This window comes from Bacillus sp. WC2507, from assembly GCF_052656125.1.
In genome coordinates, this window is sequence record NZ_JBQXPN010000003.1 from 1 (window position 1) to 115,343 (window position 115,343).

Below are 115,343 nucleotides of genomic sequence, written 5' to 3' on the forward strand. Positions count from 1 at the left end.
TCTTGAAAAGAGAATGATTCCAAAAGAACAAATCATCATTTTTGATGAGGCCCAACGAGCATGGGATACAAAAAAAGTCGATCAATCGCTTACTAAACGAAATCAAAAAGCCCAAAACTTAAGTGAACCGGATATTATAATGAATATTACAACAAACAATAAACCGTGGAGTGTAACAATTGGCTTAATTGGTGACGGACAGGAGATCTATTCTGGGGAAGAAGGCGGTCTCTCTCTGTGGAATACTGCGATCGCGGGAAAAACGTGACTGTTCACTCTAAACATTCTAATTCTTTATTTACAAATGCAGCACATTATAGAACACATTCTCAGCTACATTTAAACTCATCTTTCCGTGCTCATACAGCTTTAAAATACTATGAAATTATTAATACTTTATTGGATGCTAATTTTAAACAAACAAAACAGCTTATTCATCATCTACCGAAAGAACATTATCAACTTTTTATTACGCGTGATTTAGACAAAGCCAAACTCACTTTACATCAGCTTTATCAGGATGATACAAAAACAGTTGGTGTTGTCTGTGCTGGTGGCGCTGATCGTCAAAAAGAAGTCCCTGTTCTACCAAGAGATGAACGATATGAACACCCTAGTAAGATCGCCCAATACTTTAACTATCCCGAATCCCAATACTATTGTAAAGCGCTCAACTATAGTTCAACTGAATTCCAAACACAGGGACTTGAACTAGATATGACGCTCGTTCATTGGGATGATGATCTATATCTACAGAATGGAACTTGGAAGGGGCGGCACTATCAATGGGGTGTCGAAGATCCGTTCCAAATTAAACTCAATGCATATAGAGTTATTTTAACCAGAGGTCGAGATGGAACAATTATTTACATACCACCAAAAACCATTCTAGATGAAACTTGGAACTTATTAAAAAATGATTTGCATATTCCTGAATTGATGTTTTAAGGCTAATGATAAGAGACTCTATTCTACGCTCCTTTAGAATATCGTCTCTTATTTTTTATTTTACAGCAACCAGAGAATTGTTCTTACATGCCTTAGAACTTTTGCAAGAAGTTGTCTCTTCAAACAACTAATATTCTAGGAAATTGCAACTAAAGAAGTTGCTGTTTCTTTTATTCCTCTAAAAACTGAATCGCTTTGCGGTATTTTTCTAATCGTTTTAGGTCTTTATCCGTTATCCTAGCAAGTCGGGAGCGGTCAGAATTATGTTTTAAGTCTGCAAGTTTGACAGTACGGGCAAGAGAATTTTCTTTCACTTTGCTCAGATACTCAAAATAAGGCGTGTATTTCTCTTTTGTCAGTACTTGCACTGCTTCAACTATATTATGAGGTATACCAGCACTTAACAGATCATTAGCAGTTATCTCCGTATCTTCCAGAACATCATGCAAATAAGCAGTAGCTTTCTCTTCAGTCGTATTTACAAAGATAGCAACTGTCTCAAGGTGTTTGATATAGTCCATACCAGCTGTATCTACTTGTCCAGCATGGGCTTCTTAGCTATCTCATGAGCTATCTTTATAAAAGATGCCATCCTCTCTGTATATTTCTACAAAAAGTATAGCGTTTTTGATTATAGGGGGCACCATACATGCCCATCAACTTAAGGATGGATACAAAACAAAATTTTGTTCATTTGAACTGAAATCTCTCCAAATGGGGGGATTTATTAAAAATAAGCACGCAAAATAAACCCTAACGGGTTTCATTTTTTCACTATGCAGCTTTCTTTTGCTTGCTGCATCCACTATACTCATAGATAACACCCATAATATCAAAAACAGTCTTTTTTTCGTATCTACGTCCGTTTTGTTGTAGAAGGTGAAACAGGCGGGTTAGAAGCTTTGTTATCTCTTGGGTATTTTGTATGGATTGATAGAGGAGAAATAGATGGTCTTGAATCATTCCAATTGCTTTATATTCACTTAATTCTTTTTGCTTCTTCTGTAATAAAAGTTGACGCATTTTAAACATGGTAGAAGAACATAAGAAAATAGCGATCAGTTTTCCGTATAAATGGCACTCTATTCTTTCTTGTTTGACAGTGCGACAATGATCTATATCAAATAATGATTTCCACGTTTTAAAAACAATTTCTATCTGCCAGCGTAATGTATACAATTCATGTACTTGTTCCATCGGAACCCACTCCCAAGGTGCATTTGTCACATATACATTTAATCCCGCTACTAATTTACTTTTCTCTAAATAGATTCTGTGTTTTGACTTTTCTTTTTCTGCAATTTTCTCTAGGCGTTTTTGTAATTGTGCCGCTGTTAAACGATGAAAAACGAGACGTGAAAATAACTGCTGTTTATCTCCAATATAAGCTTGCTGATATTCTATCGTTTCCCCTGGTTGGAGTTAATTCAAAATCTGTATGACATTGATTTGTATGTATTCTGATTGTTTTTTAATGGAACCATTTTTAAAATATTCCGGATCTGGATTTTTTACATATACGTTTGTATTTAACTTTAACCGCGAAATATAATACGTACCTCGTTGATCCATTTGATCTAAATCCTCTAATGAAAAATATCCTAAATCACGAATACATAAATCGCCTGGCCGTAACGTATCTAAACATTCTGTTCCGAATGTTTTATCATTATTTTTTCCAGGTCCCACTTGAAAATTAAGAAATTGTCCACTATGCAAATCATATTCTAATTGAATTTTGATCCCAGCTGTTTGCGCACAGCCACCTGAACCAGGATATATATGTTCCAAAGTATGGGGTACTTGAAACATAGTGGCATCCATGATGCGAATACGTTTAAAATGCGCAAAAAGTTGGCTAGAAATGTGAGTTTGTTCACAGATTTTTTGTTGTAACAACAAAGAAAAGATATGTTTTAAAAATAACACTGATTTTTCGTTAAATCGTTTATTTAAGCCCTCCGGGCTAAGTACAGTATCTGTAACTGCGTGAAGTCTACTACATAATCGTACTAAAGGATCACTGGCCACCCTTTGACTAATCCAAATACAAATGGTAGCTAAATCTGATCCCGAAAATTTGCGTTTTCTCTTTACAAACTTCATCTCTCTTGCTAGTTCTTCCAAAAATTCGGGTGTGATATAGCGCTGTAATTCTTCCGCAAATGGTTGTAACTTCTCTTGAATCGAGAGATTCATAAAAAAACGTCACCCTTTCTCATTTATATTATGTAAGAAAGAATAACGTTTTTTTGTACTTGGGGGTAGTAAAAATCCTTCAGTTGATGGGCATGGGTGCCCCCGCATAGGTAATGCTAAATGAAGAAGCGTCATTAATACTTGACCTTGACCTTGTCCGTATCCTGTATCTACCATTGGATTCCATGATATTCAAATTTTTTTATCCACATGCGGACCATTTCGTGATTCGCTCCTAGTGATTTCGCGATGTCTTCTATACTTTCATTTCCATTTTAATAATGTATAACTGCATTCATTTTGTCTTCTGCAATAAATTTAGTCATAAAAAAACTGCACCTCCGATTGTTAGACACAGTCTAACAATCGGAGGCGCAGTTCACATTTATCAACCTGTTTATGTTTTTTTCAAACTTTGCAACAGAACCACCCTATTGATCATATATAAAATAAGAAAATTCGCATTATTTTCTCGCGGAAATAGGTGGAACCGTAATAACTATGTCATGATTTTTTAACTGTACGCGAAAAATATATACCGGTTGAGAAAAACCTTTTGTATCAGTGACGTGCTCCAAATTATACTCTGTAATGACTAATGTCTCACCTTCAAATTCTTCACCCGCTTCGAAAGTTCCCATAGGATAAATGTCTCCTTGTTTCAGCTTTTGAAATGCTTCTTTTGGAGAAATAATTTCGACGTCTCGCACTATTTCACCTTTAGAATCGTAAACAGGCATTTTTTTACCTTCATTACTTAACTCTAGTGATGTTTTTATAGTGACATGAGACATATCTGTTTTTCTGTAAGGATCAAATGGCATATTACCAAATTCCTTCATTTGATACGAAATAATTATTCCAAGTGCGACGAAGCTTACTGCAGTAGGTAAGATTAAATATTTGACTATTTGTGTGTGTGATTCCTTTTTTTTAATAAAAATAAGAATTATATTTAATATACAATACCCAAGCATCATTCCTATAGTATTATGAAGTAAATCGTCTAGTTCCGCACTTCCACGAAGTGTTATAAATTGAAGAGTTTCAATAAATAAAGATGTTGTAATTGAACTGATTAACATCCATTTTGCTTTTAAAAAAACTTCACTAAATAAAGGTAATAAAATCCCTAACGGCAACAGCATACCTATATTAACAATGATATGAAAAAAAGAATTAAATGAAAATTGATTCCATGCTTGTTGATACTGGCTTAGTACATCGAAATCAATTGTTCTTACAAAGATATTCCCAGCTGAACGACCAAATGTGGTAGCCATTATTAAAAGAGAATAATATCCTATTATTGATATAAATAATATAACTTGTCGTTTTGTAAATTTCTTTTCTAGTTCATTAATAAAATTCATTTTACACCTACTTTAAAAATTCCGCCTAATCCATTGATAAACCTTGCATATCCTGGTATTGCTTTTCTAACAACTTGGGATTCTTATATTTACTAAAGAAATAAGATTCCGCCATGTATTACACTTTTTTTTGAAACTTTGTTGTTCTTTTCTCCTTTCATCCTTACAAAGAGCAAAACCTCTCCTGACCATAATTTGTAGATTTATTTTTCTCCTACCTCTGTCTATTAACAATACTTGATTATAGCTCTGTAACCTTTTTTATTCATCTCGTGTTATTCTACGAATAGTTTAAGGTATAAGCACTTTTTATTTGATATTTAGTTCTGGTTCACTGAAAACATATATTCTTTGTATGTTTTTCGTGTGGATAGAATAAGCCCCATCATTAGCATGTTCGAAAATAAAGAGCTTCCGCCATATGATAAAAATGGAAGTGCAATACCTTTGACAGGCATTAATCCCACAATCATACCGATATTTTGAAAAAATTGTAACATTAGAACGCCTACAATTCCTGCGCATAGTAAGGTGCCGAATAAATTATTTGCGGAATTACCAATTATAAGTATTCGGGAAAGCAGTAAGAAGAATATGCATATTATAAAAGTGGCAACTATAAAACCGCCTTCTTCGGCAATTGTGGCAAAAATGAAATCAGTATGTTTTTCTGGAATATAAACATTTCCAGAACCGAAGCCTTTTCCTTCTATCCCTCCACTACCAACAGCTAAAATTGATTGTTGAGTTTGATATCCCTGATCTGTATGCTGAAATGGATCTAACCAGCCTAAAATTCGCGATTGTTGGTGAGGCTTTAATAAAGTAACTAACTTATTGAAGAAAATATCTGGATATTTTACGTATATAAATATTAAAGCAGACAATACAGTCATCGGAATTCCTGCACATAGTACGATTAACTTTTTTTGAATTCCTGACATAAATATAATACATGCAATGGCTGCTATATATAGGAACACCATTCCCGTATCGGGTTGACTATAAACAAATAACGCTGGTGGAATAGATATCAAAAATATTTTACCAATCAAAAGTAAATCAGTTTGAAATGTCCGTGCCATATACTGTGCATTATGTTTTACGACTAAACTTGCGACCAGAAGAAGTAAGGCAAGCTTAAAAAATTCAGCTGGTTGAGTAGCACCGATAATTGGAAATCTAAACCATCTTTTTGCACCTGATATTTCAGGTGTAAAACTTGATACTGGTAATATCTTTAAGATGATAATTGAGATGAACCCCACAATATAAATCGGCCAAGCTAATTTTTGTAATTGATCTAAATCGAGATTGGCAACAATTAATAATAAAACAAATCCGATGGCGTAATTTACCATTTGTTTCATAGCAAAATTTTGGTTACCATATTGCCCGGTTTGCTGACTACTGTATATTGCAACAATACTGGTGACACATAATATGAATAAAATGAATATTAGTTTCTTATCTAATTTTTTTAAAAAAACTATTTTTTCCACCATTTCAACCCCCTAGCCATTGTGGTATATACTTTTTATAGGAGCTATCCTGTTTTTTATGTGTACATTAACATTTATTAATATAATTTTACAATAATAAGGATACATTGAACATTCTCAAAATTATCCATACTGATTAGACTACTTTAAAAAGGTGTATGATTAGTTTGGTAAGGAAAGTTTATTTAAATAGAGACATTATCAACCTAATATTATTTTGTAGAATGTGAAATGGTACCTACGGTAAAACCTAAATTCTCGTAACTTGGTGGAGTGCTTTTTAAATCCTGCCTACTTTGCATGAGTCACTCCAAACTTATCAGAAACAGACATGTAGTCAGACTATTTTTAGAATACGGGTATCACTATGACCTGATTTAATAGATCTCTCACATGAATCTTAAAGTTCTTACATTAAAAATTTTCTGAAATATATTTTGAATTTTTTCGGAGAAGTTCTTCAATAAGTTTTGCTTTTTCATTCACCTTTGTTGCATATGTGAAATCACCATAACAATATGGATACCTAAAATTTTTTTTATTTCCACCACAAGTGTACATCTCTGGATTTTGATCAACTTTCATCTTAGAAAAATTTTTGGCCGAATCTTCCGAGTGTTGTTTAACTTCTTGACTAGCAATAAAATCAATATACCCTGGTCCCATATTATAGCTTTGAATAATTGTATCCATGCTAACATCTTTTTCCGTTCCATATTTGTACATTTGAGCAAAGTGTTTTACCCCTTGTTTAATGCTCGAGCTTGTCTCTTGAATTTCATTTGGCGTTAATCCAAGTGATTCAGAAGACTGCATAGGATCGTTACCCTCACCTCTACTCTCCTGGTACATAATTCCTAATAAAACTGCTGTTTTCTCTCCTAAATTATATTTTTCTAATTCTCTTTTCAAGGTGGGCTCATATTGCAATAAACGTTTTTCGGCAGCAATCACTTTATTTCTTTGAATATTGGTTTTATGCTTAACATAAAATATTCCAAGCATGGTTCCTAAACCTAAAATACTAATATAGAATAATATAATAAATCGTGTTTTAATCGTATCCTTCATATACTCCTCCTCGTATTAAAAATTCGTACCTTTTCGGACTCAAAATTATTTCTTTTAGGTGCAAAGTTTAATATAGAAATTTAAAGAAAAACAACCGCCTGAATTGGAGGATTTTTCAAAGGGGGTTATTCTTTGAATCGTTTCCGTACCCCTACAAATGTCACACTTTTTTTGAACTTTGCTGTTCTTTGTTTTGCCCAATTGATACATTTCTTTTCAATTAAATGATACGATAATATAGAACAAAGTATTGTCGTTGTAATACATAAGATAAGAAGGAAAAGGGTGGGTATCTTTGCATACAAAAGTTTAAAGAGTACCATAGTGATTGGAAAATGACATAAATAGATACTATATGAAATTTCCCCTAAATAAACAAATACACCCTTATTTAAAATAGCTTTTACCTTTAGGTTATTCATTGCCATAATGATTATTATACTAACACCAATTACGACACCCCAATCTTTTAATAAGAAAGTAGTATCATTACTAGAAAGCCCATAAATCATAATGGAATATAGATATAGAAAGACCCCTAATGCGATAAGAAGTTTTCTGTTTAAGTTTTTCATACTTCTATATAATTGAGTAAGTTCTTCCTGATGTTTAAAAAGTAGCATTCCTACCATAAACATAGATGTGAAATGCAGTGTATCGGCATAACCATTATAAAACCCCTCAGCTTTCCCAATATGCAACATATTAAGGAAAATACCAATTAAAGAAAAGCTCATAGCAAACAGTAGCGTTTTCTTCCAACTCTGTTTATAAAACAGAAGGAATAACAACGGAAACACAATAGATATACGCATTTCTTGAGCTAATGACCAGATAACCGGATTATAATTATCCGTAAAAAAGTTATTCAGAAGTACAAAGTGATTCATAATATCTAAGTTTGTTATTGGCCCTTGCCACTTATCATAGAACCAATCTCGTAGTCCCGTAACTTCATATGGTGAAAACAAAATAAATAAAGCAAAGGTGATGAATATCCAGAAATAATAAGGGATATAGATTCGTACAAATCGCTTAATTAAATATCCCCAATAATTTGTTTTTGAATGATAGAGTGCCATAGATAGCACAAAACCACTGAGTACATAAAAAACGATTACAGCTTCCCCACCAGCCCATAAAAACCTAAGCGGGGAAAATTTAATAGAATTAGGCAACGATGGTAGCATTAAACAAAAATGTCCAAATACAACTGTAATAGCCGCTAGTCCTCGTATTGAGTCTAATTCGTTTATTCTCTTACTCATAAAGTGTTCTCCTTGTATATTGTAGTTTTTGCTGTTAATAAAGGTCATTTCAACCCTTGATACTACAAAAAAAGTTGTGTATCTTTTAAAGAGAGTTTTCATATTCATGCATAAATTATACAAAGAAAATATAAAATTTATCTAAAGTTTTTTTTAAAGTTTATCTAAAGTTTTTTTAAAAATTCATCTAAAGTTTTTTAAAAATTTAGATATTTTTTTAGATGGTATTCCAATTTATTAAAATACATAAACATATTTATGTAATTTAAATGCTAAAGTCTGTGTTTGTTCACAGCGTTTTTGTTGTAACAATAAAGAAAAATATGTTGTAAAAATAAAACCGCCTTTGTATTTAAGCGTTTATTTAAGCCATCAAGGCTGAGTAAGGTATAAGTGGCTGCATGAAGTTTACTACATAATTGTACTAAGGGAGCATTTGCTACTCGTTGACTGATCCAAATACAAATCGTAGCTAAGTCTAAGGCAGAAAACTTACGTTTTCGCTTTATAAATCCGATTTCTCTTGCAAGTTCTGCTAAAAATACAGGTGTAATATATTGCTTTAATTCTTCAGAAAATAGTTGTAATTCATCTTTAATTGAAAGATTCATAAAAAAACGTCATCCTTTCTATTTAGCTTTTTAGAAAGAATAACGTTTTTTACAATTGGGGATAGTAAAGATTCTTAAGTTGATGGGCATGGGGGCACCATATCATTTTAAGCAAACTGTACGTTTGGACACCATTTGGACGCATTTCAGCCGGTTCCCTGTACGTTACGGAACCGGCTACTTAATTTACTACCTTCTTATGATTATGAAATTAACAAAGATAGAGTAGAAATCATGTATGAAATAAATGTAAGTAACACAAGCAAGAATATAAGCATGGTATTGGAAACACATCGTTCTATTCTTTTTTTCATTTGAACTTGCTTTATTTTTTTAATTTGGTAGGGTCAATTTGAAGTTGTGTTTTCCAAGACCCAGATACTTTTCCAATTCTGTTTATGTGTACATCTAACGTGAGCGGTTGTTTGAAAGAATCTTTTCCTTTAAGACCTTCGATAAATGTGATGACGCCTTCAGGTCTATCCTTAAAACGAATACCAATTTCCTTTAATGCTACACCTGATGCCTTTAGTTCGAATGGCCCATCATTTGCTCCGTCAATAAATGCTAATTGTCCGAAGTACCCATTTTTCTTATACTCTGGGTTTTTTTCTTGATGACCATTTACTTTGCCGTCATCTTCAAGTTCTAACCCTGTTGTATCAAATTCAAACGGTACTACATTTCCATCTTCTTTTTCAATTTTGTAATGAACGGATATACGTGCATCCGCTATATATAATTCTTTCAGATGTACTGTAACACCTTGATCTGTAATCTTTTCATCAATAGGAATAAATTGACCTTTTGTAACGTCTCTTCCTTCATCAATAATCGTATCATTTGAAATTGCATTGGAAAAATAAGAGGCAACATCTGTAGCTGCAACTCGAACTTGTGGAATCATGGCTGTTGCAAAGAGCCCTGCTACCGCTACTGCAGTATACATGAGACGTTTTGATTTTTTATTCATATTTGTAAACAATCCCTTCTTCGGTTCAGTTTTTTCATTGATATAAGAAACATTTTCTAATTTTGTGTGACTTTCAAATACTTTCCACGCTTGGTCAACATCAATCTCAATTTCTTTTGATGAATGTACTGTTGCTTCCTCTAACTTGACATTTTCCCATTGATTTAATTTGGTGATTTCGAGTAATAAATCTTGGCATGCGTTACAAGTATCTATGTGTTTTGTGAATTCTTTTCTTGTCCCATCAGATAATTCACCGTCTATATATGCTTGAATAAATCCCATATCATAACAATTCATTTATTACGCCTCCTCTAATTGTTGATAGATTTTACGAAACTTTTGCTTGGCTCGTACTAATAATGTTCCAATAGATGATATGTCGATTTGTAGAACCTCTCCAATTTCTTTATATTGAAAACCAGAAAATTTCATTAATAAAATGGTTCGATCTTTCTCATTCATTTCACTTAGCGCCATTTGCACTTGTGTAATTTCTTCTTTTCTAATCCAATCATCATCTAGGGATGAAATGTGCTGTACTTCATGATATTGTATGGTTTTATCTACTCTCGCCTGATGCCGTTTTTCGGATCTTAAATACTTATAAGCTACAAAAGTAGAAGATTTTATTAGCCATCCAGATAAGTTCTCAATCCCCTTCCAATTGTTGCGGTATAACTGTAAAAATACTTCTTGTGCCAATTCTTCAGCAATCGTCTGGTTTTTGACAATCCAAACAATCTGTTTCACAACGTACACATAGTTTTGTTTAAATAAATCTTCAAATGTCACATCTGAAACAGGCCTTTCTTCCCTTTTTATCTTAAACATGTCGGTTAAAACCTCACTCTCATTTGATGCCTGTATTATAAAGAACCCGGAATAGCGATTTTTGTGACAAAAATTTTTATTTTTTTATATGTACAAAAAAACATTCATCTTTCAATCAGATGAATGTAAAAATTAAAATCATTTTGGTTTCTTGGATTATTTGTGTAGTTTAAACCAAAAAACAAATTATAATAATCTAAGACCATTAAGAGACAAAAATTATATCAAAAAGTAATAAAGAAGTATCCAGTTCCTTAACGTACAGGGAACTGGTTCATTTGTGTCTAAACGTACAATTTCTTTTTTTGATATGGTGACCCCTTAAAGGGATTCAAATTCATTTTAATTTGAATTAGGCCCATTTCCCTTAAGAGTATTTACTATATTAATAAGAAAAATTAGTCCGAAGATAAGGAATAATAAAGGGTGTATCCATGTTCTAAAACTAACAAGAATTATAATGCAAAGAATACAACCTATAATATCAATGCTAAAAAATAACTTGCCCTTTATTGTTTTCAGTTATAACTATTACCTTCCAGAAGCCACTTTTAATTTATAATTCTCAATATAATAATAGCATATTTAGTTTTTAACTTTTTTCACATTTAATTAATTTAGTTGATTCTGGTGCAAGTAATACTGTTATTGTGTGCACCCGGGTAGCAAGATAGCAATAACCCCTGAAATTAAAAGTAAATCTGAATAGATTGAAGAATCCACTACAAAAAAGCTTACGAAGCAAAAATAAACAACATATAGATTTAAATTATATTTCTCAACAACCAAAATTAATTAACGTGGTAAAATAATAATTGGATTGGCACCCAATACCATATTACGATGGTTCCAGTCGCAGGAAGACACCTTTGGGTGTCTTTTCTTTTGCTTGAAACACATTCTGCCAAAATACCTGTATTTTTGTTGAATTACGACTCATATAATCCAACAAACTTCGTATATATAATTTGTTACCCTAAATGGGTTAACAATACGAACAGTTATAGGAGGATTTTGTGAATGGTAAAAACAGCATGTGTAAGTATGATTACTGGCATTCTTTTAATATGTTCAACAGGATGTGCCACTCAAACTGATTCCATTACAACTAAAACTCAATCAGTAGATGCTGGCACATATACAACAAAAGAGCTCACAGACACATTTCCTGTAGGAACACCCATAACTACTTACATTCGAAAAGAAGAAAAACTGAACGTAAAACATATCACCAGTATTACACTTACAGATGGTGGTGTCGGTAGAGTTTTGGAAGCAACAGACGGTTTTGTTGTCGTATGTGGGAATGAAAAAGGAATTTTTGATGTGTTAATATTTAAAACCATGGAAGATGTAAAGAAATATGAACAGAGATTAAAGCGATAATTCATATCCTTCTTATGCCTTTTACGCAGAAATTGTCCTCTATCTCTTTCTATGGCTTTTCCTATGTATAATTGCATCATGAGTAATCACACGTTATAATAGTCACCTAATTACATATGAAGAGGTGCAGAAAATGAATAAAACAGAATTAACAAAATTAGTAGCAGAAAAAGCTGAACTTACACAAAAAGATGCTGCTGCAGCAACACAAGCGTTATTAGATACAATAACAAATGCGTTAGCAAATGAAGAGAAAGTACAGATTCTTGGTTTTGGTACATTTGAAGTACGTGAAAGATCTGCACGTACAGGACGTAACCCACAAACAGGTGAAGAAATGCAAATCGCGGCTTCAAAAGCACCTGCTTTTAAGGCTGGAAAAGAATTAAAAGAAGCAGTGAAATAATTATACATATTGAAAGGTTCTGATATTCATATCAGAACCTTTCAATATCCTTTTAGTTCATAAAACAAAAAAGTATCATCCAATATATATTAGATGATACCTCCTTATATATAAACGGAGTATTTATTTATATACAGCTAGTTTTTTTAATAATTGTTCTTTTATAACCGGCCATTCGCTTGCAATAATACTATATACAACTGCATCCCTTACATGACCATTTGGCAGTTGTCTCTCGTTTCGCAATACACCTTCTTTTACAGCACCAAGCCTTTCAATTGCGCGCTGAGCTTTTTCATTTCTTTTCATTTCGTAAATCCGTTTTTATTTGCACACGTAAGATATGTAATTCTTCAAAAGCATATTGCAATAACATATACTTACACTCAGTATTTATACTTGTACGATGTACACTGGGGTGATACCACGTTTGCCCAAGTTCAACCGTTTTGTTATCATTTGAAATACTGTACAAACGTGTACTGCCTACAATTTCATGCGTTTTCTGATCTACAACAACAAATGGTAGATCCGTGTCCCCTTCAAAACCTTTTATTGCTACTTGAACATACTGCTCCATATCTTGATAGCTATCCATTTTAGCTATTAAATACGTCCATATTTCTTTATTCCCTTCCACAATGTTAAATAAGCTTTCGATATCATTTAGATGCATTAATCGTAACATGGCTCTATCATTTACTATTTCCATAAACTATTCCTCTTTTCAATAGATGCTCCAATAGTTGGCATTTCATAATCGTTTTTTCAAATAATTATGAAATTGGATATAAATTGAATGATTTGCTACAAACTTAAAATCATTAAACATTTTCTCGCCCTTCTTACTATAATTTTCATGTAATTGTATCTATATAAAAAGTTCACCAATTAAGGCGAACTTTTTATGTACTATTGCTGCGAGTTTCGTTCACATCATTCTGTCCGTTATTTGAAAAACAAAGAAGTTTTTCATGATATATAATATGTATCTCTAAGAATAATGTGCTTATACCCAATTTCTTTTTAGGTGTTAAATTTGTTCATTATTGTGTAATTTCTATATAACAAAGAAAAAGCACCCATTACGGATGCTATTCTTTAATTAATACCTTTCTTGGTGTACTTCCTTTATAGGGGTATCTTTGATTATTTCGTTTTTCCCTCGTAGCATCCAATGGACTTATGAGCCCCAGTTCCTTTAAAGTACCAAGTGATTCCTGTTTCTGGATCAGTAAAAGAGTTAGCGAAAATCCCATTTTCATTTATCATTGACATTCTATAGGGAGCATTACTAGTAAGCCTAGGACAACTAGTATGATATTCATACATGTCATAAGATGAAAACTGTGGTGAATCAAGTTTTTTATTAGTATGATCAACTGTAGATGTTGCAGCTGAGGCTCCCATACCCCCTGTTAATACAAAACCAGTTGCTAATGCTCCCACTACTAATTTCTTGAACATAAAAATTCCCCCTTTAATAGTTTTATAACTTACACATTAACCGTAATAAAAATTACATTATTGTAAATATTTATAATATATAGAAAATTTTATTTAATTATTGTGAATATTAGGAACTCATTTTCTCAATGCAAGAAAATAAATTCTAATATATATTTAGAATTTCTATTTCTCTCATAGCTACTGCACCCTTACATTTTTAAAATATGACTACGCGCCTAACGTCAGTGGCTATGAGAGAAGCAAAAATTCTCCCAGGAATTTTCAAATTTTATATCGGGATATTTCCGTACCCCTTTAAATTGACACCCTATTAGTAGGCACAGGTATCAACTTAAATGTACAAGGACATGAAAATGGATACTTTTTAGACAAGAAAGTAGAACCTTCATGATTGTCTTTTGTTACTTATGTAGAATTAAATTTTAGTTGAACTTCACATTTAATTAGGTTTTTCTGAGAACTAAAAAAGAGAGCATGGCTCTCTTTTTATACTATTTACTATTTAGTTTTGTTTCAAATTCAGTTAAATGAGTTGAAGCGTTATTAAACTTTTGTTCAGAAATTTTAATGGATTTTCTTGCTTCTTTCATTCTGTCTTCCATTGGAGCTAAACCTCGTATTCCTTCCAATATAGCATTTGCTGCATTTCCTCTATAATTTGCCGCAGCACCAAACTCTTCTCTAAATTTATTTATTTTCTCTTTTAAAGTTGGGTCATTTATTTTATCAGAGGAATTAAAGTTAATATTCTTATTTGACAATTCCCTGTATTTAGTAGATACAAGCTCCATCTGTTCTTGTAAAGTATTTTGGTTTATAGTTGCTGGAGTTTCCCACTCTTTGTTGAAAACTGATTTTACTTCTTGATTCCATATATCATTATACTCTTTTATCATGGAATCAATTTTAGGCTTAATTTCATTTTTGTATGTAACATCATCCGTATTTGAAGAAGTTTGAGGCTGTTCTTGTTTAGTTGTAGTTCCTCCATAATGTTGATCTATATTGAATCGAATTTTATATTTTTGTGTCTTCGCAATTGTTATTTCAGGACTTTGTTTATTTATTTCAAAAGTGAAATCAACCCATTGTATAGATTCTAAATCTTTTGTTCCGTAATCATTAAATACAATTTTATTATCCTGTGTATCATCTATTTTTTTAGTAGGATTTATAAAATTTTGTTTAATAAATGTAGATGGTTCAAATAGTTCGCCCTGATCAGTAGTAGCACGCATCCTATTAAAGCTAAAAGAGAAAGTAGAATTTGTTGTATTTTCAATTGTAAATGCAATACGGAGGGAACCCACGTCTTTTCCATTTGAAGTCCTTTCTTTATTAGTTAAAGATAGTTGGTTCATATTAACTTTAAGCCCATCAAAGTTATCTTCGAATTTCGCATTATCATAAATTATGAAATGCTCATTATTTGTACCATTAGGACTATATTTATATGGACCTGCATTAATAGTTGTATTTATTTCTTTTACTGGTACATCTTCTTTTGTATCTTTTTTCTGTTTATCATTTGTTTTTTTTGTGTTCTCTTGCTTTAATTTCTCCGCTCTGCTAGCAGTATCATTAGATTCACACGCTGTCATCCCCATAAATAAAGTACTACATGTTAAAGCTACTAATAATTTCTTATTCAAAATTCAATTCCTCCAAATATTCAAATGTAATATTTATTATAACAAATTTAGTTACCTGTATTGCTATTTTTAAAAAGTATCCACTTTGGTGTCTTAGTTTAAAAAAGTACCCATTTTCTTGTCTTGATATGAGGACAAGAAAATGGGTACTAAATGAACTGTATCCGTTAATAATTCAGCATTTTATACTATAAAATTAGTTGCTCCTTTCATGTCTTTTTACATTAAAGGAGAACAGAAGCTTTCCTCCGCTTAGACCCCTTAAATTAATGAAGTTTTGAAGACTATTTCAATTACGAATGAAATCAAGAAATACATACAGAATAAGGCTCGTTACCTCTTATTTGCATGCTAATTAAAACATCCTGCGAATAAGGAAGAACAACGTTATACGTTCACTCAATCTCTCATCAGCAGGAACTGGTTTCGCCCTCTCATATATAGGGGGCATTCTGATGACAAATTTCGACGTTTTTTCAAAGAGAATTTATTATGAGAACGCGTTTTTTTAAAAGGGTCGCTGTTACAAATATGGAGAAATATAGAAAATCATCGAAAATGATTGCACTTTGGGTTAACATAGTATTAAGGTAACTTTCTTAAGTAAGTATTTAAGGGGTGAATAATTTGAGTTTCACTAATAAGAGACCGTTAATTTTTATAGTCCTACTGTATATTGTATTGATAGCTTTTAACTATGCTAATCATAATCATTTCAATTGGTTTGAAAACCTTATAAAAACACTATTTATAGTAGCGTTTTTTGAAATTATGATGTGGTTATTTTCTTCAAAAAAAACAACCTCTAGAAGATAAGAGGTTGTTTTTTATCAATCACCAGGTTTTTCCAGTCCATCCTTCTTCTTCATATATACATGTACCTAGATACCAAGCAAGTTGACCAGCTAAACTAACTAAATTACCTTTGACGCCTAATCTAATCATTTTTCTAGCTGCTAATTCATATTCTTTGTTAGTAATATTAGCAATAATAGAACCTAAAAAACCTACTGATAGAAATTCTACATAATTTGCAATAAGTTTTCTTTCTATACAGTTATCTACAGCTTCTGTTTCTTGTTTGAATGGATCTTCATAGCCAGGTGGTGTATTTACACGTTGGATTTCTTGTCTCAATTGTTCTAATTCTTCAGTTTTACCATATTTGTTTTCTATCATATCGATATCAATATCTACTACTCTTCCATGTTTATCTCTAACTGAAGCTTCTTCAACAACAAATTTCAATTGTGCAGCTACTTCTTGTACTAATTTTTCTTCTTCACTATTGATCTCTTGAGCTTTGGAGATTCCAGCGAAAGAAGTTGTAAACAAAGCTAGCACGAGAGCCATTGATACAATATTCCTTAACATAGTCTTCATTTTTAATCCCATCCCTTTTTCCTTATTTATGCTTTTTTACCGGTATTTTCTAGCACAACTCTATCTTAATACATAAAGCTATAAAAATATATACCCTACAGAAAGCGGAAAAATAATGAAATTCAACGATTATTACCTTTAAAACAGCGGTTTCAAGATATTTACAATTTTATTATTTGAATATTCTGTGTTTTATTTATCAATTAAATTGTGGATACAGATATAATACTAGATATTAGATTTACTGTTTTTAAGAGCACGATTTGGGAGGGCCCCATCACTATCAACCTAAGAGAAGCAAGTACACAATAGCAGAAAAATAATGAAAAAAATAATAAAAAAGCTTATCATTAAGTACTATAGGATAAGCTTTTTTGTCTATATGTATTAAATTTTATTTGATCTCTTCCAAGCTATTACTGTAATAAGATATTGAATACCAAATAGGAAAACGAAAAGTATAATGAATTTTGCTATTGCTGCTAACCATCCACCCAAATCTTCAGGGAAGTAATATTTGTATGTAGTAGCACCTATTGCGACAAAAGAAAAAATAAAGGTATTACTCATTTTTTCTTTTAATTTTTCTTTTAATTGCTCTTTATTATTAATATCTGTTTCATAAACACCAGTTAGAATAGATTTAATAAAGAAGAAAATCATATAACAAATTATAATAGCTAATGAAGCCATCCATTCTAGGAATGGGTGGTGTAGATATGCTCCCCTTATTACAACATCTATAAAAGCTAAAAGTAGGACAATAATTCCAGATTGCGCCCAAATTTTCATTTCGATTTGTTGAATTCTTTCATCTGAGTGTGTACTGAGTGAAAACCATTTTTTTAGTTTTTCCATTTTAGAGTTCCTCCCAAAATAATTTATCTAAATTCTTATCTATTGTTTTAGCTATATGCATACAAAGCTTTAAAGAAGGGTTACACTTATTGCTTTCAATAAGGCTACTGGTTCGTCGCGTAACGTTTACAACATCGGCCAACTCCTGTTGAGTTAGACCTTTTTAACTCTTCCCATTTTCTCTTTACTTACAAACATTAAATAAACCTCATTTGTAAAGTTAACTTCATACCACAATATCTTATATTCTATATATTAAATTATCAACAAAATATATGAAATATATATTTTACATTAAGACATATATATATTACTAAACTCTTTATTTTTTTATCTAAAACTATCCTACAAATATAAGAATAGAAATTTTTTCTGTAGACGCCTTTTTCTTTTAGCTATTTTCGTATCCCCAATGTAACCCCAAGGGATTTATGTATCCGAGTTTTTGTGTACTTTATATTAATTATGCATAATTACATAATTTTTCTTTATATAACGATATTGAAATTTACATTTTTAACCTGTAAAATACAGGATGTTAAATAAATACCTAAGGAGTTGTTAATATGAAAAAATTTATGGGCATGTTAGCTATGTGTTTTGCACTTACACTAGCATTTTTACCAACTATTTCAAAGGCGGATTCTTCTCCACTACGAAGTGTTAGCATTAGTGCTGTAGGCGATAATAACAAAATGTATAGTGCAAGTTCTTACTTATCTATTCCTGTTCTTAAAGGCGATTATCTTTATGTGAAAGTTAGTGAAGTAGGTACACCGGATTCATATTCAGAAGCTTTAACTATTAATGGTGTTAGATATGCAGGAGGTTCTTTAGACGAAGTCAGTTCTTATACTGGTCCATTCGGATCTGAAAAAACATTTAGATTACGTATCAAAGATTCGTACATCTTCTCAAACACACCAAATTCAACAAACACTATAGCTTTTGAAGCTAGAGTTCCTTTCTCAATGCAAGTATTATCTAAAAGTATATCGGTTCATGTAGAATAATTTATAACATTATTATTAAATAAAAAATACATCCCTATAAGGATGTATTTTTTATTTAATTGAAGAAAAGACGATGCATACAAAATCAAAATCTAATTAACATATCATTTGATTATCGGTAGCAAGATCAAAGATGCCCCCTACTCTCGGAAAGAAACCTCCTTTTTCTTTAAATTATTTGCTTGTCTCGAATATAACAGCGAGGAATTTATATATTCGAGTTATGGTTTACTTTCATTTAAAATGCAAATACCAATACATTGCAACTTCATCGCTTTCTTCATGTATCCCTTTATATACTAAAAAATCCAACCCACCTAGTACAAACCCACATTTTTCATAGAACCTACATGCTGCTACATTATTATTTTGTGTTTCAAGCATTATACCTGGCATATTGCTTTCTTTTGCCCACTGTGTTGCTTGCTCAATTAACCTCCTACCAACTCCAAGTGAACGATATTTTTTATCCACCTTTATATCTTCTATGTAAGCATAGTGATTCCAATTCTTTTTCAATACCATTACTCCTATAATTTGGTCATGTAAAATTGCTATGTAAATTACTTGTTCAGGCTTATTTATATATTCAGTGTATGCTAGTTCATCATCATATTGATCTTGTAAATAACTTTTCTCATAACTTGGAACGTCTTCTACTGTATATTCTATTTGCTTATTTACTTTTGAAAGAGAAAAAATTAACCGGGAGTTTACTATAAAACTATCATCAATCTCCGGTAAATTGTCTAAATCATCTACTTCTAATTCTCTAATTAAAAGGTTCATCGTATTCTCCTTTACGTGGGACCTCCAATTCATATTATTCCCCCTAGTTCTTTCCATGTCCCTTATTCAATTCTAATTTACTAACTGATTAGCGTTATTGCAAATCAAAATAATAAAACCGCATCTCCAATTATTAGATAACTATCTAATACATTGGAGATGCGGTTCACTTAGGTCATTAATGTTTCAACTATTCTCTTTATTTGAAAATTACAGCTTTTGCGATATGGGAAAGCCCATGTAGGACTTTAGTCCGCCTTTAGGCATGGGATGAAAGTATCGTTTTTGCATAGCAAAACATGATATACTTCATTTATAGTCATGCAAAAGACTCTAAAACAACTGTTCTCTGAAAGCAGAATACATGTGAGGTTGGAGTAGCCAATTCTTCTACTCCGTAAAATGTGTTAAGTCGTCAAGAACAAGACGTTAAAACTTTTGAGAACCAACAACCTGTACGGTATGGTCACAGTAACGTAGCCCACGAACCTATATGGTCTGTTGTGGGAGTGGTGATGACACACCGCAATCTTGCACGTCAGCGATACCAGAAATGGACTTTGCCTTTGGTAGCAAGAATCCCACTGACGTTAGTCAGCTTGCCCCTTTAGGGGTGGGAATGTCAAATCTACCATACTAATTTAATCTTATATTCCTGAAGCCAACTATTAACTTGAAGTAAATAATCTATTATACCTCGTGCATCATTACCTGAAATTACTTCGTCTTTTCCTTCTGCAATAGCACGGACTCTTTCTACATTAATTAATGGCAAAATAGGTGATTGAGGATCGTTCAACACATGTAACATCCAATCACTAATACCTTGTAGATAAGAGGCATCCTTTGTGCTTGGATATGCACTTTTTTTGCGATAACGTACATCCTCTGGAAGTACATTTTCAAAAGCTCGACGTAAAATACCTTTTTCAATATTGTCTATACTCTTTATTTCGAATGGGACATTCCATAAGTATTCTACAAGCCGGTAATCGCAAAATGGAACTCGTACTTCAAAGCCATTCATCATACTTGTGCGATCTTTTCGTTCTAGCATAAATGGCAAGAAACGTGTAATAAACATGTAAGACATTTGACGTTGCTTCCTTTGCAGATCACTTTCACCTTCTAAAAAGGGAACCTCAGCAACCGCATCTTCAAATTTTTGTTTTTGGTATTTTTCAGGGCTAATCTTCGCTTTAAGATCCTCAGATAAAATTTCGGTACTATACCATAAATTAACACTCCAAGGGAATATCTCTGCATCTAAAAACTTTTCTTGATGGAACCATGGATATCCTGAGAATACTTCATCTGCAGATTCGCCTGAAAGTGCAACTGTTGCGTCTTTTTTCATTTCCTTAAATAGCAAATAAAGAGACGTTTCTAGTTCTCCAACTCCTGGTAGATCACGCGCTCGCATTGGAGTTAATAAATACTCTATTAAACTATCTGATCCTAACTCTATAGAGTGATGCTTTGTTCCTACATATTCAGCCACACGTTTCACCCAAGGTTCATCACGATCAAAACGAAGGAAGTCTTGCTCAAAGTCTTTTTCATCATTGATGAAATTCAGGGAATAAGTATGAAGACGTTCCCCTTTATTCCCAAATTCGTTTCCTGCTAAACCTGTTAGGCCACTTGAATCTAAACCTCCGGAAAGCATAGATACTACTGGTCTATCAGCAATTAACTGACGTTTAACCGTATCTTGTAAAATAGAGCGGATTGTCTCCACTGTCGTATCAATATCATCTATATGGTTTTTACTTTCAAGTTTCCAATACTGTGTCGTATTCGAGCCATTAGCGGTAAATGTCATATAATGGCCAGCACGCACTTCGTGTATATCCTTGAAAATCGCATGACCAGGAGTACGAGTTGGTCCAAGACAAAATATCTCAGAAAGTCCTTCTTTATCTACTTCTGCATCTACAAGTGGGTGCGAAAGTAATACTTTTAACTCTGAACCAAAGAGAATTGCACTCCCTCTTTGAGCGAAAAATAATGGCTTCACACCTAGATGATCACGACCAAGCATCAATTTCCCAAATCTTTCATCCCAAATACCAAAAGCAAAAATCCCATTTAAGTGTTGAACACAATCTTCTTGCCATTCTAAATAGGCATGTAGTAATACCTCTGTATCAGACTTTGTCTGAAATTCATGACCTTTCTCCTCAAGTTCTTTACGTAATTCTTGATAGTTATAAATTTCTCCATTGAACGTAAGACCAATCGTATCATTTCCATCTTTATACAGCATAGGTTGAAGGCCACCTTCAGGATCAATGACGATGAGACGTCGATGACCTAATGCCGCTCGCTTTGAAAACCAATGCCCCTCTGCATCAGGTCCTCGATGAATGATAGCATCTGTCATTTTTTTTAACGTTTCTTGTTCATTAGACAAGTCTTTAGACCAGTCTATCCACCCTGCAATTCCACACATAGTGTCTACCTTCTCTCAAATAGTATAGAAATCGACTAAAATCAGATATCAGTCGGTTTTTCATAAAAAAATCCGACTAAAAACATCTTTTAGTCATGTTTATATAATAAAATGAATCGAATGAAAAATCAAATAATTCAATCGATAAAGAAATCACTTTCCCATTTCACTTGAGTTCTCATCGTCCGATTAAAAAATTATTAACTTAAACTTTCACCTTTATCCTAAGCTATAAAGTTGCATTCTATTATAGTTATATACTGGAAATATGAATGATGTGTGTTATTCTATAAGGAGCAACTAGAGGACTTTCTATTAGGCGTTAATAAATGACAAATAGACTGATAGAGAATGTAATGAAAGAAAACTTCGCTAAATATTTCAAGGATAGGGTGTAGACAATGATAAAATTAGAAAAAGAAAATAAAAAAAAGAAAATCATTCAATCTGCCACAATACTGTTCTCTACGCGTGGTGTCCGTAACACAACGGTTGATGAAATTGCAAAGAAAGCTAAAGTTGGTAAAGGAACTATTTATTATTACTATACAGATAAAACTCAAATATTATGTGACTGCTATATGCGTCATATTCAACTTAAACGCTCACAATTATTTGATTTATATAAAGAGGAAAAGGATGTTTTACTTCGAATACAAAAAATCCTTCATTATATCAGCCTAGAATATCATCAAGACCCCTTTGTTTCTACACTCTTTCAAGAATATAAAGAGTACCATTCACCTGAAATTATAGCTTGTTTTAAAAAATCTGAAGAAGAAGCAATTAAAATGATAAGTAATTTGCTTGAAAAAGGTTATCAGCAAGGGACTTTTCATAAGGTACCATTACCGCTAACAGCTTTTATGTTAGTGCGAATGATTTTTAACTATGAACAGGATTATATGAAAGATGATAAAAGTGATAAAGAATTTCTGCAGTTGCTACAACATATGCTTCTTAAAAACTAGTTTTAACCACATACAAAAAATAATTTTGGTACAAATATATGAAAAAGAAAACCGCCTAAAAGGGTGGTCTTTTTTTGGCTTTAAATCACTTACTTCTTAATTTCTAATTTAAGAGCAAAAGCGAAATTAGAAATTTCTCTGAACCTCCAACGATGATAAATACGTTCAGCCATTCCAATTTCGCTATAGACCATATAATCACATACAGATTCTCCTTCTAAATAACGCTTATTAATAATCTCCCTCTGCATCTTACCAGTACAGCAATGACCCAATCGACTTAAAAACTGATCAATACGGAATGACATTAACTCCAGCCACTCTTCATGCCCGCTTTATTGCAAATTTGCAATTGCTACATCCTCCAATGGCTTTCCAACAGCATGTATAGGGCCACGTTCTCTCCTTTCATAAGGAGGAGTGACTTTCATTACCTTACGAATCATTCCTAATTGTTTATATAAGAACACCCTTTAACTCCCCTTGCGTGCTATTCTATCGATTTTTGGTAAGAAAGATAATTGTTTAATCATGTAAAACCACTGCTTTTTATTTTAAAATCACTTTTGTCTTAACGCTTCGCGTCTACGTTCATAATAAGGACTATGCATCCCCATTCCCCCAACTTCACGAGTACTTAATTTCTCTTTTTGTTTTTTCTACTTTCTTTTCTTGGATTGCTTTTTCACTCACGTAACTGATCTCTTAGTACCTTCATTTTCCCATCTCTCTTTTCATAATAAAAAGAACACCTATTCCTAAAACAGCTTTCATTGCTGCTTTAATGAATTGATGTCCTCTAGTTTTCTAGTCGGACTATATAATATTTAAAATCCCTCTTCTAAAAGTTATTAATTTCTTTTGATTAACTTTATAATTTATGCATAACAACTATGATTTTCTTTTGTCAACATAATATTCAGTTTTATCTATTGTTTGATTTAGCTAATTCTCATTTTGGCTATTTTAATTTATTTATTAAAATTCCCCATTTGATAATTTCAAACTACAAGCGTATGAATATTATTAGTATTTTTAAACAAAATAAAAATTACACAACACATTTTCATTATTTTAAAATTTATCTACATCATGTAAATTCTCAAAAAATCCTCCCGTAAATCTATGTTTTCCACCTAGGCGTAATATTTTTTCTAGACCATCCATATCTTCCGAAGGAAATACAGGAATAGGAACGGTATTTATATTCTCCATGTACTCAGGTAATAACGATCTTAACGCGATATCCATTCTTATTTCGCCCGCACGCATTAAAGTATTAATCTCACTATCATGAAAGCTGTCTAAATCAGTGCGAAGACCAGCTAACAGACTTTCAACATCCTTAGAACGATTTGGTAATTTATAATCAGGTAAAGAAGTTTTATCATTATAAAAAGGATTATTATTTTTTTCGAATAAAGATTGAATAGGTTTACTAAGAATAAGTTGCAATCCTGGGTATATTTGGGGATCTAAGGTTTTTAATAGTCTTCTCCTTAAAACTACAATTTGACTATTAGATGTATCTAAAATCCGTTTCGTTAATTCAAAATGTGAAGGTACTTCATCTTCTTTCCAAAATTTTTCAGATGCAGAAGCGTCTAATACAAGGTAAATTTCATCAATACTTGCGTCTGGATCTGGAATAAATTTCATAGGCTCTTTTCTATGCTTTGTATTTGAAAGGGAACTACTGTTTTTGTTCTCACCATCTGATATTAATATCGGCTCAGTCCCAATATTATCAAAAACCCCTCCATCAGAAAACCAAAGTGTGTCAAATTTCAACAAAGGATTCCCCTGCATTCTATTTTCTGGATCACTAAAATTTCTTCCCTCTAATGATAGTGACATAGGTGCAAATAAAACTGGAAAAGCAGCTGAGGTCGCAACAGCATAAGAAACTGTAATATCATCAAAATCATTTGATTTTCCAATAAGTGTTCCATATATTTCTTGATTGGAAAAATAAAACATCCTCATCGTATCTAAACAAGTTGTATTACAGTACCATTTTATAGGGGAATTTTCTAATTCCTTCATCCTTACCCCTTCACATAAATATTTATCTAACATTGTCGGAAAGGCTTTGCTGCATTTTTCACGAATAGACTTGAAAGACAATGCTTGTTTTGTAAACGAATTTGTGAGTAACTTTGTACGAAGGTCTATTTGTCCTAATTTTACCAATGGATTCACTACGCGTTCTTCAAAATCATTTACATTACGGAATGATCCACCTTTATGCAATGCAAGCATAATAGCGGCGGCAGTAATGCTGCCACCTGAAACAGAACTAATGCTATTTACACAATGATCTAGCTTGCATTCAACTAAACGTTTATATCCCCCTAATGCATAAAAAGTCGCTCTAAACCCACCTCCAGAAAACGCTAATTTCAACTCCTTCTTCATCTATGATTCCTCCTTAACTCTTCCACCCATAAAGTTCGAGTAAAGTTATGCAAAACGTTTAAATATAAAATACTTATTAGTAATAAAGTAATTCATGGAATGTATCACTTACATGTGATACATTCCATTCAACAAATTGGAAATTAGTTTTGTTTTTTTCTGATATTCAAATCTCTATCTGTACTCTTTCCCATGGTACTTAATAAATCCTACAGGGCGATGAGTAAAGTGTATTACCGCATACCCTGGATTACCTTCGCTTGGAGTCGCGGTAGTTTTATCTAAATACTCACCTTGTAATTCAATTTCTTCTCCCTCTTCTAAATCTGGAATACGATTTGGTATTCCTAAATTATCCCCATAACGAATCGCACAAAATACTATCGTATCGATGGTTAATGATTCTGGTAACCCATGAGCATCAATAAGTTCTACTTGATCAACTATAATATGTTGATGAGTACCCCCTTGAGGGTTTGTATCATCTTCTTCCACTTGTTTTATGATTCCTTTAACATGAACAATAGGACCGTGATGTGATAATGGATGACGATGATGCTCCATAGGATGGTCAGCTAAAGTGTGACCATAATGAGGATGTCTTTTTAAATTTTCAATCATAATTCTACTTCTAAATTTTATTATAGATATTGCTCTTTCTTGAACAATCTTTTGTATGTTATATCAAGATTATTCATCTTTTATTTATATTAGTATAAATAGAAATTCAAAGAATACCTTTTAAAACAGCGTTTTCATTCAACTTTATGATCGGATTTCATATTTTTGTACAATCACTTTTCCTTTTTGATAAATAGAATATATTGATACCTCAAAAAAGGAGAGTAAGATAAAGATGGCTGATTACTTTTACAATAATGATAAAAAATATTATAAAAAACAATCAAATTCTGCACAGCAAAATACTTCCTGCTCCATTGCAACACATACGATCTCTGGTACTGGGATTAATTTAAATGGAAATATACTACTAGATATTTTTGTTCCCCCTAACTCAACAATCACTGCATTTGAAGATTTCACTAACAACCATAATAAAGCATTACTTCAATTTTTTGTTATTGGTGGTCTCCCTCCTGTTACAGTAACCATTGTGACAAGGACTTCTTCTAGACCAATTACTGTTACTTTGGAGGCCCTTGATACTAGAATATTTCAAGTAGAAGATTTAAAAAGTCTTATTTTCACAAATGCAACTAACGAGAATGGTGGAGTTAGTATATTCGTTGAAAAAACATTCTGTATTTGTTGTAATAGTGAAAGTAACTCTTGCGATAAATATTACAGTTAATTAAGTATGTAGTAATTATCTTATGACATTTTCTAAAGGGCACTTATACAAGTGCTCTTTTTCTCTTGTTATGAAATAAAGACTTCACATACATTAAAATCTTTAGTTGATGGACATGTGGCGAACCCCTAATAATATTCTTGCTTTTAAATCATTTTAAGTATATTATATTCATATGGTAATATAAGAATTATAGTATACTGAAAGGAATCAAATCTATTTATAAGATTTAAATCCTTTTCAAAGATAAAAAAATTTCATCAAAACGTAATATAACTTATACTTGTCTTTATAAGATGTATCTAATAAAAACGCATTTTTTATCAATACAATTGTGTTTTTAATATAAATAAGCACTTTTAAATAGAAGTTTATTTACTTTCAATGATAAGAGTTAGTGTTCTAAAATATAGAGAAATAAGGCACCATATATGGTACCTGACAAACTTGAGAGGTTTTGTATGTAGTTTGCTCATTACAGATAACAAAAGAGCCTTACCTATCTAGGCAAGACTCTACTAGTTTAGTTATATAATATTTACATAACAACTAAGAAACTAAAAACATATAGCACCAAGTAGCAGAACCCTAATACTCCTCCTACAGCTAATACCTGTTTAGCCCAACTTTTAATTTTCAGATTACTATAAATCACTTGTACTCTTTCCATATTTCCTCCTATTATGGCGAACCCTTAAAGACTCTCATCTCCGTATATTACCATTAAAGAATGACTAGTAGAGATATAAATTTTGTCTAAACGTATAAATATGCAATATTGCATACAAAAATGTATTGTTATAAATGTAAGCGCTTACTATAATAAGGTTATAAAGATTCAACACATCTTAATACAAAAACAGAGGAGAGAATAATATGGAAATCGCAATGGCAGTTTTAAAATTTATAAGTGGAGCAATCCCATTAATTCAAGAACTTCTAAAAGCATTTATGTAATTTCATTATTTAGCAATTCTTTATAAATATTATCATACAAATGATCTGTATATCAAAGATAAATTGATTTACAGATCATTTGCGTGAGCAAGGTCCCTTTAATATTATTGAGGGACCTTTTAAATTTTTAAACACTTAAGGTTACATCACATCAACATCAAGTTAGCAAAACAAAATGAAAAATACGCCAACCATTCCTATGATTCTCCAAAAAGAATAGCGTATTTTTCATTTTGGAGCATTTTAAATTATATACGTCTACTTTAACATCGATAAGCAATGACTAATGTCTCCTATTCAATCGTACTGATCACCCATGCCATGTTCTAAAGGAACCCTCTTGGCTAAAACGATAAAAATAAAGAGAGACTCTTGTCCCCCTCTCCATAAGTACTTTTATTTTTAAATTTTAAATTTTAAATCATGCCTTTTAATATTAAACCCAAAACCGACATAGTGATTGCGCTAATAATAATTCGTAGAATCCAAGTTGTATTCAAGCTAATCTTTTCTAATTGCTTATTAATTGTAGCTATGTCTTTCTCATTAATTGTTGTGCGAGTTTCTAGATTACGAATATCTCTCATAATTTCTTTTTGTTCTGCTTTTAAACTGTCAATTTTTACATAAACATCTTCCAATACGTTCACACCCTTTTATAATCGTAATAAAGCAATCTTTACATGATATGAGACAACCTTATTAATGGTGAATTCATTGCAGGAAATTCCATACAAAATTCGTATTTTGAAAAAACTTGAATTAATTGAGGGATACACACGCTGCAGACTATAAAGCGTTAAAAAGATATAATTAAAAAATCAGTTCCTTATGATTCGTTTTTTATTTTTCCTTCATTACCTCTAACAGCTTAAATTTTCAAATTGCAGTTAAAGAAAAAACATTTTATTTGTTTATCCTTTTTTGTAAGTTAGATTAAGAAATACCTTCTTAAACCTTGATATAAATACATCTGTCATCTTGTAAAATAATTTTAAGATAGATTTTATGGGTTATTAATTGAATAATCTACAGGAAAATCATGGGTGTTTACCAATGTATAATCCATCCAACAATGTAATTAGAAAAGCTTTATGCGTGCCTATACTTATATTCATAAATAAATAATTATATCTAAATAATTACTTAATATGTATCCGATTATTTGATATACTGGGTAATGATGTTAAATCCAGGAGGTTTATTAATGAGTAAAAAAGAAAAAAAGCCCAGCAATAGCACCTTAGCAAAACAGGCAATAGCCCGAAAATATAATACCGCTCCAATCATTGTTAGTTGTAGCGACGGGTATGCTGCTGTAGATAAAGAGCACATTCAGATTTTTAAGTATAATAAAGATATTAATGATGTTTCTAGTATCAGTACATATCATTTTAGTGACTTCAACACAGTTATAATTGATCGTTTTGCAATCAAAGCCATTATGAACTTTAAAGGACTTCATAAACATTTTGAATTTATACCAACTGAAGAAATAAAAGAGATTGAAAATTTATTGAGAACCAACACACACCTTCACGTAGAAAAACTTGAACGTAAATGGCATAACAAAATATTAGGCTTCCGTTCTCAAAATAAATTTAAGATGATTTTTGCTAGTCTAGTATATTTATTTATTGTTATAACCACTATTAACGGCTGTGTGGATAAAAAAATAGAGCAACAAAAAGCAGCTGAACAGGATAAAATAGAGCAACAAAAAATAGCAAGTGTGGATAAAAAGAAAAAAGCTAAAGAGGACGAAATAAAAGCGCTAAAAACTGATGATGGTCAACCAATCAATGTTCCTTTATATACTAAATACAATGTGAAATATAAATCAAGCGAACCGACAGATATCGAAACTTTAAAAGACGAAGCTGTTATGAAACGTTTTGAAAAAATGGCCGAAAAGTATAATATGTCTGTGCCTGAGTATATTTCTAAAGAACATGAAATTGTTGCCGCTAACGTAGCAAAGGCTAAAGAAGAAGCTGAAAAACAAAAAGAGGAGAAAAACTCAAACAATAATCAAACATCATCAGAATCAACGGACGGTAGTTATTCCAAAAAAGCTATCCAGAGCACCCTTAATCGTTTAAATAAAGACATTGATTCATGGAAGGCTATGAACGGTGGCAAGTTAAATAAAAATGATATAGCAGTTATTAATAATGATTTAAAATTCGTCCTAGAACATGTTCATGATTTAGAATCTGATGTAGGAACTAATAGTCAAATAGAACAATTCAAAAGAGCGATTAATTCTCATATTAATGCTTTTGAGATCGGCTCTGCAAATGATGTATCTAAACTAATTATCCAAGCTAACGCTTTATAAATAAAGAAAACTCGCATCTTCAATTGGAATCGTTTTTTTCTCATCAGCTTTTCACCGAAATAAAACGTTTTATATATGATATTAAGACTGTTTTTATGATCGTATAAGTATGATTTAATTGATTAAAGCTATTTTCAAAGATGACATATCAGCGATAGTTTATGTCTAATTCGTATAAGTGCTAGCAAGTTCGTTTGCAAACTTGTTAGCACTTATACATTATTTTTAACTTTAATAAAATAACATGTTCCAGCTCATGCAAATTTCCCTTTGGTTTGGCATAAATGATTGGAGTAAAACCATATCCATCTGACTCTTGTTCCACCACTTCCTCTACTTCAAGACCAAGTATTATCTTCGTACTTAGACTACATGTAACAAATTTATCACCTTTTTTTAATTTTTCAGCCTTATCTTTTGGATTTTTTCCATTATAAGAACTTTCTTCTTCTCATCGTACCCTGTAATAAACCCTAGAATAGATTGACCAGTTTGTAATGTTACTGCCAAACGATTCGTTCTTTCATCTTTAGACATCTGAGTGCACCCCTTTTCGATTCCAATCATGCCTTTTTCTCCAAGACTTAACAGTATATTAATACTAATCTCGTATTTCTCAGCCAGTTCCTTGTACTTCATACCTTGCGTAATCTTCTTGAGCTAACTCGTGTTTTTACTTCACTTCATATCACCCACCCCTTCTACATAATAGAAAGAAACTCGCTCATTTCTCCCTTCAAATAACTTTTTTACAAAGAAAAAAGACCTTGTAAATTACAAAGTCTTTTTTCTTCTATATAAACTTACAACTTTTATATTAGTATTAGTTAAATTCCCCCACCAGGCTCTGTATTAGCTGGTGCTCCTGTATTTCCATGTGCGTAACTAGGAGACCATGTATCTCCTTTATTATGAGCCGGTGCCCCTCCTGTATTCCCATGTGATTCTAATTTCGGTGCAGGAAAATGTCCATGAGTATAAGTTGGCGCTCCTCCATGATCCCCATCAGCTTCTAACTTCGGTGCAGGAGTATCTCCTATGTTAAAAGAAGGTGTTGGATAGTCTCCATATCCATAAACTGGTGCTCCCGTATGCCCATGAGTATAGGACGGTGCTCCTCCATGATTTCCATGTGCATATGCAGGCGCTCCTCCTCCATCCCCTTCTGAAGCCGCTTGAACAATACCTCCACCATTTCCATGAGTAAAACCAAAAATTCCAAATCCTAAAACAGATAAACCTACGACTGCTGTACCAATTTTCCTTTTCATAATCGCTCTCCTCTATATGTATTTCATGTTAATTGAAATGAACATATTATGGATATCAGTCATGATGAAAATTCGACTCATTTCATTATCATATATTTATATTTCTATGTATTTTTTTGTAAAACCTTCTTGAAATCTGAAGAAAATGGTTATTTTTTGTAAAAATTTAAATATAGTAACAAATTATTCACTTTACAATTTAGGCTTTGTTGCCTAACCATATTCACCCCTTGCGGTAATCCCTAATTTAGTATTGAAATTCTCTAAATCTCGATGTATTATATTTTTGTATTTTCTCAGTTCCCAAGCCGAGAATACATCATCACTTACGAAAGGACCCGAACTCCATCGGGTTCTTTTTCATTCCTCTTCTTGTAAATCTATTTATTTAAATGTAAAATTGTAAATAAGTTCTAACATTTTGAATCGAGGTGAAAATCATGAGAAGTTTTGGCTCATTAATGATCTCTACTGTCTGTTCAGTACTTCTAATTATTTGGAATGTCTATTCCTTCTATAACGGATTCACAACCGGGCGCACATACTACTGGATTAATGGCATCGCAGCTGTTATCTTCCTTTTATTCTTTATCCTCAACATGCGCGATTTTAAAAAGAAAAACTACAGAACCTCATAACAGTAGGAGTTGATATATATGTGGGAAAGATTCAAAAACTATAAGTATTCTTCAAAAGAATTAGAGTTCATGCTTTGGTTATTTGGTACTACTTGCTTTGTACACTCGGTCGCTTTCTTTGGCGGACTATTTTCTTCTGAATTTTTTTGGTTTAAAGGTCTTTGTGCTATTGCAGCACTACTAGCTTTTATGGATGTTAAGCGAAAAATTAATAAGTATAAGGTAGCATTGTGAAAAGGAGCCACTGCAGGTTCTTTTTTTCTGTTCAAAATAAAAAAGCAGCTGTTAGGCTACTTAAAGTTTGTCTTATCACCAGATAAAATGATATATATTCTCCCGCTATACTTTCATCAACTCCAGCAACCCTAGCAAATCTCACCACATCAGCACCCTGAAGGAAATACATTGTTAGCATAACTGGCACCCGTGACCACATAAACCGATAAAGCTCATTTACTCTTTGCTTTGTCGTAACAATTAAATCATTTGCAGGTCCATTAATCCACGCAGAGGTTCTAACTGAAGTAAACGGAAGATCTTTCCCATTCACCACTATTCTCGCCATAATATGTGTTATATCCACATCGATACCCTCATTCCAAGAATTAAATCTGTTTCCCATATTTACATAAGTATTCGATGCTATAAGAAATGTTTAAAATGATTTTTATTAAATAAAAAAACAGCTGATCCGCTACTTTCACTTGTTCCCCCCTTCAAAATCTTTATACTGCTTTGGATATTCATTTTTGAACACATTTTCATGCCATGCCTCATCTGCGTCTGGCCTTGACTGCTTATTATTGTATTCATTCACATCACCATTTCCATTGAACCACTCAGGATTCCTATGAACGTAACGGTAAATAAACTTGATTTAGGGTATCTAGAAAATTAATGTTTTAATTAAGGTTGTTTTAAGGAAAATTATCTATTCAAATGCCCATTTTGTTCAGATTCACGTTTAATGTGTAATTGCTATATAACAAAGAAAAAAAGCCCCCATGCATTTCCATTCCATCAATGTCTACAAAAAGTAATTCATTCATACGATACGATTTCCCTCCGTTCAATCTATTTACCTATGAATGAATTATTTTTCGAGTTCTAATATGCAATAATGCATATTTTGTACTTTCAATTTTTAAACATGCCATAATTTATTTATAAAAATACAAAGTATTAGTAAGGATGATTTTTATGAACAAATTCCGAAAGAAGATTATTAAATCGTTACAAACATTTTGGGGAGGCTTAGCATTCGGTATATTAATTTTTGCTATCTTTTTAATTATGGATCTAACAGATACCCCTTTAAATACATTAAGCTTGAGAGACTGGATAGGTTCTGCAGTAGGCGCAGCCATTATATCTATAGGGATATTTACTTTAAGTAAATTGGATTTAAAATAAATTTCCCGTCAATACTGTATATAGGCTGTATGCCATAACTCATTTGAAGTAGTTTTCTTTGTATCTCCTTGTATTGAGCAGTTAGCTTTTGCTTGCTGCTCTTTTATTTACGAAAAAAGATGAGATTCTTTATAATAATTCTTCTTTATTTCTCAATATAAAGAGCCTTGGATTTTTGTTAACAATCTTTTACTATATGAACAAGGAGTACTTAAAAGACTTACTCTTTGCTATTGAGGGAAGAGCCTGAGAGCCATATCAGGCTCTTCCTTGTTTATATACGCTGTAACCAAATAACAATTTTATTAAAATTTAATTCACGCCTTATTTTCAATTTCCATATACTTATACGGACTATAACAAATATGCAATATAGTTCTTGGTCAAAGAGCGCCATACGCTCTAACGGTACCCTTCTTTATTCAAATAATGATTTTGTTAAAAACTTACATAGATATACTTTTCGTTATATAATTAAATTATCAATATATTAGGAGTGTTAGTTATGACAGAAACAATTATGATTTTGTTATATATATGTTTCATAATGATTGCAGTTTTAAGCTTGATAAAAGAATTTCGAAAACCACAAAAAAACCAGTTCTTGATTTTAGTTGATTCTCTAATTTTGCTAGGAGCTTTATTCCTAGTAAGTAGTATTTTCATCTAAATTACATCACGAGAACTCCATTAAGGAGCAAAGCAGCCTAGCGCAAGCTGACTACTTTTTTTATTAAATTAACTATTTTTTTGAATTTCTCAATTCACAAAGTACTAACTTTATAAAATGAGTTCATACATATTTATTGAATACATTTTAAATTCTTAAAGCATCAAATAATTTAGGAGTTGATAAATATGTCAAGTCAACCGCTAGTTATAACCCTTCCTCCTATTTCAAAAACCAAAATTACATTCTATTCTTCTTCCGGCCAAGTAATTAACCACACTTTTTTAACAAATGAAACTTTAGAACCTATCATAACGTTTGCATTTTGTCCTATAGACTTTGAAAGACTTGAAACTAAAAGGATGCCCGTCCTTATAAAATAATTTTTCATTCTTATTTACGAATAATCTTTTTTACTTTACACATACTATCTGCAAGTCAGCTTCCCAGAGCCACTCTCTTTCAAATCGGAGCTATTTACTCCGTATCGTTTGTTGCATGGCAGGTAACTTAGTCAATTACCTGCCTTTTTTACGTATAAGCATAAATTTTTTGTACAACAAGCAGTTAGCTAATTGCATTGTTGTGCTGAATGAATTTTTAATTTAGTTTTCTTTCCTGCATAATATTTCGATAGTTGTTTAAACTATAGTTGTAACTTTTTGTTACAACATATATCTGTATCCAGTGCAACTTCTAAAATTGTACAACTGAGCAGTTAGCTACATAGGCTAGCTGCTTTGTTGTGCAAAATGATTTTTTAACTTGTCACCATTTAATTAAACGAGCATATATATTATTAACATAGTTTTCTTTCACTAATAGGGTTTCCTTTTTAAGAGCACTTGTGTATAGTGCTCTTTTTTGTGCGAAAAACTTTTCTCAACAACTATCGTGTAGAATACCAACTCCGTTTTTGGTAATATATAGGAAATCCCTATTATGCTTAGTTTTTATAAAAGGACCCACCCCCTCAAATGTGGGTTCTTTTACATTTTTTCTACAAAATAACGTTTTTGTTTAAAATAATGCTCCCATTAATTTGGACACATTTTCCACTATTTTTACCAAAAAATTCATGATATGGTTAATTAGTCGAGTACGTCATTGCTTGACACTTACCCTTAGAAGCCCCGTAGATAAACGGGGTTTCTTTTATTTAAATCACTATTTTATTGAGTTTTCCAAATCATATTCCGCATATCATGCGCTAGGATGCTCCACGATATTATACAGTACTCCATCGTTTTTAAATCCCCCAATTGCATACCACCAATGATCAACTGTAACAACTTTAACTGTTTCTTTAATCCTTACCGTTTCACCATCCTCAAAAAGATGTGTTCTATATCCCATTTTCGCAAATTTTTTTATCATAAAATTCAAACAATCGGTTTAATCTTTGAACAAGTTAGTGTATTAATGCTAAAGGTGAATTAATAAATATTAAAGAGCTAATTCTATACAAGGATTAGCTCTTTTCTTACGACCAATCGAATATCCATTATTTTTGTAAAAAACCCCTATAACATCTGTTATACTGTATATTGAAATTTAGAATACTTAAGGGGGGGATTAGGATGGCAAAAGCAATTAATGAAAAAGAAGAAAAAAAGCGCAGAGGGTGCGGATGTTTTGGGTGCCTAGGTATTATTATTTTATTAATTATTTTAATTGGCTCGTGCGCTAAAGACTCGGATAACGATAAATCCGACAAAGCCGCTACTACTATTAAACAAGAAAAAACAAAGAAATCTGAGGAATCAAAGGAAGACGAGAAAAAACAACAAAATCTTCAGAAGCAACAAGAGGAACAAAAGAAACAAGAAGAACTTAAAAAACAAGAAGCTGAACAAAAAAAACAGCAGGAACTTCAGAAACAACGTGACGAGCAGCAAAAACAACAAGAATTGAAGAAACAACAAGAGCAACAAAAGAAACAAGAATCTGCTACTCAACCCAAAACAAATCAAGTAATAGAACAAAATGGTACTTGTACTATCAAAGGCAATAAAAATAGTAGGGGCGAGAAAATTTATCATATGCCTGGTCAACAGTTCTATGATAAAACGAAAGCTGAAGAGATGTTTTGTTCAGAAGCCGACGCAAAATCTGCCGGTTATAGGGCATCAAAAAAATAAATTAAAAAACCGGCTCCTTATGAGTCGGTTTTACTATTACTTCACACTCATATAATTCTCACTAGCAGTATATAAAATGTCTTCCTATTAGAATTATATGTTTGTATTTCTTTTTCATTTCCCATTGTCATCCTTTTTCATAATTTTCGTATGGTCAAACAATCCACTTGCTGACAATCCGATAATCATTCCTTGAAGTATATTCATTTTGATATCTTGAGACAAAAATAAAACACCTAGCACAATGCCAAGCGTCAAATTTAATATCGGGATATATTTCGTTTGCAATCCATTTGTTTTTGCAATTTGTGATAATCCTACAACAACCCCAATCATTGCCGTAATTTCAATCATTACATACCGCCACCTTTCAAGAAGAAAGTCAGAGCCGCTCCAATTATTCCACCAATAATAAGACGTAAAATCCATGTTGTATTAGCACTAATCTTATCTAATTGCTTATTAATATTAATAATGTCTTTTTCATTACCTGTTGTCCGCATTTCTAAACTTCTAATCTCTAATCGTATGTCTTTAATATCTTGCCTTATTTCGTGAACATCCCCTTTCACCTCTTGTAAACCATCCATATTTCCACCTCTTTCCACTTCTTATTTGCTTTAAAATAAAAAATCCTACACTACAATATGCTTGGCTTTATGTTTCATTATTTAGTTCCTTTTTTATCTTTCTCATCTATATGTCCCTCGATAGAACCCCCAACATCAATTTCTGCAGGAACTTCTACTACTGGATCCCCTGCTTTAACAATGGAAATCGTAATTGGACTACCTCTAAATAGCTCTACGTTAACATTAAAATTGCTAGCGGTAATAATCCCAGCATTCACTAAATTGTCTACAACATCATCAATTTCCATAAACTTATTATCATTACCTGGCATCATATCCTCATTCGGAGTTGGATTTTGAATGAATTGCATAACTAACTTCTCTAAGATAGGAATGATTTGATTGATAATTTGACTCTGTAATTGATTGTCCTCTGGATGTTTATTTTGGATAGGATTTGTCATCTTGTTCTCTCCCCCTAAAAAACAAAAATAGAGCAGCTTATAGCTGCTCCGTTTTCGTTTTCTCTTCAGTTGTTATTTTTGTTAATTCTTCAGTTTTCAATTGTACTTTAGAGATTTTCTATCTATACCTTTAACAGTATCTTCTAATGTGTATAATTTATTTGTGATTTCACTATGTTTTTTATTGATTTTCCACTTAAACCATACGCCTTTAGTAAAGCCAGATATAAATTGCTATTCTAAAATCTCCAATGACTTTCTCTTTGTTAACTTAAATACGCGCTTTCTAATATCTTTAGAATGAATAGTCTTAGCATTTATGCAATCTTTAAACAAACTGATTTCTTATCTAATCCTTTCATTCTTGAATCGAGGTATGAAAACAACGTAGTTCAGGACAATATTTCCATTGTTTATTACCAGTCATAGCCACTCAAACGAGTGGACCTTAACCTTTTATCGAATATCTACAATGTCAAAGTGTTTCTCTGGTGTCCAACGATTCCCACCAATATCAATCCAGCCTTCTTTACGGAAGAATACTGTAAGCGGTTCTTTTGAGTTAATACTGCCTTTGTATGCGCCGTTAATTCCATCACAATAGCTTACTTCATATCCTTCTGGGAATTTTGAAATGGCTTTAAAAGGTCTCCAATAATAATGCTCTGCTTTTACCCAACGGCTTCTACCTAAATCTAACCAAACATCATTATCCTCTCCCCAGTACGCATCCCAGTATAATACCTCTGCTGCTGTTGTAAAGTCCCCAAGATATTTACCGTGTGGACTATCATGATAGTTAATTCCATATCCTTCCCAGTATATTGATCTTGCCATCCCAATCCCCTCTGGTTGCGGTGCACCAACAATGCCACCCTTACCTGTAAACCATTCAAGAGATTTTTCACCGTTTAAATAATTTAAATCTACATTACCAGTTACGCCTGCAAGACTACCTGTTTCTGTATACTGCCATAAATCACAACTATACGCTGGTTTATTTCCATAACGTGGAATCCAAAGGAAATCCGCATTCACAGTATTTAGTCCATAGCTTGTATACATGTGGTGTGATACATATAGACCCACTTTCCAGCCTGCTGCACGGCATGTATCAATAAATGCCTGCGAAGCTTTTGCTAAGTTAGCGGCTCCACAACTTGCTAATGTATCATCTTCTACATCTAATACTAAAAATTTTGCTTCTTTATCAGCGCGCGCCATAAAATCATTTGCTTCTACAATAGCATCCTGAACACTTACATAACATCCATAAGCATAGTGCCCAAATGGGACACCATAGTCTTTACAGCCTTGCACATACTCTTTATAACGTTTATCAATTGTCCTAGATCCATATTGTACACGTATAATAGCAAGGTCTAGCTCCTTACTAGCTGCAGCCCAATTTATTGAATTATTGTGATGAGATAAATCTGCAATTTTCTTCATTTCCATTCTCCTTCTTTCCCCTATAAAAATTTAAGAATAAAAAAACAACTCTTAACAGAGTTGTTTTTATCGAATATCTACAATGTCAAAATGTTTCTCCGGTGTCCAACGATTCCCACCAATATCAATCCAGCCTTCTTTACGGAAGAATACCGTAAGAGGTTCTTTTGAGTTAATACTGCCTTTGTATGCGCCGTCAATTCCATCACAATAGCTTACTTCATATCCTTCTGGGAATTTTGATATGGCTTTAAAAGGTCTCCAATAATAATGCTCTGCTTTTACCCAACGACTTCTACCTAAATCTAACCAAACATCATTATCTTCTCCCCAGTACGCATCCCAGTATAATACTTCTGCTGCTGTCGTAAAGTCCGCAATATAATTACCATGTGGTCCATCGTAGTAGTTAATGCCGTATCCTTCCCAGTATATTGATCTTGCCATCCCAATCCCCTCTGGTTGCGGTGTACCAACAACGCCACCTTTTCCCAAGTAGTCTAACGGATTCACAGCATTACTCTTATTCATATTCCAGCTGCCTTTATGCATTTCAAAATGTAAATGCTGACCATAGGCTTCTCCTGTTTCTCCCATAACCCCAATTGTTTGTCCTTGTGTAACATAATCACCTTGTTTAACTGTACGGGAGCCACTTCGCATATGAGCGTATACGGTTTCCCATGTAACCCCATTAATATTATGGACAATCATAATACACTCGCCGTAACTAGTTGAAAAATACGAACGACTAACTTGCCCGCCAGCTGCTGCATAAATTGGATGATAACCTGCTTGTGCAAGGTCTATCCCATGATGATCTGGTCTGTCACCCCTAAAACCACTTGTTACTCTCGTTGTATCTGTTGGATAAATAAATGTTGCCATATAAATCTTCCTTTCTATTTCTATATTGTCTATATTTATTATTTTTAAATATATTGTAGGTTTTCCAACCTCAAAATGAACAAGACAGAACATTTCCCTATTGTTATCTACTATTAAAATATCCATCTTGTAACCATAAGTTAAATGTCACTGAAATTAGCCAAAAATATCGAAAGCTATTATTCTATATAGCTAACTCTTCTTACCTAAAACACCGTTTAAAGATAAAAACAACTCTTAACAGAGTTGTTTTTATCGAATATCTACAATGTCAAAGTGTTTCTCTGGTGTCCAACGATTCCCACCAATATCAATCCAGCCTTCTTTACGGAAGAATACTGTAAGAGGTTCTTTTGAATTAATACTGCCTTTGTATGCTCCGTCAATTCCATCACAATAGCTTACTTCATATCCTTCTGGGAATTTTGATATGGCTTTAAAAGGTCTCCAATAATAATGCTCTGCTTTTACCCAACGGCTTCTACCTAAATCTAACCAAACATCATTATCTTCTCCCCAGTACGCATCCCAATATAATACTTCTGCTGCTGTCGTAAAGTCCGCAATATATTTACCATGTGGTCCATCGTAGTAATTAATGCCGTATCCTTCCCAGTATATTGATCTTGCCATCCCAATCCCCTCTGGTTGCGGAACACCGCCTGCATTAAAATCTACATATTGTTTTACAATTTCAGCGTAGAAGAAATTCCCTCCATTTTTATATCGGTAACCACCATTGTAGGCCACAGCAATCGGATTACTATATCGAACCATGGCACCTGTTGTATTTCCAAGTGATGGCGCAACAACCGTTTTAGAGTATAGATCCGCTACCGGTAATGAATGTTGTTTATTGTTAGAAGCTAACCAGCGAAGGTAAGCTCGTCCAAAATTATATGATTGAACAATGGCACTTAAATCTGTAATACCATTTTTTTTCGCATCATCAAAAGCTCCTTTTAAATGCTTTACTCCATAATAAATTGAATCTTTAGGATTTTTAATTGTATTCATTGGCCAGCCTTGTGATTCACTTGACTGCATAATATCAGGTGTTTTTTCAGAATTCCCGTCACTTTCCACCATAATGATTCCAAGTACGTAAGGAACCAACTCAGAAACACCTTGTGCAGAACATTCACTTTCTACCATCGATTGCCAACGTAACACTTGTTGTGGCAGATTCTTTGTTTTAGCTGAAGCAGCTAATATACTCATTATTAAACATCTCCTTATTTCCCTATTATTTTTGTCTAAAATACTACTACTTTACGAAATACGACTATCAGTCAAATGCCCATTAATCTATAAAATTACTTCATGTTGCTCACCTTCTTTCATAACAAAAAGAGCAACCATCAAAATAGTTGCTCTTTCGTTGAAATCTTATATTACTACTATAAATCACTTTTTCAATACTTACTGTACACCGCATGTATCCTACAAAAAGGTAACATTAAAATCCATCTAAAAACTTGACAATCTTTCTTATTTCAGCATGTTTTCGTCGGATATAACCCGTACTATAATGCAAGTCAAACGCTATTTGTTCTAAAGTCATTCCATCAACATACTTCATTTTGAGTATTTGATGATCTAATCCTACAAACTTATTAATTAAAACCTTTAAATTAAACATTTCATTCATCTTATGTCCTAATTCATATTCAATAGCTTCAATCCGATTTTCTACTTTAGCCCCTTCCGATTCTGCAGTTAATCGTACATTTTTCAAGTCCCCACTAGTCCAACGCTTTAACTCTGCTTTTGATTTGTCTAAGTTATATTCTAAATATGTAATTTCTTCTTCTAGTTTCTGATAATCTTTCAGCCAGTCAAACATATAATAATCCCCCTATTTTTCTTTATTTTAATTCAGCTTTTATTGTTATCACTAAAGATAATGCAACCTTTATTATCCATTTAAATGAATTTACGAATATTAATTATGATTTATATTTTCTTAATAAATCTTTTAATCTCTCACGCTCTTCTTCAATAGTTAACTCATTATTTTGTCTAGGCTGCTCTTCTGGAACTTCTTCTATTTCACGTAGCCACTCTGGTACCAGTTCTTTTCGTTTGGTATACCCTGACCTAAATTGTTTTTTATTCTTACAAAAATCAAACTGTGCATCTAACACAACTACATCATTAAGTGTTTTTACTTTTTGACTTTCCCAATTTTTAAGAATTCCACGTACATACCTCCACTTTGGTATATTCTCATCAATTGATCTCTTTACTGCTTCCAAAATTAGTTCACTACCTAATGCTTCGCAAAATTCAACGAGCTCTGCAATAGCTATTTCACTTAACAGTATCCCATTCCTCAGCAAAAATTTATGACTTATTTTGAAATCTTCATTTATTACTCTTTGTGAGAGTGATTTTTCCTTATTATCATGATGATCCTTATTTTGTGTATCAGTGTTTAGTTTTTTAGTACTTTGTATATCAGTATTTAGTAGCTTGCGATTTTCCGCCAGTAGATTCCCATCAACAGGATTTTCAGCAGGTAGGTTTTCCACTGGTGAAAAATCATCCACTGGGATTTCGTAAATAATTGTCTCCCATCTTACAATTTTATTTTTTTCATCTCTAATCGGAAATCTTTTAATGTATCCATACTCTTTTAATTCCTTCATTCCAGCTCTTAAGCTATTAATACCATCTTTTGCATGTTGAGATAATTCCTCTCTATAAAAAACCCAATCATCTGGAAGTGTAAGTATGTATGCTAATATCCCCTTCGCCTTCCAAGAAAGCCTTTTATCTTTTAACCCTGTATTATTTATGACGGAATAATTATGATCCTTTTTAACTCGAAAAATCCCCATAATATCTACCTCTCCATTATCGTTAAGAACGAATATTTAATTTCAAAGTTCTGCACTCATTACCATCAACTTCCTAATTATGAAAGCTATTTTTTACCCTTTTCACACCAACACGAAGTTAAAAAGAACTTAAAGTTCGATTTATTATTAAAAAAAATATCATCTACACTCATATCAAAAAACTGTGCAATCTTTTTAGCAATTCTCATTGAAGGAGTTCTTTCTTTTTGATCAATCATTCGAATATAACGCTCTGTAACTCCACAATAACTAGCAAGTTCTTTATATAACTTCTTTTCCAGATCGTACATTTTGTTACCCATTAGTCCACCTCCGCAAGAACAATTAGTTCTAAATACAGATTAAAGAACTAATTGTTCTTTGTCAATGCAAAAAAGAACTTTTTGTGCTAAGATAAATCTATAAAGAACAATTAGTTCAATTAGAGAGGTGAACAATGTGATAGGAGTTAGAATAAAATCCTTACGAAAAAAAGAAAATTTAACACAAAAACAACTGGCTGAAAAAATTGGAGTATCCCAAAGAATGATAGGTTACTACGAATCAGAAGAAAGATTCCCTCCACATGATGTTCTAACTAAATTAGCGGATTGCTTTTCAGTTTCAGCTGACTATTTGCTAGGACGAGCTGTTACGGACGAAAAAAAGAAGCAATTAACGCCGAAAGATGAGAAAGACATAGCAAAAAGAATGGAAGAAATAAAAAAGGACCTTCAAGGAGAAGATGGGTTAATGTTCTCTGGTGAACCTATGAGTCAAGAAGCTGTAGAATCACTATTAGATGCAATGGAGTACATTGTCAAACAAACGAAAGTAATCAATAAAAAATACGTGCCTAAGAAATATCGTAGTCCAGACGATAACTGATGCGAGCTTAGGAGGGAATACATTGAAATTCGTCATTAGAGATCTAGTCCAACAACTTAGTACAAAATACAACACGACAAACCCCTATGAGCTTGCAGATTACTTAAAAATACATGTACTAACATGGGATTTACATGAAGAAATAAATGGTTTTTATAAATATGAAAAAAGAAATCGTTTCATTGTTATTAATACTAATTTATCTCCATCTATGCAGAAAACTGTTTGTGCTCATGAATTAGGACATGCGGTTCTTCATACTCATGCAAATACACCTTTTCTGCGTAAGAATACATTCTTTTCCGTTGATAAATTAGAGATAGAAGCAAACACGTTTGCTGCGCTTTTGTTAATTGATAAAAAGACCATTCAGCCTGATGATACAAAAGCATGTATAGCATACAAAAATAATATTCCAGTTGAACTTTTGGAATTTTACAAGCCTTGCTAAAGGAATTAAGACATTTTAATTATTGGTTCAAACACTGACGAAAAAAAGAGAATATTCCATCGTTACAGCATAGGAAATGAAATAATATCTAATGTTTAAAAAATCTATACAGTTAAATCGAATATAAAAATGCACCTCCAATTGTTAATTATGTGTCTAACAATTGGGGTGCACTTCAATCACAGTCGGTCTTTTTCGAAAAATCTTTAACCTCTAATATTGTCCATACTTCCCTGTACGAAAATCGATACATTACTTAAAATATTATTTTGCTTGTACAGAAACGTGTAATATAGAGTAATCTGGATTTAGAGTAACTACTGACTCTCCAGGGCTTATTGAATGTAGAGGACTTATAGCTATTTCTACGCTATGATTATCTTTTTCAAAACGATTGATATAATCCTTATTATTTTTTACAAAACTATCAATTTCTTTTTTTAATTCTGGATTTGGATTTACTAATTTATCAATTTCTTTATCAAGTGTGAAATTCGGATTTATCATATGCATCCAGTTTTTCGCTAGCTCAACAGTTGATTTGTCAACGACAAACACGAAATAGAAATTATCTGCATCCTTCCCAACAAACGAAAATGAACCATGAGAATCAATCATTCTTGGCAAATTAGGAGTATATAGATCAATTTCTGATGCTACGTATCTATATCTTAAATTCGCATTATATTTCTTATTTACTTCAGTAACAAGATTTTGACCTTGTTTAGAAATAGATTGCTCTCTTACAGGTGAAATTTCAATGGAATATCTATCAAAGAAAAAATCATCTGTCACTAACGCATTGGGAATACCTATTGGTGTTACTCCTGGTTTTGTTTCTGGCTTTGTCTCTGGTTTTGTTTCTGGTTTTGTTTCTGGTTTTGTCTCTGGTTTTGTTTCTGGTTTTGTCTCTGGTTTGTTCACACTTTTAATTCCATTGTATAGAAACTGTGCATATTGCTCACGTGTTACAACTCTTTTTGGCTCGAATAAGTTACTTCCTGTACCAGCAGCAATTTTACTTTCCTGCAATGCACTGATTGCCTTCGTAGCCCAATAATTCTTGTCAACATCCTTGAAAGTTGTGACAGTTGTTGCTTTTAATTGAAATGCTTGTGTTAGAACAGCTGCCAATTGTTCACGATTAAGGACCTCATTTGGTCCAAACTTTCCATTACCATATCCGCTCATAATCCCTGCATTTGTGATTGCTAAGATTTCCTTTTCGAACATAGTACCTTTTATATCCGTAAATGGATTTTGAAATTTAGCATCTACATCTACTGGTTTCAAGTATACATAAAGCAATCTAGCAACTTGACCACGTGTAATACTATCACCGAAACCATATATGCCATTTCCATAACCAGCTACGATATTTTTCTCTTTTAGATCCATAATTGCTTTATATGACCAATGATCAGTAGGAACATCTTTAAAAGTTGTATCTGCCTGTACATTTGTTAAAGACGTTAAAGTTGTTGCTGCAAGTACTGCACCTGTTAAAATCATTTTTTTCATTTTCATGCTATTTCCCCTTCTTCTCCTAATTATTTTTGCGAACAAAAATATACTTTATTTTCCAATATAAACATAATAACATTAAATAATTATATTTATATATAATTATTTAATGTTATTAGTGATAAAAAAACTAATTCCCTCCAGAATGCTATAAACTCACTAAAAAACTCTTCTTGCCTATAGAAGAGTTTTTACTACTATGTGACTCATACATCAAGAGTATTATCAATTTTATCACCTATAAATTGAACCTCATTAATACAAATATTGAGTTGAAATAAAGTATAATCAAAAATGTTCCACAAACCCATATGAAAAATAAGAAGACTCCATTTTGAAAAAAGGTTAATCAAAATGGAGTCTTGAGTTAGAAATTTGAATTTAGTTTATATATTTTTTCTACCTAAAACATCGTATTATTATTAGCTGCCTCATTTGGAATCTCTTGAATTACATCCCAGTGTTCGACGATCTTTCCATCCTTTATGCGGAAAATATCCACTATAGCAACTCCCTTATCTTGAGAATTAGTACGAGAATGTACATGAAGAGCAACTGTATCTCCTTCAGCTACTACACGTTTTATCTCTGCAGAGGAATTTGGATTTTTTACAAAGTCCTCCTTAAAGAAATCCATGAAGGCTTTTCGTCCATCAGCAACAAAAGGATTATGTTGCTTATAATCTTCACTTACATATTTAGGGATAATATCGATATTATGTTTGTTAAAAACTTCATTATAGAAATCAACTACCATCTTTTTATTCTTTTCTTTTTCTGTCACATTATCTTTCGATACTGGTGCAACATTCTCGCTCTTTGTTGAATGACCTTTGGTATTACCAGTTGAAGCTTGAAATATCAAAGTCGACACAATTCCTAAAATAAACACAGAAATAATTATTACTATTAAATTTTTCTCTATTTTCATATATACCTACCTCTTCTAATTTTATGATTCATATTCGATAACACACTCGATAAAGGATAAACCTTACCCAGAATGTGATGTAAGAGATATTGTTAGGAAAATCCATCTTTCCTAACAATACTCCCTATACGAGGCATGTCAGAAACTAGTAACTCTAACTTAATACCTCATTAACAGTTGCACTGTCCACAATTTGAATAAACTTTTTAACCTTATCGTTCTCATCAAACTCATAAAGATGACAAAAATCTGCTATGAATGATTTCCCTGTTACTTTATATGTTCCACTATATTTTCCATACACAATAACAGTATTGTTATTAAAAGCATAAATTTCATCTTTAGCGCTATAGTTATCCCATTCAGTTCCAAGACGTTCATGTACATTTTTCACTACTTCATCAGGACCTATATAAGTGCCCGCATATGGAAAGCCAGCAGCTTCTGTCCAAGATACCTTTTCACTTAAATACGTTTTGAAAGCATCCATTTTTCCTTCACCAGTTAACACATATGTTTCATGTAATAGTTTTTGATATCTATTCATAGCATTAACCCCAAGGCATTTCTTTTGTTACAACTTTTGCACTTAATTCTAATACACCTTTATTAGCATAGCCTGGATATGCTGTTTCAAGTTTTGCTACAAAATCTTTTGAAGTTTTACTTTCCTCAGAAGCCTGAATTGCAGTTCTTAAATAATCCATAGTTGCAGTAATTGCTTGATTATCTAAGGATTTTTCAATTGATCCATGGCTCGGTACAATTACGTCCGCATTTAAAGCCTGTAGCACTTTCAAGTTCTCAATCCATGCCTCCATTGCTGCTTTTGAACTAGTATCTGCTAAGAATAGATGGATTTCGTTAAATACATCTATTCCCCCAATTAATAATTTCAGTTCTCTGTTAAATAAGCTAGTTCTGTAATGATCTAAGCCTACTAGTTCAAATGTTAGTCCCTGAAAATCAATAGATTTTTCCTTAAACACTTGTGGTAATACCACATTACTTGGTGCATTTTCTCCAAGTGCATCTTTCCAAACTTTCAATTTCCCTAATACAGAATGAACAATATGTTCAACCGTAGACTCTGTAGCATACGCTATAGCATCTGGGTAAGCAGCTTTAATACTTTCTAACCCAAAATAGTAATCAGGATCCCCATGGATAATAAAGATTTTATCTAGAGATAAGTTATTATTTTTCAAATAATCCACAATTTCTTTCGAATCAGATTGAGTAAATTTTGTGTTTATTAAAAATGCATGTCCTGCTTTCTCAACTAAGGTTGCAGTGACCATAAAACTTTTTTCGTCTGAACTAAACACCGTCAATTTTACATCTTTTTGATTTATATCAATTGTTTTAAACATAGAATGTTATTCTCCTTTTGTTAAAGTTATTAATTAGTTACCATATTTTTGTCTTATTCCGACAGAAACTCCCTTTTCAATTCACCTGAAAGTGTAATAGCACCAGCAAATATTCGGGAAATGTATGTCAGTTGGCGTAAGCTAACATGTTTGCTACTATAGCCTAAACTTTCTTAGTAAAAATTTTTAAAACGTGCTTCAATTTTATCTGGCGTCATTACCCCACCACCAATAGGAATAATTTGATTATCTTTTTGTAAAAGTAATGAAGGATAGCTATTAACCCCAAGCTGTCGAACCTTATTGAAATCATTTTGGACATCTACAATTGTTTCTTGCGCATTTAAACGCTCTAATACTTGTTCAGGGTCCAAACCATGCTCAATTGCAATCTTACGATATGTCTCAGGATCACTTAGGCTTTGTCCATCATAATAAAACGCTTTTTGCATAGCAGACGTGAATTCTAACAAACGGTCTGGTGCTAATGAGCGTAAAGCTGAAAAGCCAATTGCAGCATCTTTTGAATTCATTTTAAAAGTACCTTCTTCCACCAATTTTTGATAGGAAGGACCAAATTCTGCGCCTGTAAGTTGATTAATTCTTTTATTTCCCTCTTCTATATATGAGAAATTTTTTATTGGTAGATCATCTAAAAATAACCCCCCACATAAAACTGTTAACGGCATTTCAGTGTGGTCTTTGTAAAATCCTTTAATATTTTCTGAAAAACCATAGCACCATCCACAATATGCGTCCCATACATATATAAGGTTATCTTGTTTTTTCTCCATTTAAATCTCCTACCTTTATTTTTATTAGCTAGTTCAGCTATCACTTAAAAATTCTTAGCTAGCTTTTTAGTTTGTAAAAGTGCATCTTTTTTAGCAACCTTATTATTTTCCCCAAAAACTAATCCTTCCAAAAAAAGATCACTAAAATTATTTATAAAAGATAACACTGCACATTTTGGCTCTAAAGCAGGAAATACTACCGTTAAGAATATGAATAGTTGTTAATATAGTAGTAATTTTCTGCACTAAACGACAACGTATAGACCGCTATCCTTAATTAAATATATAAATTTTTTTCTTAAAAAAGGAAGTGGTTGTAACTAAATAAGTTACACTCTATGTAACCATATTAGTTACAACGACTTCGAAAGTCAATTCTTTTTTACAAAAAACATTAAATTTCTACTTTAACGTTTTCACAACTATGGAATTAAAGTAAATTCCCTTTACCCTAAATGTCCATTATTTCAGGTGATGATTTCCAAAAACATCTTCTTATTTCTTTAAATGGAACAAACTTGCTACTTAGATTGTCTATTAATTATACGTATAAAACAGGTGTTTATGATAAGAGTGATGCAAGAAGAGTGTTACCCTATACCCTCTTTAATTGTATTGATATTTAGAACACCTAGACGAAAACCATATATTTTTGAAAGAGGTTGAAAATTTATGTTAGTCTTAAACAAGTTTTTTAACATGTTACCTTACAAAAAGATTGTACCTGTATTATTTCTTTCATGCGCAACGCTTATAGGCTGTTCCAATAGTAATACTCAATCTGAACCACCTAAACAAGCCAAACAAGAAAATACAGTTAATCATTCTTTTGCTAAGCTTGAAAAAGAATTTGACGCTAAACTCGGTATTTATGCCTTGGACACTGATACGAATCAAACCATTACTTATCAATCAGATGAACGGTTTGCATACGCTTCTACCCACAAAGCTCTAGCCGTGGGAGTCCTTTTACAAAAGAAATCAATAGAAGATCTCAATCAAAGAATTTTGTATACTCGTGAAGATCTTGTTAATTACAATCCAATTACAGAAAAGTATGTTGATAAAGGTATGGCTCTGAAAGAGCTTGCAGATGCTTCCCTTCGATATAGTGATAATACGGCACAAAATCTTATTCTTAAACAATTAGGTGGGCCTAGTGAATTCAAAAAATCACTGAGAGAAATAGGAGATACCGTTACAAACCCTGAACGTTTTGAACCAGAATTAAACGAAGTGCATCCAGGAGACACTCATGATACTAGTACCCCAAAGGCATTAGCCACTAGTCTGCAGGCTTTCGCTCTAGGAGATGTACTTTCAACTGAGAAACGGAATTTATTAATAGATTGGATGAAAAGAAATACTACGGGAGACAACTTAATTCGTGCTGGAGTTCCAGGAGGATGGGAAGTAGCTGATAAGACTGGCTCGGGATCTTATGGAACCAGAAATGATATCGCAATTATTTGGCCACCAAATAAAAAGCCAATTGTTCTTGCGATACTTTCTAATCATGATAAAGAGGATGCTAAATACGATGATAAGCTTATTGCAGAAGCAACCAAAATAGTATTGGATGCTTTAAAAGCTCCAAATAAATAGTAATAGTAGTTAGTCATCAGAATTTTTCTATTTTCCCGTCACAATACTGTGACGGGCTTTTTGTGTATTTTATAAAGAATTATCATTTAAAGTGTAATTTAAAGAAATAATTTAAGTAGGTCTTAAATGATAAATAACATATGGAAAGGAAAGATTATACTCTTTTCATGAAATTAAACCCAGTTATCAGTCTAAATCATCTTTTAGAACTAACAATAACAAGCGTGCTTCTTTACCTTTCAGATAATCTCTATTATTCTAATTCCTTCATTTCTTTCAGCGGTTCTATCTCCTTTTCTGAAGCATTTTCTATTTTATACAGTTCATAGCTACCCTTTATCTCATCTATCACTACAAATTCAACTTCATTTCGAACATAGCTTTTAGTTTTCCCCTTTTTATAACCATTAACATTATCTAATATAGTTTCTCCACTATCTTTTTTATATAAATTATAGCTAACAGGCGGACGGCCAATTACATACTTATTATCAGAAAATCCGACTATATCATCCCTCCCTAATCCTGTCGAAACACTCCAAACAAAAATAATCTGAAATATAGAATAAACAACAATACCGCATATGAAAAAAAATAGGATTGATTTAAAAAATAACTTTAAAGATATCCTGCCCAAAAACATTCCCTCCCATTTCACCCCGGGATAGCAAGAACAAAACGTGAATTTTGTATGCTAAGAAACCGAATTTTTTAGATTTTTGAAATCAATCCCCCCGTCAGTGCCATAAGAAAAAGAGTTACAGCAGTAACCCTATTCCTTATAATACACGTCATTTGGGGAAGCTACGGATGAATAAAGTCAATCTATGAAATTTCCCACAATCTTTTAACCTCCACCAATTCCTGTCCATTGAATTCCATTCTATATATATCTGGTTTTGATGCCTGAAGTAAAAAATTCAAATCATACTTACTGTCATAATACCCCATCATCAAAGTCATTACAGCTCCATGAGTGCCTACTACTACTTTCTGTCCTTGATAGGTGTTTAATAATTCTTTTAAGACTTTTATAGCACGTTTCTGACAGTCGACATTAGACTCTCCTCCCTTTAAAGAAAAGTCGGGGTCTAAAAATGACTTTTTTATCAAAGGAAATAATTCTTTATCCGACATTCGTTCCTCTTCAGCAATAAAGATTCTCTCTTTTAAGTCTTCAAATACTAAAACTTCTTGTCCTATTTGCTTTGCTAACTGCTGAACAGTTAGAATTGAACGATTGTATGGACTTGAGATAACAACGTCGATTCCCTCACCTTGTAATATATCTGTTATTTGTTGAACATCTAATTTTCCTTTTTCAGTTAATCCTCTTGTTCCTTCTTTTCCAAACTTTGGTGAATCTCCATGTCTAACCATATATATGAAAGTTTTCATAATTACCTCCAGTTTTTTAGGTTTCTTTATTCCTTATATAGCTTATATTAATTAAAAAGAACTTTCCCAATGACTATAACTAATAATCACTATAAATCCTTATGCATGCGATATCTTTAATACATTTCTTCACAATTCCGTGAACGTAAATGTATTCAAACAAAAGAACGCGTAAAATGGAGAGCTAAAAAAGACGAGTTTTGTTCTAGCTCTTTTTTCATTTTCTAATTAATAATTCTTTTGCATATTCACGAGCCCAATGATCAGCGTCTAATACTGTTTCCAAATTTGGATTTGCAATGCTATGATGAGCTTCAAGAGTAGAATAAATTGTTTTTTCAATATCAAAAAATGAAATTTTATTTTGTAAATATAGCGCATTTGCAATTTCGTTCGCTGCATTTAAAACAGCAGGTGTTGTACCACCAATTTTTCCGGATTCATATGCATAATGTAGGCAAGGGAATTTTTTGAAATTTGGTTTTTCAAAATGTAGGCTAGCTATCTCTAATAGGTTTAATTTTTTATAGTTTGATTGTAATCTAGTTGGATAATGAAACGCATATTGAATCGGTATTCTCATGTCAGGGGCACCGAGCTGTGCCATGATAGAGCCATCTATAAATTCAACTAAAGAATGAATAATACTTTCTTTATGAATTAAAACATCAATTTTCTCATATGGGATATCAAATAACCAACGTGCTTCCATGATTTCAAAGCCTTTGTTCATTAATGTAGCTGAATCAATGGTTAGTTTTGCCCCCATTAACCAGTTGGGATGCTTTAAGGCATCTTTAGCTTGTAAGATTTCCATTTCCTCACGCTTTTTATCTCGAAATGCACCGCCTGAAGCAGTAACAATAAGCCTCTCAATTTCTTGAGTATTTTCCCCATTTAAACATTGAAAAATGGCAGAGTGCTCACTGTCTACTGGAATTAAGCGGCAGCCGTTTCGTTTCGCTAAATCTGTCACAATATGCCCTGCCGCAACTAATGTTTCTTTGTTCGCAATTGCTATATCTTTTTTCGCTTTTAATGCTTCAATTGTTGGAACGAGACCAGAAACACCAACAACTGAAGATAATACAAGATTAGAATCAGGGTAAGTTGCAACTTCAATTAATCCATCTATTCCATATGTGACTTTTGTGTCCGTAGAAATTCGCTTCCGCAGTGCATCTGCTAATTCTTTTGTGCTAACGCTTACAATTCGAGGATGAAATGTATGTATTTGTTGTTCGAGAAGGTCAATATTGTTATTTGCCGTTAAACCAATAATTTTAAAATGTTCCGGATGAGAAGTGACTACATCTAATGCAGACGTACCAATTGATCCAGTTGAACCAAGAATCGAAATATATTTTACCATGATAATTCCTCCAAAGTTGAATAATCCCTCTTTACACACCTATCCTACGACTCTATAGAAAGAATAGTGTATATTTCATTTTAAGCATCATATTATATTGAAATTTTATTCAAGCTTTCCAGCGATTGACTATTACTTCTAACATATAGGCCCTTATATAGGAAAAATGCCCCTATTATTACAATCATACCAATATAGACAGACATCATCGTAGGAATTAAGAATGCACCGACGATAATAGTCATTCTTGCAATTAGGTCCGCCCCAATATCTGATAGACCCGCAAAGGCTGAATATGATCCTCTCTTGTCAGCCGGAATCATATTAGCTTGTTCTGCATTTCTGATTGGTGAGTAGACAAGTTCACCAACAGTAGCGATAAAATTAAAAATAATCAGTACGTACCATGTGTTTGAAGATGTTGCTGCCACATAGCCTATCCCATAGAGCACAAGACCTAAAAGTAACGCTTTTTTCCCAGTTAGATGATCTGTAATTCTATTTATAATAAACGTTAAACATACTACTAAAAGCATATTTTGTATGTTAAGAATACTTAGCATCCTCACTCCTACTATTTCAAAGTCCCCAATGCTTATTGGATTGAATGTTTCTGAAAGTCGTACACCAATATAACTGTTTAAAGAAAACTCTGCTGCAAATATACAGGTAGATCCTATTACAACTCTTAAAAATGCTCTATCTTGAATAGCAATTTTATAATTTTGAATTAGATCAAGTACTATATTTTCCTGCCTTTTTTCTAAGCACTCTTTAACTTCTGTAACTAGCCAAATTTTATAAGCAACCGGTACTGTAGCAGAAACGCAAGTCAGTAGTATAAACAACTCTTGTTGATGATTAATGTATAAAAAACCACCTAATGCTGCACCAATTGCCATAGAAAGATTCATAAGCCAATAGTCAATTGTATAGACAGCCTTTCGATTTTCCGGTGTAGTTGAGTCTATGATGATAGCTTGCATGGATGGTCGCCCAAGACTGCTAGTTATTATAAAACCTACATAAGCGATTGCAAATAACCAGATCACCTTATCTTTCGGATATAAGCTTAAAGTCATGAATAAAAACATCAAAGTACTAGAAAAAGAAGTTAACAATAAGATTGTCTTTCGCTGAAATCGATCTGAAATGTAACCTCCAATTAAATTTGAAAAAAAACTTAACATAACCGTTAAGATTAAAAATAACCCGGCCCATACTTTATTTATTTCTTGAGCAAAAAACAATGCCATAAAAGGCATTACTGCTGATGTAACAGCACGATTAAAAAATGATGTAATTAAGCGTACTTTTATATTTTGCTCAAATTCTTTCCAATTCATCGTATCTCCTCCCCTTGTCTAATGTTATATTAAACTAGACTTATCAAATTAAAAATGGACAACTTCAGAAAAACATGTCCACTTATAAAAGGAGATAGGAAAATGGATAAAACTTTACTGAATCTATGGCAATCATTTTCTTCAGGAAATATAAAAATACAAGACCTAGCAAATTTTTTAAATTTAAGTACAAAGCAAACAGTACGTTACTTACATAAATGGATGGATGAAGGCTGGCTGACTTTCATTTCTGGAAAAGGTAGAGGAAATCACTCCTCTCTCCAATGGTTGAAAAATATAGAACAAATCTATGAGTCACAAGTAATGGAAATTATGAACCAACAGCCTGTTGAAAAAAGTAGTAAATATTTACTATATAATTGGTCTCCAAACAGTAAACTACGCTTAATGACTAAGTTTCATTCAAAATTTGGCTATATACATAATTCAGATGATAAATTAATTATTCCTAGAAGAAAGCCCTTTTTAACAACACATCCGCTCGAGGCTGCCGATGTACATAGTGCACATATTGTCGCAAATGTTTTCAATCGACTTGTTTATATGGATGAAAAGGGGAACATATTCCCTGAAATAGCTCATAGTTGGGATTTAGCTCAATCTACGCTTAGACTATATTTAAAAAAGTCTATAAAATTTCATGATGGATCCATCTTAACAGCGTCTGATGTGAAACTATGTCTCTCAAAATTACGCGATCATACATACTATAAAGATTTATGGGCACCCATAGAAAAAATAGAAGTTTTATCACCATTAATTATTGATATACATTACCCAAAGGGGTGTAGTTATTGTTTACAAATGTTATGTATGATAAATACAAGTATTTATAAAGAAAATAACGGTCAAATTATAGGAACCGGTGGTTTTTATATAGGAGAGAATAATCTGGAGAAAACATCATTGATAGCATTTCATGATTATTTTCAAGAAAGACCACTGCTAGATACAGTAGAATTCATTCAGGTCCCTCTAGAATTTGATACTATTTATCAATCTTCCAAACACCATAAATGTAATTCTACTTTTCAAGTAGAAAGGAATTCCGGTTTTGGCGTTATAATTATGAATGCTTGGCGCGATTCTTCCATTCAGCACATAGATGTTCGTAATTACTTACATTCTATTATCGCTAACAATATAAATCATATTCATGAATATGATTCTCAAAAAATCCCAAACGTTAAGAGCTGCTTGAAAGACATAGATCATCAAGTCAATATTCCAAAAAGAAAACGTCCCGACTTTAAAGAACCACTTATTATAAAAGCTACTCAGTATACAGAAGCGACTACAAAATGGTTAATGAATATCTTAGAAAAAGAAAATATACCTTTTCAAGTTAAATGGGTTCCATTTGAAAACTATCTTAGGGATGAAAAACTTAATGAACAAGTCGACCTATTTATTCATGGTGAAGTATTCGAGATGAATCAAGAGATTTCATTTTATTATTTTTTAACAGCTAGATATTCACCATTAGCTAAAGTGTTAAAAACAAATAAATCACTTAGAAAACAACTATCTAAATATAAACATACACATTTTGAAGAGTGGGCTTTATTAAATAAGAATCTTGAAAAAGAACTGATAGAATCCTCTATCATGATTCCCTTATACTATGATACACGTCAAATTCCCTTTTCATCAGATTTAACGAATATTAAGATGAAATATTTTGGGTATGTGGATTTTTCTCAACTTTGGATAAGACCTTTCATTCAAAATTCACAAGAAACCTAATCTACTTGTAATCATTATCACCCTATTTAATTTCCCTAATGCCAAAGGTAAGTTTTTTAGGAATACTGATACACCGCTATTAGGTCAATTAAACTGGTATCCAAACGTCAACAACTTAATTAATCAATAAATAACATCATCTCTATTTACAAATATTTCGAAGGACTCACAAAACAAAATTATTATCTTCCCACAGTTATCTATGAGAAGTTAGCTCGTTTTTTATTTTGGGTAACCACCAATTTATCAGTAGTCATATCTAGAAACGCAAAAAATCCATTTAGATGATCTAAATGGATTTTTTTACTTATATAACACTATTTAAAGTTAAACAAATACGTTTGAATAAATGTAGAACTCAAGTTTCTTAGTTAAACTTTTTAAATGCTGTCTAATTGACAGGGGGTACTGCATTAAGTTGACACTCTCCCCTAAAGGGGTCAGCTGACGAAATTCCTGTGTGGGCTTTCCCGTATCGTAAATTCTGTAACCCCTTTTTATAATTATTGACTTACTTTTACTACTTCCTTTAAATATTTTTGCATATTTTGATTTACTGCATAGACATAACATCCATTTATCCCTCGTGATAATAATACGTAATAAATACGTTTAATATAGGATGTTAACTCTTCATTATTTACATCCGTTCCCTTAATCGGAAGGCCGTTTCGATCTTTATACTCTTTTGGATTGACGATGATTTTTGCTTTATTCAAATCATAGTCTCCATTTTCTTCACCTGTGTAATAACAATCAATTTCTGCCCCTAAAATCACACCAATATAATTTAAATCAGCACCCTGAGTAGTATGAATACATCCTATTTCCTCTACACTGTTTTTAAAATTAATCCAATCTTTTACCTTTGAGTTCCATATAAATGTATTACCTGTAACAGGATCTTTGATATCATATAGAGTCTTATCCTTTTGTGTAGCCCATTTCCAAGAATATCCTGCGACTACGCGACATAATTCATATTCTTTATTTAAAGATTTCATAGAATCATTTAACTCTGTAATAGAATCCATTACTTTAAAGTCATAACCCTGCAATAAGCCTTCCTCATAAACACCAACATTATTTGCTATTTGTAGATATTTACGCAGCCATGCTAAATATTGCTCTCCAGATTTTAAACGGAATTGTTTATGTAAGGGATGCCTCTTATAATTCACTGTCAACCGTTGAAATACATCTGTATCTATATCTGCAGGTCGAATTGTTTGGTATGGATCATAAACCACAGTTAAGTGATATGCATATGTTTCTATTAACTCCAACTCAGTTGTATAACCATTATCAGTGACTAAATGTTTTAAATCACGTGCTTGTTTACCAAAATATTGTTTCAGACGATGCGCTTCGTCCACAAAAACATATTTATATTTTGTACCCCTACTTTTTGCCTGCTTAATAAATTGTGAAGGTGACAGTACTGTAATACTTTGTAGGCCTAGTTTGTTCATTAAACTCTTATATAAATTTAATGAGTGAGTTTGCGGAACTACAAGTGCTATATCTTCATAATTCAAGCCCTCTCGTGCTTTACCAGTTTCATTGTCATAAGCAAGCGCATATAAGATATTTGTTAATACAATTGTTTTACCGGTACCCGGGTCCCCTGTAATCAAATGTCCACTATTTGATGTGGTAAGCATCGTATTAAAAATGTCTTTACAGACCTCAATTTGATTAGCCGATAAGTCTTTAAATGGTGAATATTTATAAATAAATTTATTATGTATCTCACCTAACTTCTCACTAGCTATCCCTTCTTCAATTAACTGATTCCAAATTGCCTGAAACATACTCTGAACATTTTCAATCCCGTTATAAGAATGAATCTTTTGGCCCCTTACTTTATTCAGTAGGTTAAATTTATCATCTGCAGATAAATATTCAATTAACAATGTTTCAATATGCTTAATTGAACTTTCATTAAATAATTCACTTTTTATCACAATAACTTCATTGAATGTTTTACTTTCATCACTTATATGTGCAACAAAACGCTCATATATATCTGTGGACTTACCTACATATAAATTCTTCTTATCTCGTTGAATATAGACTACTGGTACTCTATCAATTTCAAAGTCTTTCATACTGCCTTGCTCAAAATCTTTTCGCTTCTTCTTAATTATTTCAAATGAAGATAATTTTGCTGCAACTGATATCAATTAAATAACCCCCAATTTTTAAATTCAAGAATATTTGAGAATGATGAATATTGTATACCATTTGAATCCAATACACACATCCAATTCAAATTCCCATCCCTCTTCTTTTACATATTTATCTCAAAAAAACTGTAAAACGTTAATCGTTTTACAGTTCATTATATTTTTTATTTTTTCCAAATGCCTTTTCTACTGGATATTTCTCTGTATTCTTAAGTAATTTAGCATGTACTGCCTCTTCTAAATTAATATTTAATTTATCACTTAACATCAGCAAATAAATCATTACATCCGCTATTTCTTCTTTCATTTCCTGCATTTTAGTTTCTGTTGCTTCTTCACTAGACTTCCATTGAAAAGTCTCAAGTAATTCTGCTGCTTCTAAATTTAATGAAATTGCCAGATCCTTTGCGTTATGAAACTGACCCCAATTTCTCTCGTCTCTAAATTTTATTACTGCCTTTTGTAAATCTTGCATCACTATTAATCTCCTCTCTTTTTCATACTATCTTTTCAAAATAACACGCACTATTTATAAAGCCTCAATTAATCCACCTTAATCCAGATATAATCGTCCTCATATTTAACATTTAATTTTAATCGGATTCCCTTCATATATTCCTCTAGTTGTTTTGAAAGGATCTCATCACCGACTTGATCGTATCTATCCACATCTAAATATAACCTAAATATACTTCCATTCGTTAACTCAAATTCCCACTTTAGAAAGTTATGTAACATACTTTCCTTACTCATGTATTCATTTGCTTCCATATATTCTAGTAGCTCATTTAAATTATAATATTCTAAGCTACTTTGCCTGAGATCATGACATTTTGGACAATATTCTCTATACCTATCTTGCAATTGCATAATCATTTCTGTACCACATTGATAACATTTACACATGTAGCAATCTCCTTCAATTCTCTTATGTTCTTCATACAATTGAAATTACGAATTATACTATTTTGTTTTAAAAATGTTCTTCTTATGCCACTTAAAGTATAATTTATTTTCTGGGCGAATTTCTATCTTTGCTTTGGGTTGTAATCCAAATATCAAATAATCTGTATCTACTATTAATGGCGAAATATGCAATCGCCCTTGACCATCAAATGTAATGAACCCTTTATCATACAAGGCATCATGATTACAGCAAAGTAACACACCATTATAAGAATTTAATCGCTCCATACTTGTGCTATCTTTCCAAGGCTTTGAATGACTTGCTCTTAATAACTCTGGCAAATTTATTCCGCATAATGCACATTTTCCGTTCCATAGATCCATCAATGCTTTCCTGAATTTTTGCTGTCCAATTCGAATTGTAGCTTTTACCTCTGATTCCGTTTCAGATATCACAGGAATTAATGTGTTATTTTCAGTCCTTCTTACCTCATCAACTGATAATTCTAATTGCTCATTTTTCTTCTCATAAATGTTTAAATCACTAATTAGTTCAATTAATTTGAGGGCTAATTCTTCATTACATGGATATAAGTATCCTTGATTTCCTTTTGCATCTGATTGAAAAGGTGAATATTTAATTGGCAACAGCTGCGATATCTCTTCAAATTTCTCACGTATATTAATTGGTTTTTCCAACTCATGATATTTTAAAGACACCAAATAGCCTTCATCATTCCATTGATCATGACTTTTCATAATCGACGGTTTATTCGATTCTTTACAATCTTCTTCAGCAATACTAACCGCTACAATGTCCCCTTTTACATAATGAAAGATTCGATCTCCATTTTTTACATCCATCATTCTTTTCCATGAATGTGGTACATTACCGCCTCTATCCTTTTTAGGCGACCAAATAATTTCTAATTCTTTTTCCTCTTGATAAGTATGTCCTTGCATAACAATAAAATGATTCATATATTCTCTCCTAAGGCGTTTATTTACTACGCTGTATTCTAATTAATATAATACTAAAAAAACTCTTCTATGATTAGCAAATAGTCTGTTTAAGTGTATATTACTCACCTATCGTACTTTTCTTAATTTATTAGAATTTCTCTCATGAAATTTACTTTTGCAATTCATAAATTAAATAAATATTACAGAAATATCTACGAAGGCAGCACATACTCTATTATTAAATCACGTGATATAAGTTCTATTTTAATCCTAAACTATTCCCACCTGTAACCACTAAAAAACATTGTAAATCCCTTTACTCTAAAATTGAGATTTTTCCAGAAGCAAAACCACCACCAAGTAAAATGGCTTCCAGTTCTTTTTCCTACTGTAGATGTTTATTTGAAAATGATTCAATAATCTCATTATGTAGAGTCTTATGTTCTATTACATATTCCCATTAATTACGTATCTTTATCGAGTTGTTCTCACTTGGCCTTCTCCTCTTCTATAAATGAATTATTAGGTTCTCTTTAAAATTAGAGAACTCACTCTCACCATGTACTTATAACTTTTGTCTCTTTTCTCTACTTAAGATCATCCTTACTGTGATTTTATATAGATCTTTTCATTAGATACTAAATGCTTTAATTCATCACTACACATTCCTTCTAAACAACCATATTTCTTTTTAGCTTAAAACCTACTTTATATACCCACTTAAACAAACCAAAAAGGACTCCTTTAAGTCGATTAATTGTGCATAGCAAAATAAACTGTATACACTAATCGGCTCAAAGAAGCCCTTTCAAAATTGAAACAAGAACAAAACTTGCTTCTACAACTCAACCACAACACATAATGCGTGGGAATAAATGGAATCTAATAAGCGAATATTATAATTATATATTACATAATAGAGTTATTTTTCTCAAGGATATTTCATTAAAATATTCCTAGAGTGCTTCTACGGTAGGAATATCAGCTGGTGCCCACTTTAAATGCTTTAAACCTTTAATACTCGTCCATTTTAGCTCTGCATGCTCAAGAGCTTTGGGCTCACCTTCCAATATTCTTGCTTTATATGTAGTAAGATGAACAACAATAGTTTCATACTCGTACTCGACCTCTTCTACCTTCTCATCTACAACAATTCTACACCCAAGCTCCTCTTTTATCTCTCGAATTAATGCAGCTTGTGGCTCTTCTCCCCTGTTTATCTTACCACCTGGAAATTCCCAATAGTTCGGTAACGTCATTTTAGGAGAACGTAATGCACATAAGACTTCATTATTTTCATTAACAATTACCGCACCAACAACTGATATTTTTCTCTTCATACTTACTCACTTCCTTATACAGATTAATTAATACTTAATATCTTATATTAATTCATTTTTAAACACCAAATTTTCCTTTTAATTGATGATTAAACTAACAACTACAAAATCGCTTAAGAACGTTACGAAAATATATGGAACAAAACAATTTCAATTCTTACATCATCTCTTCAAAAGAGGATACTTGATATTTCATAAATATCAAGTATAGCCCTCAGGAGCGACCACTTTTTATTATTGTGTCGCAAAATGATCTTTCCATTTTCATTGTACCTAAATTAGCAGGAAAAACGTATTTTCTGTTTTTCATTATAGAATTCATTTACTCTCTTTTCTACATAATATGAACTGACTGTTCTTTTAAATTTAAAACTCAAGCTTTACTTTCGGTAAAGCATAAGAAAGATTATTATTTTAGTAATATATTTAATTTATGTATGCCGCCTATTTAGTTACATCTTTTTAACAGTTCCCTTTCCTTTCACTTTCTTATTTATACATAAATCATTTTCATCAGATGTATTATATATAGATAATAAATTCCATCGAAAAATTTCTTTTTTTCTATAAAAACTTATATACATTATTTTCTATTCATGCTAATATACTAATATTGCAATTTTATTATTAACAATTTATAACAGGAGATGACAAGATGAAAGGACTTGAATTTTCAACTAGCTTATTATTCTTTTGGATAAAAGGTAGAGTAGACGTTGATAATCGGTTTGTAAAAACCAATTTATCAAACACATTATTAGGATTTATTCCTGCTGGTAAAGACCAACAAAACATTCCTCTAAAAAATATTTCTGGAGCTATGTTATCTACCAAGTATTTTTTCAAACCAATTATTTTAGGAATTCTGATCTTCTTAATTGGATTAAGTACATTGAGTGATAGTTTTATTGGTGGGTTAATTTTTCTACTAATAGGTATTGGAATTGCAGGTAGCGGCATTCAAACAATTTTAAGAATTGAAAAAGCAGGAACACCTTATCATATTAGTGTCCCATTCTTTGAAAAAGAAAAAATGCAATTATTAAATGATATTATACACAACGCTTTAGCAGATGACACAGACAAAACAGATTTAAATTTATTCTTCGATAAAAAATCACAGTAAATATTATTATATTTAAAATAAAACCTTATAAACGAATTATATTACTTAATTCGTTTATAAGGTTTTTAAGTTTATCTAATTAACAAGTTTTTCTCATATGAATAGCATGTACTTACTTATAATACAAAACGTTTTTTATACGTAACAGTACATAAAAGCTGACACTTTACCATATAGAAATTAAATATAAGCTGCTTTAAAAGCTTGTTGGACAGCTTGTACTTCAGATGAATTTTTACCATATAAATTTGTTGCTACACGAATACAACCCTCTTTTAATTCTTTAAAGTCAGAAGTCATATTTAATTCATCTGTATTAACATAATAGAAGATATCAAACATCTTATCTTCTCCAATACCTTGGACATTTACGCCATTATGATTACCACCGCTAGCTATCAGGTAAGCTACCTTATTAATAATACTAGAGTTTGTATGCACGCCACCATGATCGTGATCAGCATCAATAGGTAAATGGTTATAGTGTTTATAATCTTCAGGATATCTAGAAGATATTGATGAGGGATTTTTCATATCTCTAAAAATCCGACCTGATTGTTCTCCCATCGTCCAATTAAATTTCCCATTATTAGCATACTTTTCAACAGCCACACCTAAAATATCAGATAAAGCCTCATTTATTGCACCTGCTTCTCCTGCGTACTCAAGTCCAGATTCATTTCTTGTAACCGCATGTGTAAACTCATGCCCTGCCACATCAAATGCTCTAACAATTGGATCTCCGTATACTAGCATAGCCCCATTACTAAATGCATTAAACCACTGCTTAGGATTGCCTTTATTCGTGCCATTTGTGTTCCAGCCATGAACTACAGAAATTACTTTTTGTCCATTATTATCAAAGCTGTTACGACCATATTTTTCTTGATAAAAATCATATACTTTAGTTGCTAAATAATGTGCACTAACGGCTTTAGGATCTGTAAAATTTGTAGAATTACTTGTAACTAAATCATCCAGATACCCCCATGCATTTCTTTTATAATTGTTATAGTCTTTATAATTAGCAGTATACGTTTCAATTCCCTTACCACGAGAATAATCTGCAAGAATATACGTTCCATCACTTCGTTGTGAAATTCCAAATGTACGATTAATACCTAAATCATCTTTACCTGCGCCTGTTAATTTTGAAGGATCTTGTGATTTATTTGATGTCGCGGATTGGACAATACTACTATCTACTTGTATACCCAATTTTTGAACAATCTCTTTTAAGAGATTTCCATTAAAAGCGTCAATTAATACTGTTCCAGATACATATTCAGGTGTAGATGCACTAAAGTTAATTTGATATGCATTTCTAGCCTTCTTCGTATTCTCATCCACATACACTACTTCTCTAATCTCTGGTTCCTCAATAAATGTGAGATCGTTCCCGTATAGATTGAATATCTGATTCTTTGCATCCTCTTTCGATAGTTTCATAGATTGATTTAGGTCTTCCTGTTGTTGTAACTCCTGAGCACTATCCCCTAAAACACTCGTAAGTACACCCTCATCATTAATATGTGCTGTTAGCTGAAATCCGTATACATCACGACCCTCATATGTTTGCTGCAGACGTACTAATGTTGTACCATCATAAGATTTACGACTTTGCGTTACATTATAATTAACTTTCGATTCCGTATTAATTTGCTTTGATGATAATGCCTGTTCTGTTTTTCCTTTTAATGCATCTTTCGCTACATTTTCAGCCGGCTTTTGAGAAGGTGCTGTTAGATTACCTGCTCGGAATGTATCTTCTTTTGTTTCTACTTTTAAATCCTCTGTTGCCGCATAGGCCCCGCTAAATGGCATAATCGCGGATAACAAAACACCTGTGGTTACTCCAACTCTTACAAAACTTGTCTTATTTTTCATACTCCACCTCTTAAATTGTTATATTTATATAAAATGATTTTTAATTTAGTTTATCTAAACATAATTCGTTGTCTCTACATTTGAGCAACCGATAATGATTAACCTCTTATCTAGCATCCTGCTTCTGGATTCAAATTACCTTCCTTTAAAGATAATGCTTACATCTTTATAAATTATAATAATACCAAAAAACTAAATCTTTTCATTTGAATTTTACGATTTTTTATTACTAGTTAAAGTACCTTCACACTACTGAAGAGTTAGGGCAATTATATTCATCTGATGTAGTACAAATATAACTAAATGTTACTCTCATTTAATCTATCTTATGGTCATTTCATTTAAATCTTTTCTACTTTAGTTTCTGTCATATAGGTACTAAAAACTAAAAATTATCCACATAAACCCAATAAATTTACTTGATCCCTATTTTAACATCGCGCTTATAATCTACTTCTACTCTTATAAGATTATCAAAGTATTCATTGTACTTTTGGGACTTAATATAAAAATCATGTTGCCCTAACTCGACTATTGGTCCCTCCATTGTTACCCTATCTGTTTCAATTGAAGCTGCATTAGCTTTCGTTACTTTTTCTCCTGCTATATTAGCGCATCCAAGAATTATAAAACCAAGTGCTCCAGCTAGGATCAATTTTTTTATATACATTCTCAATCACCTCCGTTGTTATTCTATAAGAATAGATGTATTCAATATCTATTCAATGTAATCATTATAGTTACATTTTTATTTAATTATCAAGAATATATGGTATGCAATTTTACATGTGCACCCGTTATAAAACAATCTAGACATCGCGCTTTCTTAGCTTTATGTTTCTTTATAAATGAGGACAATTTGTTAATCATAAAAGAAAAGTTCCCTGCTTCATGACAGGAAACTTTTCACATACTATTAGCCTAAAAACCTAAGATTCCTACAATCTGACGAGCTTTAGCATTATCTATATAATAATGCATCTCTAATCCCCTTCTTTCTGCACGAAGTACTTTTCCCCTTAATTTTGAAAGATGCTGTGAAACAGTAGATTGTGGGAGTCTTAATATTTCCGTTAATTGCGTAACATTACACATTTTATGATGCATTAATTCATTTACAATTTGTAATCGTACCGGATGTGCCATTACTTTTAAAACATCTACGTCTTCTTCACGGATTTCAGCTAGATCTCTATCAGTTACTACTGTTTTCATTTCGCATTCTCCTTTATTATTAATTTCTATTTTTCTTATTATCCTTATAAATAATACTTATAGATGATTACAATTTGTCCTGTTGAGAAAATATATTCTCTTCTTAAAACAAAAAGGACACCTATCCTGAAAACAGTTTTTTTACATAACTTTGATCTATGATTAACACACTTTGCTAAGCAAAAATACTTCTCCTATCCTTTGTCTAAAGGAAATAAAAAATTCTGCTTTTTGCCTTCCCGTCCTGAAAAATTGATAAGCAGTATCCCCCATCTCACACTCTACAAAATAATCATTTTATTTCTCAACACGAACACCTGGAATTCAAATACCAAAAATGGTAATATGAAGTCACCTTCAGTTGTCAATTGTGTCCCTTTTTGAAAGGCCCTGTCTATAATGACAAGGCCTTTTAAATTTCCCTAACCTAAAATATCCTTTTTATTTCGTTTTTTAGTTAACCCAAATAATATGAACGAATAAAAATTGATTTTATACACAATCTAATTAATAAACTGTGGTATAACGGGTATAGAAATTTAGTTTATTTTTAAATAAAAAGAAGAGTTAATTTTTGATTAACTCTTCTTTTTTGCAATTTCCCGCTCATTACTAGCAATTAATTTACGAAAATGCTCTTCTCTATTTGCTTTTATAAACTTCATCATTTCTATTAGCCCTACTCAAATTAGCTCCTAGACGTAATTTTTTCATAATTCATCAAAATTCTACGCTACATGGTCAATATTTGTTTCTAACCAATTACTTACGTCTTCAATCACAAATAATAAATTCTTCTATCAGTGTAAATCTTCGAAAAGGGTTAATTATTCACCAATATAAATGCGCCAGCCCTTATAATTAGCTGTTTGTCCCATTTTTATTTTATGTCGGCCTTTATCAAATGCATATTCCACATTTACATTTTTGACCAATCTATCAATCTCTTTATCTAGATTTAAATCAGGGTATATCATAGTAACCCACCTTTTCGTCAATTCAATAGATGGTTTATGATTTTCGAAGCTAATAGCAAAATTATTACCGCCCTTTTCATCTATACTCAATGGTCCATACCAATCTTTATTTTCTTTTGCCATTTTAGATGAAGCTAAATGTAGTACAGCACTTGTCTCCCAATACTTTATATCTAGATCATATTTCAAATTTATCTCCTTAATGAGATCCTGCGCCTCTTTAGATATAGATTTACTATACACAGGAACAATATCAACCAACGATTTATCAAAAGTGAAATCATCTGTCACCATGGATCTCGGTATCCCCAACGGCATTACTTCAGGTTGTCCCAGCTTCTCTAACTTACGCATTGCATTATATAGAAACTGTGCATACTGCTCACGAGTTACTATTTTTTTAGGCTCAAATAAATTGTCACCTGTGCCCACAGCAATTTTATTTTCTTGTAGGGCACTAATCGCCTCAGTAGCCCAATAATTTTTTTCCACATCATTAAAAGTAGTAATAGATTGTTGCTTTAAATTAAATGTTTTTTGTAAAATAGCCGCCAATTGTTCACGAGTTAATACATCATTTGGACCAAATTCATTATCCCCATATCCATTCATAAGACCAGAACTGACAACAGCATAAATTTCTTTTTCAAACATAGTACCTTTTACATCTTTAAATTGATCTTCAAACCTATCACCTACAAGTAATGGCTGTAGATACACATATAGCAGACGAGCTGCTTGTCCCCGCGTAATATTATCGCCTAATCCAAACATTCCATTTCCATACCCAGCTATCATTTTTTTATCTTTTAGATGCATAATTGCATCATAAGACCAGTGATTTGCAGGAACATCTTTAAATGTTGTGTCTGCTTGTACATTCGTTAACGATGTTAATGTCGTCGTAGCAAGTGTAGCTCCTATTAAAAGCATTTTTGATAGTTTCATACTTTAATCCCCTTATTTCTATAATTTATTATTACAATTAATTTCATTTGCCTTATATAATTCCTTTCCTAGCATATCAATATTAACATAAAATAATTGTTATATATAAATATATACAATTTAATCATTTCCCTCATGTATTAATAACCTCTGTTCTACTTTCGGAATACCTCTAAAAATAGATTCCGTTGAGCATGTATGTAAAAAATTTGTTGATAGTAAATAAAAGAATTTGATAATAATCCATCATCTGTAATCCCCTCTATACAAAAAATAAGAAGCCTCTTTTTGAGAGACTTCTTATTTTTAATACAAACGACATACATAGGCTAAATATACACAATAAGATTAGGATGCTGAACCTTATTGCAGCTTTATTATAACATATAACCTCTTGTTTTGTTTAATAATTCCAAATTATACAACTTTATCAACAATTGATTGTTTATTTACATACAATGAATGCACAATAAAAAAACAACAAAATATTCACTTATAGAACCAAGGTATGTAAAAACCAGCTACCATCCCATTCATAGTTTTGAAAAGTTGTTCTCCCCTTCTTTAAGAATACTTTAAACTTCGGATAGATTACCTTATATCGACATCTTACGTATGCAGAATTACATATCAAATCTCATTGAAAATCATTCTCGTTGTAACTGTAATGGTTTCAAGAGGTGGTATTTTCACTTCGTTTTCAAATCTCACAATATATTAAAGGAGGAACTAGTATTATGAAAAAAGTAATTTTAGCAGGGGCATTAGGAATTGCAGTACTATCAGGTATGAATTTACCAGGAGTAGAGGCACCAAAAGCGAGTGCGGCAACTACGAACTTAGACATTCAAGAAGTTACAAAATATTACTCTATGAGTTCCTATGAAGTTTCTCAAAAAGAATCATTTAATCTTAGTAAAGGAGAAGAACTTACAGTCTTTGTACAAAATTCCGGGTTCCCAATTTCTTATACAGTCTTTGATGCGGATGATCAAGTAATTGGCACATACAATGCTAATTCACCGTACGGTCGCGTATTCAAAGCACAAAAAGACGGTAATATTTCTGTTCAATTTCAAGCAGGAGTAAATTCTTCTTACATGAAGAAGATGAACTTCACAGCCAAATTTGCAGTGTCTAAATTTAACTAACAGTAAAAATTTTCACTATCCTCTTTAAAGGCAAATTAAAAAGGTATATCCCTTCCATGGGATATACCTTTAACTTTAGTGAATTTTATATTGACCAGATAACTGCTCTTGCGCCATACGAACTAAACGTTTTGTAATTTCTCCACCTACTGAACCATTTGCTCTTGCTGTTGAATCCGGTCCAAGTGTAACACCAAACTCCTGAGCAATTTCATATTTCATTTGTTCAATTGCACTTGCTGCAGCTGCTATTAGGATTTCGTTTGAATTATTATTTTCGCGAATTTGCATTTTTTAAACACCTCCGTTGAATTTGGTAATATCATGCTCCATTTCCAACAAAATATGCAAAAAAAATTATTCGTTTAGCCATTTTACATATATACCTAAGCTTTCACTCTTTATTTGGGAATAATTAAAGGCATAGGTCATACCTATACCTACCCCTTTCCCTATCCTACTTACTTTTGAATTCCCCTATTAACTCCTGTAACTCTTGGGAGAGCCAATTTAAAGAATTCGCCAACTCTGCAATATCTTGTACATACAGTTCTTGTTCTTTCATACTTGTCTCTACATTACTACCGCTATTCACATATGTATTTGCAATGTGTGATAATTCATTTACAATCTGAATAATAGTTTGATTATCTTTTAACATGTCAATTGAATTATTCGAAGTCGCTTTAATTTGATTTGTAACAGATTGTGCAGATTCTGAAATCTTTTCAAAGAAAGCACCACTACTTTGAACAAGTGTTATTCCCGATTCTACTTCCTTTGAACCATTCTGTATGAATCTTACAGCCTCCTCTGTTTCAGTTTGGGTTTCACCAATTAATTTAGCTATATCCCTTGTAGATGCCTCAGTTCTTTCCGCTAATATACGTACCTCATCCGCAACAACTGAAAATCCTTTCCCCATCTCTCCTGCACATGAGGCTTCAGTAGAAGCATTTAAAGCTAATAAATTTATTTTATTTGAAATGGTTGTAATTACAGTAAGAATTTCACTAATTTCCTTAGATCGTGCTTCTAATGCATACATACTAGAAGATACATCTTGAATTGTATCTCGGCTTCTTTTCATTTGATTCACAATTTGCTTAATCAAATCTTTTCCTTGTACAGAATGCTGTTCCACGTCTTCCGAAGCAGTCGCAACTTGTTTTGCAGCTTCTTTAATTTCTTTGATCTTACTTTCCATTTCTTGCACAATTTCTAAACATTTCTGCACTTCATATTCATAAGAATGTATTCCTAAATTTAATCTTGTAGTAGCACTTGCAATTTCTTTAAAGGCTATGCTATTCTCTTTTGTACTTACCGACAATTCCTGTGAGGATGTTGAAACTTGTTCAGCAGTCTGCCTTACTTTATCTATAATCCTATTAAACTTTTTAATAGTGTTATTAAAATAGATATTAGTTATCCCTATATCATCAGGCCCTTCATTCAATTTTATACTTAAATCCCCTTTACCAACTTTACGTAACCCTTCTTGTAAATCCTTTAAAGGCGATAGAGATTTTCGTGAGATGAATATTTGAATTGTAATTGCGATTGTTAATGAAATGATTATAAATAGTAAACCGTGCACTATAAATTCTTTCTTTGTAAGTGGAATAATAGAAGCGTCTATATCCGCTGCAACAATTGCAATTATATTATTATTTTCATCAGTGATAGGCTCTAAAATTGTTACCCATGTACCTAGTACATCTTCATACACTTCTGTCATTTGTGCCTGTTTCGTTTTCATTACTTGGTCGTATGTCTTCTTCCAATGAGTAGGATGCTCATAATAGTCACCTGCTTTTATAGAACCTAGTTTTACCGAAACCGTATCTGCTAATTCTGTATCCAAAGCTACTAATTGTAATTCAGCTTTATCATTTAGCTTGGCCCCTGTAACATATGTTTGTCCGACACTTTTCATATTTTTTATAGCTTTATCTAATTGCCCTGTCAATTTTTCTTTCTTCACTCTTTGTGCTGTGGGATCTTTTGCTACATCTCTTACTAATTCCAAATCTAATTGATTTATTAATGTATCCCCTGTTTCAAAAGACTGCCTTTCAAATATAAACATCATACTATTTTGAAACATGTTAAAACTTAACGCCCCCATACTACCCACAAGCGTCAGAATTAATAATACCGTTAGTAATACATTTTTCTGAAGCAACGATAGCTTATGCCAATATTTCTTCATTGATTTCACCTTTCTTATTTTCAACAATACAAAAACAAAGTAGTAACTCATTAAAAGGTTCTATTTCTGTTATTAACTTAAACATTAAAATAGCATACTTGTCATTCAATCAAATGTTCCAATTTTTTTGTTTGATAGAATTTCTTTCCTTGTATACTGATAGTTTCACTATATTTAAAGTTATAATTTAACGAATCTAAGCATTTATGTATTTAAATCCCAAAGCATCATGCCATTGTAATGAGCATTACAATACAGCTAATTTACAACAATCTTATATATATCTCCACTAAAGTAATAATAGTTATGAAACCTATAATTAATAGTACTAAAGCTTATTTTCTTCTTTTTGAAGCCCATTCTAACCTATTGTACAAATAACAGTTTTCCCATTTGCAATCTCATCTTTTATATATCCAGCTGATTTTGGAAATCTATTAGTATGAAGACGTTAACCTTCTACTACTTTACCTTTTCCATTTGTACTGATACCTTCTAGATCATTTATGTTAAGAGGTAGTTTTAAACAAAGACAAGAATTCCTAAGCCCTTATCTTTGGTTATCTTTATCTTGCACAACAAAAACAAACCGAACGGTTCCGTTCAGTTTCCTATTTTATAACTTTTTTCCTTATTTTTCTATAAGATTTTAATATCTACTTGTACAAAGTTAGCCTAAACCCTTTTAGCCTAATCCAATATATTTCTTCAATTATCTTAAAGTCATATGAAATAGCAAAATTAGTAAATTCTTATTACGAAACTTATGTATTAATAAATACTAAAGGACATACTCCTAAAATATAAGCCATGGATTTAATTACATTACGATTTTCATTAGTAATAAACGTACACATGTTAAACAAAAAAGACTCAATTATTTATATCTCATTCCTTTTTTTAATATAAATCGACTACTTTTTTCTTATATTCTACATCGTCAATGACTCTAATTTTACCCATAGAAAAATCCCCTCCATAGTAATTAGGTTAATGTGTTTTCTTTTTCCTATCTACTATGAGGGGAGTATAGCATACTAAAGGTAGCTTCTTTTTTGTAAAAGATCTAAGATTCTAGTGCAGTAATTAATTTCTGACGTTCTTTATCTCTAAAAATCTTAATTTCATGTTTAAACTCATAATTTCCTGCTTCAAATCTAACCCATTCCTTACTTGTCCAATATACAACATCTACATTTGCATCTAAAATTACAGAACATATGTCTACTAATTCTTCCTCGTAAAATGGCGCTTCTTTCGCTAGTTCAAAAGCTAGTACTTTTGGATCCTTACTTTTAATTTGAAGTTCCCTTGAAGTTTGCCCTAAATACTGCCATGGAGATTGTAGAGATTGCACATGAGAATTTTGAGTTTCTTTAAGCTGTGATGAAGAATGTATTGTTGCAGCAAATGTAGGTTTACTCACTCCTATCGTTACGCCTAAAGCAATGGAACCAATAATAAGTTTTTTTATCATTTTTTCAGCCCCTTTAATTATTTTGGATATGCTTCATTTTTATACTACGTTTGTGTTTGTGTAAATGAAGATGATTTGACATGATTCATCATTTTTCTCAAAAACCGTATATTAATTAACTGCTGTAAATTTACCGAAAACAAAAAAAGTTTCCATAAGGAAACTTTTTTGTTTTCGGTATACATTATATGTATAAAAATTAGTTTTACAAATAGTTACTTATTTGTTGATAAAATTATATATGGATATTGCTCCTACTATTATCTACATACATTTCATGCAAAGATTCACATCTACATGAACAAATTCATCTTATGACCGCTTTTCTTTTTACGAAATTAAGTAAATGTTTCTATAGCTTGTATAAATTACTTTCCTTCTCAGCTCTATTCTTTTGTTCTTCCGCCTAAAATTCCAATATCCCCATTACTTCTTTCGTAAATAGTTTAAAATCAGTTAAATGTTTTTCAATAATTTGACGAACAATATCTAAATTTACACTTTGATAATCATGAACAGCAATATTACGAAATCCAACCATCGCCTTTAACTTATTTGCTAGATCAGCGCTAAGTAATCCTGCTGTAACCAATAAATCAAAGGCCTCTCGACTAGATTGGGGTAGTCCTAATTTTTTACCTGCAACAATATGCATTGCTAAATCAATACTCGCTTCACAAGCTCTTTGTATGTTCAATATTATTGAATCTTGTTTTGTAAAATCTTCTAAATTTTCAGGGGCATTTCCATACACATCTTGGATTCTTTTTATACAACGCTCTACTGTAGAAATTTTATTTAAAATAACCTCATTCTTCATATATAGAACCTCTTTTCTTTATATCCTCAAATACTATCTGTCGTTCTTCATTCAATTTTGAATACATTTTTAAGGTTTTCATTTCAAAAATGACCTTACGTCTTTCATCCGAACAAAATATTGTCTTTCCTGTATGTATAATCTGAGCTTGAAAAACTGTAGAAGCTTCGGATAAATCAACTAAATCAACATCTTTATGAACAATGTTAGCTAACTCCTGTGCTAATAAAAAACGTTCATAGTTCCCTAAAGTTGTGTCACTTAAATAAGCTATATCAATATCACTATCTTCTCGTTCTCTGTTCTCAGCCGTTGATCCAAACACAATTATCCAATAGGGATTCACCGTCTCTTGTAATTTTTCTATAATAGCTGTTATCATGCTTTGAAAAATCATTTAATTAATCCCCCTTATTGTACTTGAATTTTATTATATCATAACCAATCATAAATCCTTTAAACGACTACAAATCCTTAAACAAAATTAAGACTTTTTAGTACTTAACTCCTTACAAAATTAGAAGCTTATTTCTGACCTAAAATTATTATAATTCAGGAGTAGGTATATTGTAGCTTTGGTTCTTAAATAATTGTTAATAATCCCACACTTCGCCTGTTAAATGCCTTTTATATTTTCGTCCTACAAAAGCAAAAGACTGACAATAACTGTCAGCCTCTTACTTTTGCAACTCTAAAGAACTTTAGCCTATTTCAATATACACTCTAATAATTTGAGGATATATTGCTCTAACAAAGACTTATATATATTAATCCACTTTTAATTTTTCTTTCACCTTTGTAGGGAGTTCGTCTTTCTTAACCTCTTCCCAAGATTTCACACCTTTTTTCTCAGAGTAATATATACGTAAAAACGCTTCTTTACGAAGGTTTTTTAACGCTGTAAACTCCATTTCTTTCTCTTTACCATCCTTATCAAATCCAGATAATTTATATTCGTAAGTCGTATCCCCGTTTACATTTTTCTCTTTTAATTTTTCACCATCCTTGGTAATTTGCACATAATATGTATCTGTACCAAGACGGTTTAGGTTACAACCCGTTAATAATACTGTAAAGAAAACAAAAACACTACACATAAGCATAATTCGTTTCATATTATTCACCTCATATCTTTTCTCACAAAAATTATATCCTAATCTATTGGTTGCCAAAATTCATTTTCCTTACGCTAACATTACGTTTTTGTAAGGTAGTAAAAATAGCATAATTAAAAGGATATGAATTCATATTTCTATTGAATTCATATCCTTTGTTCTTATTGAGTAAACTATTTTGCCTCATTCTAAATAGGCGATATTTCTATTATTCTGGGAAAATGAAGTTAGAGTTTCCTTCACTATTATCGGAATCCTCTTTCGGGAACATCATAGTAGAACCTTCATTCCCTTTATTTATTTCTTGCTCCTCAGGAAATACAATGGAAGAATCATTACCTAAGTTTGGTGAAAAACCAAGTTTAGATAAAATGGCTTTTAAGTCAGGTAAAACACCAATTTTATCATTAATTGGATCATTAGATTTCGTTCCGGTACTAGAATCACTTAAAATATCCCTAAGCTGGCTTGGTGTAAATACTTTTCCCTGATTATTTTTTGCAATTCCTTGAATTGATGCAGCAGCACCAGCAATAATAGGTGATGCGCTAGATGTTCCACTAAAGCTAGAAGTATATAGATTTGTTGTAAATTCACTTGGTTTAGCATCTGTTGTATCTACTGCATTCCCCCATCCATACACATCTACTCTACTACCATAATTAGAGAAATATGAACGCTTATGAGGAACTCTTGCAGAAGCTGCCCCAACCATAATTGCCCCTGAATCTTTAAAATCAGGACTATTACGATTTAAGACTTGTTTACCATTACGGTCCCTAAATTGATCTAAATCATTTCCACCGTTTGAACCTGCTTCAATAATAATAATTCCCTTATTTGTTCCTATACGAATTGCATCAAATATATCCGGTTTTACTTCTACTGGAAGATAGTTCTTATCTCCATATCCATCATAAGTAGCTTGGGCTTCTAATAAAAGGATATCTCCAGCTTGCATATTGTTAACTGCACTTAAGATAGCATCAGCTGTATTGTACCTACCATTATCTCTAATCTGAGATACAACCTTTACCTTAGCTTTTGGTGCAATCCCAATTCCACCTATGTTATTATCTTCTGCCGAAACAATCCCTAAGACTGAGGTACCGTGATCATGGTGTTCACTCTTATTCTGTCCGGATATCAATTCAATTTTTTGATTCACTAAATCCTCATGACTAAATAACCAGCCATACTCCATGTCTACAAAAGTAGTTCCTTTTCCATCCCCACCTTTTATGCTCCAGGCATAAGGTGCATTAATTCCTAATGGTGCTGGTTCAAGGTAACCTTGTCTTGTAAGTCTAGGTTCATCATATGGATTAACAGATAAATTTGGTAAATGCTCTTCTGGTGGCGCCTCTTCTTCCTGTAAATACGCCGTTTCAACAAGAGATGATTTTTCAATTTTTGTAAGTAATGCTTGTACATCAATATTATCTTGAGTTTCTACAATATAATAGTTTAGCAAATTAGAAGAAATATGATCGGAATCTTTTATTTCTTTACCTAGATTTTTAATTTCTTTAGGATTTAAAGAATTAAAAAGTCGATTTATAGTTACATTTGGGTATTCAGCTAAAATTCTAATTAATTCAGGATCTTGTTTTTCTTCTTTAATGAATTTTTCTATTCCATCCTGATATGGTAAATTTGCTTCATTTTTAAATTTCAAAATTAATTGTTTAGTAACTTGCTTATGTACGGTAGAATTCAATTGCTTATTTGAATAATTGTAAGTAGCTGCGTAGGCAACTTCTGACTTTTCACTTGGAAGTATACCGCCTATTCCATTAAATGCTGTTAATGCAATTGAAGAAACTAGAATTCCCTTAAAAATTTTCAAAACGTGCACCTCTTTTAATTGATATATGATTATAAAACCTATAGATTATTTAACTTCTTTTTTATGCAAACTTCTTATATATCGGATTATATTTTCAACCCCATTCATTATTTAATACTTGTTTATACATCGTTAATACAACTAATTCATACCGACAATTTTATTAATTAAGTCGCATGACTGTAACCATTATAGTTACAACTTTGCGAAATAGTCAACCTTAAATGCAATTTTGCATGTAAAACCATACATACTTCTATCAACTTACTCCTAATTATTTTAAGAAAAGTTGAGATTCTATCATTTTGAGTAATTGCATATATGTAATATAAAACATATAAGGGGGTTAAAACGTGGTAATCTCAAGACAAGATTCATGGACTGATGATAACGATTTACTTCTCGCATCAACAGTACTTCAATATATTCATAACGGGGGAACACAATTAGCTGCATTCAAAGATGTCGCAAAACTTCTAGCTAGAACACCTTCTGCTTGCGGATTCCGTTGGAATTCATACGTGCGAAAAAAATACGAAAAAGAAATACAACAAGCAAAAAAAGTGCGAAAAGTGGGAAACAACATTCCCCTCTCCCCACCAGAAAAAGAAACAAACTCTTTGTCTATTACATTAGATGACATTATTCTCTTTCTACAAAATTATAAAGATGTGAATGAATTGACAAATTTACAAAATCAAATTGAAGATTTAGAAGCAGAGAATCAATCCCTTCTTCAACGTTTAACTATGTATGAAGAAGAGTATCGTATGTTACTGAACCATATCGATAAGACAAGAAGTTTAATTGTAGTGGATTAAACAGCATAACTATTTCGAGTTTAAAATAGGACCTTACCCTCCAAAATCACTACTTATAAGGAAAATTCAGACTATTATAATTGGTAATAAGTAAAATACACATACATAATGTATGTGTATTTTTAATTTGACTATTATTAAGAGAAATACTTAGTCTATGTTACATCTTTTCTAATATTTCTTGTCTTTCACACCATTTTGTTAGCTTTTCTAATGCTTTTTTAGATAAACGCTTTGTTTTATGATTACAAAATCTCGATAATGTAGACGGAGAAATACTAATTTCATCTGCTATTTCACGAATGCTTACCTTTTTTTCATTGTGTACTTTCAGTATTTGGTCACGAATCTTTTTCTCTATTTGCTCAACCGATTCTACAGTCTTCTTTATCTCTTTAACAACTGTTACTTCAGGTAATTGTTCTTGAGGTTCTTCTATGCTCTTCTTTCCAATTCCCCTATCCATTGATTCCAGCATTTCCTCAGGAGGTAAAATCGTTATTCCTAAGTTAGCGTAATAATTTTTAAACCAGTTACGTTTCCCAATTTGTTGTTCATCCAGCGGATCACTATACTCCCAATGAGAGATTACTTTCTCATTTTCCAAATCCATTAGAACATTTTCTAGCTGTTCCTTAATACGATTCGGCTTCCAATCTTTTGGAATGTCCATTACTGCTAGCAGTCCTTTGTCCCCACCTATAGAATATGGCTTTTTCAATGATGAATACATTTGCCTAATTCTCCATTGCCACGTTAAATATCGAATTAACCTTTTATGATATTTATGTCTATAACTATTATATTCAAGTGCTTTTTTAGACAATAAGGCCGTTGTATTATTTGATCCATATAAGTAATTAGTTAAAAAGCTGCCGGGCTTAATACGACAAGACTCAATACCCATATACTCATTTGTAACACTATGTCTCCACAATACAACCGAATCTAATACGAATAATCGTTTAACAACCTCACGCTTTAATTCTAGTCGTTCTCCTTCATCATCGCGGTCATTTAATACTACAACCTCATTTTCATCATTTAAATAGATAAAAATACTTGCTAAGGCCGCAATTCTTTTTGCTATTTTAATTTTATCTTCAGCTCGATAATATTCTTTATTTTTAACGACTGTCTTTGGAATGTTACACATTTCTAAAACTTGCTCATATGAAAAATCAATAAACTCATCTGGAGATTTTGCTTCGTTGATCCACTGTATAGTAATTGCATCTAAACAATCTGCCGTTAAATCATCCATATTACTCATTACATCATCAACAAGGGTATTCCATCGGGCAGCTTCTTCAATATTTGTAAGTCTTAAATCCTCGTCTTTATGTGAAGAAAGTTGAGCCATCCCATTAGAAGATTTCGTTTCAATAGGATATTGTAAAACTTTGGTATTGTCATCCTCTTCAAATTGATTCTTTGCAATTCCATCTCTTAATTTATAATAAACAGCAGAGTTATTTACCTCGTAATAATCCTCATGGTTCACTATATTTGTCTGATCTATATTTTGATCATTTTCTAATATTTTGGAATTTGAAGGTGCTACATTTTGAAATTCTTTGTCTATAAATCCTTCAATTTCTTTATATATTTCTTCCTTATAGGAATCAATTTTGGCATAAATTTGTACTAATGTAGTACCGGATTCTTGCTTTTTTTCTAGCCAAGACACTAATGCAGTAAATGATGAGGAAGCATGAGGTGAGGTTAATACTTTATTATTATTGTTTTCAACATCTTTAAAGTATGCATTCCACTTATTCCATACTAGCTCATTCGTTTTATAAATTGGCTCAGAGATTAACAAGGCATCTCGAAACATTTGTAATAAGTTATCCACTTTATATTCCTCCCTAAACCATGGATCACAACAAAGTAGTTTTCATCATAAAAATATTTACTACTATTATATTTAATTTATTGTAACAGATATTTATAAAGTTTGCGCTTTGCTTTCCTTTACCCTATAACTTGCAACATCTTTGCTCTTTCCTTTACCTTTTCTTCTTTACTTGCATTCCTTTTGCGCTTTGCTTTCCTTAACTCTTCAACTTGCAACACGTTTGCTCTTTCTCTTACCTATTTCTCCTTACTTACATTCTTTTTGCACTTTGCTTTCCTTAACTTTTTAACTTGCAACAGGTTGCTCTTTCTCTTACCTATCTCTCCTTACTTACATTCCTTTTGCGCTTTGCTTTCCTTAACTCTTCAACTTGCAACAGGTTGCTCTTTCTTTTACCTTTTTTTCTTTACTTGCATTCCTTTTGCGCTTTGCTTTCCTTAATTCTTCAACTGGCAACATCTCTGCTCTTTCTTTTACCTTTTTTTCTTTACTTGCATTCCTTTTGCGCTTTGCTTTCCTTAACTCTTCAACTTGCAACAGGTTGCTCTTTCTCTTACCTATCTCTCCTTACTTACATTCCTTTGCACTTTATTTTCCTTATTTTTCTCAACTTGCAACAGGTTGCTCTTCCTATTCCCTACTTCCCCTTACTTACATTCCTTTGCGCTTTGTTTGCCTCAACCCTTTAATTTGCAACATCGTTGCTCTTTTTCTTCCCTATTCCACTTTACTTGCATTCCTTTTGCGCTTTGCTTTCCTTAACTCTTCAACTTGCAACAGGTTGCTCTTTTTCTTCCCTATTCCACTTTACTTGCATTCCTTTTGCGCTTTGCTTTCCTTAACTCTTCAACTTGCAACAGGTTGCTCTTTCTCTTACCTATCTCTCCTTACTTACATTCCTTTTGCGCTTTATTTTCCTTATTTTTCTCAACTTGCAACACGTTTGCGGTATCCTTGCCCTATTTCTTTCAACTTGCAACAGTATAATTTATTTCTCAACCAAGTAATTTTTAAAAAATCATGTCATTTTAAAGTTTTTAAGCTATTTTTCTCATATTTTGAATAAGTTACATACATAAAATGCAACATATTTGCGGTATCCTTTCCCTAACTTCCCTACCATTTTCACTCTAATCCTTTATATACCAAGGGTTTAGGCACGTTTCCACTTACTTTTATACCTATCACCCAACTTGCAACACGTTTGCGGTATGCATGCCCTTATTTTTTACACAAGATGCAACACTGTTTGCGGTATCCTTTCCCTACTTTCAATCTCCAAATGCCAACAAGTCCTTTTATATCAAGGATAATTATTACAATTCATTTTTAATGATTGCGTTCACCAACTTGCAACATGTTTGCGGTATCCTTTCCCTAACTTCCCTACCATTTTCACTCTAATCCTTTATATACCAGGAGTTTAGGTACCTTTCCACTTACTTTTATATCTATCACCCAACTTGCAACACGTTTGCGGTATCCTTAACACAAAAAAAAATCATGAAATTCTCTTATCCCTTGATACAACTAGCTTCATAAACTGTTGCAAGTTGCTCTTTTTCTTCTTAAAGGAGCAACTTTCACCAATTTTCGATTTGCTATAATCAAAATTGGTATATTTTATAGTATTCTGGCATACATTTCGAATTTTGCAGAACGGAGGTGAAAAAGATGGGGAAATCATTTATTATTCAAAATCAACGTAGCTTAAATGGAGAAAAGACAAACGCAGTTTTAGTCACACTAAAATCTTGGCAAAAGTTTGTGGAAACATTTGAGGAGAAATACTACAGCTATAAAGATACATATTTAGAAGATATTCTGCAGCACATGACATACGAAGAGCGTATTGCTGACGTAGAAGGATTTGTCGAAAAAGCCAAGCCATCTTTTTCACGTCGCGCAATGTCTGCAATTGCAGAAAAAACCGGAAGAAAACATAAATTATACGGTATTACGAATGCAGATCTTGAAGTATTCTTGTACCTACATAAAAAATGCTATACAAATGGCGTCATTCCAAATGTAACAATACATATGATGTGGGAAGATTACAAGCAATATAAAGAAGAATTTGCTTATATCCAACACTCTCAATTCTATATCGCATTAAAGAAATTAAACTTACATAACATTATCTCCATTGAAAATGGAGTAGATGGACGTTATACAATCAAACTCACTCATTTTATGAATGAGGAAACAGAAAAAGCAAATCCATACGTATATATTAGTCCTGTTGTATTTACAAAGGCTTTCTTTAAGCTATCTGTAGCAGCTAAAAAACTATTCTTAGACATTGCTATGCAACAACATACAGAAACAACGTTAAAACGTTCTTTGGACAAGCAGGATGAAAGAGGCAACAAAACTCACTTTGGTGGGATGTATCGTTTCTTACATAAAAAATATCCGCACCAAATTCACGCGGTTATCGAAGAATTAACAACTGCATTACCATGTACGGGTAATCCCCTATTCAAAATTTGTAAAATGCAAAAAGGTGTAAAACATACAAAGCGATATACAACCTTATATCTATCTATCCATTCGGATTTCTTATGTACGAAAGAATCTGGAGAACAACAACACAGGGATCCATTTACACCAAAAGCTACATATGCTCGAAAAGCGAAATTTATCGAAGCAGTTCTACAAGAAATGAATATCGGTGAACTATCTTCAGACATGAATAAGTTCATTCATGTATTAAAGCATACTTGTCATCGTCAAATTCGCAGTGTCATTCGTGGGCTTCGTGATATGGTTGATCGAAAAGAAGGATATCCAACGAAAATTGTATATACATTGAAAAAACTATTGCATCAAACATCTCAATATCAAATTCTTGATACAGCAGCGAAAGAAGGTATCTACCCTCTTATTACGCAGAACATACCAAAAGAGAGAAATAGTGACCGTGAGCAAGCTGTCTTTAATTTTGGTCTACATTATTCTATGTACTCTCTTCATAACATTAAAAAGATGTTTAAAAATGTGCATGCACTACTGAAGCAGAAATTTGCGGTACCAGTGACGGAAGAGTCTTATCACCGTAATTATCTAAAATACCAGGAAGAAACATTATTTAGAAAATATGCATATGATCAGGGTGTAAATCTCCATGCATATATCGCTTTAGAAATTGAAATGCGTGAAAAACTAAAAGTTCGTGGGCATAAAGAACGCACGATTCCAAGTGATATGCGTGAATGGTTTATCGAGGCAATTGATAAACTGCCACAAGAAAAACTTCGTGTCATTGAGCTACCAAAGCAGTTTAATTTGCTAGAGTTTATGCGTACCTTCGAACGTTTAGTACGTGCTGGTGTAACAATAACAGATCCTGATCAGGTGCTAACCGCAATAGAAATAAAATAAAAGTAACAAGCTCTCTATTTTTGAAAAAATTGAAAGTAGAGGGCTATTCGTGTTTGTTTCATTAATCCCCTTTCCCCACTACTCTATTTATACATACCAAATCAGAAGGACTTCATGAAAAATGTAGTCTTTTTTTATGCAATTCTATACAAATCTTCTTCTAGCTATACAACAATCTCCCCACTACACATTGGGTATTCTTCACGTGTAGTAAAATATTCAATTTTATATCTACAAAAAATCATAAGGATATTTATATAAACAGTGGATATGAGGACAATTATAATTAAATGTGAATAATATTTTCTCAATATCCTTGATAATACTATTGTCGTTTATTTTATCTAATAAAAATCATCAATAATAATGTGAGTTATGTGTAAATAATGAGTAATGTTAACAAATAGCTACATTTTCTGAACAAAATGTGGATAATTGAACGTTAGATACTCCCTTATTTACTAAAATAAAGAAAAGAAAGCCTATTTCCACTGTTGAATAAATATAAAGTGATTTGTATTAATTTCTTTCCGATTTCATGTAGAAATATATGATTTTCTTTCTGCTTTTTTGTAGAATTGAAAGTCTGGCAATCCTTAAATCTTCGGATACATTTTTTACTATTTATGATTTTTTAGGTTCTAACATCAAATCTTCCCTTGTGGGAGTAGATCTTTCCCCTATTTTTGATGACCTATAATAGTTTTATCTTTATTTCTTTTTAATATATAAGATATATATTTATAATAGATTTTATTATTACTAGTATGATTGTTAATAAGATGTCAGACCTAATTGAAAATATTTGTTAATTCAGTTATAATAATGGTAATTTAATGTATCATTACCCACATACTAAAGGACAAACCTACGTATCCCTACCAGGGCGAGGTTTGTCCTTTTTTTATTTTAGTAAACTATTATCATTGGGAGGATTAAATATGGCTGTACTAAAAGATACAACTTATATCGAAACGAATACATATAACGGGATTGTATTCTTTAAAGGCATTCTTTGGGGATTAGTTTTTGTAGTACCTTTTTGGAGTATTATGATATTCTTATTTATTTTACTTTATAAATAAGAATAAACATATCCAAAACCCAAAGGACGGTAGCAGGTCTTCTTCCTACTTTCTGTTACAATATCCCCCTCTTAGTATGGATAGAAACGCTTTTATAATAAATTAAATAGTAAACCATGGGTTGTCCTTGCAGGAGCTTGTATCGCCTAATATGAGCCATATACAGTTTGCTAGAAACACTTTAATTGTTCCAGGAGAAAACGGAGTTACTAGATCCATCTTTTTAACAGCCGAAGATACACAACAGCTTTACAAATATTATTCGACTATCCCTGAACCTGTAAGACCTCGACAGCACACAGATAACCCCCTATTTGTGGCATTTGATTTTAATCGAGGTACTTATCGATGGGTTTACGAAAATGATGCACCAAAGGCTTTGTCTGAGGTTGCAATACAAAAGATGATTCGACTTGAAGTGAAACGAGCAGAATTAGGTAGACGTATTTCTGCACAACAGATGAGGAACACGTTTATTCTTCGTCTTATTAAACAAGGAATAAGACGAAGAATTGGTAAATAAAATGGGATTTAAAACAAAAATATCTTTAAAAAGATACTATCAATACTTGACGTTGTCTAAAAAAACTCGATGAAAAATACTTTGGTAACTTATACTGTATGATAACAAAGTATCTTCTTTTAATTTTGTTTTTTATCATTGCTGTAACTTTGTTTTTAATTAATAATTTGAATGAATTTTATAATTTTATGAAATCTCTTTATGTTTCTGTGGAAAAAACGAAACTCCTATTTCACAGAAAAAGACTTTTGAACTGTACAAAGTTCATCTTTTGTTAATTGTTTCTTATTTTCATTAGAGGAATAAATTTTATATTGAACGTCATTTTCATTCCAGTATACATAATGTAATTCATTTTTTTGCTGATTGAATGCTTGACGAGTTTTATCAAATGCGTTGATCTCTTGTAAAGATTTTTGTGGGAAAACGTCCTTTCCTCTTGTTATTTCAACAATTAAATTTTGATTGTCTTTACTTGAATAAACGATGGTAACATGTTCTGCATTCTCATCTGTAACTGTTATTGAATCTACTTCGAAAGGTAATTTAGTAGGATAGGATATTGGAAAAGGGAGTTCTTTTGGTGCAGTGGCCATGACCTCTTGTGATACCGGGTACCAATTTACATCTTTTACAGAACAACCTGTAAGCATGGTGATAAAAAACAAAATGACAAACCAAAGTCTTTTCATTCCGTTCCCTCCTTTTTTATAACGTATGTAGCTTTTTTACATACATTCTGAAAAAGAATGGAAGAAAACTCAAAAAAATGCCCAAGATAACTTCAGTCGAAATTACCAAGAGCATTCACTACGTATATAGTTGAATTGAGTGGTCAAATATTTCAAATTTAAATAGATTTATGTTTTTCACTGCTTGTTTTTGACCGTAGTAAGTCTTTAATATTCATGGTTCCTGAGATTAATAAACCACCAATTACTAAAATTGCGCCAAACAGATGGTATATTGTAATATTTTCTTTAAGTATTAACCAAGCTAGTAAATAACCAAAAATCGGTGTTAAGAATAGATAGTTGTTTGCTTTTATTGGATCTTTTTTTAATAGATAAAACCATAGTAACATGGATACTATAGAAGTCATAACAACCTGCCAAAATAGACCGATAGCAAAATTCATGTCTAAATTAATATACGGATTTGTATCTAGTAAGAAACTTAAAGGAACTGCAAATAAACTACCAAAGATGATTTGCCAAGTATTAATGACTAGACGATCAATCTTCATATCATATTTTGTGAAACATACACTCCCAATACCCATAGACAACATGCCAATAGCGAGAATAATGATGCCTGATACAGTGGCTTGCGTATCCTTTAAATACGGATATACGGCAATAAATAAGCCAAACGCCGCAATACACATGCCAGACCATTCTTGTTTTGTTACTTTTCTACTTAAGAACATAGAAGACAACAAAGCAACAACAAATGGGTTTACTGTGATAAATAAGTTAAACAAACTAGATGATACCAACTTTAGTGACAAGAAACAGCAACCTACATACAAAGTAGTATTCAATATACCTAGTACAACTAACTGCTTCCACTCTACTCCTTTAGGCCATCTGTTAGATTTGATAAAATATGTAAAGATAAACATGATAAGACCGGCACTAATTAACCTTGTTGTTGCAAACATTAAAGGGGATGAAGATAAAAGACCAACTTTTGTGGCGATAGCACCTGATGCCCATAAAATACTAAACAATATACCGATTAAAATCTCCATACGAACCATTATCCTTTCCTACATTACAAATAGTAAAACAACCGATTTTATTAAAATAAAATCGGTTGTTTATGTAAAGAACTTACTTTACCTGTTCTAAAATCAAACAGTAACTTCTTCTTTCCAGTTATCCATACTGAAGCGCTCACCTAAATTACGATGTTCAATAATATACTCACGTAAATGTTTTGCTTTCTGAATAATTGCCTGATCACCACTTCTTTCTGCAATTTGATCTAACCAATCATAGCATTTTGCAACAGGGATATCTTTTTCAAAATGAATTTTCGATAAGAAGAATACAACATCTCTAAAATTAATTCTTGAAATTACTTTAGATAGTGAAGTAATTAACTCCTCTTCAAATGTTTCATCTAATTTATCTCGTTTAACAATAAATCTTTCTAAATCACGATTATATGTCTTTTTATCTTTGAAGATATCAGATGGATCAAAATCACAATCAAATACATAGTCCAGGCAAAGGAAAACGCGGCTATCCTTAGAGAAATTAGCAGCTGCATGTCCAATTGCTGCATCAAGGAACCAAATTTCGCCTTTTCTAATACGGAATACTGCTTCTTCATCTGAATGGAAAGCCTTTTCATTATCTTCTAAAGCTAAGAAGACACGGAAACGTTGCTTTGTACTATGAGAGAATTCAACGAAATCTCTATGTGGGATAACCATTGCATCCACTAAATTACGTGTACGAACCATTTTTAAATTATCAAAAGTGAAGTATTCTTCAAGAAGTGAGTTAATGTATGGTAACTGCTTACCATACTCCGTTTGTTGTGCTGCATGATCAAAATCACGATACATTGTATCATCTTTATCATTTGAAGCATTCCATAAAGAGTTGTTCATCCAATAACCCGAACTGAATTCATCATACTCTTCTGGAATAACTGGAAAATTCGCTATAGTAGCTAAATCTTTCTTTAATAATTCCTCATTTAATTTTAATTTACCAATGATATAAGATGCCATATTAACTATTCTCCCCTTTAATTATAATGTGAACATTACTAAATCGCAATATAAGTGGCGAAATAATCTGATTATGTATTCTTTTCAGAATCTAAATCAAAAGATTATTTGCATAGACTAATAATCTATATAGTATTTTTGAAAAATAACATAACCTATTGGGTACTGAACATTCTTAATTTTTTTGATATATTCCTGAAATCAAATATATACAATTCATATTGAGAAGCATGGTCACAATACCTACATTTTATATTTTTGTCTGTTTCACAAATATGCGGTACATTTAGATTTTGAATCACTTTTAATACATGTTCTTTGCAAACAAACAAAAAACCACCTTGTTTCCATGAAATGATTATTAATTTTTGTAGTTTTTATTTTATCTAGTAAAAGATATTTTAAAACAATTCCCAGTTCGCGCGAATTTACAGAAAATTGAATATCGAAACTACAGATTGATTATAGGAAAAAAATAACAAGAGGTCTATATTTATATTATCGAAAATTCTGAATAGAGTGAATTGAATTAGCGTTAAACTACCGTAGAATGCTATAGTGATGCGGTTTCGCAAGAAATAACTGAAAAATTTGTAAAAAATTGAGAAATGTTTGTATTATTTATATAACTAACTATTTGATGTAATACTCTAATTTTGTATCTTAGAAGTGGTATTCTACATTCCATTCTACAAGCTCGAATTATAGTTTTAATTTATTATAGAAAAACAAAAGCCCAATTATATTTTAAATATAATTGGGCTTTTAAGAGGTTTTAAAAATTTGTTTCCTTCTCTTTTTTTTATTATTTTCTTTAATAGCATGTTTATTTTATTCAATCACTTCAGAAAATGTTCCTCTTTATTTTCTTTTATGTACTTCATAAGTTCTTTAAATTCCATTACATCGTAAATCCCCCAATTGATACGATTAATGACTTCCCTTTTTCTTTCTCCTACACCTTCCACAACAATACATAGATCAAAATCACTGTCTTTATTTGGTGTGCCATATGCATGAGAGCCAAAAAGGATGATTTTTTGGACAGAAGACACGGTTTCACGAATTTTTTGCACCAATAGGTCCAATTCCCTTTGCACTTCTTCGTTAATCCGAATCACCCCTCGGATAATGTAATTAAATTGACGTTTAAGTATATTATACATGCGTTTCTCTTCTACCTGCTATTACATATTTATTTTTATGTTGTTCTCTTGTTTTTCAACGTTCTGCAATGCTTGATAACATTCGTATACCTGCTTAATAAGTGTATGTATATATAATGGATGGGCATTTGAATCCATATAAGTATCATTCCTCTGGCCTTCAAGTGCTTCATATATTTGATTTATCTCTAATTTGCACATAAATTGAAGTAGCTTATAGTCATGATGTGATTCTTCTAATATTGACTCAGCCTTTGTAAGCAGGAACATGTAATGCCTAGTATTTGTAAACATTGCGAATTGGGTAGTTTTAAATGTCATCATAACAAAAGAAGGAGACATCAAAATATGCCTCCTTTACGCCCCCTTTTATATTTATTTTAGAAATCTAATCCCACTTAGCTTATACTCTTCTCTAACTCTTGTTACTAAATACTCATCTACAAATATGAATTTTGGATGAATACAGTAAAAGTTAGTTACCCTATTTCTATTTATCGTATCTCTATGAATTTATTCAAAAAAAGACATTGAACCATGTCGTTCAATGCCTTCTCTCTTCTTACATATTTGTGTACTCGAAGTACAATTTCTCCGGTTTTCCATACTTATTAATTTCATCCTGATATACAGCAGCTAATTGTTGTGACATCTCAATACTCTCCATATAGGACAATGAAGTAACTGCTTCTATTTTTTCTTTAATGTTATTAGGAAGAACTGAATAAGATAATCTATCCATCTTACTCCCTAATTTAGTTTCTGTAGCAGCCTCGTAATAAATCTCAGTAATTAGAACTTCATTATCATCTGGATCGTACATATAGCCTCGGTTAACTGTAATCATATTATATGACTCCTCTCTGGTTTACAAATCCTAATCTCTAGTGTTTTTAGCATTGCAATAAATACCATATTTCTATATACATTCTCTAGTTTTTAATTTTTATATTCCACTCTTTATCTAGTTTACTATGAATTAGAAACTAATCTCTTTTTTTATGTCAAATTCAAAAATTCTTAACAATAATAAGAAACGTTGTAAACCTAGTGATGTTACTCACATTATTTTTTATTTGTATTACCTGTGTGCTTAACTTTTAAACATTTAGGTACCTTACACAATCGCAGACATGATATGTTTCTGCTAAATAAAGACCCATTGTTTTTTGTTTATTATGAGTACTAATAACTCTCATATTCTTTTTCTTATGCCATACTTTGTAGAAATCCATATAATCTCTCCTCTAAATGAAACAAAAAAGCAAAATAGATGTACTTTTTTATTTCGCATATTATTAGCCCAGAAGGTCTATGTACAAGTGATTCGAAACTTAAAGACAACACAAAAAGGGCTTCTTTAAGTCGATTAAAAATGTGCATAGCAAAATAAGCTATAAATACACTAATCGGCTCAAAGAAGCCCTTTCTAAAATGAAACAAGACGTAACTTGCTTCTACAACTCAACCACAACATATAGGGTGTGGGAATAAACGGAATCAATTAAACAATAAAGTATACGTTTATATTAAACTAATTTTATAATATCTTCAATTGTTTTTAATGAAACGAAGATAAGAAGGGACTTTCTATGCGGCTGTTATATGTATTGAAGAATAGTGCCCCTGTTTCCCCTACTAAAAATCCCTTCTTATTTTCAGTTCTTGATGTTACTTCATGTACTGCAGTTCAAAATATAGCTTTTCTGGCTTTTGATTTTGATCTAGATAATAAAGTATTTCTTGAATAGTTTCCTTTCCAACTGCAACACTTTCCATGTAGGACATATTTTCGTTTTCCTGGATTTTTTGCAAGATAGCGCTAGGTAGCTTAACAGCGTCAAATACACCCATTTTGCTTCCTAATTTTTGTTCGGAAACAGCATCGTAGAAAATTTCGTTCACAATTACCTCATTATCATCTGAATCGTACATGTAACCTCTTTGTATACGTAGCAATGTTTTACTCCTTTTATCTATATTATTCATGGAAGATGTATCGATAAATATTATTTCGCAAAATCTCTACTTTGTATAGGGGGGCGCTACGCGATATTTATTACGCAATCAAGGTAAACGATTTGAGTCTAAGTAATCTTTATTTTTTATAAAAGAAAAACTAAGCCCTCCTCCTAGAAAAGCAGCGCTTGTGGGGAAGGCTTAGTTTGTTATAAATAGCGTTGTATTTAATTGTTTAATCTCCCCTTCTGCAAGAGGCTGATAAAAAGCATGTTGTAACCCTTCTGAATGTAATGCTTCTCCTATACAGAGCAATACTTTACCGGGGATTAAATCAAGCAGTAGTTCATTATTAATTTGCTTTGCTTGTTTTTCAGTAGAAACATAAATTATTAAGATTGTAGGGTTATTCCCAAATCCCTGCACAATAACATCTTTTCCTGATTCTACAAAAGTTTTCCATCTAGCAATTAATCGTTTTAATCGATCCTTTTTATCAGATAACAAGGTGGAGTATACAACAAAATTAATTTTACAATCTTCTCCGCTGTTTATTATAAAACTTAAAGGAGGGGTAAAAACCCCTTTACTAATGGATGGATGCATAATATGTCCTAAAAAGGATGGAGTGTAGCGTAAGTGACAAAGTAAGTCTATGTCATGCCAATAACGCATGTGAACGTATTTACCATGATTATCAAGCCTTTCTGGAACAAAGAAGAACATATTTCCTTGCCAGTATTTTAAGAGTTTATAACCATTATCGGATAACGTATATGTTTCTTCGCAGATTTCTATATCAAGAATTTCTACTTGCCATTTTTCAATCAATCGATAATAAAGTAACCCTTGAAGAGCATTTATAATTTTTTTTCGCGAAAATTTATTTTTGAATAGATATAATAAATGATTAAACCGAACCGATGTATGAACACCGATGAAATTGAGTATAGTATACTGTTCCTCTGTTAAACGCTGCTTGAACTTAACTAATTCGTCATAAGATTGGAATACATAGGTTTTATACAGATCATGTACTCGATATATTTGAAGTCCTTGTGCATCCTCACTTGATAAATGAGGAATAGAAGGGATATAGGTAGACAATGTTTTTTCTACTGTACGCATAGTCATTCATTAAAATTGGTAAATTGACGAATTAGATTTTTTACTTTGGCCCTGCGGATAATTCAAAATACGAACAGTTCCTCTACGTTTTTTCGGATTAATATTTAGCAGCTCACATGTAACAATTGTTTGATTAATTGCATCCTCTGGAGTTGGATTAGCAAGATTACGGCTCTTTAACCCTTTAAATTGAATACCAGGTGCAACTTCTACAAAAATACCAGCAATTGCATCTACACCTACAATTTTACCTACAAAGCGGTCACGGCGTTTGTTTAGTTCTAATAGCTTGTCCATTGGATCTGTTTCTAATATTTTTTTACTTCCACTAAACTCATAGCGACCATTTTTTTCTACCACTTTAGCAATAATAAGTTCTATAACATCACCAATAATAATATCTTCCGGACGAACGAATGAATGGGACCATTGCGAGTATCGCACTCCTACTGTTACGCCATGAATTTCAACTAAGACCGTTTGCGCAGATGGGATATGCCCTGAAACGGTTCCTGTGTATACTTTATTTCCTACTTGCGCTGTTACTTCTTCATATAATCTTTTTTGAAGTGCTACCTCCCCTGCTGTGATAGATACAACAGCAAAGTTTCCTTCTTCAGTTTTCTGAAAATGTTCAATAATAACAGGCTTTGTTCTACCCACAAGCCATTGAGGATTTTTAGGAATGTTTATACCTGCCTCTGTAATCGGGCAATATGCTGTTGTATGAGTACCAATTTGCATTGTAAGCACTTGTATACGCTCAGACTTTCCGTTTTTAGCCGGGAATAGCTTTTCGGATACGACTGTAATCAAGCCTTTTCCTACAGTACGCTCACGTTTCATACGGGCTAATTCCTCTAGTTCATGATCACGTACTCGCTCAAATTGATTAAAGTTCGTTTCTAACACTGTGTCACCTTGTGGGTTCTCTGATTCAAAAGCCATTCCAAGTTCTTCTACAGTTTGAGTGTTTATCGTATCTTCTGCCATTATATTTTCCTCCTAGAACGTAAAAAAGGACACACCTGTACCATTGGGATGGTACGTAAGGTGTGTCCTTCACGTAAATTATGTTTTATTTATATAGTTATTAATAAAAATATAACGGTGTTTTTACTCAAATGCAAGAATAATTTTAAAATCATAAGTTTGCTATAAGTTAGATCAAAATCTAGAATGTAGTCTTACTAGGGGGGCTGCCAGCATTTCGGAAAACCCCCAAGCTAAGAGTATGCAAGATTTTATACAGTTTTTCGGCAAATCCAGTAACAAACGAGAAACCTAAAACCGCGCCATAATAGGAATGTATAAAAAAATGCATAGGTCCATAGAACAAAAAAGAAGGTTCCCTTGTGAGAGTAGGGTTCCCTCCTTTTTCTTTGCTACCGATAATTTTATGTTATGTTAACTGATTTTGTATACGATATACATTAAATAACGATATAAACTAGTGCTGCTATAAGATTTGGAATAGCCATTATTAAAAAACCTTTTGATTGATCAATACGGCCAATTTTACGCGTTTCCTTTTTTGAAGAAAAGGTTCCTTTGTTACCTAAAATTAAACTATCAATGAAGTAAGCTAAAGCTAATCCAATGCTAATTAACCCAAAAGTTCCACATACATAATAAATGTGGCTCCAATTCCGACTAAAATAAGCTTCTACAGATACGATAAGTAATAGGAGTATTCCTGAAATGAGTCCTCTTTTTGTCATTATGATCCCTCTTTCAAAAAGATTTTATATCCATATAATACCATATCATTGAGTCTATATTTTTCAAACAAATTCCGATAATGATGCGTTATGTTAACCTCTCATGTATAGGGTATTCACTTCACATTTTATCTATCTTACTTAATGGTAACTGTCATACAATGAAGATAATATTAGGAAATTGTGAGGATGATTACGTTGAAAAAATTTGTAATTGAATTAGAAAAATTTATAAATAGTTATGTTGCAAGTCTGCTTACTTTTAATATCATATGGTTCTTAATACCATATATTTCCGATACTAATTATTCTTCCCAGAATGATTTGGGTTTGCCTAACATAGTTGGATTCACTATAATTCTCATCATATATGGTAGTATACTAAATCTTGTACCTTGCCTAATTGGAGAAGTATTATACAGGAACATAAAACAATGTAGGGAGTTTCGATTTGGAATTCCTGTATTTATAGGACTAGCTGTTATTTATATACTTATACTCTTTCTTCTTAAAAATCCATATTCTTCTAGTTTGGTTACACCTATTATTATGGGGTCCTTAGCTTTTTATTTAGTACGTAGAAAAATTTAATTAACTTCCAATAACGATAATTATGTAAATAAGCTGTCCATATGGACAGCTTATTATATATGTTTTTGCTTAGCGTGGTTTTTTCCAAAATGCTGGCGGTACCCCTATAAGTACACTTGCAAGTATATTTATAGATATACTTATAAGTGAATTATTTAAATTCTTGTCTATATAATTTAAACGAATAAATAGCTCCAACGAAGAATACAAAGGCTTCAAATAATATAAAGATTTGACGGAAATACTCGATATCTTTACCAACTAAAGAAATAAATATGCAATTCATTAGAATTTGAGTAGTAAACATACAAGAAATAATTTTAAAATAAATAGGATTTGTTCTTTCATCTGGTTTACCAATTTTTTTGTAAATAATAATAAGTGCAATTACTGAACCCAAAAATAGAAGTGCTGTAAGTCCTACAACGATGTTGAAATTGCCTGTACTTTCTAACATCCATTTATTTAATAAATCAATCATTATTATCTTCCTTTCCTACATAAGAGAATATTTCGTTCTTCTTTTTCACTATAATAAAAAAAGAAAAAGGAAAACATCGAACTTTCTTACAAACATTCGTGTATTCTTACAGTTTTGTCATTTTATAAATTTATTCATCGTCTTGCCTTTCCATATTTTCTTTGGAAAATATAGTGAATTAAGAGAAAAAACGATAATTATGTAAAGACAAAAGTCCCCCAGTTAAACAATCTGAAGGACTTTTAATAGTTTTCTAAGTTATCTTCCAAATACACTCAATCCTAAATAAATCAAACTATAACTAATTAAAGCACTTGCAAGCATAAAACCTATTTTTAATAATTTGTCTTTTATATTAGGCTTTACCTCACTTACAGGTTTTCCCTCTATAAAATCAACTATTTGACGATAAGTTTTTAAATTATGCTCTTTTTTTATGTTTTCAACTTGCTGTGATGAAAACATAAGCAAAATCACAAGTACCACAGGTATTATAAGACCATAATAACCAAAAAAGTAAAATACAGGTGCAGTAGAAATAGGAAGTATAATCATTAATGCTAGCATGATGTAACTCCACTTAAAGAAGGCTGATTTTTGAAGTTCTTCTTTCATGATCTTTACATCTCCTTTAACTAAATCATCTAGGGAGACATTAAAAAGAATACTCATCATTAATAAATTATGAATATCTGGATAGTTTCTTTCATTTTCCCAGTTAGAAATAGATTGTCTGGAAACATGAATTTTTTCTGCTAACTTCTCTTGGGACATGCTATCCCGTTTACGAAAATATTGTATCTGTTTACCGATGTTCATTTATACATCTCCCTTAAGTTTGAGGTTAAGTTAAAGGCTAATTAAAGACTACCAAATTTCTTTATAATAATGTGATTTTAAGATGTAAAAATGTTTTATCATTCAATTTTCACTTTATTTTTACTTCCTACAACGATAATTATATAAATAAGCTGCCTATATGGGCAGCTTATTGTATTTTTGGCTTAGCGTGATTTTTTTTCGAATTAATGGCGATATCCCTACTAGATTTAATTAGAGGTTTACAATCAATTAATCAAAGAAATTGTTCAATTCTTTACTCATTACGTTCGATGTTTTTTGCTTAGGTTTCTCAATATTATTAACCAGCGACTGCGAATTGTTATTCTTATTTTTTTGCTGAGATTTTAAGTGCTCTTGGCGTTCTTTGTAACTCATAGGTTTATATTCTGGTTGCTTCTCATCATTTTTCGAATGATCTTCTCTAATTTTTTCTAAGTTTTCTTGAACCGTAATACTAATAGATTCGTAAACTTTTGCTACATCTTCATCAAGCTTATTTTCTTCGGTATGATTAAGCGTTTCTTCAATTGGAACTGTGCTGATTTCTACTTGTGTTTCTTCTGACTCTGTTATTATAACGGGAATTGAAGTAGATTCTATACTTGTTTCTGCAGTTCCTATCATTGTAACGGGAAGTCCATCAGATGGGAATTCTTCAAACAGTGGTTCAGTCTCATCAGGAATCTCGGAATGAATAGTGGAATCTTTATTCCAATCTTGCTCTAATATAGTAATAAATAATTCTTTGTTTAGTTCTGCTACTTTCATGTTTATTTCATAGCATTCGTCCATATGAGTTAATGCTATATCTATGGTTTCTTCATTATCTTCTTTCACGACTGGTTCTTTTATTTCAGTGCTTATACTTTCTAGATGTATTTCTTCTGCTATAAGAGGCAGTTCACCATTTCTTTGTAGGGTTTCTATTAATCTTGATGCACGTGTATAACTAATTTTAAACGTGTCTTGTAGTACCGGTATAGAGGCACTTCCCATTTCTTTCACAAAACTTAAAACATCGTCGTATAGAATATCCTTAAAGACGCTAGTCGCCTCTTGTACAGTTCCTGTGTCTTCGCTTCGAATCGCTACTTCCTGTGAAATAGTATTGTCAGAAATATGAGTAGTATTAACACTTGGGTCTTCTGGTATACTAATACTATTTGAAATTAATACTTTACGAGGACCATCCCCTGTGTAAGAACTTACAACTAGATTTTGTTCTAACTTCTCAATACATTGCATAGCTTTCATATAGCTGATCTTGAATTTTCTTTGCAGAATAGATGGCGAGACTTGTTGCGATTCAATAATAAATTCCTTAATATCTTCATACAACTTATTTTCAGCTTCATCATCAACATCTCCCTGCGGATTCATAGTTGCAGGTTCATTAGATAAGGTTTCATTATGAGACTTGTGTTCCTTATAATCTTCCAATGATACAATGTGCTGTTGCTCTTCGGTTGTTTCTACAGAGCCATTTTGTTTCACCTCATCCTCTTGTATAGGTGGCAAAGGTTGTATTTTTTTCATGTTCTCTGCGTCTACATGCTTCATAGGATTTGCTTTTACAATAGATTCATTAATAAGGCGAAGACGTTCATTTTCCCAATATCGGCCTGTTTGCTTCTCTACCTGTATGAGTGCATGCGCGAATTCTTCTTTAGGCACAAAGTTACTTGTAATTTGTTGGACTGGTTGCACATGATTATCTTGTACGATACGAGCAGCACAGATAAATGCACCTTGTGCCATGATATCCCCTGGTGACATAACAACTTCTTTTGTTTTTTGGTAGGTTGATCCTAGTCGACTAACAGGATTATCTTGCATAGGGGAAATACCCTGTTCGGATTCCGCTTCTTTAAATTCTTCTTTTTCACCGAACATGTCAGAGAAAATTTTTGCATCATATGGCGTTACATCTCCAAATATCATTTTGTTACGGAATGAACCTAGTAAAGTAAACATGTATTGTTCTGTAAAGTCGAGAGCTAATTGAGATAGCGTTTGGCTAGCAATTGTTAAAATTACTTTATATTTACGGGATTGTGCAGGGAATTCTTTAAACGGCTTCACCACATAATCTGGGAACTCATCGACTATTATGTGGTGGTAAGGCGAGACGTTTGGTTCCCTACGGAATACCGCATTTTGCATACTCAGCAATACAAACTTTCCTAATACGTTTGAAAGGTCTGCTAATTCCCCTTTCGCAGTATTTACAAGTAAAATGCCACCTTGCTCCAAGTAGGGTAAGTACCCAGCGCCTTATCATATTTCTATGATAGGTTTCCAAGTACTCCCCCCCGAACCGTACGTACTCGTCTCCAAGTATACGGCTCTCCATTTATCAATCCAACTTACCTGAGTGTAAATCTATGTGACATTGATGGCAGAGTGCCATGGTTTTTCTTTTTCTAGCGATCATCATTTTCTCCCACATTTTCTTACCTTTTAGGTCTTTTAACTTTCTTATGTGGTGTATTTCGATAGCTAGGTTCTTTTTGCCACACACTTCACATTCTTCGGCTAATAATCGTTCAATGAGACTTGTTCGTCCAGACATTTTTAAGGTGTTTGGGAGAATATCGACTTCTGTTTTGGTATCTATACTTATGTGTCTCCGAAATCCTTGGTCATAAAGATATCTTATCTTTTCACCATTTTTAGTTTTGTATCGTATACCAAATTTCCCATTGGTTCTATATTTGTTGAGAATTTGTTTAACACTTTTTTTGTACTTGCTAGCGAACGTTTTATACATACTATATTCCATTATGTATTTGTATTTATTTATAACACTTACGTTGTTCGCCAACTTGTAGTATTCATATAGACCACGAATTTCTGCGTTGTAGATACTTAAAATCTCTAAGTCGTCATTATCTTTTAGATAGGTTCTGTGTTTAGGTTTCCAAGTACCTGTATTTTTATCAATTGCTAGTGCGTCTTTTTGAAATAGGTTCTTTATCCATTTGTTTTTGGGTACGTATAGTTTGGGTGTGAAAGAGAATACCCTTTTTGTCCTTCTATGGGTTGTTTTTGCTATTGCTTCTTCTCTTGAGATTGTAATATCGTAACCGAGAAATTGTACTAATTTTTCACTATGGGTTATGAGAGTCTTTTCCTGTGACAACTCGAGTTCAAGGGTTTCTTTAAGAAAAATCGTAAGATTTTCTTTGGCTTGAATAGCATCTTCTTTACTACCTATTATTCCTATGAGGAAATCATCTGCGTACCTGGTATATACAATTCTTTTGTAGTTTTCGTCCATAGGTTCTTTTGAATGTATAGAGAGCTGTTCTTTGTGTAGTTTGTTCCACTGTAGTTTAACTTCTCTTTTTTCGTCCTCTGACATTTGTCCCCATTGTTCCTCATGTTTTTTTCGTAGTCGGTATTTCTTATCTGAAAGGTACGCATAATCACGATTTGTCTTTCTTCTTGCCCCATTATCAAATTGTTGTTTATAGATCTTCATAAATTTGTCTAGTTCATTCAAATAAATATTTGATAGTATGGGACTGATTATGCCTCCTTGAGGGGTGCCAGAGAATGTGTTGTTATATGTCCATTCTTCAAGATAACCTGCTCTGAGAAACTTCCAAATTAACCTTATAAATTTTTCATCATCAATCCTTCTTTTAAGGATATTTATAAGTGAGTGGTGATTTATGTTATCGAAGAAACCTTTTATGTCCCCCTCAACAAACCATCGTACCCCTCTATATGTCTTTTGAATTTGAATTAACGCAGTATGACAGCTCTTTTTAGGTCTAAACCCATGTGAATCATCGGAGAACGTAGATTCATATATACTCTCAAGGATACTTCGTATTATTTCTTGTATGATTTTATCATCCATAGAAGGGATGCCTAGTGGTCTTTTACCACCATTAGCTTTGTTCCTATAAATCCGTCTAGCTGGATAAGGTTTGTAAGTCTCGTGTTTAATTTTGTCTATAAGAGTGTTAATTCTTTCAATACTCATTCCATCGATATTCTTTCCATCCGTACCTTTGGTCATGTTGCCTTCTTTGGCGTATATCTTAGAATATGCCATATAATAAAATTCTGGGTTATACAGGTTTCTGTATAGTCTCTTGAACTTGTAATCTGTACTACTAGCCATGGTACGTAGGCTGTTTAATACCTCATTTGGATTTCTCAAAGAGCCTCACGCTCCTTCCTAATTTGTATTAAACTGATAAACTGTTTCCCTTCGCCCTGTAATAGGCTTTCCCTATCTCTGACTACTACGGAAACTCCGTTACCTTATTGGATATTCATAAGCCACATACCTTGTTTTACACTTGGTATCATCCTTAATAGCCAGTTTGTATTGGCGTTCCAACTTAGGTAATCCCCATTTAGTACATTTAGAGATGAGCTTGCTATAGTGTCGGATGCGACTTTCGTCCTTTTCCACCTACAGTGGATAGTTAGTAATGGATCTCTGGGACTTGAGGATGGAGACCTCGTCCTTCTATACCATTTAGCGTACACCTGGTTAAATGGTCATTACTACATAACGTTACTAGTTACCTTTCGTCATGGGGTTCGATATCCCCCTTTGGACTATCGTTTAAGCAGTTTAGCTTTCATCCTTGTCTATACGTTTCATCTGGCCATTCAGTCGTAATTTGGTAACTAATTAACTTATGGCTTTACCAACATGCTACACTCCCCGTTCAGTTTCCTTCACGGATAAGTTGGTTGATGATAGGCTTTTGTGAGACCTGAGCCTACAACTTTGCTAGAGTTGAATCTCTAAATGCCCGTATGGGCGCACATGTACATCGAAATCAAAATCGGATTTACCAAATAAAACACGTCGTATTAAAACGTTTGAAGCTAAATCTTTTAAGATATTGCGTAAACCTTTTACATATTCTTCTTCCCTGTCATAATGCATCGGTTGTCCGCGGTATTTTCCTGATTTATAAACTGCTGGTTCCCCGTGAAAATCCATTTTTTCACGGATGGTATTATCAAACCATTCATTAATACCTTTTATAATTTTATATTCATTTTTTTGATCACGTGAAGCTGCTCCACCCTGAACAAAATCATATAACTTATCGACCTGTACCTTTAATAGTTTATGCATACGGTGAACACGTTCTACATCGTCATACATCTCAATCAAATCGTCGAAGGTGACATCTTTTTGCGGGTTATGAAGCTTTAATAAATAGATATGTTGTTTAAGGTGGTTACGTTGAGCTTGTTCAAAGAATGCGTTGTTAGATTCAGACAAGCCTTGAATAACCATTGCGAAAACCTCTGCTACTTTATCAACTGGTCCCCGCAGAATGTTTATATTTTTGGTATGAGGATTAGATGGATCAATGTAATAAACGGAGCTTGAGGGAATCTTATGTGCTTGTACCAATTTAAATACTTTTTGACATAAATCATTACTGGGTTCAATAACAGTGACACCATTTAAAAATGTTCCTTTTACTTCTTCTGTATCATAATCATTCTTTTTATACGCAGTTTCAAACTTATTTATGAAACGCACCATCCAGTGTAAATCTTGATTTATCATAGGAATAATTAAACTTGATGTTTTACCAGAACCAATTGGACCAATAATGATACCATTTAACGTCCTATCTTTCCCCTTAATTCGGACCATTTCTTTATGCTCAATATGCGGTCCAATTTCTACATCAGGATATATTTGTTCTTCTTGGTTATTAAACCATTTTTGTAACTTGTGATTTTTATATTGGTATTTTTGTACCCACTTTAATATTTCTTCTCTGTAACGGATAATATGGCCACTATACCAAAGTGTAAATAAAATCATGAATACTGAAGGGAAAAACACAAAAATCATAGTGAGTGTGTGAAAATTCCCTGTTAAAACATGACCTAAGGCCTCATACTCACCAAAATTTAAATGATTTGATTTATCCGTAAGATATGGAATAACCTTTGCATGGATTGGAGCAGTTGCAAACCATAAAAATTGAATATCAACTGCAATATGAGAGACAATCAAAATTATTAATTTCCCATTTTTCACATGCAAAGCAGGAATACGGCTATAAAACCTAAAGCTGAATTCTCCTAATAGTAAAGAGAAGAACATCAAAATAAGCGGTACATATGTAATTTCTATAGGATAAGACGGTGGTTCAAATGCATAGTAGAGTAACTTGATGTAGTTTACTAAACCGAATCCAAACGAAAGAATAAATACGCTAATTAAGCCGATTGTAGTAAATAAAGGTAATCGTTTTTTAAATGTCTCCATATAGGCTCACCGACCTCTTACAGATATAATTGAGCTTTATGATGGAATGTGAAGCGATTAGTGAATTCTGGTTGAAATAGTTCCTTTGATTTTTCTAAAAAGAATTTCGCTGCATCTTCAGTTTGTTTTAAATATAAATCAATACTATCTCTTTCACAGAGTTGGTTATATTCTTCCTGAGAAAGTACCGCAATATTTACTTCTATCTTTTTATTTGTTGCCGTCTCAATGATTACATCATACCAATAGTAATTCGGTTTACCTGGGATTTGGATATCTTGTAGAGAAACACTAAACGTTGCCCCCTCTTCTGTCATATGTTTTAGGACAAGTTCTGGATTTGTAAATGCTTCTCTTGCAGAGAGCACTCCTCCATTCGTTGTTGATGCAAATTGTAAATTCATTATCATTTTCCACCTTTCTCCATATAAAAAAAGACAAGCGACACCCACTGTAAAAACAGCGTGTGTCGCTTGCCTTAATTTCATATGTTCTGATTTGATTGTAGTTTTTATCATATGTTCAATGGCTATTCTAACACCTTAAAAAATAGAAATCAATAAAATTGTATAGAAGTATATAAAAAACAATGGATTAATATAATTCTACAAGTTTACGTCTTTTTGGATGAATGTTATTTGCAGTACGTGCCATGATCTGTTCATTAGCGTCTATAGTGACACTCTCATTTTGTAAGGATAGTAGTAGTACGTTGTTATAAGTGTTCATTAAAAGTATATCTCTAGGTTTCTCACGTTTCGGATAAATAACAACAAGTGGAACGCCTTCGTCCCCTTCTTTTCTTGAAAATACGACATCGTCTAGTCTAGCAATCATCCTGTAATCATTTTCATTTCCGAAAATAAAGAAGAAATCTTGGATCACATCTTTATCTCTCCTATACGTTCGTCGAAGTCCTCCATCTATTGGTTCTTTGAACGTTTGAACCTTTTCAACAAATGCGTAACGCCAATCGGCATCTCCTACTGTTCGTTGAGATAAAGATAAAAGAATATCTTGTTCGAAGTTTTGATTATCATCTTTTCCAAGGATGATATCTGAAATAACATCTCCAGCATTTTTAAGTGAGCAGACGTGTACATGTAGATTGGTTTGATTCATTAAAGTTTCATGATATTTCCGCATAGAAAATAATAGATTTTTCATCCTCACGTATGGTGGTTCAGCATCTTCTGCAAGAAACATAGTTTTGTCGTACATAACAAAAACAACGGTTATATTCTCATTCGTTTTTTGTGAGGATTCTATGTACTTACCTACTTTTTCAACTAAGGTAGTATTTGTTTCTTTACACATATCCATCTCGATATAGATATTTTTACCTTGATATGAAATATGTTCATCAGGAATCAAAGGCAACTGGTCATCCTCAATTTTCATATTTTGTTTCTGGTAAAAGGAACGAATATCCATTTTATATAATAATTCATTGGTTTGAGTTTTCTTTGTAGTCGCTAGAAGAGTACGCATAATGACTTCGCGTGAACATACTGTGTGAAAAGAAGTAGCTCGTGAGTACCTTCTTTTGGAACTTTTTTTGGGAATTCTCCCTATCCCCATTAAAAATTCAATTGTTTTTTCTTTTAAGGAAAATAAGGCACGTTTCGTAATGCTGTCATCCCTTTTATCTATTTTTTTAGTTAGCATAGCCCCGTATTGTGAGTATCGGTCAAGTTTTGTAAATATGCTAGCTTCAGAACATTCTCTTCCTTCAAATGCACTATATAACATTGTGATTTGTCGTGTTGTAAGAGCTCTTTTGTAATATAAAACTGTTAACATAAAAACGTCTGCTTCTTTTAAGTGAAAATGTTTTTTGGTACCTGGTCGTTTATATTTATACACTTCTCCGGACAAAGTATACACCTCTTATATTGAATTAGACTTAAATTAAATAATTATCATTTTTAATATACTATTACATTGATATAGTGGTTGTAAAATAAGAAAACATGAATAAGAGGTTTTGCTATTCAGAGATACCCTATTTTGTACACCAGAGTTGGGGTGGTAACTACTATTATAAATCTATTAAAAATCATGGGTTTATATGGATCTATTAAATCTTTCATGTTGTTAGGCCGATATACTACTAGACATCTAACAATAGTTATAATGAAATTTTGTTATAAAAATAATGTTATGACGTCCTAACATTTATTAGATAGGAATAATAACATTTTGATTGATTACAATTATTCAAGAATTATAAAGAGGAGTTTTCTCTATATTTTTTTAGAGAATTTTTATCTTATTATACTTATTAATTCATTTAGACAAAATTTAATGAGTGTTTCTACATAATTGTTGGTACGTTAAAAATGTGTCTATATGTGCTTAACATGAAGGTTCCATTCACATGAAATTAATTAGTTGTTAATTTTATGTGAAGTTCTAATTGCTATCATTATTCGTACTAAATTAATAAAACTTTTAGTGTAATGTAAGTATCACTTTGATGTTAATAAGATAAGGATTTTCTGTTAATAATCCAATTTACATAAAGGTTTCTTTTTTCATAGCAGTGATGCATTTTTTTAGCATAATCCTATTAGAATGTCTTAGTTTAAGAGATTATTTACAGGGGTTTTAAGAACTATTGCATCAGTCATCTTAACCTTTGATCCCCTTTTTAACATGTTAATTATAATTTGAGATGATCTCTGTTGTTCATATGAAATTAACAGCCGCTCCTAATGGCCTTCTAAGAATGACTGAAATTGACAAGGAATTGAATTTTAATGAGGCACAGAGTAAATTTTTTCTGTCAACAGATACATTCACGTGAACTAACAAGTAATAGGTAAAGAACAGTGCATTAACATAACATTAACAATTGTCATCCTTATAAGAGATAAATCCCTTCAAAACAACTAAGTAATAAAAAAACTTTATGAAATCTTCTTAGTAACATATATACGCAAGTATGATATCGATTGTTTGAATATTGAATATTTCACACGTGATTTATATAAGTTGTATAAATAAGGTTTATATATAAACCTTATATGAGAAGTTTACAAAAAAATAATAGCATATTACGTTGTAAATAAAAATTTATTTATCCTTGTTATAAAGGTGTTTGTATATACAACTTATATATAGGGCTTATATATAAGTTGTATATTGTTAATTGTGAGTTTCATGTTAATAAAAATGAGCGATTTTTCCTGTGTTTTTATCAGTTTTTTTTATAGTATTTTATTACCCGCAATTAAAATGTAAATCACATGAAATTTAAGATTGATATAACATATATACACGTTATATATACGCTGTATATATAAACCCTTATAAAACATAGATTCTTTATGATTTAATCGATATAAGGCTTATATATAAGTCCTATATATAAGTTTTATTTATAATGACTTGATATACAACGTGTAATGATGTACTATGTTTCTAGGAATAATTAACCAATGCTTTAAGGGGGGGACAACTTGAACGAGGTTTTAAGTGAAAAATATCAAACAATCAAGTTTGCAGATGAAGTAGTAAACATGTTTGCTGATATACTTGAACAAGATGAGATACTCTACAGTGTATTTCTATACATAGGAAACGTAGTAAATAAACAATTTCAAGAGACAAAGTATATGAGAGGCATATCAATTAATGAAATAGTGGAAAATGTAGTTATTGATAGGAGAGTAAAGAAGAAAAAAGGTAAATCCTATTCATTAGAAGTTGAACGCACGAATATATCTAGACGTTCAGCAGAAATAAGTGTGAGTACGCTATCATCAATGTCTTTAATCTATGAAAAGACTATGCATCCATATAAATTTTTAATCTCAACTTATAGAGGGCAACAAGTACTTATTGAGTTAGGGAAAAGAAAAAAGGTAAATAAGGAGAGATAAAATAATGGCAAAAAACTTCTTGAAAAATGAAGTAGCAGTCAAAATGACAATGATTGGATTTGGTCAAGCTGGTACTAGAATGGTAGATAAATTTGCGGAATATACACATACAGATGGCACAGCAGTATATAATTGCTTAGCACTAAATAGTAATGATGGAGATCTAGCTGAATTAAAAAATGTACCAAAAAGTAATCAAGTTTCACTTAAATTAGGTGGTTTAGGTAAGAACCCTGAACGTGCGGTAAAAGTTCTTGATTCAAATGAGGAAGCAAAAGATAAATTAAAAGAATTTATTACTGAACGTGTAAGACCTTCTGATGAACTTGTTCTATTCTTTGCGGGTTTAGGTGGAGGAACAGGAACTTCTACAATCATTAAAGCTATTGAAGAATTTTCTGCTTTTCATAACAAACCAGTAATCAGACAAGAATTACAAAAAGTTGCGCAGCAATATCCAATGTCTGAGATCAAAGCAAATCAAGCAAAGTTTGCTAGAATTGCATTTGAAAATGCTATTGAGCGCAAGGATTTTATTAAAATGGGGATTGTTGTAACACTTCCCGTCCGAGCAGATGGGCCGGATGTATTACGACAAGTAAATAAATTTTCACAGGAGATTTGGAAATTAGCAAATGATAAATCCAAAGGTGTAGCCTTTGTAGTATTTGCTGATAACCAGCACTTCTACGATGAATTTAAGGGATTAAATGAAAATGAGAAAAAAGGTATCGCCAATTCACGGGATTATGCAAATCAACGCATTAGTGAAATTATTCATGAGCTAAATACCGCTGCCAATGGATCTGGTACATCTGTAATACTCGATTCTCAAGACTTTAAGCGTATTTTACTTGAGAAAACGGGCTGTTTAGTAATTAATAAGGTTTCACGTAATATGAACCAGATAGAAAATAGCCATGCAATTATCGAGATGTTCCAAGAATCATTAAGAGGTAGCTCTTTCCATCCCCCACTTGATTTGATGAAGAAGAATAACGATGGTTCTGTAGAAGCGTCAAAAGTACATCATTTTGGTATGCTTGCTATCTTAGATGAGCAAAAAAATATTAATGATTCCTTTATGGATGATGCTAAGGTAGAAGTTTCAAATAATCTACCAATAAACGGTACAGTTTTTAATGGATATTTGGTAAGTAAAAATGATTTCTTAGGAAGTGTATATACGTTCTATAAAACTGATGCATTACCATCGAGATTATCTAAAGGTTTAGTTGAAGAATTTAATGAGTTTAAAGAAAGACAAAGCCAAATTCAGTTTACTAAGTCTCAAATTAGTACTATCGAGAGTATTGATGAGGATGAGGATTTAGGCTTTGCATTTGGAGATTTTATCGATATGGGTAGTGACGAAGAAAATAATAATGCTGGAGCAAATGAAGAAGAAGATTTAGCAGATTTTCTAGATCCTGATAAGATGTTTGGTACTACAAAATAATAAAAAGTCTGGACTAAGCTCCAGACTTTTTTATTATTCCACAGAATTCATAAGAGATTTTATATAATCAATTATATTATCCTGTATATACTGTTCAATGAAGAGTTGTTTTTTACCCAAATCTTCCTCTTTTTTAAACCATCCTACCTTTCTAGTACGTTCCTCTTCAGCTTTACTATTCCACAGGCCTTCAGCCTGCTTTCTTAACTCCTGACGTGCCCTATGCTCAATAATGAAATTATCAAGTCTATCTTGGCGCTGACGTAATTTTATGGTTTCTGCATCTTCGGGTTGTGGTAACTGTTTAAGTATACTGTCTACCCTCTCTTCGTAACGAGACTCAATATGTTTTATTTTTTCTTCTAACTGTTTAGCTACCATTTTTTCAATGATTTCTGCAGTGGCCTGAAGGTTTAATTCAGTAGACACTTCATTTGATTGATTTTCTGGTGATACAGGTCTTAAATCGAATTGGTGTGGTAATAGATCAATAATTGCATCTAAAGACCATTTCTCATCCCTTTTTTGCTTAATAAATAGAGCAATTTCAAGATCTAATGTATTATAAAGTTTTTCATTTGTATTTTGGGTTCTTAACGTTTCGTGGAGCCCTTTTTCCTCTAAAATATTGAACCAATTATAAACAGTATTGTGATGACGTCCAACTAGTTTAGAGAATTCAGTTATTCGCCATGCCTTTTCAAAAATATTATCATCTAATATGTCATCATCGTTAATTTGATGGTCATGTGATTCGCTTTTTTGTTCAATCATTGTAACAACCTCCTTAAAAATCAGCTCATGAACACTCAATTTGAAATTAACATGTGGACTGAAATTAACATGTTAGGTAGTATTTCGCTAATATGTATGCAAATCCCTATGCATTCAGTAACTCACATGAAATATAAAATTAACATGTAATCAAATGTTTGTTAACAGAACATTACCTATCTAAATAGAATACGCTGGACTTGTTGATACTATTGTCCCCCTAAAGTATATAAATGGCAATGTTCTATCAATGGATAACACTATCTTTTATGTTAGCAAGATTACTGATAGTTGCCATGAGATTAACAAAATACGTTACTTAATACTAATGATAAGGAAATATAGGTATTTTGTAAACAAGTTATGAGGAGATAATCAATGATAGTGCGGAAAAATCAACTAATGTAAGCTAGGGAATTTAAATCATAATGTATAATAGCTAGAAAAAAAGGTAATAATATAACCAAATTAGCAGTATTTTATGAGGACAAATATTGCTAGGAATATAGGATTAAAATTAATGTGAATCGACTTTAAGGTTTAATGCCTACTCTATGTCACGATCAATAGGATATTTACGTGTATTTTAATAGTGTATGGAATATTTGAGATAGATTTAGGTCACCGTGTTAACACTCGCGATTTTCAAACAATCACAAGCTGTCATTTATTTAATTTTCAACAAGACAGCTGTTGTTAAGGGTTGAAATCACTCATTTTGGATGAAATTTCACCCCTACTGACATTAACATGATATGTGAGATTGACATAGAAAGGATTTTTGGTGGATAAATATCAATGTCTTGTCAACTAAACTATCATTAGCTATCGTTGTATTGGTGATGTTCTTATTTATATAGGATCACATATAAGAAAGACTCTTTCAAATTAACCGAATAAGTCTTTTAACACCTCTGTAATAACACTTAATTTAGCGGATGAACTAACATATAATTAATTATTGACTGATTCTGTTACAAATAGCTAAACTTCTATTATTAACATGAGATTGATATTCAAACATATTACTATAGTGTATTGTCAATTTCATGTTAACCAAAAGGATAAAATGTAAATACGGTAGTTGTATATAGGTTATTGATAAATTGAACTTTTTACATGGTTAGAAGTGTTATATCTTGTTAGTAATTAATTTATTAGAAGATCAAGTTACAGAATTAATAGCTATTAGCAATACCCTATTATAAACTGTTTTTAATAGGGTTATTAATGAGTATTTATACTTATTGCATTATAGGTGTTGATATAAAATTAACACGTTACTTTAAGTTTTGGTATGATATGTCAATGTCATTCGATATGTCAATGTGAGTGCGTGTTGTGAAGAGGTTGTTTCTTATTCATATAACATCGATAACAGAGATAATGTAGCTTTGAGAGTTCAATTGTATATAAACATTATGGTATTTTGTAGAAAAGCTTCGGTGCTCTTAAAGTGCTTATTTAAATATAAGTAGTACGCTATAAGGCTTGATTTACATGTAAAAGTTAGTTTAAACGAAAGTGGCGAGGATCTGAATGTATAATTCCTCAAATCTACACTTCCATCATTAACATGAGATTGATATTAAGAAAGCTTACTAGATCCTAATGTCAATTTCATGTTAACCAAAGGAATACGAGAATTGCATATAAAGTATTGATAGATGGAACTGTGTACATGATTAGAAGTTTTATATCTTGTGATAAGTATTTAAGTAATTAATAAATAAATTTATTAGAAGATCAAGTTACAGAATTGATAGCTATTAACAACGTTTCTATTAAAAAAGTGTTTTCCTATAGGGTTGTTAATAGATATTTATAGTTAATGCACCTAGTGTATTGATATGAAGTTAACATTTATTGTAGGTTTTATGATTACATGTCAATGTCAGTTGATATGTCAATGTGAGTGCGTGTTTCAAAGGGGGATTTTCTTATTCAAATGACGTCAATAATAGGTGTAATGTAGTTTTGAAAGTTCAACTGGTATATAAACATTATGGTATTTTGTACAAAAGCTCCAGCCTCTTGAAGTAATCATTTAAATAAGTAATACATTAAATGATTTGAATGACATGTGAAAGTTAGTTTAAATGAAAGTGACAAGGATCTGAATGTATAATTGCTTGATTTCGTGTGTATAATTAACATGTAAACAATGATTGGTTGAATCTGTTGCAAATATCTGCACTACTATTATTAACATAAAATTGAATTTAAATACTTTACTATATTCTATTGTTAACTTCATGTTAACCAAAAGGATAAAATGTTGATGTGATAGTTTATTAATAGATTGAGATTTGCATTTGATTAAAAGTTTTATATTTAGTTAATAAGTAATTAATTTATTAAATGTTTATATTACAGCATTAATAGCTATGAATAATATTACCGTTAAAACGTATTTTAAAATTATTAATGAGTATTTGTATTTATTGCATAAAACTGTTGATATAAAATCAACATTTCTTTTCGGTTTTCGATTGACATATCAATGTCAGTTGATGTGTCGATGTTAGTTCAGGTGCAAAATGGGTTTTTCTTGTTCATATGACATCAATAACAGTGATAATGGAGTTTCGAAAGTTGAATAATATATAAAGGTTATAGTGTTTTTTACGAAAGCTCCAGATCTCTTGGAGTAATCTTTTGAATATAGTGGTCTGTTAAGAGAATTTATAGAAATGTAATAGTTTTTCTACATGAAGATGATAAAAATCTAAATGTATATTGCTATTAACAGATGGTTATTTATAATTTTTCCTATTAAGAAGTGTATCTTATAAAATGTTAATGATATCTAATATATATACTTATTCTATTAAAATGTTGATATGAAATTAACAATTCTCCTTGGATTTTCCTTTACATATTAATGTCGGTTTATATATGAATGTGAGTGTACTTAATAAAATGGTTTTTTGTTTACATAATATTAATATGGGAGCGATTGTATGTTAAGTAGTTTTGAAAATTTAATCGTAAATAAAATTACGAGATTTTGTTATAATAATTGCATATTTCTAGTAAATAATCTTCTGTACATTGTATGATTCTAAAAATTGTTTGATTAATATAGAAGTTTGTGTAATTAACTGTATTTTTGAGTTTAGATACATGGAAGTATAGAGGAAGAGGAATAGTTATATGTGCACAAGGGTTCAATAAAGCTATTGACTTTTAAAAATTATAGCTTTAATCTTATGTGTGAATGACAATTATTCAAGATTAATATACAAATTAATAGATTTAATTTCTAGCTAAACGGACACACCGAAGGCACATAACCTGCCATTGGTGTGTCTTTTTTTGTATATATAACATTTGAGAGGGAGAATCCAGGCTATGAATGAAATTATAAAATTGAGTAAAAAGAGATTTACAAAGTATTGTGAGGATAATACAACATTTGAGGAAAGTATTAATCGAATGATTAATCATTACTTTTTGCAGTTAGGTAATAGAACGAATATCTTACAAGAAAGAGAATTTAATAACGAAGTTGAAGAACAAAAATTTAAAAATAATGTAAAACGTTTTGAAACTCTATTCCCAGCAGCAGCTAAAAATGCGTTTTTAAAAGGGTATCAACTTTGCCTAGAGTTTATACATCATCCTGAAACACAAATTCCAGACACTTTATATACTGATCCTAACTTTATAAAAGATATTCCTTTTGCCTTAGCAAATGCATCTGAATTTGAATTATACGAAATCATTCGAACAGATGAAACACAGGAGTTTTGTGTGTTTGCCGTACGAACATATGAGGGGATTCATCCATTACTAGAACAAGTATTCTGTGAAATCGCATTCGCTGGTGCTGAATGTGCTTTTGAACATGAGCGATTGGAAAAAGGTTTTGAATTAGAGAAAGGTGATATTACCTCGTTAACCAAAGCTCCTGTAGATCGTCTTTTTGCTATTACGCCTTCAATTAATGGAGTTGTTGTGCATGCAGAAGAGCATTGTGAGATCTGGAATCTAAATTGGAATAGTAAAGTAACAATTGACGACCCTTTTATTGAGGTTGCTGAGGTTACATTTATTTATCAAACAAAGGATATGATTCAAAAAAATATTGAAGATGGTGTTTTATACTACAGCATTCTTTATCTTGATACACCTTTACATGAGATACAGGATCGATTAGAGATACGAGTAAAAATAAATTCTGATTTTGGGGCTCCACGTCCAATGGAACAAGTTGAAATCGAGTATATTCTGAATGAGATTATTGGGAAGGTTCATCTTCAGGCACAGATTTCAATTGAAAATATGATTTTAATCCAACGTTAGAGTTTGTAGGAGGTTAACTATGTTGAAAAAAATTGTTTTAGCTATTAGTGATACTGTATATACAGCATATTTACGTGAGGATTTTACTGGTGCGGGATTTGAAGTAGCTGATAGTGATGTGATGCACATCAAGTATCTTGATGAAATTCTAGATATGGAACAACCCGATATTCTATGTATTAATGACAAACGATTAAATATTGATGCGGGACATGAAGAAAAACGTGAATTGATTATCTTACATAAACTAAGAGATATTCGCTTTAATCGGGATATTCGCATTGTGGTATTTACAGAGCGTGAAAATGATGATGAGTTTTTGGCGAAACTGATTTATCTAGGTATCTATGACATTTTTAACTCTCGTAAAATTGATATTGATAATAAGGTTATCCCACAGCTGCTGCAGGAATCGGATATTAAAAATGTAGCGGAGATTGTAGGAGCAAGTCAGGCCCCGAAACAAACGAAATTGCCTGAAGTTCCTGTTGATGAGGAAGAAGGAGAAGTATCAAGGGAATTAGAGGAAGATAGCAACAATGAATCTGCCTCTAATTCCAAACTATTTAAAAATAAACAAAAGCGTAAGCCCATTCAGGAGAAAACGCCAAAAGCACCAACTGTTAAAAAACAGTATAAATTGGCTTTTGAACCGGTATATGAGAAACAGATTGGTATTGCCATTCCAAGAAAAACAATTGTTGTGGCCAGTATGAATAGTAGAAGTGGTGCTACTTTTGTTTCACATCTTTTAGCTGCTTACTTAAATGAATTACAGATTGATGTGAATTATATAGAGAATCTTTATGATGATGGCTATACGTATCCGTTACTAAAGGGATATACGGAAGCACCAGAAAACTATCGTAGTGAATTTATGTTGCAGCGATATAAGGAGATGCTGCAGAAGGAATCTGATATATTATCAATTCCAAAATGGAAGCAAGGAAGAATAAATTATATCGTAAAGAACCCTATTATAGACCAAGAGTTAAAAAGTGAAACAGAACAGGACTTTGACCATTTTATTAAGGTTTTATTGGGTAACCAAGAAGCACCTATATCTATTATTGATGCGGGGTACGATTGGGATAAAGATTTATACCATGAAGTATGCGAAATGGCAGATTATATCTTCTTTGTAGCGGAACCAGATTTGCATCAATTGCTAAAAATAGCGCATCCTCTTACACAAAAAGAGAGAAAGCTCGTTTCTTACTTAGCTTTAGAGAAAACGAGAATCATTGGGAATAAGTTTTCTCCTGCACTTTTAAAGCATGAGGTAGTAGAGGAATGTTTTGGAGATAAGTTATTAACTGCTTTACTATCATATGAGATAGAAGATGTATTTGAATCTCAATTAAATAGTAGTACGTTGCTATCTAGTCGGAATTATTATAAAGAGCTAGAAGGAATACTGAAGGAAATAGCTGAGCTACTGCTACCAAATCAATTGTTGAATCAAAAGAAAAGTTCCATTTTAAGTGGGTTTCGATTTAGGAAGTCCGAAAATTAAGGAAGGATGAAGAGGGATGCAAAAATTTATTATAGGTGCGGCCTCACTACTATTATTTGTTGGCTGTTTATTCTTAATGACAGATATGATTATTGGAGATACAACACACACAGATAATAAGTCTGCACTAGAACGTGCTGGAAGTACAGCAATGGATAAGTCCGTAAAAGTAGGTGTTTTACGAGCGCAAGAAGAAGTTGCAATTGAACCAGAAATCGCAAAGAAAGAATTTGAGAAGTCTTATAAACAAAATGCAACATTTAAGGATCCGGCATCAAAACGAGAGTTTTCTGTACATGCTGTACAAGAACAACCTGCAATGATTGCGGTTGAAGGAGAAGCCGAGACTGCTAGTTATACTAAACAATTTGATGACAAAAAAGGCAGCATTAAAAGTAACGCAAAACACATATTTATTTATGAAGCAGATTCTGACAACAAGAAAGCTGGAGGAAACGTGAAATAAATAAGAAAAAGTAGGTGTGTAAGAAATGCAAAATACAGTAACAACAGCGCTTTTTCTAACGCTTTCTTTATTATTGATAACTCTTATACCAGAGGGTGTACTGTATGGAATGCAGTTAATAAAGGCACATGATTTTGCTTCTAGTACAGTAGAGTTAGCAGAACAAACAGGTGGTTTTCAGTACACATATGAAGGAAAAAACGTAAATCTAATTCCTGATATAGAGAAGAAAATGAAAGAGCAAAATATGGATGGATGGAAATATGAATATACAAAAGGGCGCGTAGATCATAATCAGCCATTGAATTTTAAGATAAAAGCCGAGCATCACTTCTTTATTTTTAAAATAATAGGGATAGATAGTGTGAAAGCACCAATATGGGCTAACAAAGATGGAATGGGACAAATCTATTTCCGCTGAAAATACCAATATGTATAAAAAGTGGTAAAAAACCATGCTGGAAAGTGTAGTTTTTTTGCTAGAAAAATATATTTGAAAATAAATATATAAAAATACTTTACAAGCCTATTTCCATATGGAACAGCGGTTATAAAAAACTTTAATTTATTAATTTATATGTTAAACTATCTGGATTTTATATTTAAATTCGGTACAATAAAGGAATCTATGAAAAAACTAATATATTTGGAGGAACTAACAATGGCAAACAAATTTTTAAAAACAGCAACAGCACTAACAATTATGGGAACATCACTATTAGGAGCGGGAGCATTTACAGCGAAAGCAGCTGATAACACAGATTCATTAAAGTTCAATGATGTTCCAACAAATCACTGGTCTACAAAAGCAATCTATGGTTTAGCAAACCGTAAGGTAGTAGCAGGATACGGAAATGGACAGTTTGGTTTTGGTGACAATGTAACTCGTGGGCAAGTGGCGCGTATGATTTATGCATATGTAAAACCAGCGGATGCAGATGCTAGCTTCAAAAACCCGTTTTCTGATATTAAAGGACATATGTTTGAAAAAGAAATCTTAGCACTTGCTAAAGAAGGTCTTGTTGCTGGTTATGGTGAAGGGAAATTTGGACCAGATGATATCTTAACTCGTGAACAAATGGCGCAAGTTCTTACAAATGCTTTTAAATTCAAAGCTACTAAAACAACATCATTTACTGACGTTGATAAAAACTCTTGGGCATATAATGCAATTAATGCATTAGAGGAAAATGGTGTTACAGCTGGTACAGGAAGTAATAAATATTCACCACAAATGCATGTAACTCGTGAACAATATAGCCAGTTCTTATATAACTCTATTAATGCAGTTGAAAAAGAAACAAAACCAGAAGTGAAGCCAGAGACAAAGCCAGAAACAAAGCCAGAAACAAAGCCAGAAACAAAGCCAGAAACAAAGCCAGAGACAAAACCAGAAACTAATTTACCAACGAATTTAGACAAAGTTTTAACTACAGATGATGTTATTTATAATCCAATTGCTATGGATAATCCAATTTCTCAAAAATCCATTTCTACAGAAGCACAAAACCTTATCAAGAGTGTAAATAGTAAATTTGGTACTAACCTTAAATATGCAGATTTAAATGGAACTATTAGAATACTTGATAAAAATATGTACTTGCCAGCAGGTACAATTGGTGCTCAAGTTTATATTGATGCAAATAATGAAAACGATTTTAAAATTATTTTCTTAGATAACAATGAAGCAACTATTGAGTTAACAAAAAAATGGGTTACTATGTTAAATTCTGATTTAGTTTTAGATAAAGAAATTCAGGAAAGCATAGATGCTCAATCAATTAATAACTATGAAAAAGGTAAATATAAAATTCGTGTAGGTCATTCTACAGCAGATCATATGATATATGTAGAAGTAGAACCTAAATAATCATTTAGTATTTACAGGTTGAGTTTAATATTGTATAATTATATAATATTAATATAATAATAAATACGTAAAGGACAAACCTTACGTACCTCCCCAAGGTACAGGTTTGTCCTTTTTTTGCGTTTAAGGAGGATTTTATGAGAATGAGAAAGGGATTATTATTGACTTGCGCATCATTAATGTTGGCATTACCATCAGTTGCAAGTGCGGCGAATAATGATATACCATTTTTTGATGGCAGTAAAAATTCGATTTTAAAATCTGATGAACTGCAATTAAGCGGTAATTTGCTTAGACCGGGGAGTGGTTATAAA

General features: G+C 32.0%; 101 protein-coding genes and 12 pseudogenes (1 of these 113 running past the window's edge). 31 read left to right on the forward strand and 82 right to left on the reverse strand.

Going from position 1 to position 115,343, the window contains the following annotated elements; genetic code table 11:
• Positions 1-948 (forward strand): annotated as a pseudogene (locus ACUN28_RS27940) (DNA/RNA helicase domain-containing protein); the annotation flags it as partial.
• A gap of 170 nt (positions 949-1,118) precedes the next feature.
• On the opposite strand, the pseudogene ACUN28_RS27945 reads toward ACUN28_RS27940, so the two are convergent.
• The 9 genes and pseudogenes from ACUN28_RS27945 to ACUN28_RS27985 all read right to left on the reverse strand — a co-directional run bounded on the left by ACUN28_RS27945 (position 1,119) and on the right by ACUN28_RS27985 (position 10,779).
• Positions 1,119-1,540 (reverse strand): annotated as a pseudogene (locus ACUN28_RS27945) (GTP pyrophosphokinase).
• A 182-nt stretch (positions 1,541-1,722) separates the two neighbouring features.
• Positions 1,723-3,147: pseudogene (locus tag ACUN28_RS27950) on the reverse strand (IS4 family transposase).
• A gap of 464 nt (positions 3,148-3,611) precedes the next feature.
• Positions 3,612-4,520 carry a VanZ family protein gene (locus ACUN28_RS27955; protein WP_016135801.1) on the reverse strand — a complete coding sequence of 303 codons (909 nt, stop codon included), beginning with the start codon at positions 4,518-4,520 and terminating at the stop codon, positions 3,612-3,614.
• 320 nt (positions 4,521-4,840) lie between these two features.
• A complete protein-coding gene (locus tag ACUN28_RS27960) occupies positions 4,841-6,025 on the reverse strand; it encodes an FtsW/RodA/SpoVE family cell cycle protein (protein WP_016089907.1) in 1,185 nt (394 codons plus the stop codon).
• Positions 6,026-6,436: 411 nt separating this feature from the next.
• Positions 6,437-7,093 (reverse strand): lysozyme family protein, encoded by a 657-nt coding sequence (locus tag ACUN28_RS27965; protein ID WP_016089906.1) that lies wholly within the window; start codon positions 7,091-7,093, stop codon positions 6,437-6,439.
• A gap of 125 nt (positions 7,094-7,218) precedes the next feature.
• Positions 7,219-8,361 (reverse strand): acyltransferase family protein, encoded by a 1,143-nt coding sequence (locus ACUN28_RS27970; protein ID WP_098646129.1) that lies wholly within the window; start codon positions 8,359-8,361, stop codon positions 7,219-7,221.
• Positions 8,362-8,643: 282 nt separating this feature from the next.
• A pseudogene (locus ACUN28_RS27975) lies at positions 8,644-8,972 on the reverse strand (IS4 family transposase); the annotation flags it as partial.
• A gap of 325 nt (positions 8,973-9,297) precedes the next feature.
• Complete coding sequence (locus tag ACUN28_RS27980) at positions 9,298-10,245, reverse strand: DUF4179 domain-containing protein (RefSeq protein WP_098646127.1); 948 nt, start codon at positions 10,243-10,245, stop codon at positions 9,298-9,300.
• Between the two features lie 3 nt (positions 10,246-10,248).
• On the reverse strand, positions 10,249-10,779 hold the full coding sequence (locus ACUN28_RS27985; protein ID WP_098506070.1) for an RNA polymerase sigma factor SigX: 531 nt from the start codon (positions 10,777-10,779) through the stop codon (positions 10,249-10,251).
• Positions 10,780-11,799: 1,020 nt separating this feature from the next.
• Here ACUN28_RS27985 and ACUN28_RS27990 point away from each other — a divergent pair.
• Together ACUN28_RS27990 and ACUN28_RS27995 are read left to right on the forward strand one after the other, a co-directional pair.
• Entirely contained in the window at positions 11,800-12,165 is a 366-nt protein-coding gene (locus ACUN28_RS27990; protein ID WP_116329366.1) for a hypothetical protein, read from the forward strand.
• Positions 12,166-12,298: 133 nt separating this feature from the next.
• The gene (locus ACUN28_RS27995; protein ID WP_098324253.1) at positions 12,299-12,571 is read left to right on the forward strand and encodes an HU family DNA-binding protein; all 273 of its coding nucleotides are present in this window, start codon (positions 12,299-12,301) and stop codon (positions 12,569-12,571) included.
• A gap of 123 nt (positions 12,572-12,694) precedes the next feature.
• Here the strand turns inward: ACUN28_RS27995 and ACUN28_RS28000 are convergent.
• The 6 genes and pseudogenes from ACUN28_RS28000 to ACUN28_RS28025 all read right to left on the reverse strand — a co-directional run bounded on the left by ACUN28_RS28000 (position 12,695) and on the right by ACUN28_RS28025 (position 18,132).
• A pseudogene (locus tag ACUN28_RS28000) lies at positions 12,695-13,283 on the reverse strand (GNAT family N-acetyltransferase).
• Between the two features lie 437 nt (positions 13,284-13,720).
• Complete coding sequence (locus ACUN28_RS28005; protein WP_088123117.1) at positions 13,721-14,038, reverse strand: LCI fold-containing protein; 318 nt, start codon at positions 14,036-14,038, stop codon at positions 13,721-13,723.
• Positions 14,039-14,532: 494 nt separating this feature from the next.
• The gene (locus tag ACUN28_RS28010) at positions 14,533-15,693 is read right to left on the reverse strand and encodes a ribonuclease (RefSeq protein ID WP_116329365.1); all 1,161 of its coding nucleotides are present in this window, start codon (positions 15,691-15,693) and stop codon (positions 14,533-14,535) included.
• An 834-nt stretch (positions 15,694-16,527) separates the two neighbouring features.
• Positions 16,528-17,088, reverse strand: coding sequence for a hypothetical protein (locus tag ACUN28_RS28015; RefSeq protein ID WP_016089897.1), 561 nt, complete (start codon positions 17,086-17,088; stop codon positions 16,528-16,530).
• Positions 17,089-17,463: 375 nt separating this feature from the next.
• Positions 17,464-17,934 (reverse strand): DUF6773 family protein, encoded by a 471-nt coding sequence (locus ACUN28_RS28020; protein ID WP_016089896.1) that lies wholly within the window; start codon positions 17,932-17,934, stop codon positions 17,464-17,466.
• Position 17,935: 1 nt separating this feature from the next.
• A pseudogene (locus ACUN28_RS28025) lies at positions 17,936-18,132 on the reverse strand (helix-turn-helix transcriptional regulator).
• 368 nt (positions 18,133-18,500) lie between these two features.
• Between ACUN28_RS28025 and ACUN28_RS28030 the strand changes: the two are divergent.
• Positions 18,501-18,947 (forward strand): hypothetical protein, encoded by a 447-nt coding sequence (locus ACUN28_RS28030; protein WP_016089895.1) that lies wholly within the window; start codon positions 18,501-18,503, stop codon positions 18,945-18,947.
• A gap of 234 nt (positions 18,948-19,181) precedes the next feature.
• Here the strand turns inward: ACUN28_RS28030 and satA are convergent, their stop codons facing one another.
• Together satA and asnB are read right to left on the reverse strand one after the other, a co-directional pair.
• Positions 19,182-19,736, reverse strand: coding sequence for a streptothricin N-acetyltransferase SatA (gene satA / locus ACUN28_RS28035; RefSeq protein ID WP_445423534.1), 555 nt, complete (start codon positions 19,734-19,736; stop codon positions 19,182-19,184).
• Between the two features lie 628 nt (positions 19,737-20,364).
• Positions 20,365-22,191, reverse strand: a complete 1,827-nt coding sequence (gene asnB, locus ACUN28_RS28040) for an asparagine synthase (glutamine-hydrolyzing) (protein WP_445423432.1) — start codon at positions 22,189-22,191, stop codon at positions 20,365-20,367.
• A gap of 401 nt (positions 22,192-22,592) precedes the next feature.
• Here asnB and ACUN28_RS28045 point away from each other — a divergent pair, with 401 nt between their 5' ends.
• On the forward strand, positions 22,593-23,162 hold the full coding sequence (locus ACUN28_RS28045; RefSeq protein ID WP_445423433.1) for a TetR/AcrR family transcriptional regulator: 570 nt from the start codon (positions 22,593-22,595) through the stop codon (positions 23,160-23,162).
• Between the two features lie 89 nt (positions 23,163-23,251).
• Here ACUN28_RS28045 and ACUN28_RS28050 read toward each other — a convergent pair.
• The 3 genes and pseudogenes from ACUN28_RS28050 to ACUN28_RS28060 form a co-directional block, all read right to left on the reverse strand.
• A pseudogene (locus ACUN28_RS28050) lies at positions 23,252-23,695 on the reverse strand (ArpU family phage packaging/lysis transcriptional regulator).
• 541 nt (positions 23,696-24,236) lie between these two features.
• Positions 24,237-25,580, reverse strand: coding sequence for a patatin-like phospholipase family protein (locus ACUN28_RS28055; RefSeq protein WP_445423434.1), 1,344 nt, complete (start codon positions 25,578-25,580; stop codon positions 24,237-24,239).
• Positions 25,581-25,754: 174 nt separating this feature from the next.
• A complete protein-coding gene (locus tag ACUN28_RS28060) occupies positions 25,755-26,201 on the reverse strand; it encodes a hypothetical protein (protein ID WP_016089889.1) in 447 nt (148 codons plus the stop codon).
• Positions 26,202-26,436: 235 nt separating this feature from the next.
• Here ACUN28_RS28060 and ACUN28_RS28065 point away from each other — a divergent pair, with 235 nt between their 5' ends.
• Complete coding sequence (locus tag ACUN28_RS28065; protein WP_445423435.1) at positions 26,437-26,892, forward strand: exosporium protein D; 456 nt, start codon at positions 26,437-26,439, stop codon at positions 26,890-26,892.
• A gap of 538 nt (positions 26,893-27,430) precedes the next feature.
• On the opposite strand, the gene ACUN28_RS28070 is transcribed toward ACUN28_RS28065, so the two are convergent.
• Complete coding sequence (locus ACUN28_RS28070) at positions 27,431-27,562, reverse strand: hypothetical protein (protein ID WP_256942707.1); 132 nt, start codon at positions 27,560-27,562, stop codon at positions 27,431-27,433.
• Between the two features lie 100 nt (positions 27,563-27,662).
• On the opposite strand from ACUN28_RS28070, the pseudogene ACUN28_RS28075 reads away from it, so the two are divergent.
• Positions 27,663-27,849: pseudogene (locus tag ACUN28_RS28075) on the forward strand (hypothetical protein).
• Positions 27,850-28,265: 416 nt separating this feature from the next.
• On the opposite strand, the gene ACUN28_RS28080 reads toward ACUN28_RS28075, so the two are convergent.
• Complete coding sequence (locus tag ACUN28_RS28080; RefSeq protein WP_016089887.1) at positions 28,266-28,490, reverse strand: XpaF1 protein; 225 nt, start codon at positions 28,488-28,490, stop codon at positions 28,266-28,268.
• A 566-nt stretch (positions 28,491-29,056) separates the two neighbouring features.
• Between ACUN28_RS28080 and ACUN28_RS28085 the strand changes: the two genes are divergently transcribed.
• Entirely contained in the window at positions 29,057-30,190 is a 1,134-nt protein-coding gene (locus tag ACUN28_RS28085; RefSeq protein ID WP_445423436.1) for a hypothetical protein, read from the forward strand.
• Between the two features lie 205 nt (positions 30,191-30,395).
• Here ACUN28_RS28085 and ACUN28_RS28090 read toward each other — a convergent pair whose 3' ends face one another.
• From ACUN28_RS28090 to ACUN28_RS28105, 4 genes and pseudogenes are all read right to left on the reverse strand, one after another.
• Positions 30,396-30,545: a hypothetical protein gene (locus tag ACUN28_RS28090; RefSeq protein ID WP_445423535.1), complete on the reverse strand. Its 150-nt coding sequence runs from the start codon at positions 30,543-30,545 to the stop codon at positions 30,396-30,398.
• A gap of 41 nt (positions 30,546-30,586) precedes the next feature.
• Positions 30,587-30,727: a hypothetical protein gene (locus tag ACUN28_RS28095; protein WP_327805384.1), complete on the reverse strand. Its 141-nt coding sequence runs from the start codon at positions 30,725-30,727 to the stop codon at positions 30,587-30,589.
• Position 30,728: 1 nt separating this feature from the next.
• Positions 30,729-30,863 (reverse strand): annotated as a pseudogene (locus tag ACUN28_RS28100) (helix-turn-helix domain-containing protein); the annotation flags it as partial.
• A gap of 154 nt (positions 30,864-31,017) precedes the next feature.
• Complete coding sequence (locus tag ACUN28_RS28105; RefSeq protein WP_445423437.1) at positions 31,018-31,461, reverse strand: hypothetical protein; 444 nt, start codon at positions 31,459-31,461, stop codon at positions 31,018-31,020.
• 440 nt (positions 31,462-31,901) lie between these two features.
• Here ACUN28_RS28105 and ACUN28_RS28110 point away from each other — a divergent pair, with 440 nt between their 5' ends.
• Together ACUN28_RS28110 and ACUN28_RS28115 are read left to right on the forward strand one after the other, a co-directional pair.
• Positions 31,902-32,099 carry a hypothetical protein gene (locus ACUN28_RS28110; protein ID WP_080120026.1) on the forward strand — a complete coding sequence of 66 codons (198 nt, stop codon included), beginning with the start codon at positions 31,902-31,904 and terminating at the stop codon, positions 32,097-32,099.
• 18 nt (positions 32,100-32,117) lie between these two features.
• Complete coding sequence (locus tag ACUN28_RS28115; protein WP_445423438.1) at positions 32,118-32,333, forward strand: hypothetical protein; 216 nt, start codon at positions 32,118-32,120, stop codon at positions 32,331-32,333.
• A gap of 75 nt (positions 32,334-32,408) precedes the next feature.
• Here ACUN28_RS28115 and ACUN28_RS28120 read toward each other — a convergent pair.
• Positions 32,409-32,721: pseudogene (locus ACUN28_RS28120) on the reverse strand (hypothetical protein).
• A gap of 578 nt (positions 32,722-33,299) precedes the next feature.
• Between ACUN28_RS28120 and ACUN28_RS28125 the strand changes: the two are divergent.
• Complete coding sequence (locus tag ACUN28_RS28125; protein ID WP_097818969.1) at positions 33,300-33,512, forward strand: hypothetical protein; 213 nt, start codon at positions 33,300-33,302, stop codon at positions 33,510-33,512.
• A gap of 1,873 nt (positions 33,513-35,385) precedes the next feature.
• On the opposite strand, the gene ACUN28_RS28130 is transcribed toward ACUN28_RS28125, so the two are convergent.
• A complete protein-coding gene (locus tag ACUN28_RS28130; protein ID WP_445423439.1) occupies positions 35,386-35,559 on the reverse strand; it encodes a hypothetical protein in 174 nt (57 codons plus the stop codon).
• Positions 35,560-35,762: 203 nt separating this feature from the next.
• On the opposite strand from ACUN28_RS28130, the gene ACUN28_RS28135 reads away from it, so the two are divergent.
• The gene (locus ACUN28_RS28135) at positions 35,763-36,323 is read left to right on the forward strand and encodes a sunset domain-containing protein (RefSeq protein ID WP_445423440.1); all 561 of its coding nucleotides are present in this window, start codon (positions 35,763-35,765) and stop codon (positions 36,321-36,323) included.
• Positions 36,324-36,437: 114 nt separating this feature from the next.
• On the opposite strand, the gene ACUN28_RS28140 is transcribed toward ACUN28_RS28135, so the two are convergent.
• The 9 genes from ACUN28_RS28140 to ACUN28_RS28180 form a co-directional block, all read right to left on the reverse strand.
• Complete coding sequence (locus ACUN28_RS28140) at positions 36,438-36,677, reverse strand: hypothetical protein (protein WP_064475120.1); 240 nt, start codon at positions 36,675-36,677, stop codon at positions 36,438-36,440.
• On the reverse strand, positions 36,677-36,913 hold the full coding sequence (locus ACUN28_RS28145) for a hemolysin XhlA family protein (RefSeq protein WP_016089870.1): 237 nt from the start codon (positions 36,911-36,913) through the stop codon (positions 36,677-36,679). Before ACUN28_RS28145 ends, ACUN28_RS28140 begins: the two co-directional genes overlap by 1 nt.
• A gap of 77 nt (positions 36,914-36,990) precedes the next feature.
• On the reverse strand, positions 36,991-37,359 hold the full coding sequence (locus ACUN28_RS28150) for a hypothetical protein (RefSeq protein ID WP_445423441.1): 369 nt from the start codon (positions 37,357-37,359) through the stop codon (positions 36,991-36,993).
• 456 nt (positions 37,360-37,815) lie between these two features.
• A complete protein-coding gene (locus ACUN28_RS28155; RefSeq protein WP_445423442.1) occupies positions 37,816-38,811 on the reverse strand; it encodes a GH25 family lysozyme in 996 nt (331 codons plus the stop codon).
• A 66-nt stretch (positions 38,812-38,877) separates the two neighbouring features.
• Complete coding sequence (locus ACUN28_RS28160; protein ID WP_098589826.1) at positions 38,878-39,699, reverse strand: M23 family metallopeptidase; 822 nt, start codon at positions 39,697-39,699, stop codon at positions 38,878-38,880.
• 252 nt (positions 39,700-39,951) lie between these two features.
• On the reverse strand, positions 39,952-40,920 hold the full coding sequence (locus ACUN28_RS28165) for a lysozyme family protein (protein WP_016089867.1): 969 nt from the start codon (positions 40,918-40,920) through the stop codon (positions 39,952-39,954).
• A 238-nt stretch (positions 40,921-41,158) separates the two neighbouring features.
• Positions 41,159-41,545 (reverse strand): hypothetical protein, encoded by a 387-nt coding sequence (locus tag ACUN28_RS28170; RefSeq protein WP_016089866.1) that lies wholly within the window; start codon positions 41,543-41,545, stop codon positions 41,159-41,161.
• 103 nt (positions 41,546-41,648) lie between these two features.
• The gene (locus ACUN28_RS28175; protein WP_016089865.1) at positions 41,649-42,542 is read right to left on the reverse strand and encodes a DnaD domain-containing protein; all 894 of its coding nucleotides are present in this window, start codon (positions 42,540-42,542) and stop codon (positions 41,649-41,651) included.
• Positions 42,543-42,628: 86 nt separating this feature from the next.
• Positions 42,629-42,865: a helix-turn-helix transcriptional regulator gene (locus tag ACUN28_RS28180; RefSeq protein WP_016089864.1), complete on the reverse strand. Its 237-nt coding sequence runs from the start codon at positions 42,863-42,865 to the stop codon at positions 42,629-42,631.
• A 136-nt stretch (positions 42,866-43,001) separates the two neighbouring features.
• Here ACUN28_RS28180 and ACUN28_RS28185 point away from each other — a divergent pair, with 136 nt between their 5' ends.
• Both ACUN28_RS28185 and ACUN28_RS28190 read left to right on the forward strand, forming a co-directional pair.
• On the forward strand, positions 43,002-43,430 hold the full coding sequence (locus ACUN28_RS28185) for a helix-turn-helix domain-containing protein (RefSeq protein WP_016089863.1): 429 nt from the start codon (positions 43,002-43,004) through the stop codon (positions 43,428-43,430).
• A 22-nt stretch (positions 43,431-43,452) separates the two neighbouring features.
• The gene (locus tag ACUN28_RS28190; protein ID WP_016089862.1) at positions 43,453-43,881 is read left to right on the forward strand and encodes an ImmA/IrrE family metallo-endopeptidase; all 429 of its coding nucleotides are present in this window, start codon (positions 43,453-43,455) and stop codon (positions 43,879-43,881) included.
• Between the two features lie 264 nt (positions 43,882-44,145).
• Here the strand turns inward: ACUN28_RS28190 and ACUN28_RS28195 are convergent, their stop codons facing one another.
• From ACUN28_RS28195 to ACUN28_RS28215, 5 genes are all read right to left on the reverse strand, one after another.
• Positions 44,146-45,408 carry an S-layer homology domain-containing protein gene (locus tag ACUN28_RS28195; protein WP_098654119.1) on the reverse strand — a complete coding sequence of 421 codons (1,263 nt, stop codon included), beginning with the start codon at positions 45,406-45,408 and terminating at the stop codon, positions 44,146-44,148.
• Between the two features lie 400 nt (positions 45,409-45,808).
• Positions 45,809-46,336, reverse strand: a complete 528-nt coding sequence (locus tag ACUN28_RS28200; RefSeq protein WP_016135763.1) for a nuclear transport factor 2 family protein — start codon at positions 46,334-46,336, stop codon at positions 45,809-45,811.
• Between the two features lie 154 nt (positions 46,337-46,490).
• Positions 46,491-46,883: a nuclear transport factor 2 family protein gene (locus ACUN28_RS28205; protein ID WP_016089859.1), complete on the reverse strand. Its 393-nt coding sequence runs from the start codon at positions 46,881-46,883 to the stop codon at positions 46,491-46,493.
• Between the two features lie 4 nt (positions 46,884-46,887).
• Complete coding sequence (locus tag ACUN28_RS28210; protein ID WP_016089858.1) at positions 46,888-47,709, reverse strand: MBL fold metallo-hydrolase; 822 nt, start codon at positions 47,707-47,709, stop codon at positions 46,888-46,890.
• Positions 47,710-47,882: 173 nt separating this feature from the next.
• On the reverse strand, positions 47,883-48,503 hold the full coding sequence (locus ACUN28_RS28215) for a DsbA family protein (RefSeq protein WP_016089857.1): 621 nt from the start codon (positions 48,501-48,503) through the stop codon (positions 47,883-47,885).
• Positions 48,504-49,175: 672 nt separating this feature from the next.
• Between ACUN28_RS28215 and bla the strand changes: the two genes are divergently transcribed.
• A complete protein-coding gene (bla, locus tag ACUN28_RS28220) occupies positions 49,176-50,108 on the forward strand; it encodes a class A beta-lactamase (protein WP_016089856.1) in 933 nt (310 codons plus the stop codon).
• Positions 50,109-50,361: 253 nt separating this feature from the next.
• On the opposite strand, the gene ACUN28_RS28225 is transcribed toward bla, so the two are convergent.
• The 4 genes from ACUN28_RS28225 to ACUN28_RS28240 all read right to left on the reverse strand — a co-directional run bounded on the left by ACUN28_RS28225 (position 50,362) and on the right by ACUN28_RS28240 (position 54,224).
• On the reverse strand, positions 50,362-50,745 hold the full coding sequence (locus ACUN28_RS28225; RefSeq protein ID WP_016089855.1) for a hypothetical protein: 384 nt from the start codon (positions 50,743-50,745) through the stop codon (positions 50,362-50,364).
• A 188-nt stretch (positions 50,746-50,933) separates the two neighbouring features.
• A complete protein-coding gene (locus ACUN28_RS28230) occupies positions 50,934-51,506 on the reverse strand; it encodes a histidine phosphatase family protein (protein WP_016089854.1) in 573 nt (190 codons plus the stop codon).
• A gap of 217 nt (positions 51,507-51,723) precedes the next feature.
• Positions 51,724-52,878 (reverse strand): 1-deoxy-D-xylulose-5-phosphate reductoisomerase, encoded by a 1,155-nt coding sequence (locus ACUN28_RS28235; RefSeq protein ID WP_016089853.1) that lies wholly within the window; start codon positions 52,876-52,878, stop codon positions 51,724-51,726.
• 92 nt (positions 52,879-52,970) lie between these two features.
• Positions 52,971-54,224, reverse strand: a complete 1,254-nt coding sequence (locus tag ACUN28_RS28240; RefSeq protein WP_445423443.1) for an MDR family MFS transporter — start codon at positions 54,222-54,224, stop codon at positions 52,971-52,973.
• A gap of 102 nt (positions 54,225-54,326) precedes the next feature.
• Here ACUN28_RS28240 and ACUN28_RS28245 point away from each other — a divergent pair, with 102 nt between their 5' ends.
• Positions 54,327-55,991 carry an ABC transporter substrate-binding protein gene (locus tag ACUN28_RS28245; protein WP_445423444.1) on the forward strand — a complete coding sequence of 555 codons (1,665 nt, stop codon included), beginning with the start codon at positions 54,327-54,329 and terminating at the stop codon, positions 55,989-55,991.
• Between the two features lie 503 nt (positions 55,992-56,494).
• On the opposite strand, the gene ACUN28_RS28250 is transcribed toward ACUN28_RS28245, so the two are convergent.
• From ACUN28_RS28250 to ACUN28_RS28270, 5 genes are all read right to left on the reverse strand, one after another.
• A complete protein-coding gene (locus tag ACUN28_RS28250; RefSeq protein WP_445423445.1) occupies positions 56,495-58,177 on the reverse strand; it encodes a DNA/RNA helicase domain-containing protein in 1,683 nt (560 codons plus the stop codon).
• Between the two features lie 148 nt (positions 58,178-58,325).
• Positions 58,326-58,655 carry a nucleotide pyrophosphohydrolase gene (locus tag ACUN28_RS28255; protein ID WP_445423446.1) on the reverse strand — a complete coding sequence of 110 codons (330 nt, stop codon included), beginning with the start codon at positions 58,653-58,655 and terminating at the stop codon, positions 58,326-58,328.
• A 68-nt stretch (positions 58,656-58,723) separates the two neighbouring features.
• Positions 58,724-59,086: a hypothetical protein gene (locus tag ACUN28_RS28260; RefSeq protein ID WP_445423447.1), complete on the reverse strand. Its 363-nt coding sequence runs from the start codon at positions 59,084-59,086 to the stop codon at positions 58,724-58,726.
• Positions 59,087-59,143: 57 nt separating this feature from the next.
• Positions 59,144-60,067 (reverse strand): HNH endonuclease, encoded by a 924-nt coding sequence (locus ACUN28_RS28265; protein ID WP_098324419.1) that lies wholly within the window; start codon positions 60,065-60,067, stop codon positions 59,144-59,146.
• Positions 60,068-61,005: 938 nt separating this feature from the next.
• Positions 61,006-61,389: a (deoxy)nucleoside triphosphate pyrophosphohydrolase gene (locus ACUN28_RS28270; protein ID WP_016089846.1), complete on the reverse strand. Its 384-nt coding sequence runs from the start codon at positions 61,387-61,389 to the stop codon at positions 61,006-61,008.
• Positions 61,390-62,044: 655 nt separating this feature from the next.
• On the opposite strand from ACUN28_RS28270, the gene ACUN28_RS28275 reads away from it, so the two are divergent.
• Positions 62,045-62,515: a hypothetical protein gene (locus ACUN28_RS28275; RefSeq protein WP_016136183.1), complete on the forward strand. Its 471-nt coding sequence runs from the start codon at positions 62,045-62,047 to the stop codon at positions 62,513-62,515.
• A gap of 180 nt (positions 62,516-62,695) precedes the next feature.
• Here the strand turns inward: ACUN28_RS28275 and ACUN28_RS28280 are convergent, their stop codons facing one another.
• The 4 genes from ACUN28_RS28280 to ACUN28_RS28295 form a co-directional block, all read right to left on the reverse strand.
• A complete protein-coding gene (locus tag ACUN28_RS28280; protein ID WP_445423448.1) occupies positions 62,696-64,402 on the reverse strand; it encodes a M4 family metallopeptidase in 1,707 nt (568 codons plus the stop codon).
• Positions 64,403-64,817: 415 nt separating this feature from the next.
• The gene (locus ACUN28_RS28285) at positions 64,818-65,072 is read right to left on the reverse strand and encodes a hypothetical protein (protein ID WP_445423449.1); all 255 of its coding nucleotides are present in this window, start codon (positions 65,070-65,072) and stop codon (positions 64,818-64,820) included.
• Between the two features lie 251 nt (positions 65,073-65,323).
• Entirely contained in the window at positions 65,324-65,617 is a 294-nt protein-coding gene (locus tag ACUN28_RS28290; RefSeq protein WP_097864216.1) for an ArsR/SmtB family transcription factor, read from the reverse strand.
• 827 nt (positions 65,618-66,444) lie between these two features.
• Positions 66,445-67,542, reverse strand: coding sequence for an S-layer homology domain-containing protein (locus tag ACUN28_RS28295; protein ID WP_445423450.1), 1,098 nt, complete (start codon positions 67,540-67,542; stop codon positions 66,445-66,447).
• Positions 67,543-68,279: 737 nt separating this feature from the next.
• Between ACUN28_RS28295 and ACUN28_RS28300 the strand changes: the two genes are divergently transcribed.
• On the forward strand, positions 68,280-68,693 hold the full coding sequence (locus ACUN28_RS28300) for a hypothetical protein (RefSeq protein WP_016089839.1): 414 nt from the start codon (positions 68,280-68,282) through the stop codon (positions 68,691-68,693).
• A gap of 75 nt (positions 68,694-68,768) precedes the next feature.
• On the opposite strand, the gene ACUN28_RS28305 is transcribed toward ACUN28_RS28300, so the two are convergent.
• From ACUN28_RS28305 to ACUN28_RS28335, 7 genes are all read right to left on the reverse strand, one after another.
• Entirely contained in the window at positions 68,769-68,984 is a 216-nt protein-coding gene (locus ACUN28_RS28305; protein WP_001167047.1) for an alpha/beta-type small acid-soluble spore protein, read from the reverse strand.
• Between the two features lie 166 nt (positions 68,985-69,150).
• Complete coding sequence (locus ACUN28_RS28310) at positions 69,151-70,908, reverse strand: methyl-accepting chemotaxis protein (protein ID WP_016089838.1); 1,758 nt, start codon at positions 70,906-70,908, stop codon at positions 69,151-69,153.
• Between the two features lie 1,066 nt (positions 70,909-71,974).
• Positions 71,975-72,385: a hypothetical protein gene (locus ACUN28_RS28315; RefSeq protein ID WP_016089837.1), complete on the reverse strand. Its 411-nt coding sequence runs from the start codon at positions 72,383-72,385 to the stop codon at positions 71,975-71,977.
• A 406-nt stretch (positions 72,386-72,791) separates the two neighbouring features.
• On the reverse strand, positions 72,792-73,205 hold the full coding sequence (gene hepT / locus ACUN28_RS28320; protein WP_016089836.1) for a type VII toxin-antitoxin system HepT family RNase toxin: 414 nt from the start codon (positions 73,203-73,205) through the stop codon (positions 72,792-72,794).
• On the reverse strand, positions 73,195-73,602 hold the full coding sequence (gene mntA, locus ACUN28_RS28325; RefSeq protein ID WP_016089835.1) for a type VII toxin-antitoxin system MntA family adenylyltransferase antitoxin: 408 nt from the start codon (positions 73,600-73,602) through the stop codon (positions 73,195-73,197). The genes hepT and mntA overlap by 11 nt, the downstream gene beginning before the upstream one ends.
• 370 nt (positions 73,603-73,972) lie before the next feature.
• Positions 73,973-74,320, reverse strand: a complete 348-nt coding sequence (locus tag ACUN28_RS28330; RefSeq protein WP_016089834.1) for a YxeA family protein — start codon at positions 74,318-74,320, stop codon at positions 73,973-73,975.
• Positions 74,321-74,528: 208 nt separating this feature from the next.
• A complete protein-coding gene (locus ACUN28_RS28335) occupies positions 74,529-76,169 on the reverse strand; it encodes a S8 family peptidase (RefSeq protein WP_016089833.1) in 1,641 nt (546 codons plus the stop codon).
• A gap of 353 nt (positions 76,170-76,522) precedes the next feature.
• Here ACUN28_RS28335 and ACUN28_RS28340 point away from each other — a divergent pair, with 353 nt between their 5' ends.
• A complete protein-coding gene (locus ACUN28_RS28340) occupies positions 76,523-76,990 on the forward strand; it encodes an RsfA family transcriptional regulator (RefSeq protein ID WP_016089832.1) in 468 nt (155 codons plus the stop codon).
• A gap of 160 nt (positions 76,991-77,150) precedes the next feature.
• On the opposite strand, the gene ACUN28_RS28345 is transcribed toward ACUN28_RS28340, so the two are convergent.
• Together ACUN28_RS28345 and ACUN28_RS28350 are read right to left on the reverse strand one after the other, a co-directional pair.
• Entirely contained in the window at positions 77,151-78,848 is a 1,698-nt protein-coding gene (locus ACUN28_RS28345) for a helix-turn-helix domain-containing protein (RefSeq protein ID WP_016089831.1), read from the reverse strand.
• A gap of 360 nt (positions 78,849-79,208) precedes the next feature.
• Positions 79,209-79,388: a hypothetical protein gene (locus tag ACUN28_RS28350; protein WP_445423451.1), complete on the reverse strand. Its 180-nt coding sequence runs from the start codon at positions 79,386-79,388 to the stop codon at positions 79,209-79,211.
• A 1,137-nt stretch (positions 79,389-80,525) separates the two neighbouring features.
• Here ACUN28_RS28350 and ACUN28_RS28355 point away from each other — a divergent pair.
• From ACUN28_RS28355 to ACUN28_RS28365, 3 genes and pseudogenes are all read left to right on the forward strand, one after another.
• Complete coding sequence (locus ACUN28_RS28355) at positions 80,526-82,235, forward strand: hypothetical protein (RefSeq protein ID WP_016089830.1); 1,710 nt, start codon at positions 80,526-80,528, stop codon at positions 82,233-82,235.
• A gap of 941 nt (positions 82,236-83,176) precedes the next feature.
• Positions 83,177-83,320 (forward strand): hypothetical protein, encoded by a 144-nt coding sequence (locus ACUN28_RS28360; protein ID WP_016089829.1) that lies wholly within the window; start codon positions 83,177-83,179, stop codon positions 83,318-83,320.
• Between the two features lie 58 nt (positions 83,321-83,378).
• Positions 83,379-83,916 (forward strand): annotated as a pseudogene (locus ACUN28_RS28365) (site-specific integrase); the annotation flags it as partial.
• Between the two features lie 154 nt (positions 83,917-84,070).
• Here ACUN28_RS28365 and ACUN28_RS28370 read toward each other — a convergent pair.
• The 10 genes from ACUN28_RS28370 to ACUN28_RS28415 form a co-directional block, all read right to left on the reverse strand.
• The gene (locus ACUN28_RS28370) at positions 84,071-84,535 is read right to left on the reverse strand and encodes a hypothetical protein (RefSeq protein WP_016089827.1); all 465 of its coding nucleotides are present in this window, start codon (positions 84,533-84,535) and stop codon (positions 84,071-84,073) included.
• 158 nt (positions 84,536-84,693) lie between these two features.
• Positions 84,694-85,605: a DMT family transporter gene (locus ACUN28_RS28375; protein WP_016089826.1), complete on the reverse strand. Its 912-nt coding sequence runs from the start codon at positions 85,603-85,605 to the stop codon at positions 84,694-84,696.
• A gap of 93 nt (positions 85,606-85,698) precedes the next feature.
• On the reverse strand, positions 85,699-86,589 hold the full coding sequence (locus ACUN28_RS28380) for an aspartyl/asparaginyl beta-hydroxylase domain-containing protein (RefSeq protein ID WP_016089825.1): 891 nt from the start codon (positions 86,587-86,589) through the stop codon (positions 85,699-85,701).
• An 839-nt stretch (positions 86,590-87,428) separates the two neighbouring features.
• Positions 87,429-87,755 carry a nucleotidyltransferase domain-containing protein gene (locus ACUN28_RS28385; RefSeq protein WP_016089824.1) on the reverse strand — a complete coding sequence of 109 codons (327 nt, stop codon included), beginning with the start codon at positions 87,753-87,755 and terminating at the stop codon, positions 87,429-87,431.
• 21 nt (positions 87,756-87,776) lie between these two features.
• The gene (locus tag ACUN28_RS28390; RefSeq protein WP_016089823.1) at positions 87,777-88,097 is read right to left on the reverse strand and encodes a hypothetical protein; all 321 of its coding nucleotides are present in this window, start codon (positions 88,095-88,097) and stop codon (positions 87,777-87,779) included.
• Positions 88,098-88,317: 220 nt separating this feature from the next.
• Complete coding sequence (locus ACUN28_RS28395) at positions 88,318-88,602, reverse strand: hypothetical protein (protein ID WP_016089822.1); 285 nt, start codon at positions 88,600-88,602, stop codon at positions 88,318-88,320.
• A gap of 824 nt (positions 88,603-89,426) precedes the next feature.
• Positions 89,427-89,714: a hypothetical protein gene (locus ACUN28_RS28400; protein ID WP_016089820.1), complete on the reverse strand. Its 288-nt coding sequence runs from the start codon at positions 89,712-89,714 to the stop codon at positions 89,427-89,429.
• A gap of 201 nt (positions 89,715-89,915) precedes the next feature.
• Complete coding sequence (locus ACUN28_RS28405; RefSeq protein ID WP_176539390.1) at positions 89,916-90,842, reverse strand: hypothetical protein; 927 nt, start codon at positions 90,840-90,842, stop codon at positions 89,916-89,918.
• A gap of 9 nt (positions 90,843-90,851) precedes the next feature.
• A complete protein-coding gene (locus ACUN28_RS28410) occupies positions 90,852-91,835 on the reverse strand; it encodes a hypothetical protein (protein ID WP_016089818.1) in 984 nt (327 codons plus the stop codon).
• Positions 91,836-92,275: 440 nt separating this feature from the next.
• On the reverse strand, positions 92,276-92,563 hold the full coding sequence (locus ACUN28_RS28415; protein WP_098885289.1) for a DUF5316 family protein: 288 nt from the start codon (positions 92,561-92,563) through the stop codon (positions 92,276-92,278).
• A gap of 189 nt (positions 92,564-92,752) precedes the next feature.
• On the opposite strand from ACUN28_RS28415, the gene ACUN28_RS28420 reads away from it, so the two are divergent.
• A complete protein-coding gene (locus ACUN28_RS28420) occupies positions 92,753-93,154 on the forward strand; it encodes a hypothetical protein (RefSeq protein ID WP_445423452.1) in 402 nt (133 codons plus the stop codon).
• Positions 93,155-93,305: 151 nt separating this feature from the next.
• Here ACUN28_RS28420 and ACUN28_RS28425 read toward each other — a convergent pair whose 3' ends face one another.
• The 7 genes and pseudogenes from ACUN28_RS28425 to ACUN28_RS28455 form a co-directional block, all read right to left on the reverse strand.
• Positions 93,306-93,635, reverse strand: a complete 330-nt coding sequence (locus tag ACUN28_RS28425) for a hypothetical protein (RefSeq protein WP_016089817.1) — start codon at positions 93,633-93,635, stop codon at positions 93,306-93,308.
• Positions 93,636-93,893: 258 nt separating this feature from the next.
• Positions 93,894-94,454, reverse strand: coding sequence for a helix-turn-helix domain-containing protein (locus ACUN28_RS28430; protein ID WP_016089816.1), 561 nt, complete (start codon positions 94,452-94,454; stop codon positions 93,894-93,896).
• Positions 94,455-94,706: 252 nt separating this feature from the next.
• Positions 94,707-96,734 (reverse strand): annotated as a pseudogene (locus tag ACUN28_RS28435) (DNA translocase FtsK); the annotation flags it as partial.
• Positions 96,735-96,834: 100 nt separating this feature from the next.
• Positions 96,835-98,652, reverse strand: coding sequence for a reverse transcriptase domain-containing protein (locus ACUN28_RS28440; protein WP_016089814.1), 1,818 nt, complete (start codon positions 98,650-98,652; stop codon positions 96,835-96,837).
• Positions 98,653-99,237: 585 nt separating this feature from the next.
• Positions 99,238-100,749, reverse strand: a complete 1,512-nt coding sequence (locus ACUN28_RS28445; protein ID WP_016089813.1) for a hypothetical protein — start codon at positions 100,747-100,749, stop codon at positions 99,238-99,240.
• Between the two features lie 17 nt (positions 100,750-100,766).
• On the reverse strand, positions 100,767-101,153 hold the full coding sequence (locus ACUN28_RS28450; RefSeq protein ID WP_016089812.1) for a hypothetical protein: 387 nt from the start codon (positions 101,151-101,153) through the stop codon (positions 100,767-100,769).
• Between the two features lie 190 nt (positions 101,154-101,343).
• Positions 101,344-102,627 carry a replication-relaxation family protein gene (locus ACUN28_RS28455; protein WP_016089811.1) on the reverse strand — a complete coding sequence of 428 codons (1,284 nt, stop codon included), beginning with the start codon at positions 102,625-102,627 and terminating at the stop codon, positions 101,344-101,346.
• A 1,586-nt stretch (positions 102,628-104,213) separates the two neighbouring features.
• Here ACUN28_RS28455 and ACUN28_RS28460 point away from each other — a divergent pair.
• Positions 104,214-104,636 (forward strand): hypothetical protein, encoded by a 423-nt coding sequence (locus ACUN28_RS28460; RefSeq protein WP_016089810.1) that lies wholly within the window; start codon positions 104,214-104,216, stop codon positions 104,634-104,636.
• Between the two features lie 4 nt (positions 104,637-104,640).
• Positions 104,641-106,095, forward strand: coding sequence for a hypothetical protein (locus tag ACUN28_RS28465; protein WP_016089809.1), 1,455 nt, complete (start codon positions 104,641-104,643; stop codon positions 106,093-106,095).
• A 33-nt stretch (positions 106,096-106,128) separates the two neighbouring features.
• On the opposite strand, the gene ACUN28_RS28470 is transcribed toward ACUN28_RS28465, so the two are convergent.
• Positions 106,129-106,869: a hypothetical protein gene (locus ACUN28_RS28470; protein WP_016089808.1), complete on the reverse strand. Its 741-nt coding sequence runs from the start codon at positions 106,867-106,869 to the stop codon at positions 106,129-106,131.
• Positions 106,870-110,223: 3,354 nt separating this feature from the next.
• Between ACUN28_RS28470 and ACUN28_RS28475 the strand changes: the two genes are divergently transcribed.
• The 6 genes from ACUN28_RS28475 to ACUN28_RS28500 all read left to right on the forward strand — a co-directional run.
• The gene (locus ACUN28_RS28475; protein WP_016089807.1) at positions 110,224-111,177 is read left to right on the forward strand and encodes a hypothetical protein; all 954 of its coding nucleotides are present in this window, start codon (positions 110,224-110,226) and stop codon (positions 111,175-111,177) included.
• Between the two features lie 19 nt (positions 111,178-111,196).
• Positions 111,197-112,693, forward strand: coding sequence for a hypothetical protein (locus tag ACUN28_RS28480; RefSeq protein WP_016089806.1), 1,497 nt, complete (start codon positions 111,197-111,199; stop codon positions 112,691-112,693).
• Positions 112,694-112,709: 16 nt separating this feature from the next.
• The gene (locus ACUN28_RS28485) at positions 112,710-113,159 is read left to right on the forward strand and encodes a hypothetical protein (protein ID WP_016089805.1); all 450 of its coding nucleotides are present in this window, start codon (positions 112,710-112,712) and stop codon (positions 113,157-113,159) included.
• A 25-nt stretch (positions 113,160-113,184) separates the two neighbouring features.
• Positions 113,185-113,580: a DUF4320 family protein gene (locus tag ACUN28_RS28490; RefSeq protein ID WP_016089804.1), complete on the forward strand. Its 396-nt coding sequence runs from the start codon at positions 113,185-113,187 to the stop codon at positions 113,578-113,580.
• A gap of 240 nt (positions 113,581-113,820) precedes the next feature.
• Positions 113,821-115,029 (forward strand): S-layer homology domain-containing protein, encoded by a 1,209-nt coding sequence (locus ACUN28_RS28495; protein ID WP_445423453.1) that lies wholly within the window; start codon positions 113,821-113,823, stop codon positions 115,027-115,029.
• A 137-nt stretch (positions 115,030-115,166) separates the two neighbouring features.
• Positions 115,167-115,343: the 5' end (the start) of a hypothetical protein gene (locus ACUN28_RS28500; protein WP_098560563.1), read on the forward strand. 2,172 nt of this gene lie beyond the right edge of the window; only the first 177 of its 2,349 coding nucleotides appear in the window; the start codon lies at positions 115,167-115,169; its stop codon lies off the right edge, out of view.

Coding starts and splice junctions, on each gene's coding strand:
- ACUN28_RS27955 (WP_016135801.1), bottom strand. CDS start 4,520: ATGAATTTTATTAATGAACTAGAAAAGAAATTTACAAAACGACAAGTT.
- ACUN28_RS27960 (WP_016089907.1), bottom strand. CDS start 6,025: ATGGTGGAAAAAATAGTTTTTTTAAAAAAATTAGATAAGAAACTAATA.
- ACUN28_RS27965 (WP_016089906.1), bottom strand. CDS start 7,093: ATGAAGGATACGATTAAAACACGATTTATTATATTATTCTATATTAGT.
- ACUN28_RS27970 (WP_098646129.1), bottom strand. CDS start 8,361: ATGAGTAAGAGAATAAACGAATTAGACTCAATACGAGGACTAGCGGCT.
- ACUN28_RS27980 (WP_098646127.1), bottom strand. CDS start 10,245: ATGAATTGTTATGATATGGGATTTATTCAAGCATATATAGACGGTGAA.
- ACUN28_RS27985 (WP_098506070.1), bottom strand. CDS start 10,779: ATGTTTAAGATAAAAAGGGAAGAAAGGCCTGTTTCAGATGTGACATTT.
- ACUN28_RS27990 (WP_116329366.1), top strand. CDS start 11,800: ATGGTAAAAACAGCATGTGTAAGTATGATTACTGGCATTCTTTTAATA.
- ACUN28_RS27995 (WP_098324253.1), top strand. CDS start 12,299: ATGAATAAAACAGAATTAACAAAATTAGTAGCAGAAAAAGCTGAACTT.
- ACUN28_RS28005 (WP_088123117.1), bottom strand. CDS start 14,038: ATGTTCAAGAAATTAGTAGTGGGAGCATTAGCAACTGGTTTTGTATTA.
- ACUN28_RS28015 (WP_016089897.1), bottom strand. CDS start 17,088: ATGGGATTAAAAATGAAGACTATGTTAAGGAATATTGTATCAATGGCT.
- ACUN28_RS28020 (WP_016089896.1), bottom strand. CDS start 17,934: ATGGAAAAACTAAAAAAATGGTTTTCACTCAGTACACACTCAGATGAA.
- ACUN28_RS28030 (WP_016089895.1), top strand. CDS start 18,501: ATGAAAAAATTTATGGGCATGTTAGCTATGTGTTTTGCACTTACACTA.
- satA (WP_445423534.1), bottom strand. CDS start 19,736: ATGAACCTTTTAATTAGAGAATTAGAAGTAGATGATTTAGACAATTTA.
- asnB (WP_445423432.1), bottom strand. CDS start 22,191: ATGTGTGGAATTGCAGGGTGGATAGACTGGTCTAAAGACTTGTCTAAT.
- ACUN28_RS28045 (WP_445423433.1), top strand. CDS start 22,593: ATGATAAAATTAGAAAAAGAAAATAAAAAAAAGAAAATCATTCAATCT.
- ACUN28_RS28055 (WP_445423434.1), bottom strand. CDS start 25,580: ATGAAGAAGGAGTTGAAATTAGCGTTTTCTGGAGGTGGGTTTAGAGCG.
- ACUN28_RS28060 (WP_016089889.1), bottom strand. CDS start 26,201: ATGATTGAAAATTTAAAAAGACATCCTCATTATGGTCACACTTTAGCT.
- ACUN28_RS28065 (WP_445423435.1), top strand. CDS start 26,437: ATGGCTGATTACTTTTACAATAATGATAAAAAATATTATAAAAAACAA.
- ACUN28_RS28070 (WP_256942707.1), bottom strand. CDS start 27,562: ATGGAAAGAGTACAAGTGATTTATAGTAATCTGAAAATTAAAAGTTGG.
- ACUN28_RS28085 (WP_445423436.1), top strand. CDS start 29,057: ATGAGTAAAAAAGAAAAAAAGCCCAGCAATAGCACCTTAGCAAAACAG.
- ACUN28_RS28095 (WP_327805384.1), bottom strand. CDS start 30,727: ATGTCTAAAGATGAAAGAACGAATCGTTTGGCAGTAACATTACAAACT.
- ACUN28_RS28105 (WP_445423437.1), bottom strand. CDS start 31,461: ATGAAAAGGAAAATTGGTACAGCAGTCGTAGGTTTATCTGTTTTAGGA.
- ACUN28_RS28110 (WP_080120026.1), top strand. CDS start 31,902: ATGAGAAGTTTTGGCTCATTAATGATCTCTACTGTCTGTTCAGTACTT.
- ACUN28_RS28115 (WP_445423438.1), top strand. CDS start 32,118: ATGTGGGAAAGATTCAAAAACTATAAGTATTCTTCAAAAGAATTAGAG.
- ACUN28_RS28125 (WP_097818969.1), top strand. CDS start 33,300: ATGAACAAATTCCGAAAGAAGATTATTAAATCGTTACAAACATTTTGG.
- ACUN28_RS28130 (WP_445423439.1), bottom strand. CDS start 35,559: ATGATAAAAAAATTTGCGAAAATGGGATATAGAACACATCTTTTTGAG.
- ACUN28_RS28135 (WP_445423440.1), top strand. CDS start 35,763: ATGGCAAAAGCAATTAATGAAAAAGAAGAAAAAAAGCGCAGAGGGTGC.
- ACUN28_RS28140 (WP_064475120.1), bottom strand. CDS start 36,677: ATGATTGAAATTACGGCAATGATTGGGGTTGTTGTAGGATTATCACAA.
- ACUN28_RS28145 (WP_016089870.1), bottom strand. CDS start 36,913: ATGGATGGTTTACAAGAGGTGAAAGGGGATGTTCACGAAATAAGGCAA.
- ACUN28_RS28150 (WP_445423441.1), bottom strand. CDS start 37,359: ATGACAAATCCTATCCAAAATAAACATCCAGAGGACAATCAATTACAG.
- ACUN28_RS28155 (WP_445423442.1), bottom strand. CDS start 38,811: ATGAAGAAAATTGCAGATTTATCTCATCACAATAATTCAATAAATTGG.
- ACUN28_RS28160 (WP_098589826.1), bottom strand. CDS start 39,699: ATGGCAACATTTATTTATCCAACAGATACAACGAGAGTAACAAGTGGT.
- ACUN28_RS28165 (WP_016089867.1), bottom strand. CDS start 40,920: ATGAGTATATTAGCTGCTTCAGCTAAAACAAAGAATCTGCCACAACAA.
- ACUN28_RS28170 (WP_016089866.1), bottom strand. CDS start 41,545: ATGTTTGACTGGCTGAAAGATTATCAGAAACTAGAAGAAGAAATTACA.
- ACUN28_RS28175 (WP_016089865.1), bottom strand. CDS start 42,542: ATGGGGATTTTTCGAGTTAAAAAGGATCATAATTATTCCGTCATAAAT.
- ACUN28_RS28180 (WP_016089864.1), bottom strand. CDS start 42,865: ATGGGTAACAAAATGTACGATCTGGAAAAGAAGTTATATAAAGAACTT.
- ACUN28_RS28195 (WP_098654119.1), bottom strand. CDS start 45,408: ATGAAAATGAAAAAAATGATTTTAACAGGTGCAGTACTTGCAGCAACA.
- ACUN28_RS28200 (WP_016135763.1), bottom strand. CDS start 46,336: ATGAAAATAGAGAAAAATTTAATAGTAATAATTATTTCTGTGTTTATT.
- ACUN28_RS28205 (WP_016089859.1), bottom strand. CDS start 46,883: ATGAATAGATATCAAAAACTATTACATGAAACATATGTGTTAACTGGT.
- ACUN28_RS28210 (WP_016089858.1), bottom strand. CDS start 47,709: ATGTTTAAAACAATTGATATAAATCAAAAAGATGTAAAATTGACGGTG.
- ACUN28_RS28215 (WP_016089857.1), bottom strand. CDS start 48,503: ATGGAGAAAAAACAAGATAACCTTATATATGTATGGGACGCATATTGT.
- bla (WP_016089856.1), top strand. CDS start 49,176: ATGTTAGTCTTAAACAAGTTTTTTAACATGTTACCTTACAAAAAGATT.
- ACUN28_RS28230 (WP_016089854.1), bottom strand. CDS start 51,506: ATGAAAACTTTCATATATATGGTTAGACATGGAGATTCACCAAAGTTT.
- ACUN28_RS28235 (WP_016089853.1), bottom strand. CDS start 52,878: ATGGTAAAATATATTTCGATTCTTGGTTCAACTGGATCAATTGGTACG.
- ACUN28_RS28240 (WP_445423443.1), bottom strand. CDS start 54,224: ATGAATTGGAAAGAATTTGAGCAAAATATAAAAGTACGCTTAATTACA.
- ACUN28_RS28245 (WP_445423444.1), top strand. CDS start 54,327: ATGGATAAAACTTTACTGAATCTATGGCAATCATTTTCTTCAGGAAAT.
- ACUN28_RS28255 (WP_445423446.1), bottom strand. CDS start 58,655: ATGCAAGATTTACAAAAGGCAGTAATAAAATTTAGAGACGAGAGAAAT.
- ACUN28_RS28260 (WP_445423447.1), bottom strand. CDS start 59,086: ATGTGTAAATGTTATCAATGTGGTACAGAAATGATTATGCAATTGCAA.
- ACUN28_RS28265 (WP_098324419.1), bottom strand. CDS start 60,067: ATGAATCATTTTATTGTTATGCAAGGACATACTTATCAAGAGGAAAAA.
- ACUN28_RS28270 (WP_016089846.1), bottom strand. CDS start 61,389: ATGAAGAGAAAAATATCAGTTGTTGGTGCGGTAATTGTTAATGAAAAT.
- ACUN28_RS28275 (WP_016136183.1), top strand. CDS start 62,045: ATGAAAGGACTTGAATTTTCAACTAGCTTATTATTCTTTTGGATAAAA.
- ACUN28_RS28280 (WP_445423448.1), bottom strand. CDS start 64,402: ATGAAAAATAAGACAAGTTTTGTAAGAGTTGGAGTAACCACAGGTGTT.
- ACUN28_RS28285 (WP_445423449.1), bottom strand. CDS start 65,072: ATGTATATAAAAAAATTGATCCTAGCTGGAGCACTTGGTTTTATAATT.
- ACUN28_RS28290 (WP_097864216.1), bottom strand. CDS start 65,617: ATGAAAACAGTAGTAACTGATAGAGATCTAGCTGAAATCCGTGAAGAA.
- ACUN28_RS28295 (WP_445423450.1), bottom strand. CDS start 67,542: ATGAAACTATCAAAAATGCTTTTAATAGGAGCTACACTTGCTACGACG.
- ACUN28_RS28300 (WP_016089839.1), top strand. CDS start 68,280: ATGAAAAAAGTAATTTTAGCAGGGGCATTAGGAATTGCAGTACTATCA.
- ACUN28_RS28305 (WP_001167047.1), bottom strand. CDS start 68,984: ATGCAAATTCGCGAAAATAATAATTCAAACGAAATCCTAATAGCAGCT.
- ACUN28_RS28310 (WP_016089838.1), bottom strand. CDS start 70,908: ATGAAGAAATATTGGCATAAGCTATCGTTGCTTCAGAAAAATGTATTA.
- ACUN28_RS28315 (WP_016089837.1), bottom strand. CDS start 72,385: ATGATAAAAAAACTTATTATTGGTTCCATTGCTTTAGGCGTAACGATA.
- hepT (WP_016089836.1), bottom strand. CDS start 73,205: ATGAAGAATGAGGTTATTTTAAATAAAATTTCTACAGTAGAGCGTTGT.
- mntA (WP_016089835.1), bottom strand. CDS start 73,602: ATGATTTTTCAAAGCATGATAACAGCTATTATAGAAAAATTACAAGAG.
- ACUN28_RS28330 (WP_016089834.1), bottom strand. CDS start 74,320: ATGAAACGAATTATGCTTATGTGTAGTGTTTTTGTTTTCTTTACAGTA.
- ACUN28_RS28355 (WP_016089830.1), top strand. CDS start 80,526: ATGGGGAAATCATTTATTATTCAAAATCAACGTAGCTTAAATGGAGAA.
- ACUN28_RS28360 (WP_016089829.1), top strand. CDS start 83,177: ATGGCTGTACTAAAAGATACAACTTATATCGAAACGAATACATATAAC.
- ACUN28_RS28370 (WP_016089827.1), bottom strand. CDS start 84,535: ATGAAAAGACTTTGGTTTGTCATTTTGTTTTTTATCACCATGCTTACA.
- ACUN28_RS28375 (WP_016089826.1), bottom strand. CDS start 85,605: ATGGTTCGTATGGAGATTTTAATCGGTATATTGTTTAGTATTTTATGG.
- ACUN28_RS28380 (WP_016089825.1), bottom strand. CDS start 86,589: ATGGCATCTTATATCATTGGTAAATTAAAATTAAATGAGGAATTATTA.
- ACUN28_RS28385 (WP_016089824.1), bottom strand. CDS start 87,755: ATGTATAATATACTTAAACGTCAATTTAATTACATTATCCGAGGGGTG.
- ACUN28_RS28390 (WP_016089823.1), bottom strand. CDS start 88,097: ATGTCTCCTTCTTTTGTTATGATGACATTTAAAACTACCCAATTCGCA.
- ACUN28_RS28395 (WP_016089822.1), bottom strand. CDS start 88,602: ATGATTACAGTTAACCGAGGCTATATGTACGATCCAGATGATAATGAA.
- ACUN28_RS28405 (WP_176539390.1), bottom strand. CDS start 90,842: ATGCGTACAGTAGAAAAAACATTGTCTACCTATATCCCTTCTATTCCT.
- ACUN28_RS28410 (WP_016089818.1), bottom strand. CDS start 91,835: ATGGCAGAAGATACGATAAACACTCAAACTGTAGAAGAACTTGGAATG.
- ACUN28_RS28415 (WP_098885289.1), bottom strand. CDS start 92,563: ATGACAAAAAGAGGACTCATTTCAGGAATACTCCTATTACTTATCGTA.
- ACUN28_RS28420 (WP_445423452.1), top strand. CDS start 92,753: ATGATTACGTTGAAAAAATTTGTAATTGAATTAGAAAAATTTATAAAT.
- ACUN28_RS28425 (WP_016089817.1), bottom strand. CDS start 93,635: ATGATTGATTTATTAAATAAATGGATGTTAGAAAGTACAGGCAATTTC.
- ACUN28_RS28430 (WP_016089816.1), bottom strand. CDS start 94,454: ATGAACATCGGTAAACAGATACAATATTTTCGTAAACGGGATAGCATG.
- ACUN28_RS28445 (WP_016089813.1), bottom strand. CDS start 100,749: ATGGAGACATTTAAAAAACGATTACCTTTATTTACTACAATCGGCTTA.
- ACUN28_RS28450 (WP_016089812.1), bottom strand. CDS start 101,153: ATGAATTTACAATTTGCATCAACAACGAATGGAGGAGTGCTCTCTGCA.
- ACUN28_RS28465 (WP_016089809.1), top strand. CDS start 104,641: ATGGCAAAAAACTTCTTGAAAAATGAAGTAGCAGTCAAAATGACAATG.
- ACUN28_RS28470 (WP_016089808.1), bottom strand. CDS start 106,869: ATGATTGAACAAAAAAGCGAATCACATGACCATCAAATTAACGATGAT.
- ACUN28_RS28475 (WP_016089807.1), top strand. CDS start 110,224: ATGAATGAAATTATAAAATTGAGTAAAAAGAGATTTACAAAGTATTGT.
- ACUN28_RS28480 (WP_016089806.1), top strand. CDS start 111,197: ATGTTGAAAAAAATTGTTTTAGCTATTAGTGATACTGTATATACAGCA.
- ACUN28_RS28485 (WP_016089805.1), top strand. CDS start 112,710: ATGCAAAAATTTATTATAGGTGCGGCCTCACTACTATTATTTGTTGGC.
- ACUN28_RS28490 (WP_016089804.1), top strand. CDS start 113,185: ATGCAAAATACAGTAACAACAGCGCTTTTTCTAACGCTTTCTTTATTA.
- ACUN28_RS28495 (WP_445423453.1), top strand. CDS start 113,821: ATGGCAAACAAATTTTTAAAAACAGCAACAGCACTAACAATTATGGGA.